We start from the raw sequence: 115,343 nt of genomic DNA on the forward strand, positions 1-115,343 counted from the left end.
AATTATTAGAAAAAGAAAACAACGTAAGAAACCAATTAAATGCTTTAGAAGAGCAAAAAATAGAACAAGACAAAGTGTTTGATGTAATCTCTAGTTTTCAACGAGTTGGAAACCAAAACATATCTATTTTAGATAGGTACTCACTTATATTTCCAATTTTAGCTTTTATGTTATTATGTCTTTTTTATATAATAAAAAGAGTTATAATTTTTGCTAAAAACTATGAAGAATAATACAGTTTTAATTACTGGTGGCGCAGGTTTTATAGGATCTAACTTTATACCTTTTTTTTTAGAAAGCAATCCTAATACAAGAGTTGTAAACCTAGACAAATTAACCTATGCAGGAGACCTTTCTAATATACAAGAACTAGAGGGTAACAAAAGATACATTTTTGTAAAAGGAGATATTTGTAATAGGCAACTAATAGAAAATCTATTTAACGAATATGAATTTTCTGGAGTTATACATTTTGCAGCAGAATCTCACGTAGATAATTCTATAAAAAATCCTAGTGCATTTATAGACACTAATATTACAGGAACATTTAATTTAATAGATGTTGCAAAAAAGTTTTGGATGCACGGTCCGCAAGACTATAAACAAGAGTATCTTGGTGCAAGATTTCATCATATATCAACAGATGAGGTTTATGGTACATTAGAAAAAACAGGTTTGTTTACAGAGCAAACGCCATATGCTCCAAATAGCCCATATAGTGCCTCTAAAGCATCATCAGATTTTATTGTAAGAAGCTATTTTCACACTTATGGTATGAATGTAGTAACTACAAATTGTTCTAATAATTATGGACCAAAACAACATGACGAAAAGTTAATTCCAACAATAATTAGAAAAGCCATTTCAGGAGAACACATTCCAATTTATGGAGACGGTAAAAACATTAGAGATTGGTTATATGTTTTAGACCATTGTAAAGGAATTGAATTAGCTTATAAAAAAGGCAAAGCAGGAGAAACCTATAATATTGGAGGTAGAAATGAAAGAGACAATTTGTATATTGTAAATACAATTTGTGAAATTTTAGACCAAATTATACCTGCAAACCATTCCTATAAAAAACAAATTAGCTTTGTTAAAGATAGACCTGGACACGATTTTAGATATGCTATAGACGCTTCTAAAATAGAAGAAGAACTAGGATGGAAAGCAAATGAAAATTTTGAATCAGGAATTAAAAAAACTGTAAATTGGTATTTAAATAAATACAAAGCATAAATACATTATGAAAGGAATAATATTGGCAGGTGGATCAGGAACCCGTTTACACCCATTAACTTTAGCGGTAAGTAAGCAATTGATGCCAATATATGATAAGCCTATGATATATTATCCTTTATCAACCTTAATGTGGTCTGGTATAAAAGATATTTTAATAATCTCTACACCTAAAGATTTACCATTATTTGAAGCGCTTTTAGGAGATGGAAAAAAATATGGTTGTACATTTCAATATGCAGTACAAGAAGAACCAAACGGCCTAGCCGAAGCTTTTATAATTGGAGAAGATTTTATAGGAAATGATAAAGTAGCCTTAATATTAGGAGATAATATTTTTTATGGTACCGGTTTAGAAAACTTATTACAACAAAATAACAATCCTCAAGGCGGAATAATATATGCTTATCATGTTCATGACCCAGAGCGTTATGGTGTTGCAGAGTTTGATGAAAACGGAACTGTTATTTCTATAGAAGAAAAACCAAAGCAGCCTAAGTCTAATTACGCCATACCAGGTATATATTTTTATGATAATGATGTTGTAGAAATTGCTAAAAACATAAAACCAAGCCATAGAGGAGAATTAGAAATAACCGATGTAAATAAAGCCTATTTAAAACAAGGTAAACTACAAGTAAGTGTACTAGATAAGGGAACCGCATGGCTAGATACAGGAACATTTAAATCTCTTATGCAGGCTTCTCAATTTGTTCAAGTTATAGAAGAGCGTCAAGGTTTAAAAATTGGAGCAATAGAAGAAGTTGCGTACAAAATGGGATACATTTCAAAACAACAGTTACAAAACCTTATACAACCACTTATAAAAAGTGGTTACGGTAAACACTTGTTAAGCATTTTAGAACAATAAATCCTAATTTTATAATTAATGGACGTTATCCAAACCAAATTAAAAGACTGCTTTATTTTACAACCTAAAATTTTTGAAGACAAAAGAGGCTATTTTTTTGAAAGCTTTAATGAGAACACATTTCATCAATTAACAGGATCAAATACAACATTTGTTCAAGATAATGAATCTTTTTCTACAAAAGGCGTGTTAAGAGGTTTGCATTACCAAACAGGAAAACATGCTCAAGCCAAATTAGTTCGTGTAATAAAAGGAAGCGTTTTAGATGTTGCTGTAGACTTAAGAAAAGAGTCTAATACATTTGGTCAGCACATTTCAGTTGAGCTAACAGAATCCAATAAAAAGCAGTTGTTTGTACCTAGAGGGTTTGCACATGGGTTTATTGTTTTAAGTGACACAGCTATATTTTCTTATAAATGTGATAACTATTACAATAAAGCATCCGAAGCCGGAATTATTTATAATGATAAAGATTTAAATATAGATTGGAAATTAAATGAAAATCAATTTTTAGTTTCAGAAAAAGATGAAATACTTCCATCATTTAAAAATGCAATATTATCATGATTACTAACGTATTAGTAACAGGCGGAAACGGTCAATTAGCACAAACTATAAAAGAACATTATTTTAAAAACAATAATAATATACATTTTACATTTGTAACTAAAGCAGATTTAGATTTAACAAAATATAATCAAGTTGAAAACCTATTTGCTTCAAATAAATTTAACTACTGTATAAATTGTGCTGCATATACTAATGTAGAGCAAGCTGAAGATTTTAAAGAATTAGCATTTCATGTAAACGCAGAAGCAGTTAAATATTTAGCTATTATATGTAATAAAAACAACACGAAACTAATTCATGTATCTACAGACTATGTATTTAATGGCGAAAAAAAAGAACCTTATTTAGAAATAGATACAACAAATCCTATAAACAATTACGGCGCTTCAAAACTAAAAGGTGAAGTTTATATAGCTGAAAATATTCAGGATTATTTTATTATTAGAACCTCTTGGTTATATTCTAAATTTGGCAAAAACTTTTATAAAACGATAAAAGAAAAAATAGAAAACAATGCCGATTTAAAAATTACGGTAGCAGAAACTGGTACACCAACCAGTTGTGTAGATTTAGCCCAAGCTATTTATTTTTTAATAACATCTAAAAACATAAATTATGGCTTGTATCACTTTAGTAATAACGGTCAAGCAACTTGGTATGATTTTACCATAGAAATTGCGAAATTAATTGGTAATTATAATATAGATAAAATTCAACCAGTGCCATTTTTTAAAACAAAAGCTAAACGCCCAAAATTTAGTGTGTTAGATAAAAATAAAATAAGTACCATTTTACCACAAGAGATTCCTCACTGGAAAGATGCTTTAAAAGTATTAATAAATACTAAATAAAATGAATGACAAAATTGCTATTATAGGCTTAGGCTACGTGGGTTTACCATTAGCTATTGCGTTTACAAATAAAGGGTTTAATGTTATTGGTTTCGATATTAGTCTTTCAAGAGTAAAAGAACTTAAAAAAAATAAAGATCACACCTTAGAGGTGTCTGAAGAGGCATTAAAACAGGCAAAAACTTTAAAATTCACAAATACAATTAACGATTTAAGTGTTGCTAATATATTTATAGTTACCGTACCAACACCAATAACAAAACACAAGTTTCCAGATTTAACACCTATTATAAAAGCTAGTGAGACTATTGCTAAGGTTTTAAAAAAAGGAAATATAGTAATTTATGAATCTACAGTTTATCCTGGGTGTACCGAAGAGGTTTGTGCACCAATACTAGAAAACAATAGTGGTTTAAAATTTAATAAAGATTTCTATTGTGGTTATTCTCCAGAGCGTATTAATCCGGGAGATAAAACACATACAATTAATAATATTATTAAAGTAACCTCTGGAAGCACACCAGATACAGCAACAAAAGTAGATGAGTTATATAAAAAAATTATAGACGCAGGAACTCATAAAACAAGCTCAATTAAAATTGCAGAAGCAGCTAAAGTAATAGAAAACACGCAACGCGATTTAAACATAGCTTTTATAAATGAATTAGCTATTATTTTTGATAAACTAAATATAGACACAACACAGGTTTTAGCAGCAGCGGGTACAAAATGGAATTTTTTACCTTTTACACCAGGCTTGGTTGGTGGTCATTGCATTGGTGTGGACCCATATTATTTAACCTACAAGGCAGAGTCTGTAGGCTATCATCCAGAAGTAATACTTGCAGGAAGACGAATTAATGCTAATATGGGAATATTTGTAGTTAATAAACTTATAAAACAATTAGCATTAAGAGGACATGAAATTAAATCATCGAAAGTTTTAATTCTTGGTATTACTTTTAAAGAAAACTGTCCAGATATTAGAAACACAGGAGTTATAGATGTAATTAAGGAGCTAAAAGAGTTTGGTATGGAAGTAGATGTTTATGATTCTTTTGCAAATAAAAATGAAGTGCTAAAAGAATATAAACTAGAATTAATAACAGAATTGAATAAAAAATATAGTGCTGTAATTCTAGCAGTAAAACATGAGAAGTTCAAAAAACTAAGTTGGCAGAATTTTACAGATAAAGAAACTGTAGTGTTTGACCTAAAGGGCTTTCTGCCAGACAATATAGCTACCATTAGATTGTAATGATTAATAAATTTTAAATCAAATTTTATAAAATAACGAGAGATTATTGTTTAAAATTATGTGATATCATCGTTCAAAAATACACTTAACCGATAAAAATTTGGATTATAAATTATTATTCAAAAAAAGTAAGTTTAAATATATTACTTTTACAGTCGCAAAAAGCGTCTAAATATAAAGTCTAATAGACCTCAGTAATTAAATGAAAAAAAATCTTATTATTTTCGGTACAAGGCCAGAAGCTATTAAAATGGCACCTTTAGTAAAAGAGTTTCTAAATAGTGAAAAAGAGTTTGAAACTAAAGTGTGTATAACAGCACAACATAGAGAAATGTTAGATCAAGTACTCTCTTTTTTCGAAATCACACCAGATTACGATTTAGATTTAATGAAACCAAATCAAAACCTATACTCACTTACCGCAGATATTATAACTAATTTAAAGCCAATTTTAGAAGAGTTTAAGCCAGACTATGTATATGTTCATGGTGACACAACTACTACTATGGCGGCAAGTATAGCTGCATTTTATTCTGGAGCAAAAGTGTGTCATGTAGAAGCAGGATTAAGAACATTTAATAAACGTTCACCTTTTCCCGAAGAAGTAAATAGAAGTATTGCAGGAAGTGTATCAGACTATCATTTTGCACCAACAACAACATCAAAGCAAAATTTATTAAACGAAAATATTTCAGAAAATAATATTTTAGTTACAGGAAATACTGTAATTGATGCTCTAGACTTTAGTTCGGGTAAAGTAACCTCTTCTAAATATTCAGATGATGAGGTTGATACTTTAAAGAGTGTAGTAGATAATTCTAAAAAGCTAATATTAGTAACAGGACACAGGCGTGAAAATCATGGTCAAGGTTTTATTAATATTTGTAGCGCCCTAAAAGAAATTGCAGAGCAAAATAACGATGTTCAAATTATATATCCGGTACATTTAAACCCAAATGTACAAAAACCAGTATATGAGTTGTTAGCAGATATTGATAATGTGAAGTTAATAGATCCGTTATCATATCCAGCATTTGTATGGTTAATGAATAAATCATATTTAATTATAACAGATAGTGGTGGTGTTCAAGAAGAAGCACCAAGCTTAGGAAAACCTGTTTTAGTAATGCGAGATACTACAGAAAGACCAGAAGCAGTAGATGCAGGAACTGTTTTTTTAGTAGGAACAAACAAAGAAAAAATAGTAAAAGAAACAAACAACTTATTAAATAACGAAGAGGCTTACCTAAAAATGAGCAAGTTGCACAATCCTTATGGCGATGGTACTGCTTGTAGTAAAATAGTAAATTTTATTTCTAAATTGTAATGATAAATAATAAACCAACTGTTGTTATGGTAGGATTAGGCTATATTGGCCTGCCTACTGCAGCATTAATCGCTAGTAGAAACATTAAAGTTACAGGTGTAGATATTCATCAACACGTTGTAGATACAATCAATAAAGGAGAAATACATATAGTCGAGCCAGATTTAGATGGTTTAGTACATCATGTTGTAAAAGATAAATACCTTACTGCAAGTACAACACCTGTTGAGGCAGATGTATATCTTATTGCTGTACCAACACCATTTAAAGGCGATCATGAGCCAGACATATCTTATGTAGAATCTGCCGTAAGAGCTATACTACCAACATTAAAAGAAGGTGCTTTAGTTATTATAGAATCTACTAGTCCAGTTGGTACAACAGAAAAAATGGAAAAAGTTATTTTTTCTGAAAGACCAGAGTTAGAAGGAAAAATTTTCATGGCGTATTGTCCAGAGCGTGTGTTACCAGGTAATGTTATACACGAATTAGAACATAATGATAGAGCAATAGGTGGAATAAATGATGCTTCAACAGAAAAAGCCGTAGCATTTTACAAGCATTTTGTAAAAGGTCAATTACACAAAACAAACTCTAAAACAGCAGAGATGTGTAAGCTAGTAGAAAACTCATCTAGAGACGCTCAAATTGCCTTTGCAAATGAGTTGTCTATGATATGTGATGAAGCAGGAATTAATGTTTGGGAACTAATTAGATTAGCAAACAAACATCCAAGAGTAAATATTTTACAACCAGGAACAGGAGTTGGAGGTCACTGTATAGCAGTAGATCCTTGGTTTATAGTAAGCGAATTTCCAGAACAAGCAAAAATTATTCGAGCTTCAAGAGAAATTAACAACTATAAAACAGAATGGGTTATAGAAAAAATTAAAAGTACAGCGCTGCAGTTTGAATTAGATAATGGTAAAAAACCAAAAATTGCGGCAATGGGATTAGCGTTTAAGCCAAATATAGACGATTTAAGAGAATCTCCTGCTTTAAATGTAGTTGAAGCTTTAATAAATGAGAACTTCAATATTATGGCGGTTGAGCCTAATATAGAGTCTCATAAAACTCTAGAAATACATAACGCAAAAAATGCTATAGACACAGCAGATATCATTGTGTATTTAGTAGCTCATAACGAGTTTAAAACTTTAGAATCTAATAATATAACTTTGGATTTTTGCAATGTAACTAATCAGTAGAGTAATTTCTAATATTGTATATTTGAGTTATAATTAAAAATAAATATTTCGAAATGAGAATTTTTGTATTAATGATACTTTTTTTTACAGCAGTAGCATGCAAAGAAGAAAAGAAAGAAACTGTTGAATTAGAAACTGTTGAGACTCCAGAAGTTGTTGAAGAAACATTAGATTTCCCTAAATTAGAAGGTGTTCCACAATCTGTTAATTATATCTTTGAAGATGGTTATTTGTATTCGCCAACAATTCAAATAGACGAAATAGCTTCGTATCAAACGGAAGATAATACTTTTAATTTTGTAATTTATTTAAATAAAGATACAGATTTAGAAGAGTTACAAAAGCTTACTTTAGGTTTAATTTTATACCCAAAAGACTTATCAGTTTTAAAAACGGCCAAACAGAAAAAAACAAAAAGTATTGGTAAAGGTTATAGTACAGAAATTTATATTTTAGACAATAGTCCTGTAATTTCTGTTAAAGATTTTAAAGTTGCTACTAACGATTTCAATTTAATGAAAGTGTATTTTTATTCTAAGGAAGCAGGTGTTTTAAATGACAAAACATTAAGAATAAGTAATTTTACTTTATAGCCTTATTATTAAAATTTAAGTATTTATTTTACATGTTTTAATAAGCATTACAAATAATTAATTTTGACAGCAAGACAAACTAATAAATACATTGTATTATTTTTAATAGGTATTATTTCTATAATACCTATTTTCTTATCCAATAATATTGCGGCTCAATATGAGTTTTCTAATTACGCAATACTTCAATCTTGCTTGTTTTGGTTGCTGTTTAAATTTAAAGAAGACCGCTTTAAATTTTTATTATCACCAAGTTTTCTTGCAGTAAGTTATTTAAATATAAATTTTTTAATAGGTTCTTGGGTGTTTAAAAACGATTTGGTTTTTACAAGGCTGCTTCCAGACTATAAATTGTGGGAGTATGCAGCATCAAGAATGTTTCTATTTAATACTATAAATTTTGTAATAATTATATCTTACTTTTTACGCTTAAATTTAAGGTTTAATTTTAAAGAGCAAGTAAACCTTAATACTATTAATCAGCGCTTTTTATTTCAAATTACATTAGTTTCCTTTTTTGCAGTACTAATCGCTGCTCCATATTTAGAGTTTATTGGTTTTTATATTACAATTCTTAAAACAGTTCTTGCTTTAATTCTAATAACTTATGCTTTTAAAACATTTAAATTTGCAAAGCGATCATTTTTCTATTTATTAATCATATTCATTTTTGTTTTATTTTCAGTAGATAGTAAAAGGGAAGCCATATTTTTAGTACTTCCAATAATTTTATTAGAATCTTCTAAGTATAAATTAAGCATTAATTTTAAGCAAATTATTATATTTTCTGGACTTATATTCAGTATTTTTTATTTTATTATAATTATGTCTATACTAAGAAATTATGGTGGTTTTAAAGCTGATAATTTTCTCGAGGCAACAACATATGTTGATGATTATATAAAATCTAAAAATTTTGTTGCTGGGTTTATGAATAATTTAGAAATTTCTTCTACATATCTGCATTCTAACAATGTTATAGAATATATTAAAAAAGATAAAATAGACTTTGCATTGGGAGAAACAATTATAAAACCACTTTTTATAATACTACCAAGAAAGTATTTTGTTTTTAAACCGCGTAGTGCAATTGATATATATACAACTAAACATGATGATAAATTTAGAAATCGTGGAGGATCATTTCCTGTTAGTGTACAATCAGAACTTTATTTAAACTTCGGGTATTTAAGTTATATTTTCGCCCTTATATTTTTTACTTTTTTTAATGGTGTCTATAAAAATGTATTAAACTTAATAAAAGAAAATAGAATATTAAATTATGTTTATTTATTATATACCTATGAAATATTCTTAGCTCTAATTAGAGGATCTGGTTTAGATATATTTACAGTTTATACTATAATTTTTATAATATTTTTCTTCATCTACAAGTTGTTTTTAAAACTTAGTTATGTATTTATTAAGTAAAAAAATATTAAAAAACTCAAATACGCTTTTGCTAGCTTTATTTGGTTTTTTTTTGCCGCTTAGCCTTTTTTTTAATGGTAACACTATTGTTATGATATTGCTACTATTAAATGTTGGTTACGACTTGCTAAAAAGAAAGAGTTTTATTTTTGATAAAAGCATCTTCCTTTTGGTTTACTTCTTAATACTATGCTTGACCTTTTTTTATAGTGAAGAACTAAATTTAGGTGTTAAAATGATAGTTAAGAGTCTTCCGTTTTTATTAATACCTTTAGGTTTATTGACAACATCAAAAGTATCTAATAGACAACTAAACATATTGTCTATAGGTTTTTTTTTAGGGAATATAACAACCATAATAATTTCATTTATTTATGGAGTAGTAGTTTTTAAAAACAATCCATTACCTTTAAAAAATGGTTTTTCATACTTTACAAGCTACGTAGATATTCATCCGTCATATTTTTCAATTTTTATTCTCTATTCTGTATTACTTTTATTTTGGAATAATAGAAATAATAAAGATTTTACAAATTTTAAAAAATTAATAATTTTCATATCGTTAATAGCTATTCAATTGTATTTAAAGAGTAGGGCAGGATTATTAGCTACTACAATTATATTTTTAGTTTATAGTTTTTTACATTTAAAAAAAAGAGGCTTATATTTAATTTTATTAATTCCAATTGTTTTAATAACTGTATTTAAAAAAGACGATTTTTTAAATAGAAATACTTCTGGATCAATTGAAGATAGAGTGAGGATATGGGAAAGCTCAATAGAGGTTATTGAAAACAATTTACTTTTAGGAGTTGGGATTGGCGATTATCAATTTGAATTAGATAAACAATATTATTTAAATTCTTTTGATCATGGAATTAATGATAGATTAAACTGTCATAATCAATATTTACAAACCTTTGTAACATCTGGAATATTAGGAATTTTATCACTATTAAGTGTTTTTACAGCTTTGTTATATCGTGCAATAAAAAATAAAAATGAAATTATTTTATATTTTTTAATTTCAGTTTCAATTTTAATGTTTTTTGATTCTGTTTTAGTGAGGCAACATGGTATATTATTTTTCACCTTTTTCTCAACAATCTTACTTAAATATAAAAGCGAATGAAAAAAAATATTTTTTTATATTTAAGTATATTTTGTTTTACTATAGTTAATTCGCAAATTGATTTGAACCGTTGTAACGTAAAACAGAAACAGAGCTTTACTGTTAACAATATTCAATTTACAGATTCACTATTTATCCAGCAATCGTATACAATTAGTACATTATATGTTTCTAGAAATGATGGTTCTGGAAAAATAACAACAATAAATGGCTCTCCTTTAGGCATAAAATATGCTTTAGTAAATGATGCCCAATCTTATATAGCTATTGTAGATTATAATAATTCATTTAAAATAATTGATTACCCATTAAATACAATAGTTAAAGAGATACAAATTAACGCAGCCACTATCACCTCTGCCGTATGGTATAAAGACGTTTTAATTTTTGGGCTTAAAAATGGTATAATTCAATTACATTCAATTAAAGATAAAAGTGTAAGGTCTTACAAAATACATGAAGCAGCTATAGTTAAATTAAAAACATATAATAGTAATATATTATCAATTTCACATGATAATTATCTTAAAGAGATAAGTATCAATCAGGAAGGAAAGGTAATAAATGAAGTTTACTTGTCAAAAATTCCAACAGCTCTTGCAATTAATCCTACAAATAATAAAATAGCAATAGGAACTTTTGAAGGAGACATTTTAATTTTAGATTCTAAAAAATTTAATATAGAAAAAGAATTTAAAATTCATAAAAACCTTATTACAAAAATTAAGTTTTTTGATGAGCTAAGATTAATAACTTCATCGTTTGATAAAAAAATTAAAATTTTAAACATTGAATCATTTAACACCAAGACTCTATTTAGTTCTAAAGATTATGTAATGAATTTTGATTTCAATACCAAAAAACTTATCTACTCAGTTAGAGATGGTGAATTGGTATTTTTAAATTTAGAATGTAATGATAATAAAGGTTTACTTAATTTATTTAGCACGTTTAAATAACTAAAAATAAAAACTTGAAAAAACCAATAGAAAAAATTTTAAAAAATAAACTAATATCAGATTCTTTTTGGGCTCTTATGGGCAATGTTATTTTTAAAGGTTTATCGCTATTAGGAGGCATACTAGTAGCTAGACTTTTAGGAAAAAGTGTGTTTGGAGAATTTAGTATTATTAAAACCACATTTATATCAGTTGCATTTATAACTACATTGGGTTTTGGTTATACTACAACAAAGTTCGTAGCAGATTATAAAAAAAAACACCCTCAAAAACTTTATGCGATATTTAAATTTACTCAAAAAACAATTTTAATTTTAACAATAATTGCTTTTTTAATAGTTATTCTATTTTCTAAAAATATAGCTGCTTTAATTTTAGAAAACGAATCAATGTATCTCTATGTTAGATTAGTGGCAATTTTAATTGTTTTAAACAGTTTAAACTTTTTATATGTAGGTTACTTATCTGGATTAGGTTTATTTAAAAAAATGGCTAAGATTAACGTATATATAGGAGTAATTACTTTTATTCTAAGTGTTAGTCTTACATATTTTTTTAGTCTAATAGGAGCTTTAATTGCTTTAGTTATAGCTCAATCAATAAATGTATTTGCAAATTATAATTTAATTTCTAAAAACATTCAAATAAATAAAACTGAAAAAGATAAAATTCTTAATAAAAAAATCCTACTATACTCTTTACCAATTGCTATACAAGAAACAGTATATGCAATTATGTCGTGGTTGATAAATTTTTTAATAATACTATATGTTTCATTTGGAGAATTAGGTATGTATACAGCGGCAATTCAATTAAATGCCATAATTTTGTTTATACCAGGAATATTAAGAAATGTAGTGCTTTCTCATTTGTCTAAAAATTCTGACAATGAAAACTCTCATAAAACCGTACTTAATACAATTTTAATTATCAATATACTAGCAACTTTAATCCCATGTATATTAGTTTTTATATTTAGTGATTTTGTCTCTAGTTTTTATGGAAGTACCTATCAAGGCCTTTCAGATTTAATTGAAATTTCAATTTTCACAACAGTTTTTGTAAGTATTAGTAACGTATATGTACAAGCTTATATGTCAAAAAATATGAATTGGACAATGTTGTTCTTTAGAATAATTCGTGACGCTGGAATTGTTCTTTTATTTATATATTTAATTAATGAAAATAAGCCTGGAGCATCGTCTATGATTTACTCAAAGCTAATCCTTAGTGCTATATTTATGATAATTATGGTGCTTTTTTATAAGTTTAAATCGAGATCAATTACAAATGAGAGAACTTAAACAAAACTTATTAATTAAAATTGCAATTTGTTCTTTTTATATAGTCATACTTTTTGATTTTATAACAAAAGTGCTATTAATATATTCTAATGACACATTCTCTAAGTTTAGTTTTATTCCTAAAGTAGTAATCTTATGTACTATGCTATTTGTTTGTTTCTATTTAGGTACTAAGCAAAAAATTAAATTTATTATTTTATATACTCTAATGTTTTTTTTTGCAGTATTAGCATATTTAAACCTATACTTAGATTTTCAATTAAAAACGCTTTACAAACAACTTTATAGCCTTCTTTTATATTCATATCCATTTATTTTGGTTAGCTTCTTTAATGTTATTGGCAAAAATAATAGGAGAGCAATTATATTATCTCTAGAAAAGCATATTTTAATAATAGGAGTAATAAGTAGTATCTTAATTTTTATAGGTCTAATTACTAAAATTGAACTTTTCAGGTCATATAGTTTCTCAAACAGATTTGGATATAATGGAATTTTTTTAAAAACTTCAGAAGCTAGTTATTTTTATATTTGTTTATTATTATTATGCCTATACTTATTTAACAATAAGTATAAATTACTTTTTATTATTTCAACATTACTTAGTTCTTTATTAGTGGGAACCAAAGTTGTTTGGTTAAGTATTTTTTTAATAATTCTTATTTATTCATTTAAAAAATATAAAAAAACAACTGCAATATTTTTACTTATACCTATTACTGTATATTTTAACTTTAGACAAAAAATAGACTCTTATTTAATAGAATTATGGCCAAGAGGAGAAATTTTATATAACGAAAACGGTATTATAACAATCTTAACTTCTACAAGAGACATATTGTTAGAAAGAACAATTCTTTTTTCAAAAGAAAATTGGTCTTTCATAAACTATCTTTTTGGAGGTAATAAGTATTGGCTACATAAAGTAGAATTTGAATTTATAGATTTGTTTTTTTTATTTGGAATATTTGGAATAATAATATTTTACCTTTTCTTAAAAAATAGATTTATAAATAGATTACAAGGGAGTTTTAGTAAGTATACGTTAATTATTATTTTAATTTGTGCTTTCTTTGCAGGGAATTTTTTTAAAAGCTTTTTAAGCTTTACTGTGTTTTATTTAGTTTTTGAGATAATAATTTTAAAAGAAAAAAAACTATTGTACGATAAAACATCAAAAATTAAATAATATTTATGAGCAAGAAAATTTTATTTATAACACAAAAACTCAAACACTATAGAGTACCAATACTAAATTTAATTTCTTCTAATGAAAATATAGATTTAACTGTTGCTCATTCAGGGAAAAAAACTATTCAAAAAAATATAAATTTCAAAGAATTAATTATACCCCAAAAAAAAATTGGACCCTTCTATTTACAAGGAGATAATTTTGTGAAACTTTGTAATTCATTCGATGTTGTTGTAGTGATGTGTTATTTACAAAACATTTCCTATATGCAATTACAATTTTTAAAGAACAGGAAATTTAAACTAATATATTGGGGAATTGGAGTTAAAGCATCTCAAAACAGTAAATTCGATTCTCCAACTATCTTAAATTATTTTAGATATTTTATTGCAAGAAAGGCAGACGCGATGATTTTTTATTCAGATTATGCTAAAAACAAGCATGTAGCAAGAAAAATAAATCCGAATAAACTATTTGTTATGCAAAATACTATTGAAGTTCAAGAACAAATTAATACAGAAGTTGATAAAAACTGTATTTTGTTTGTAGGAACATTAAATAAATCTAAAAAAATATTTTTATTATTTGAAGCATATAAGGAAGCATTAATACTCTATAAAGATTTACCTTTGTTAAAAATTGTCGGTGACGGCGAAGATTATCTAGAAGCCAAAAAATGGGTTGTAGATAATAATTTAGAAAATAAAATTATTTTATATGGAGCAATTTATGAACAAATTGAACTCGAAAAACTATTTAAATCAGCGTTAGCCACAATATCTCCAGGACAAGCTGGATTATCAGTTCTGTCTAGTTTTGCATATGGTGCACCATTTATAACTAGCTCTAATGCAATTACAGGAGGAGAAAGATTGAATATAAAAAATAATTATAATGGATTGCTTTTTGAAAATGACAATGAGTTAAAAGAGATACTAATTGATATTCATAATAATCCAGAAAAATATATAGAATTAGGTAAAAATGCAAAAGAGTTTTACTTAAAATATAGAACACCAGAAAACATGGCTAATTCTTTTATAGATGCCGTAAAATATGTAATACAAAAACAATGAAATCATATTTAAAGTCTTTTATTTCTCCTAAAAAAATCTTTTACAAAAACATTTCATTTTTAGCTTATTGGTCTAATGATTCAACTTTTTCAAAACATTCTGAGATAAGAAGATTTGCAAAATTAAAAAGCTGTAAAATAGGGAAGTATAGTAGAGTAAACCCTAATAGTAAATTCTCTAATGTTACAGTTGGTAATTTCACAGCTATTGGTAGAGATACAACAATTGGCTTAGGTAAACACCCATTAAATTATGTTTCTACTCAAAATATTTTTTATAAAAAAAATAATATGAATAATCAATGGGTGAAAAATATAGATTTTCCTGCAGAGAGAACTTATATTGGTAATGACGTGTGGATAGGTGTAGAAGCAATGATTTTAGATGGTGTGGTTATTGGAGATGGAGCAGTAATTGGAGCAAGATCTGTAGTGACTAAAGATATACCTCCGTATGCTATTGCAGTAGGAAGTCCTGCTAAAGTTATAAAGTATAGGTTAGAAAAAGAAGTAATAGAAAGATTATTAGAAATAAAATGGTGGGATTTTACAGACGAAAAAATTTCTGAAAAAGTAGAGTTTTTTAGAGAAAAAGAAGTAACAATTGATGTTCTAAATAAATACTTTCCTAAAGAAAAATAAATTTAATATGAAGCAAATCCTTCAATCCTTTAAAACAGGTAGTACAGAGTTAACTGATGTCCCAGCACCAAAAGTAAAAAGAGGACAAGTACTAATACAAACCACAAGAAGTTTAGTGTCTTTAGGTACAGAACGAATGTTAGTTGAGTTTGGAAAAGCATCTCTTATACAAAAAGCAAGACAACAGCCAGATAAGGTAAAAATGGTTTTAGATAAAATTAAAGCTGAAGGCCTTATGCCAACTTTAGAAACTGTTTTTAACAAATTAGAACAACCACTACCTTTAGGGTATTGTAATGTAGGAAAAGTCATAGCTGTTGGTGAAGGTGTTTCAGGATTTAAGGTAGGTGACAGAGTCGCTTCAAATGGACAACATGCAGAATTTGTATGTATTCCACAAAACTTAGTAGCACACATACCAGATAGTTTAACAGATGAAGAAGCAGCATTTACTGTTATAGGAGCAATTGGTTTACAAGGAATACGTTTAATTAACCCAACAATGGGAGAAACCATTGTGGTTATAGGTCTAGGATTAATAGGTTTATTAACAGCCGAAATGTTAATAGCTAATGGCTGTAAAGTAATAGGTTATGACTTAGACGATTCTAAAGTTGAGATGGCAAAATCTAAGGGCGTTATTGCTTTTAACCCAACTAAAGGTAATGATCCAGTTAAATTTGTTTTTGAAAACACAAACAATGTTGGAGCAGATGGTGTAATTATAACCGCTTCTGCTAAAACAAACGATATTATTTCTCAAGCTGCCAACATGAGTAGACAGCGAGGTAGAATTGTTTTAGTTGGTGTTATTGGTTTAAATATTTCTAGAGCAGACTTTTATGAAAAAGAATTAAGTTTTCAAGTTTCTTGTTCTTATGGGCCAGGAAGATATGATGATGATTACGAACAAAAAGGAATAGATTATCCATTGCCATTTGTACGTTGGACAGAAAAAAGAAACTTCGAAACTGTATTACAACTTATAGAAACAGGTAAGTTACAAGTTAAAGAGCTTGTTTCTGATGTGACACCATTAGAAGAGTTCAATAAAATTTACGGTAATATTGGGCAATCAAAATCTATTGCTTCTATAATTAAGTATAACGAAAATAATGTTCCAGATCACAGCATCACTGTTAATAAAAAGGAGTTAGAAGTAAATAAAGGTGTTATAGCATTAGTAGGTGCAGGAAATTTTACTAAAATGACCTTGTTACCAGCCTTAAAAGGAACAGATGCGCAAATAAAACACATTGTGTCTTCAGGTGGTGTTAACGGTACTGCTCTTGCAGAAAAGCACAACATTGCACAAAGTACAACAGATTACAATTTGGTTTTAGATGATGAAGATGTAAATTTAGTAATGATAACTACAAGGCATAATTTACATGCTAACATGGTAATTAAAGCTCTAAATAAAGGAAAACATGTATTTGTAGAAAAACCTTTAGCTTTAAATGCAGAAGAACTACAAAACATTGAAGAAGCTTATAAAGATAGTAAGGGTACTTTAATGATAGGTTTTAACCGTCGTTTTTCTCCACATACACAAAAAATGAAATCTATAATTGGAGATGCACCAATGAATATTATAGCTACCATGAATGCTGGTGCAATACCTCCAAATGTTTGGGTACATGACATGGCAGTTGGTGGCGGAAGAATTATTGGTGAAGCATGCCACTATTTAGACCTAATAGTATATTTAACAGGAAGTAAAATTAAAGCGGTTTGTATGAATGCTTTAGGAGAGAATCCAGAAGAGAATACAGATAACGCTTCTATTTTAGTAAAATTAGAAAACGGCTCAACAGGTGTCGTTAATTATTTTGCAAATGGTGCAAAATCTTACTCTAAGGAACGTTTAGAGGTTTATTCTCAAGAGAAAACGATAACTATGGATAACTTTATTAAAACTACTGGTTATGGTACTAAAGGGTTCTCTAAATTAAAAACGAAGTTAGATAAAGGTCATAAAAATCAATTTTCAACTATTTTAAGTGAATTAAAAAAAGGAAGTGTAGAGCTTATACCTTATAGTGAGTTAATTAACGTTACCAAAGCAAGTTTTGCAGCTATTGAAAGCTTAAAAGAAGGACAGTGGGTTGAGGTAAAATAACTTTTACTGGTTTAAAATTTTAATATGATTCAAAAAATAAAATTAGTTTTCAACTTGTTGAAAAACATGGGATTGCGTTATGTTTTGTTTAGAATCTATTATGCGATTTCAACAAAATTAGGATGGCAAAAAAAAACGTTTCCTATAAATCCAGATTTTAAATCATTTATAACTCTAAAAGAGTGGAAAAACAATTTGTCTCCTTTTTTTTTCTACGGAAAAGACATCCATAACCTTCCAAAGGTTAGAGATGAGAAATTAAAAGCTACTTTTCAAAAGATTGAAAACGGAACCTTTACTTTTTTTAGTAAACAAGAATTAACCTTAGGGAAAAACTACGACTGGATAACAAATCCAATAACAAATCATAAGTATGATATTTCTAAGCATTGGAGTGAAATACAAGATATTTCACTGGAAGCTGGAGATATAAAATTTGTTTGGGAGAAAGCAAGATTTTCGTTTTTATATGATGTTATTAGGTATGATTATCACTTTAATGAAGATCAGTCACAACTGGTTTTTAATGAAATTAAAGACTTTATATCTAAGAACCCTATAAATCAAGGTCCAAACTATAAATGTAGCCAAGAAATAAGCTTAAGAGTTCTAAATTGGACATTTGCACTCTATTATTATAAAGATTCAGAACATTTAACCGAAACACTGTATCAAGAAATAATGAATTCAATATACTGGCAATTGCACCATGTATATAATAATATTCATTTTTCAAGAATTGCAGTACGCAACAACCATGCTATAACAGAAACCTTAATGTTATATCTATCTGCCAAACTCTTCCCATTCATGGCAGATACAAAAAAGTGGAGCATAAAAGGAAAAAAGTGGTTTGAACAGGAAGTGGAATATCAAATATATAAAGATGGTACATTTCTTCAATATTCTATGAATTATCATCGTGTAACGGTGCAATTATTAACATGGGCAATTCAATTGTCTAAATTAAATAACGAGAAATTTAATCCTGTTGTTTATGATAGAGCAGAAAAGTCATTACGTTTTTTAGAAACTTGTTTAGACCCAATTTCTGGAAAATTACCAAACTATGGGTCTAACGATGGTGCATTGTTTTTTAAGCTAACAAATGATGATTATAGAAATTACAAATCACAATTAGACGATTTACGTTTAGCTTTAGGTAAGAATTGTTATTATAAGTCCGAAAGTAGTTTTTGGTATGGTTTTAAAAACCAAAAACAAGCACATAATATTAAAATTCCAGAAATAAATACTTTTGATAAAGGAGGATATTACATTATTCAAGATCAAGATGTAAAAACATTTATACGTTGTGGAAAATATAAAGATAGGCCTGCACAGTCAGACAATTTGCATTTAGATATTTGGGTAAATGGTAATAATATTCTAAGAGATTCTGGTTCTTATAAATACAATACAGAAAAAGAATTTATAAATTTCTTTAATGGTTGCGAAGGCCATAATACTGTAGGAATTGAAGGCGAGAACCAAATGCAAAAAGGCAGTCGTTTTATATGGTATAATTGGGTTAAATATGCTAAGGCAACCTTAATTAAAAAAGAGAATAACTATATATTTAACGGTGAAATTAAGGCTTTTAAAAACTTAGGAAACAATATTTTTCATAATCGAACTGTAATTAAACACGTTGGTGAAAATCAATGGGAAGTTATAGATAATATTAAAAATGCTACAAATAAAACCATTTATCAATATTGGCAAATAAATCCAGATTTTCAAGACACTTTAAAAATAGAGGCTTTCGATGCAGATGACCTGAAAATAGAGCCTTTAATAGAAGAAAAATGGTTTTCTGGTTATTATGGTGTGAAAGAAAAGTCAATAAGGTTTACTTTTGCAACCAATAAAGGAAGTTTTAAAACCACAATTAAAATAGATAAATAATATATGCGCATTCTTTTAATTCATCATGCATTTTTAGAAAAAAATGATGGCGGTGGTTCTCGTTTTAATGAAATGACTCAGGTTTGGGCAAGCCAAGGGCATGAAGTAAGTGTTTTAGGTGGGATGGTTCATTATGCAACTGGTGAGAAAAATGCAAGATATAAAGGGAAATATTTCCATACAGATAAACAATTTTATAAGGGTGTAGATGTTTATAGATGCCACGTTTCAGAAAGCTATAACGTAAATTTTATAGGAAGACTTTGGGCTTATTTTTCATTTGTATTTTCCAGTATTTATGCTGGTTTATTTAAGGTTAGTGGTAAGTTTGATATAATTGTGGTTACATCACCGCCACTTTTTGTTGGGATTACTGCCTACGTATTATCACTTTTAAAAAGAACACCATTTGTCTTTGAAATTAGAGATTTATGGCCAGAATCCGCAATTGATACAGGTGTATTACAAAATAAAACGATTATTAAATTTGCTTATTGGTTTGAAAATTTTATATACAAAAGAGCTAAGCTAATAAATGTATTAACTCCAGCATTTAGGGACACCTTAATTGCAAAGAAAAAAGTGCCTGAAGAAAAAATTATATTCATTCCAAATGCTGCAGATTTTACTTTAGCAGAAACTATTCAAAGAGATTTTGATGCAGATGCATTTAAAAATGAATTGAAATTAAAAGGTAAGTTTATTATTACATACGTTGGTGCTCATGGTGTTGCAAATCATTTAATTCAATTGGTTGATGCTGCAGAAAAGTTAACAGATACCAACGTTGTTTTTCAATTAATTGGTTCTGGTATGCAAAAAGAAATGCTTCAAAAAGAAGTATTAAAAAGGAAACTAAACAACGTTATATTTAGAGATCCAGTATCAAAAGCGGAGGTTTTTAAATATATAATAGCTTCAGATTTAGGGGCATCTGTTCTAAAAAGAGTAGACACTTTTAAAACCATATATTCAAATAAAACCTTTGATTATATGTCTTGTAAAAAACCAGTCTTATTAGCAATTGAAGGTGTATCGAAACAATTAGTAAATGATGCAAAGTGTGGCATATGCGTAGAGCCAGAAAACGCAGATGATATTGCAAGTAAAATTAAAAATTACATTACTAATATTGAAGACTATAAATCTTATGGAGAAAACGGATACAATTATGCGAAGCTTCATTTTGAAAGAAAGCAATTAGCTTTAGATTACTTAGAAAACTTGATTAAAGTAGCAAAAAAATAGACTCATGTATAAAGCTATTATCAAACCGTTATTAGATTTCTTTTCAGCATTATTTATACTAATAATGATATCTCCAATCTTTATAATTTTATTGATTTTGTTATTCATTAATAATAATGGCAAGCCATTTTTTACACAACCAAGAGGAGGAAAAAATAATAAAGTATTCAGGGTTATTAAGTTTAAAACAATGAATGACAAAAAAGATGCTAATGGGGAATTGTTACCAGATAATATTAGGTTAACTAAAGTAGGAAGTTTTGTAAGAAATAAATCTTTAGACGAATTGCCTCAACTTTTAAACGTTTTGAAAGGTGAAATGAGCCTAGTAGGACCAAGACCTTTTATGTCTGAGTATCTTGAAATATATACAGACTATCAAAAAAGAAGACATGAAGTAAAACCAGGAATCACTGGATGGGCACAAGTCAATGGAAGAAATAGCATTAGTTGGCAACAAAAATTTGAATTAGATATCTGGTATGTTGATAGACAACACTTTTTGTTAGATATTAAAATACTTTTTCTAACTTTGCTTAAAATTATAAAACCTACAGATGTTAATCAAGAAGGAGAAGCAACTATGGTTAAATTTAATGGTAAAAATTAAACATAATGGAATTTATAACAGACGTAAAATTAAGAACTAATGATCCTGTCGAGGCGGCCAAAGTTGTTAAAGCAGCATTAGCAAAATATAAAGTAATTAAAGTTATTCCAGAATGGTATTTAGGAGACCTAAGAGCGTTCTACGATGTTTTTGTAGATGGTTTAGGAGATCCAATAAATATTGGTGAAGATTTTACAAAAGGAGGCGAGCAAACACACGAAAAGTGGTTGGAAATTAGGTATGATGCAGATATACCAGATTTAGCAGCCTATAGACATAGTAAAAATGCACAACCACTACATACAGATGAGTCTTATATCTCAGATCCAGCAGATGTTATGATGTTTTATGGTATAAATAAAGCAGTTAAAGGTGGTGCTACTACATTTATTGATAGTAAAGTATTAATAAAATATATGGAAGAAAATGCTCCAGATTTATTACAGCGTCTAAAAGCTACAGACGTTAGGTATAAAAAAGCAAATGAGGAACGCACAGAAAAGATAATAGATTTAAAAGCAGATGGAGAAATCCATTTTAATTTTAATTACTACTGTATAGATAAAGATGAAACAGAAGAAAATAAAGCGTTAAACAAGGAGTTTTTTGATTTTCTTCAAAATTACATTGCACATTCTCACATGGTAGAACAAGTAACATTAAATCCTGGTGAAGCTGTATTATGGTGGGACGAGTTAGTGTTACATGGTCGTACCTCTTATGAGGTTGAAAAAACAAACGATAGATTTATCTGGAAAACAGGTTTTAAGTGGAGGGATTAAAAGCCAATTTGGGTTTAAGTAACATTACATTAGGTACTATGCGGTTTTTTGATAAATCGTTAAGCTCAAATGAAGTTACAAGTCTAATTGAAGAAGCTTATAGTATTGGAATAAATACTCATCATTCATCCTCAGAATACAGTTCTTATAGTCTATATACAGCGGCTTTAAAAAAAGCTAGTTGTGCAAAAAATGTAAAACATATTGTTAAGATGTCTGCACCTCATTTTGAGGATAATATTTTTTCATCTAAACTATTTGAAAATAGAGTAGATAACGCATTAAAAGTTTTAAATATCGAGCAAATAGATGTTTTGCAATGGTTATTACGCTCTAAACCTATAAATGATCAAGACAGATTAAATACACTTTTTAAATTTAAAGATGAAATTGAAGATCTTTTATTAAAATTAAAGCAAAAAGGTAAAATAAAGTCTGTTTTTAGTTTCCCTTACTCTGTTCCTTTTGCCGAAAAAGTAGAAAAACTAAATGAGATAGATGGCATCATATCATATTTAAATAAAGAAGAACAAGACTATTCAAAGTTTGCAACAAAAAAACCTTTTATAGCTATAAGACCTTTTTTTGCAGGCGCACTATTAAAGGATTCAAAAAATATTAATGAAAGGATTAAAAGTTGTTTAGACTTTATTCAAACAAATAAAACAGTAATATCTACTGTTGTTGGTATTAATTCTATACAACAATTAGAAGCTTTTAAAAACTAAAACAATGCTTATGTTTTTATATGGTGCTGGTGGTCACGCAAAAGTTATAATAGACATTATTTTATTTTCAACAGAATATAAAATTGAAGGTATTTTTGATGATTCTCCATCTAGTAAATCCATTTATAATATACCAATAGTAAAATCACTATCAGAAAACATTTCCAATCCCCAAGTAATTATTAGTGTAGGTAATAATAAAATTAGAAAGAAAATAACCCAAAACTTAGTAGCTACATATTTAAAAGCAATTCACTCTAAGTCCATTATCTCTAAGCTAGATGTGGAAATTGGGGAAGGTACAGTTGTAATGGCTAATGCGGTAATTAATCCCAATTCAAAAATTGGTAACCATTGTATAATAAATACTGCTGCTGTTATAGAACACGATTGTAAAATTGCAGATTATGTACATATTTCTCCTAATGCAGCATTAGCAGGTAATGTAATAGTAGGAGAAGGAACTCATATAGGTTTAGGAGCAAATGTAATACCAGGAATAAAAATTGGTAAATGGTGTGTTATTGGTGCAGGTTCAACAGTAATAGAAGATATCCCAGATTTTTCAGTTGTAGTTGGTTCTCCTGCAAAATTTATTAAAACCAATAAATAATAAACTATATATAAAAGTGCTAAGTGATACTCAAAAAATAATAAAACGAACTTTTGATTTTACTTTAGCTGTAAGCATACTTTTATTTATATGGTGGTTTATATTATTACTTGCAATAATTAGTTCTATAGACACAAAAAAATCAGGAATATTTATTCAAGAGAGAATAGGATATAAAGGTTTACCCTTTAAAATTTATAAAATTAGAACAATGAAATCTTCTAATGAAATTGAACTCTCTAATATAACTACTAAAAATGATAAAAGAATAACAAAAATAGGTAGAAAAATTAGGCATTATAAATTAGATGAATTACCTCAAATTATAAATGTAATTATTGGCAATATGAGCTTTGTAGGACCAAGACCAGATTTTAAAGGGTATGCAGATAATTTGAAAGGTGATGATAGAATATTATTAACAGTAAAGCCAGGTATAACTGGTCCGGCATCTATTTATTTTAAAAATGAAGAAGATTTATTAGAAAATCAATCAAACCCAGTAAACTATAATGATAATGTAATTTGGCCTAAAAAAGTTGAATTAAATAAAGATTATATTAAAAACTATTCTTTTATTAATGATATTACATATATATATAAAACAATAATTTAAATCTAATGAACTCAAAAATATGGCTATCCTCACCACATATGGGAGGCAATGAGCAAACGTACATAAAGGAAGCTTTCGACACAAATTGGATAGCACCATTAGGACCTAATGTTTCGGGTTTTGAAAATGATTTAGAAAGCTATTTAAATCAAAATGTTCATGTTGCCTGTTTAGCTTCAGGAACATCTGCAATACATTTAGCATTAGTACAATTAGGAGTTACTATTGGCGATGAGGTTATTTGTCAAAGCATGACGTTTTCAGCTTCGGCAAACCCAATAAAGTATCAAGGTGCAAACCCTATATTTGTTGATAGTGAAATTGATACTTGGAATATGTGTCCAATTCACCTTGAAGCAGCTATAAAAGACAGAGTAGCTAACGGTACAAAACCTAAAGCAATTATCATAGTACATTTATACGGCATGCCAGCTAAAATTAGCGAGCTTAGAGCAATTGCAAATAAGTATGAAATTCCTATTGTTGAAGATGCTGCAGAGGCTTTAGGCTCAACCTATAAAGGTGTTAAATGCGGAACCTTTGGTGATTATTCAATATTATCTTTTAACGGAAATAAAATAATTACAACCTCTGGTGGAGGCGCAATGGTATGCAACACAAAAGAAAAAAAAGAAAATACAATTTTTTTAGCCACTCAAGCTAGAGACCAAGCACCACACTACGAGCATTCTCAAATTGGTTTTAATTATAGAATGAGTAATATTTGTGCAGGCATTGGCCGTGGGCAAATGGAGGTTTTAGACAAGCATATAGCACTTAGACAAAACATGAATGTATTTTATAAAAATTTATTTAATGATATAGATGGTATTAATGTATTTCAGGAATATAATAAAGACATTGTATCTAATCACTGGTTAAGCTGTATTGTATTTAGTGATAAAGCACCATTTTCAAAAGATGAATTTTATAACAAAATGTTAGAAGATAATATAGAAACACGTCCGTTATGGAAACCAATGCATTTACAGCCAATATTTAAAAATGCACCGTATTATGGTGCTAAAGTAAGTGAAACGTTGTTTAAAAATGGTCTTTGTTTACCAAGTGGTTCTAATCTTTCAGATGCTGATAGAGTAAGAATAACCAATGTGGTTAAAAACCTAATTTAGGTAAATTTAATATTGTAAAACGCTGGTATATTATTATATTGTAACAACTATACTCTTTATTTAATAGCTTTGATGTATAAAAAATTAAAACAAGCCATTTATCAAGTTTTAGAATCTAGTCGTAAAAAGATAGATTTTAAAAATATAAACTATTTGCCTAGATGGGCAATTTTATGTTTTGATATTGTTATACTACTAATGGCATTAGTCAACACAAAATTAATTGTTGGCATATTACAAAACGTAAAATACTATTCTTTTGTTCCAAATAAAACAGAGTTAATTGTAATAACTATTAATGTATTGTTCTTTATTTTATTTAGAACATATGCAGGATTAATAAGGCATTCTACATTTATAGATGCTGTAAAGTTTTTTTTAGCTTCTTCAGCAACATTAATAACTGCCTTTATAATACATTATACATATCTTTTAATAACAAAAGAACAGCTATTTTTAATACCAGAAATATTAGTATACTCAATCACCTCTTTTTGTGGTTTATTTTTATTTAGAATTTTAGTAAAACAAGTTTTTGAGGTATACTTAACTTATCAATACGAAGAAAAGCAACTTAACGTATTGGTGTATGGTACAAACGAAAATGCAATAGCAATTGCAAGTGCACTAAAATCTGAAAAGCCGTCAAGATATAAGGTACTAGGTTTTGTAGATAAAGACGGAAAAAATAAAAGTAAAGAAATTCTTGGCCTGCCAATAATATACATTCAAAGAAAAATAGCTACAACGTTAAGAGCTTATGGCGCACAAGCCCTAATTATAGCAGATAATAACTTAACAAAGGAGGAAAGTATAGAGATTGTTGATAGCTGCTTAGAATATAATTTTAAAGTATTTAGAGCACCATTAATTTCAGATATAGAACAAAATACGAGTCTATCTAATCAAATTGAAAAAATTCAAATTGAAGATATCTTAGAAAGAGATCCTATAAAATTAGATAATAAACTAGTAGCAAAAGAAATTTATAATAAGTGTATACTAGTAACTGGTGGAGCAGGTTCTATTGGAAGTGAAATTGTAAGACAAGTAGCAAACTATCAACCTAAAAAATTATTAATTTTAGATAATGCCGAAACACCGCTATATAGAATTCAACATGAAATAAAATACAATTTCCCTGATATTGTTTTTGAAGCTATTATTGCAGATGTTAGAAATAGGGCTGTAATTGAAGAAGTTTTTAAAGAGCACAATCCTAACGTTGTATATCATGCAGCAGCCTATAAACACGTACCGTTAATGGAAAGGCATCCACAAGAAGCTGTAATGGTTAATGTAATGGGTTCAAAAAACATTGCTGATTTAGCAAACGAATACAAAGCAGAAAAATTTGTAATGGTCTCTACAGACAAAGCTGTAAACCCTAGTAATGTAATGGGAGCATCAAAACGTATTGCAGAAATTTACGTACAAGCCTTACAACGTAAACTGCAAAAAAAGAATAAATCTAAAACCCAATATGTTACTACTAGATTTGGTAATGTATTAGGATCAAACGGGTCTGTTGTACCGCTATTTAAAAGACAAATTGAAGAAGGTGGACCACTAACCATAACGCACCCAGATATTATTCGTTATTTCATGACCATTCCAGAAGCATGCCAATTAGTAATTGAAGCTGGAGCTATGGGTAACGGAGGAGAGATTTTTATTTTCGATATGGGAGAAGCTGTAAAGATTATCGATTTAGCAAAAAAAATAATAAGATTAGCAGGCTTCACACCATACAAAGAAATAGATATAAAAGTAATAGGCTTAAGGCCAGGAGAAAAGCTCTACGAAGAATTGCTTAATGATAAATCTGAAACACTTCCAACATACAACGAAAAAATCATGATTGCTAAAATTGGCAGCCATGACTATAGTTTAGTTAATAAAATGATTTTAGAACTGGTAGAAACTGCTAAAGAAGGAACCAAAAATGAAATCGTTATAAAAATGAAAGACATCGTGCCAGAGTTTTTAAGTATGAATTCCTCATTTGAAAGATTAGACAAGAAAATAGTTTAACTTTATACCCATATTAAACTACTTTTAATAAAGTCACTAAGCTTCTAACAAAATTTAATGAAAATAGCAGTAATAGGAACAGGATATGTAGGTTTAGTAACCGGAACATGTTTAGCTGAGACAGGAAATGAGGTACTATGTATCGATATAGATAAAGATAAAGTAAACCAAATGCAGCAAGGGCATGTACCTATTTATGAGCCACATTTGGATGTTTTATTTGAAAGAAATATAAAATCTAACCGTTTAAAATTTTCTACTAGTCTAGAAGAAGGTTTAGAGCACGGTGAAATAGTTTTCTTAGCTTTACCAACACCAGAAGACGAAGATGGGTCTGCAGACCTAAAATATATATTAGGCGTCGCAAAAGAAATAGGTAAGCTAATAAAAAATTACAAAGTAATAGTTGACAAAAGTACCGTGCCTGTTGGTACTTCAGAAAAAGTAAAAAATGCAATTTCACAAAATGCAACAGTAGACTTTGATGTGGTATCAAATCCTGAGTTTTTAAGAGAAGGTTTTGCAGTGGACGATTTTTTAAAACCAGAACGTATAATAGTGGGAGCCAGTAGTGATAGAGCAATAAAACTAATGGAAAAGCTTTATAAACCTTACGTAAGGTCTGGAAACCCAATAATTGTAATGGATGAAAAATCTGCAGAACTTACCAAATACGCCTCTAATGCGTTTTTAGCAGCCAAAATTACCTTTATGAACGAGATAGCTAACTTTTGTGAAAAAGTTGGTGCAGATGTGGATAAAGTTAGAATTGGAATGGGAACAGACTCTAGAATAGGTAAGCGTTTTCTTTTTCCAGGTATAGGTTATGGCGGTTCTTGTTTTCCTAAAGATGTAAAAGCACTCCATAAATCTGGAAAAGACAATAACTACAATTTTCAAATTTTAGATGCAGTAATAAATGTAAATGCAAGACAAAAATTAATTTTAATACCTAAAATCGAAACGTATTTTAATAATAATTTACAGAATAAAAATATTGCCATTTGGGGATTGGCGTTTAAACCTGAAACAGACGATATTCGTGAAGCGCCAGCACTTTATACAATTGACGCGTTACTAGAATTAGGATGTAATATTACAGCCTTCGACCCAGAAGCAATGCCTAACGTAAAAAGAAAAATTGGCGATAAAATAAAGTATGCAGATTCCATGTACGATGCCTTAGAAAATGCAGATGCCTTAGTAATATGTACAGAGTGGAGCATTTTTAGAACACCAGATTTTAACCAAATAAATAAAAATATGAATGGAAAAATTATTTTTGATGGTAGAAATCTTTACGACGTAAAAGATGTAGAAAACGAAGGTTTTAAGTATATTTCAATAGGAAGATAAGTGAACAAAACAGTATTAATAACAGGTGCAGCAGGATTTTTAGGGTCACATTTATGCGATCGCTTTCTAAAAGAAGGTTATAATGTTATTGGTATGGATAACTTTATAACTGGAGACAAAAAAAACTTAGCACATTTAAAAAACAACTCTAAGTTTAGCTTTATAAAACATGATGTAACAGAGTTTATTAAAATTGAAACCAGTCTAGATTATATTCTTCATTTTGCGTCGCCAGCAAGCCCAATAGATTATTTAAAAATACCAATACAAACATTAAAAGTTGGTTCTTTAGGTACGCATAACTTATTAGGTTTAGCAAAAGCTAAAAATGCAAGAATTTTAATAGCATCAACATCAGAAATTTATGGAGATCCATTAGTACACCCACAAACCGAAGACTATTACGGTAATGTTAACACTATAGGCCCAAGAGGAGTTTATGATGAAGCGAAACGTTTTCAAGAATCTATTACAATGGCATATCACCGTTTCCATGGCTTAGAAACGCGCATTGTTAGAATTTTTAACACCTATGGCCCAAGAATGAGACTTAACGATGGTAGAGTAATACCTGCTTTTATGGGTCAGGCATTACGAGGAGAAGATTTAACAATATTTGGCGATGGTTCACAAACACGTTCGTTTTGTTATGTAGATGATCAAGTCGAAGGTATATACAGGTTACTTTTAAGTGATTATGCATTACCAGTAAATATTGGAAATCCTCACGAAATTAGTATTAAAGACTTTGCAGAAGAAATAATAAAACTTACTGGTACAACTCAAAAGGTTGTTTATAAAGAATTACCAATAAACGACCCTCTACAAAGACAACCAGATATTACATTAGCAAAAAATATTTTAAATTGGCAGCCAAAAATTAATAGAGAAGAAGGCATGAAAATTACCTTTAATTACTTTAAAAATTTAAACAAAGAAGAATTATATAAAAGTGAACATAAAGATTTTTCTAGCTTTAATTCAAAATAGCAAATGGAATATAAACGCGGTAGATATTCTTGGTTATTAAGGCCATTTTTAATGGTTTTTGACATAGCTGTTATAAATATTTTAGCGTTTTATTATTTTAATTTTAATGAAGAAAACCTATACTTTTTCTCTTCTGCTTTATTTAATAATAAACATTTATTATATATAATATATTCAATTTTTTGTTGGATGATTACATCATCTTTTATAAGCTTTTATAAAGTATATAGGTATACAAAAGCACTTAATATATTATCTTTATTAGCAAAACAATTCTTTCTTTATAGTATAATTGTTTATGCATTTATAGGTTTTTTTAGGAGTATTAATATTCAAGCCTTTGTAACTTTAAAATACTTGCTTTATGTGTTTTCACTAATAGCTTTAGCTAAACTTTTAAGCTATTATATATTAAAATCATACCGTTCGTATTTAAAAGGTAACCTAAGAAACGTAGTTATTATTGGTAAAAACTCAGGAGCAAAGGAATTAGAGTCTATATTTAATAGCAAAAAACAATTAGGCTATAATTTATTAGCAACTTTCAACACAAAAAAAAGTAATTTTTTAGACGAAAGTTTCACATATCTTGAAAACCATAAAAATGTTGATGAAATTTATTGTTCAATAGATGATTTAACAGAAAACCAAGTAAATAAGTATGTTAAATACGCCAATATAAACCACTGTAACATTAAGTTTATACCTAATACTAAAAAACTTTTTAGTAATAAACTTAAAACAGATTATTATAATTATTTACCTGTTCTATCAATGCCTGTAGTCGCATTAAATCAAGATGTAAATAAGTTTTTAAAACGGTGTTTCGATGTCCTTTTTTCTGCTTTTATAATTGTTTTCATATTATCTTGGGTATATATAATATTATTTATATTAATTAAGTTAGAATCTAAAGGACCTGTAATATACAAGCACAAACGAAATGGCTTAAATTATAAAGAGTTTTATTGTTTTAAATTTAGGTCACTAAAAACATTAAAAGAGGTAAAAGGTACTTATGTAAAAGAAAACGATACAAGGGTAACAAATATTGGTAAATTTATTAGAAGAACAAGTATAGATGAGTTGCCTCAGTTTGTAAATGTATTATTGGGAGATATGTCTGTTGTTGGTCCAAGACCACATATGTTAAGTTATACTGAAGATTATTCTAAAAAAATAGATAAGTACAACTTTATTTTTAGACATAATGTAAAACCTGGTATTACAGGCCTTGCCCAAGTTACGGGCTATCGTGGAGAAATTAAAAATGATGAAGATATTATTAATAGAGTGAAATTTGATATTTTTTATATTGAAAACTGGTCACTTTTTTTAGATATAAAAATTATTTTTCAAACTATAGTAAATATTGTAAAAGGACAAAAACAAGCCTATTAATTTGAAACCTCTTGTTTCTATAATAACACCAATGTATAATTCTGAAGTTTTTATTTCAGAAACCATAAATAGTGTATTAAATCAATCTTACAACAATTGGGAACTAATTTTAATAGACGACTGCTCAACCGATAATACTATAGCTGTAGCAAGTACCTTTCAGTTAAAAAACAAAAACATACACCTTTTAAAAAACACTAAAAACGCTGGCGCTGCAATATCTCGAAACAAAGGAATTAATGCAGCAAATGGCGATTATATAGCTTTTTTAGATGCAGACGATTTGTGGAAACCAATAAAATTAGAAACCCAAATTCGTTTTATGCAAACCCATAATTGCGATGTTTGCTATAGTAGCTACGAACAAATTAACGACAACGGAAAGCCTTTAAACAAGTTTGTTAAAGCCTTGCCAACATTAAGTTATTCACGTCTTTTAAAAAGCAACTACATTGGTAATCTTACAGGAATATACAACGCTAAAGTATTAGGCAAAATTAATGCTCCAAACCTTAGAAAACGCCAAGATTGGCTTTTGTGGTTAAAAGCTGTTGAGGTTTCTGGTAAACCTGCTCAGGGTATTCAAGAGTCTCTAGCCTATTATAGAGTAAGAAAAAATGCTATGTCTTCTAATAAACCTGAATTATTAAAACATAATTATAGAGTATACAGAAAAGGTTTAAAATTTCCAGTTATAAAATCGCTATACTATATGTTTCAGTTTCTAATTGAGCATTTCTTTGTAAAGTCTAAACTAATAACAACTATACATAAGAAGTAAACTGTTTTAGTTTACCACTTTTAGATCGCTTTAGTTCTTTTTTTATTTCAAAAACAACATTTAAATCAGGCTCTAAATATTTTAAAAATGCCTCTTCAATTTCAAGCTTTTTTTGTTTTGTTAGTTCATGCTTGGCTACGTAACTTACTTTAAAAGTATCTATTTTTTGCTGGTCTATTATAAATTCTTTTACTGTAGAATTGTCTTCAATAATAGTTTTGGTAACATAATAAAAAGTTAGTCCAGCAGCTTTTTTACCACTAGGTAAAGTGGCAATATCACTAGTTCTTCCAACAAGTTTTTCTAAAATAGGTTTTTGTAATGTGCTTTTTTTAGAGAGCATTCCAATATCTCCCAAATCGTATCTAATAAACGGGTGTGCTTTATTATAGAGAGCTGTAACGACAACGCGACCTATTTCGCCATAAGGTAAAATATTGTTTTGTTCGTCTAATATTTCAACATATAAATCTTCATTATTTACTTGCCATTCATCATCTGGGTTTTGAAATGCAATTAAACCTAATTCGGCAGAGCCATATTCGTTTACAACAGGTATTCCAAATTGCTTTTCAAGTAAGTCTCTATCGTTTTCAAAAAGCATTTCAGAGGTTACAATACACACTTTCAAATTAGGACAAACTGTTTTTAAAACAATGTTTTTTTCTTGTAAAAATTTAGCAAATTGTACAATTGCACTAGTATAACCGTTTATATAATCAAAACGTGTTTTGCTAAATTTGATTAGATTTTTTTCTAGTTGTTTATTACTTAAATCAAATACAGAAAACCGAAATCTATTGGCTAAAAAATCTTTTAAACGTTCTTTATAATAGCCTTTTTTATTTAATGGAATACCATAAAAACGGGCTTGTTTTGATGTATTTAAATCTAGGTTAAACCATGAATAACGGTGTTTAAAAACAGACCAAGTTAAAGCATGAGAAAATTTATCTTTTGCAAAAATAAATGGCGTTCCAGAAGATCCCGAAGTTTTACTAACGTGGCAGATGTTTTTTGTATATCCAGAAGACAATCTATTATCTAGCGGCTGCTGTAAATCTGTTTTTGTTAATACAGGTAACGAGTTCCAATTATCAACATTAGTATTTTTAGTAATGCTATTATAGAAACTATTGTGCTCTAAATGATATTTTACAATAGTCTTTTTTTGTAGCTCTATATGGTTTAATAATTCAGTTTCATTTAATTGTTTTATCTCATTAAAAGTGCGGTTGGCTTCCTTTATAGGGAAACCATTATATTTTAAGCTGAGGTCAAATAAATTCAAAAGAAAAAATTATAAATATGTTTTTGTAAAGTAAATAATTATTTTTGCCAAAACAACTACAACAATGAACATTTTAGTACTAGGATCTGGCGGAAGAGAACACACAATTGCATGGAAGCTTGCACAAAGCGATAACTGTAGAAATTTATTCGTTGCACCAGGAAACTCTGGAACTGCATCTATAGCAACAAATGTGCCTGTAAATGTAACAGACTTTAAAGCGATTAAAGAAATAGTTTTAAATAATAACATTACAATGGTAGTTGTTGGGCCAGAAGATCCACTAGTTCAAGGTATTCACGATTTCTTTTTAGATGACGAAGCGCTAAAAAATGTAGCAGTAATTGGACCACAAAAAGCAGCAGCAGAATTAGAAGGTAGTAAAGAGTTTGCAAAAGAATTTTTATACAAACACAATATACCAACAGCTGCTTATAAAAGCTTTAATGCTAAAACCGTAGAAGATGGCTATACTTTTTTAGAAACTTTAAAACCACCTTATGTACTTAAAGCAGATGGTTTAGCAGCAGGAAAAGGAGTAGTAATACTTGAGAATTTAAACGAAGCTAAAGCCGAGTTAAAAGCAATGCTAGTAGATGCTAAATTTGGAAACGCAAGTACAAAAGTAGTTATCGAAGAGTTTTTAGACGGTATAGAACTAAGTTGTTTTGTTTTAACAGATGGTAAAAACTATAAAATTTTACCAACAGCTAAAGATTATAAAAGAATTGGTGAAGGCGATACAGGTTTAAATACTGGTGGAATGGGCGCTATTTCTCCTGTACCTTTTGCAGATGGTACTTTTATGGCAAAAATAAAAGATCGTATTGTAGAGCCAACAATTAAAGGGTTGCAAAAAGATAACCTTCCATATAAAGGCTTTGTTTTTATTGGTTTAATAAAAGTAGGAAAGGAGCCTTATGTTATAGAATATAATGTGCGTTTAGGTGACCCTGAAACCGAAGTTGTTTTACCGCGTTTAAAAAACGATTTAGTAGAAGTATTTCAAGCAGTCGCAAACCAAACGTTAGATACTGTTACAATTGAAATAGATGAGCGTGCAGCGACAACTATTATGTTAGTTTCTGGTGGTTATCCTGAAGCTTATGAGAAAGGAAAAGAAATTTCTGGATTAGATGCTATAGAAGGTTCTATAGTGTTTCATGCTGGAGCACAAGAAAAAGATGGTAAAATTGTAACCTCTGGAGGTCGCGTAATGGCAGTTACAAGTTATGGTGAAACCTATAAAGAAGCCATAAAAAAATCTTATCAAAATATAGAAAAACTACATTTTGATAAGATGAATTACCGAAACGATATTGGTTTCGATTTAGATTAATTTTATAAAAAAGAATGAGAAGATATAGATTTGTCTTCCTCATTATTGGCATTAAATTTCTTTAATTGTAATATCCAGTATACCATAGCTACAGTACCAATTAACATAAAAAACCAGTTAATACCATTAGCTAAAAACCAATTTTCTAGCTCTAAAGCTCTTAATCCATCAAGTGGAGCAAAGGCAACATTTACAAAAAAGTCTTGAATGGCGTAGAATATATCTTTCATTTTAATATTTTTTAATTGTAAACCTAGTATAAAACTCGGTTTAGAGTAGTAAATTTATTAAGCAAAAATACAAAAACCTATAATGATAACAAGTATTTTTAGTAAATCTAAGCCAATTAATTTTTTAATTGTTTTTTTAATTTCTGCATTAGCATTATTTATTGCTATTAATAAGTATGCTAAAGATGAGATACATTTAAATAATTATAGCGTGTTAGCTATTGCTCTTGTCTGTGTTTTTTTATCTGCGTTATTAATAGATTTTATTGTTGCAAAAAACACACTATCTAAAAAACAAAACTTAGAACCTTTATTGTTTTGTTTATTTTTATTAGCTGTGCCTCAGGTGTTTTTAAGTTATAAGGTTGTGCTTTCTAATTTTATAATTCTTTTAGCATTAAGAAGAATTTTAAGTTTAAGGTCTCAAAAAAATATTGAAAAAAAGGTTTTTGACACTTCAGTTTTAATAGCTTTAGCAAGTATCTTTCATTTTTGGGCTATACTTTTTTTACCATTAATTTATATCGCTATGTTATTATACTCGATAACTAATTTAAAAAAATGGGCAATTCCATTAATTGCTGTGTTTTCGGTAATAGTTCTAGCGATTACTTATTCTCTATTAGTAAATAATAATTTCTTTTCGGCACTACATATTAATCCGGCCATTAGTTTAAATTTAAACGCTTACAACTCAACACAATTTATTGTTGTAATAACAATGCTTTTATCCTTTGGTATATGGTCTTCGTTATTCTTTTTAAATGCAATTAAAAAAAAGAAAAAAACCTTTCGTCCATCGTATAAAATTGTATTTTTTAGTTGTTTAATTTCACTAATTATTGCCGTAATAACACCAATTAAAACGGGTGGTGAATTTTTGTTTTTATTCGCACCGTTAAGTATAATTATTTCAAATTATATAGAAATAATAGAAGAAAAATGGTTTAAAGAACTCTTTTTTATATTATTAGTTGCTATTCCAATATTTTTATTGTTGTAGTTTTTGGCCAAAAGCTAAATCTCCTGCATCACCTAAACCAGGTACTATATAACCTTTATTATTTAACTTTTCATCTACAGCAGCAATCCATAAATGGGTATTGTCTGGAAAATGTTTGTTAGCAAAATCAATACCTTCTTGGGCACCAATAACAGCAGCTAGATGTATTTCTTTTGGTGTACCAAAAGGTTTTAAAGCTTCAAAAGTTGCAAGTAGTGATTGTCCAGTAGCAATCATTGGGTCTGCTAAAATAAGTGTCTTACCCTCAAGATCTGGACAAGCCAAATATTCTACAATAATTTCAAAACTTTCTGGGTTTTGTAAATGATGGCGGTAAGCAGAAATAAACGCATTTTCTGCAGTATCAAAATAATTTAGTAAACCATTGTGTAAAGGCACTCCAGCTCTTAAAATAGAACACAAAACAACTTCATTGTTATAAACTTCAACATTAGTTTTTGCCAAAGGCGTTTCTATTGTTTTGCTAGTGTAAGTAAGAGATTTACTCATTTCATAACCTAAAATTTCACCAATACGCTCAATATTTCTTCTAAAGCGCATACTGTCTTTTTGGATATTTACATCTCGAATCTCAGCAATAAATATGTTTAAAATAGAGTTTTCCTTCGTTAAATTATGTATCTGCATTGTGTTTAAACTATATAATGTAAATGGTAAAGTTAAATATTTATACGTAGTTTTGCCTAAATTAAAATAAACCTTATGTTTTCAAGTAAAGCTAATGCGATTTTTCAAGAAGTAATTGAAAAATATCACGAAATAAATACAGTAGATCAACCATTTGTAAATAAGTATGATGAAAAATCTAACTTATTAGAACACCTTTTATATAGAAAATGCTGGATTGATACTGTACAATGGCATTATGAAGATATTATACGTGACCCAAAAATAGATCCTGTTGCAGCATTAAAATTAAAGCGCCAAATAGATGCTTCTAACCAAGATAGAACAGATATGGTTGAGTATATTGATAGCTATTTTTTAGAAAAATATAAAGACGTTACTCCAAAAAGTGATGCCACTATTAATACCGAAAGTCCTGCTTGGGGAGTTGACAGATTATCTATTTTAGCCTTAAAAGTCTACCATATGGAAGAAGAAGCAACTCGTGAAGATGCTACAGATGCCCATAAAAGTGCTTGCCAAGCCAAATTAAATATTTTACTTGAGCAACGTGTAGACTTATCTACAGCTATCGATACTTTACTAAACGATATTAGTAATGGCGATAAATACATGAAAGTGTATAAGCAAATGAAAATGTATAATGACGATGAGCTTAATCCTGTATTAAGAGGGCAAAAATAATTTGCTTTTAGCAGCTTGATTAGTTCGTAATTTTTTTAAATGCCAAAACCTAAGCATATTCTGGTTATTAGACTCTCTGCAATGGGAGATGTAGCCATGTCTGTACCTGTATTACGTGCTTTTAGTAAACAATATCCAGACATAAAACTTACCGTTTTAACACGTGCGTTTTTTAAACCTTTTTTTAGAGATTTAAAAAACGTATCTGTTTTTGAGGCAGATTTAAAAGGAAGACATAAAGGTGTATTAGGACTTTATAAACTTTCAAAAGAATTAAAAGTTACTGGTGTAGTTCAAGTTGCAGATTTACACAATGTACTTAGAACACATATTTTAAAGATCTTTTTCTTCGGAAAAACATTTAAACAAATAGATAAGGGCCGAAACGATAAAAAAGCATTGGTAGAAGGTAAAGTTTTTAAGCAGTTAAAAACAACTCACGAACGCTATGCAGATGTATTTAGAGGTTTGGGTTATTCATTATCATTAGAAAATCCAGACTTTCCAAAGCAATCTACATTATCTGAATATATTCAAGAAATTATTGGTTCAGATAATAAAAATTGGATTGGTATTGCGCCATTTGCTCAATATGAATCTAAAATGTATCCTTTAGATTTAATGGAATGTGTTATTGCTTCATTGTCTAAAAAACACAAAATAATCTTGTTTGGTGGTGGCAAAAAAGAAATTAAAGTTCTTAATGGGTTTCAAAATAAGTACAGTAATGTAGTTAACCTTGCAGGAAAGTTAAACCTTAGTCAAGAACTAGATGTTATTTCTAATCTTGATGTTATGTTGGCAATGGATTCTGGTAATGCTCATATAGCTGCAATGCTAGGTATAAAGGTAATTACAGTATGGAATGTTACACATCCTTATGCTGGTTTTATGCCATATAATCAACCCAAAGAGTATGCTATAACTGCAAATAGAGAACAATTTCCATTAATACCAACTTCTATTTATGGCAACAAGTATCCAGAAAAGTATAAGGACGCAGCAAGGACAATTGCTCCAGAAACTATAATAAATACTTTAGAAAGTATATTAAAATAAAATGCCTCATTAAAAAATGAGGCATTTGCTTGTTACAACAATTATCGTTATCCCTTAAACTAACAAAATCTTTATGTTATAAACTATACTCAAATATAGCTTTGGGTAGTGTTTTTTATATTTTTAAAAACTTGAAAACAAATTCCATTCGTTTAACGGTAATTTTTTTCGCTAAAAAGCAGGTTTTGTTACAATTTGATTAAATCTGTATTAAACGTCATCATAATCAACAACAATCTTAGAACTTGTAGGCTGCGCTTGGCATGTTAATATTAAGCCTTCAGCAACTTCATTGTCTGTTAAAATATTGTTTTGTCTCATAGTTGCTGTTCCTTCTGTAACTCTAGCAATACAACTACTACAAATACCACCTTGACAAGAGTATGGCGCATCTAAGTCTTTTTCTAGAGCAGCTTCTAAAATGGTTTGCTTTTGTGACATAACAAAAGATTCTTCTTCATCGTCAACTAAAACTGTAATATTAGTTTCACCAGTATTTATTGTGCTAATTACTGGTTCTGGAGTAGAAACTTTAAAAAGTTCAAAGAATATCGAATCTTCGGTAATATTATTTTCAGCTAAAACATCTTTTACTGTGTGTATCATTGCTTCTGGACCACAAAGGTAAAAAGCATCAATAACAGTGTGTTTATATTTATTTTTTACTATAAGGTTTACAGTGCTTTTTTCAATGCGTCCAAATAAAGCATCTGGTTCTTGAGATTGGCTAAAAACAAATTGTACATCAAAACGTGCTTTATATTCATGGTGTAGTTTTAATAACTCGTCTAAAAACATGGTGTCATTAGTCGTTTTATTACCGTAAACTAATACAAAAGTACTGTTTGGTTCTTCTTCTAAAACCGTTTTAGCTATACTTAAAACAGGAGTTATACCACTACCAGCTGCAAAAGCTGCAATAGTTCTGGTTTTAGTGGCATCTGGATTAAAAATAAAACGGCCTTGAGGTTCTGCAACCTCTAGTGTGTCTCCAATTTTTAAATCGTTATTTGCAAATTTTGAAAATGTACCGTTTTCAACCGCTTTAACAGCAACAGTTATTTCGCCACTTTTTGGAGACGAACATAAAGAGTAATCTCTTCGTACTTCGGTACTATTTATTTTCGCCTTCAATGTTATGTACTGTCCAGCAATAAAATTAAATTGATGTTTTAAATTCTCTGGTATAGAAAAAGTTAAACTAACAGCATCTTTAGTTAGCTGTTGTATATTTTTTATTGATAATTTATGAAATTGAGCCATCGCTTATTTTTTTTGTAAAAATAGTGAAGCTAAAAGAGTTTATAAATCAATTAAGGAAAAAATAATACATAAGCATTTTATGCATAAGAAATTTATGTATATTTGTTTTATGAGTAATTCTAAATTATATAAAGGTAGTTTAACTACAATTATTTTAAAGCTTTTAAACGAAAATGATAAAATGTATGGTTATGAGATTACCCAAAAGGTAAAAGCGTTAACTAAAGGCCAACTTAAAATTACAGAAGGCGCATTGTATCCTGCTTTGCATAAATTAGAAGCAGAAGGTTTACTAAGTGTTGAGGTAAAAAAAGTAGATAACCGTTTACGTAAATACTACAAAATAACAGAAAACGGAGAAAAGGAAACTACCAACAAATTAGATGAATTAGCAGAGTATATAAAAACAATGCAAGCTTTGGTGAACCCAAAATTAGCCTAATTACATGCAAAAAATAAATAATGAACAAATTGAAGAATTGTATGCTTTTACAAGAAATCACTTTGTAGAGTATTACGATTTACAAACCGAATTAGTAGACCATTTGGCTAACGATATTGAAGCTATGTGGGAAAAACAACCAGAACTTAATTTTGAAGACGCCAAAAATGCAGCTTTTAAAAAATTTGGAGTGTTTGGTTTTTTAGAGCCTATAGAGCAAAAACAAAAAGCTATGGGTAGACGTTATAGAGGTTTTTTATGGAACGAGTTTAAAGCCTGGTTTACCTTACCAAAAGTGGTATTTACACTCTTAATTTTTGTGATTTTTTACGCAGCATTTTCTTCTGTTTATGTAAAGTATTTTTCTATTACTTTTTATTTAGGTATAGCTATTTGGAGTATATACAGAACCATACAGTTAAATAGAATTTTTAGACGCAGAAAAGAAAAGTCTAATAAAAAATGGATGATGGAAGAGATGATATTTAAACAAGCAGGAGGAACACTTTTAGTTTTTATGTCTCAAATACATACATTTTATAACCTATCAGAAAGTTTTACTCTTAATGCATATACCGTTGCTGGTTTAGCCACAGTATTTACTATTCTATTTTTGGTAAGCTATATAAGTTTTCAGTTACTACCAGAAAAGGCCGAAGAACTTTTAAATAAAACGTATCCAGAATATGCTTTGTAACAAAAAGGCATTTAAACATACTTATAGGCTAAACTAAACCAAAAACTATGTTTAAAAAATTTATTAGTCTGGAGTGGAAACAGTTTTTTCGCTCTGCAAATTTTGGAAAAAGTATAGGCATTAAAATATTTATGGGCTTCCTAGCCTTATATTTTATTGTTGTTTTTCTAGTTATGGGCTTTGCTTTGTATCCAGGACTTAAAGAACTCTATCCAGATGGCGATCCATTTATAATAGTAAATAGTTTTATTTTCTTTTGGGTTTTGGCCGATTTAATGATTAGATTTTTCTTTCAAAAATTACCGGTAATGAGTGTAAAACCATTGTTAACCTTACCAATAAACCGCAGTAAAATTGTAAATTATGTTTTAGGAAAATCGGTAATTTCATTTATGAATTTCCTGCCGTTTTTTGCTATAATTCCTTTTAGTATTGTTCTTTTATTTAATGATTATAATTCTGGAGTTGTAGTAACATGGGTGTTAATAATGCTATTAATAATACTCATTAATAATTTTTTTAATTTTATTATTGAAAGTTATTCGTCTGAAACCGAACTTTCCTTTCTGCCAATAATTGTTTTAGTTGGTGGTTTATATGCTTTAAATTTTTTCGAAATTATAAATATAGCCGATGCTCTAGGAAATGGCATTTTAGTAATAACCGAAAACCCAATTTTTTTACTTGTACTAATACTTGTTTTAATAGGCTTATATTTTTTTAATTTTAAAATTCTTAGAAAAAAATTATTTCTAGACGCTTCGTTAAAAACAAATATTAAGGAAGTAAAAACGTCTAATATGGGATGGACAAAACGCTTTGGAGACATTGCACCATTCATGCAATTAGATATTAAATTAATTTTGAGAAACAAACGTTCAAAATCATCGGTATGGATGTTAGTTATGGGACTTTTATATGGTTTATTTTTCTATCCGCAACCAATATATCAAGACATGCCAGTGGTTTTTGGTTTCGTGGGAATATTTGTAACAGGAATCTTTTTAATAAATTTTGGTCAATTTATCCCAGCTTGGGACAGTAGCTATTATAAAATGCTAATGAGCCAAAATTTAAAGTACGAGCAATATTTAAAATCTAAATACACTTTAATGGTTATGAGTGTTTTTATAATGTTTGTATTAAGTATTCCTTATGTATATTTTGGATGGAAAATTTTAGCAGCACATTTTGCAGCAGCCATTTATAATGTAGGTGTAAATTCTTATGTAATTTTAATAGGAGGCTCTTACAACCGTAAAAAAATTAATTTAAATGAGCGCGCAGCATTTAATTTTCAAGGTACAGGCGCAGTACAATGGCTAATTGGTATTCCATTAATGTTATTTCCTGTAGCTATATTTTCAATATTTTATTTCACTATAAATTTCGAAACAGGTTTAATTGCTTTAGCAGGATTAGGATTAACAGGTATAATATTTCATCAAAAACTAATGAAATTTATTACCAAAAAATATCTAGCCTCTAAATACGAAATGATAAGCGCTTTCGATCAAGAAAACTAACCAACACCACTAAAATTAAAGATTATGATAACGACATCAAACCTTTCAAAAACATATAATAACAATACCGTTTTAAAAATTGATAATTTAGAAATACCTAAAGGACAAAGTTTTGGTCTTGTAGGAAATAACGGAGCAGGAAAAACAACATATTTTAGTTTGCTACTAGATTTAATAAAACCTACTACAGGACATATTAAAAATAACGATGTGTTAGTAAGTGAAAGTGAAGATTGGAAACCATTTACTTCTGCCTTTATAGACGAAAGTTTTTTAATAGGTTACCTAACTGCCGAAGAGTATTTTTATTTCATAGGAGAACTTCGTGGTCAAAACAAACAAGATGTAGATAATTTGGTTGGTGAGTTTAAAGATTTCTTTCATGGCGAAATTCTTCAGCAAAAAAAATACCTTAGAGATTTAAGTAAAGGAAACCAAAAGAAAGCAGGAATTGTTGCAGCCTTAATAGGTAATCCAGAAGTTATAATTCTTGATGAACCTTTTGCAAACCTAGACCCAACAACACAAATTAGGTTAAAAGTTATAATTAAAGATTTAGCAGAAAAGCGAGGCGTTACCGTTTTAATTTCTAGTCATGATTTATTACATGTAACAGATGTTTGTGAGCGTATTGTAGTGTTAGAAAAAGGAGAAGTAGTTAAAGATTTAGCAACAAGTGAAGCGACTTTAAAAGAACTTGAAGCGCATTTTACTGGTAGTGTTGAGGTTTAATTATTTTATTTACGGTTTTCCCGTAATAAATTTTTTCCCCAATAATACCTCTGGAGATTTTGTTACTTTTATAAATCAATACACGCCATAAATATGATTTATAAATTCTTTATTAATAAAAGAGGTTGGTCACTATCCACAATGTGAAAATGCTTTATGGAATGGCCCACGTTTTGACAATGACTCGTTCGCTTTTAATGGTAAGTTTGGACCTTTAAAAGGAAATCCTGCGCTTCCACAACCAACTCTTCATAAAAAAGCCAATTTAACTGATTATTTGTCTGCTATGGATAATAATAGGTATTTAACAATATCTCCAAGTTTATATGTTTTTTTAAAACCTTTTTTAAATACACATCAAACATGGGATATAAAAGTTTCTAATGATGTTTATAAATTTGATAGAGGAAAAAGTGAGTATCTTTTTAAAGCGGGTGCAAAACAAAAATTACATGATTATAAAATTTTACACATATCTTATCCTAAAAGAAATTTTATAAACTTTGAAAAAAGTGTCTTTTTTACTGATATAAAAGATAATTATTTGAAAAACATGAATATGGAAGGAATTTCTGAGTCTTACATAGAGAATCCAACTCATAAAAAAATAGAAATTACTTCTGATAATGACTATAGATCGCTGATTGAAAAAATGAAGCATATTAAGCCTAAATCAGTTGTCATCCCTAGAAAAATAGTTTGTAATTTAAATTATAATAAAGATGAGATATTTAGACTTATAACACCTATAAATAATATGTCTGGCTATTATGTTTCCGCAGAATTAAAAAAGAAGATCGAAGAAATAGGGTTTACAGGCATGGAATTTAAATTATTAAAAAATTTAAATCCAAGCATCAAGGTTGAGGTGTAATTATTTTATTTGCGGTTTTCCCGTAATAATTTTTTTTCCAAATAATACCTCTGGAGATTTTGTTACTTTTATAAATCAATACACGCCATAAATATGGACAAATACAAGAAAAATAAAACTCCAATAATGGAAAAAAACAAAATAAATATATTCCAAAGTAAGTATTTAGACTTATTTACCGATTTTGGATATGGAGTAAATTCATTAAGTGATATTTTACAAAGCTTAGGATATAATATTGAGAATCTTAATTCTTCTTCAGGAAAAACAGAAGCTATTGATGCAATAGGCCAACTTTTAGAAAAAGAAATTATTTACGTTTTACATTGGGGGAAACACCATAATATTATAAAAAATTTAGATTTAAACTATAAACAAACTTTAATATTTATAAATGAAATATGGTTTGAAAATGCAAACTATTCTGATTTTTTAGATATGGTAACTTTTAAATATACCGATTGGTATTATAACAAATTAAAAGAAGCTGGAATAGATGTTAACACAGATTGGGGGTTGTTTGGCAAAGAATTTGTCCCAAATATAGAAGAATGGATTAAAGAGAAAAGACCGTAAATAAAATGAAAGTAAAAAGTATATTTTGCATTATAATATTGATTATTAATTCATCATGTTTTTCTCAAAATAATAGAATTGAGAATAAGTTAATGGAGTGCTATTATCAATCCTTTCAAGACAATGGAATTGAAATTAAAAAGCTAATTCATGATTATGAAAACCTTTTAATTAATGAAGGTTTCTTAAAAGATAATAGTGCAAAAAGTTATATAACTTTTTTACAGAATTTTTCAAATCAAAACATATATACTCCATCAAAATTTTTTTGTGTTGAATCCCAAAATATAAAAAAATTGAATGAAGTTAATTACTTAGAATGTAGAAAATTAGTACTAGAAGACTTTAAACATACCAATACTTCAAAATTAGAAAGTATCGAAAAAGCTGTTATAAATAATTCTAATCCACAAAATGTAGTTAAAGACATGCTAAAAGTATTAACTAAAGAAGATTTTGAAATTGAATATTATAAGAGACAAGCTTTTTTAGTTTTTTGTTTAATTGATACTGAAGCTGGTCTTAAAAAAAGAGATGATTAAAGTATAAATTGATAAATTGTAATATACAGTCTTAGTCTATTTTTAAGCATTTTCTCTTGTTTTCTACCAAAAACACAAAAAGATGCTTATTTTTACGTGCTTATCTATGTATATAACAATATTCTTAATAGATTATAGTTATGTATTAGACTAAAAATCATGACGTTGAAAATACCTAAAAAACTCATAGTACTTGCAGTATTTACTGCTTTAATAGCAACAAGTTGCTCAAGAAAAAACGATAGTTTTCTTAACAGGAGCTACCATGCTATAGGTGCAAAATATAATAAACTTTATAACGGCAATAATGCCTTAGCAAAAGGCCAGCAAACACTTAACGACGGTTACCAAGACAACTATTGGGAAATTTTGCCAATAGAGCGTATGCAAGTCACCGAAGAGATTACATTACCTGGACAAACAAAAAATGCCGATTTTGAGCGTGCCGAAGAAAAAGCAGTAAAAGCCATTCAAAAAAATGGTATGAATATTCAAGGTAAAGAACGAAACCCACAAATAGATGAAGCGTATTTACTATTAGGAAAAGCACGTTATTTCGACCAGCGTTTTATTCCAGCTTTAGAAGCGTTTAACTACATATTATATAAATACCCAGCAAGTAGTAATATAAATCAAGCAAAAGTTTGGCGAGAAAAAACAAACATGCGCTTAGAAAACGATGAGCTGGCAATAGTTAATTTAAAACGTTTATTAGAAGAAGAAGAACTTGAAGATCAAGATTTGGCAGATGTAACTTCTACATTAGCACAAGCATACATAAATTTAAAATCTTTAGATAGCGCATTAACACAAATAAAAATAGCCTCTCAAGAAACAAAAAAAGCGTTCGAAAAAGGAAGATATAACTTTATAAAAGGTCAATTATATAATGCATTGCAAGAAAAAGACAGTGCAAATATGGCTTTTGATGAAGTTATAGATTTAAACCGAAGCATTCCTCGTAAATATCTAATTAACGCATACATTGAAAAAACGAAGAATTTTGATTACGAAAACGGTAACAAATTAGAGTTTCAAGAATTACTTACGCGTTTAGAAGAAGAAAGAGAAAACAGGCCGTTTTTAGATAAAATTTATCATCAAATTGCGCAGTATCACTTAAAAACGAATAATGACTCTTTAGCAACAATTTACTACAATAAGTCACTGCGTACCAATTCGCCAGATAAAATTTTGGTAGCAAAAAACTACGAGACGCTTGGTGATATGAATTTCGATAAAAACAACTATAAAACGGCTGGAGCATATTACGATAGTACAATGACGCGTATGGTTTTAAATAGTAAACCATATAGAGTTATAAAACGAAAAAGAGAAAATTTAGACGATGTTATTTATTACGAAGATGTAGCACAAAAAAACGATAGTATATTAAGAATTGTTGCCATGCCAAAAGCAGAACGCTTAGCTTATTTTAACAACTATATAGCAAAACTAAAAGCCGAAGCAGAAGCAGAAAAAGAACGTATAGCAATAGAAACTCAAAAAGCTGGATTAGCAACTAATAACGCGGGTGATACAAATAATAGTAATTTTATAAAGCCAGCAAGTGGTTTGCCACAAGGTTCATCGTTTTACTTTTATAACGATCAAACAGTTGCATACGGTAAAAATGAATTTACTCGTATTTGGGGAGATAGAGAATTAAAAGATAATTGGCGTTGGTCTAGCACAAAATCTGCAGTGGCGATAGAAAATGCCTCAAATACTTTTCAAGCAGACGTAGCACAAGATGAATTATTTGATGTTAAAACCTATTTAGATAAACTTCCAAGTAGTGATGCCGAGATAAAAGATATTGTAAAAGAACGTGATTATGCATATTACCAATTAGGCTTAATTTATAAAGAAAAATTTAAAGAATATGAGCTTTCAAAAGGTAAATTTCAAGCACTTTTAAATAACAAACCAGAAGAACGCTTAGTGCTACCTTCTAAGTACAATTTATTAAAAATGTACGAGATTTTAGGTAGAGAAGCCGAAGTTAATATACTTAAAAACGAAATCATAACTAATTATCCAAACTCTAGATATGCTAGTATATTAAGTAATCCAGATCTAGCTTTAGCGAAAGATGAAAACAGTCCAGATAGTGTTTATGAAGCAATTTACAGTAAATTTGAAAATCAAAAATTTTCTCAAGTAATTATAGAAACCGAAAAAAATATTAAAGCTTTTGAAGGTGATGCCATTGTACCAAAACTTGCATTATTAAAAGCATCTGCAATTGGGCGTTTATATGGTTTTGAACAATATGTAAAAGCAATAAGTAATGTTGCAATTGCCTATGCTAATACAACAGAAGGTTTACAAGCACAGATGATTTTAGATAAATCTATAGAAAACTTGAGAAATCCAGATTTTTTAGATGACTCTGCTGCTACGAGCGCAAAAGTAGTATATCAATTTACTAACGCAACACCAGAGCAACTAAAGGCATATAAAGAAATAGTAGATAAAGCGGCAACAAAAATGAATTATAACCGCTTATCTACATCAATAGATATTTATAGTCCAGAAAAAACGTTTGTAGTCGTTCATGGTTTACGAAGCATAGAAAGTGCAAAAGGATTTACATCTTTGTTTGAAGAAGAGGAACAATCAAAGTTATCTAAACCATTTTTTGGAATATCTTCAGAGAATTACAGGATTCTTCAAATTCACAAAAACTTAGAATCGTATTTAACAAACCAATAAAGAAAAGCATTATGTTTTCTGATAATAAAAAAATGAAAAACGAAAATAACAACACATCAATACAAAATTTAATAGCAAAAGGAACCAAAATAGTTGGGTCTTTTGTAAGCGAAGGAGATATTAGAATAGATGGCGTTATAGAAGGTGATGTAAAAACACCAGGAAAAGTAGTAGTAGGTAAAACAGGTGAGATAAAAGGATCTTTAGAAAGTAGTAATGCTTATTTTGAAGGTAAGTTTTCTGGAAACCTAAACCTAACAGGAACATTAACTTTAAAGTCTACAGCTTTTATAGAAGGAGATGTAGTAACACAAAAATTAGCGGTAGAACCAGGAGCAACTTTTAATGTTTCATGTGTTATGAAAACAACTGTAAAAGATATAAAAGGTGGATCGAAAACCCAAAAAACAGCTTAGTCCCTATATCAGGTTTACAACTGTTGCTTTTCAAATGGGTGCCATAATTTGGTTAGGCAACTTGCTTGGCGAATGGTTAGACACAAAATATCAAACGACGTACTGGGAAAACACAATAACGTTATTTGCTGTTTTTGCTGCAATGTACCTTGTTATAAGTCAAGTTTTGAAAATTTCTAAAGACAATGATTAAAAAAATTTTAATTTATTTTTTTTCATTTTCTATTTTATTTGGTTTGGCTTTTACAATTCAAAATCAAATAATTACTACCTTTAAAATAGAATTAGGTTTTTCTGTTTTAGCAATTTATAGTTTCCATAGCATTGCTTCTTTTTTAATTTGTGCTACTATTTTAATACTATCAAAAGCTCCAAAATGGCAACCACAGTTAGGTTTTGTTTATATATTTTCTTTTGTACTTAAGTTTTTATTTTTTGCAGCAGTATTTAAAGAGTCTATTTTTAAAGCAGAAAATTTATCGAAAACCGAAAGCTTAAACCTCCTAATTCCACTAGGTATTTTTCTATTTTTAGAGGTCTATTTTATAGCAAAAATTTTAAACCAGAAAGACTAGAAAAAGTTATTCTCGAAAAATTAATTTTATTTTCAAATAATTACATACCTTTGCACGGAATTTAAAAACACGGTTTTTTTGATTTTTTTAACAATGAAGGTAGCTAAACAAACTTTTAAATTTTTCGTCATTATCACAATGCTCTTTGCAAGTGCATCTGCAATGGCTAAAACACCTGTTACAGAAGGTAATAATAATGGTGGTCAAGTAGATACAAAAACAGAGATAGATGGTTATATACTGCATCACCTTCAAGATGCACATGACTTTACATTGTTTTCTTACACGAATGATAATGGAGAGCGTAAGCACTTCGGTTTTCCTTTACCGGTAATCTTATGGACTTCAAAAGGACTAGTTACATTTATGTCTTCAGAGTTTCACCATAATGATGATGGACATGTAATTGTAGAGAAAAATGGTTTAAAGTTTGCGAAAATTCATTCAAAAATTTACGAATTAGATGGTGCTGCAACTGCAGTAGCTTTCGATGAGGAGCATCATGCAACAAATGCACATAAAGTTTTAGACTTATCTATAACTAAAAGTGTACTTGGTGTGTTGTTAGTTGGTTTATTAATGTTGTTTGTATTCTCTAGATTAGGGAAACAATATAAAAACAAACAAATACCAACTGGTTTTGGTAGAGTTTTAGAGCCGTTAGTAATATATGTTAGAGACGAGATTGTGAGACCTAACATTGGAGAAAAACACTATAGAAAATTTACAGGTTACTTGTTAACAGTGTTCTTTTTTATATGGATATTAAACTTATTAGGTTTAACACCATTAGGATTTAACGTTACAGGACAATTAGCTGTTACAGCTTGTTTAGCTATATTTACACTTATAATATATTCTGTAAGTGGTAATAAAGATTACTGGATGCACATTTTCTGGATGCCAGGAGTGCCAATTTTAATTCGTCCAGTATTAGCTGTTATTGAGTTAGCAAGTGCATTAATAATAAAGCCATTTTCATTATTAGTACGTTTATTTGCAAACATTTCTGCAGGTCATATTGTAGTAATGAGTTTAATTGCAATAATGTATAACTTAAGAGAGTCGTTTGGTGTGGTTGGTTCTACATCTTTAGCAATATTATTATCGTTTTTTATAACATTAATAGAAGTATTAGTTGCATTCTTACAGGCTTATATATTTACAATGCTTTCAGCATTATTTATAGGTATGGCAGTTGCAGAGCACGACCACGATCATGAACATGATGCAGAAGGTCACGAAATCGCAGACACAGAAGATGTAAGGTCAGATTTCATTTAACAAAGAGTTTTTTTAATTTAACTATATAATTTATTTACTATGTACAATTTAATTGGAGGTGGTTTAATCGTAATCGGAGCAGGTTTAGGTCTTGGTCAAATTGGTGGAAAAGCAATGGAAGGTATTGCACGTCAACCAGAAGCAGCAGGAAAAATTCAAACAGCGATGATTATTGTTGCAGCACTATTAGAAGGTTTAGCATTTGGAGCTTTATTCTTAGCGAAATAAGAAAAAGTATCAAATCAAACTTACAAAAACACTATCCTGTAACGGTTGGTTGCAGGACGTGTTTTTAAAATTAAAACAAAACACTTAATTATTTAATAAGATGGATAAATTATTAAACGATTTTTCACCAGGACTATTTGTAGTACAAACAGTATTACTACTATTATTAATTTTCTTAATGGTGAAGTTTGCATGGAAACCAATTCTTAACTCTCTTAATGAAAGAGAAGAAGGTATTCAAGGTGCTTTAGATGCAGCAGAGAATGCTAAAAAAGAAATGGCTAACTTACAGGCAGATAATCAAAAATTATTACAAGAAGCGCGTTTAGAAAGAGAAACAATGCTTAAAGAAGCGCGTGAACTTAAAAGTAAGATGATTGCAGATGCAGAAGCAGAAGCTCAATCACAAGCTAATAAAATGATTGCACAAGCTCAAGAAGCTATCGCAAGTGAAAAGAAAGCAGCAATGGCAGAGTTAAAAAGTCACGTTGCAGGATTATCTCTTGATATTGCAGAAAAAGTAGTACGTCAAGAATTATCTAATAAAGACAAGCAATTAGAATTAGTTGAGTCTATGTTAGGTGAAGCAAAACTTAACTAATTATTATATTTATAGTTTTAAACTTAAATATAAAGCAAGTATAATTTAAAAAGATTTCCACTGTAGTGGGCATAAATATGGCAAGAGCAGCAATACGTTACGCAAAAGCAGTATTAAGCATAGCAAATGATCAAAACACGGCAGAAGCTGTAAATAAAGACATGACGCTAATTGCTAATACTATTGCCGAAAACAAAGATTTAAGCAACATGCTTTTAAGTCCTGTTATTACTCCTTCAATAAAAAAATCGGCTTTATTAGAGATTTTTAAAGGAATTAATACAGTAACTTCTAATTTAATCGATACACTTATTACAAATAAGCGAATAGATATAATTAGTAATGTGGCATCAAAATATACAGAGTTATATGATGCATCAAAAGGCATTCAAGTAGCAACAGTAACAACAGCTGTAGCTTTAACAGATGATTTGAAAGCTAAAGTATTAAACAAAGCAAAAGAATTAACTGGAAAAGACGTTACAGTAAACAGTATTATAGATGAAAGCATTTTAGGTGGTTTCATTTTAAGAGTGGGAGATATACAGTACAACGCTAGTATCTCTAATAAACTCGACAAATTAAAAAGAGAATTCACAATAAATTAAAAATGTTAATCGGGCACTTAATTTTAAGTGAACGTTTAATATCTAATATCTAAATAAAGATGGCAGAAGTAAAACCAGCTGAAATATCAGCAATCTTAAAACAACAACTTTCAGGTTTTGAAGCAAGTGCTTCATTAGACGAAGTAGGAACAGTATTAACTGTAGGTGATGGTATTGTACGTGCTTACGGATTAGCAAATGCTCAATACGGAGAATTAGTAGAATTCGATGGTGGTGCAGAAGGAATTGTATTAAACTTAGAAGAAGATAACGTAGGTATCGTACTTTTAGGTGGATCTACAGGTGTTAAAGAAGGTTCAACTGTAAAACGTACTTCTCGTATTGCCTCTGTAAAAGTAGGTGAAGGTATTGTAGGTCGTGTTGTAGATACTTTAGGTAACCCAATAGATGGTAAAGGACCAATTGCTGGAGATACTTACGAGATGCCATTAGAGCGTAAAGCTCCTGGTGTAATTTACAGAGAACCAGTAACAGAACCATTACAAACAGGTATTAAAGCTATTGATGCTATGATTCCAGTTGGTAGAGGACAACGTGAGTTAGTTATTGGTGACCGTCAAACAGGTAAAACTACTGTTTGTATTGATGCTATCTTAAATCAAAAAGAATTTTACGATGCTGGTAATCCAGTATATTGTATATATGTTGCTGTAGGTCAAAAGGCTTCAACAGTAGCAAACATTGCTAAAACTTTAGAAGAAAAAGGAGCTTTAGCTTACACAACAATAGTAGCTGCAAATGCAAGTGATCCTGCTGCAATGCAAGTTTATGCACCAATGACTGGAGCATCTATTGGAGAGTACTTTAGAGATACTGGTAGACCAGCTTTAATTGTATTTGATGATTTATCAAAACAAGCCGTTGCATACCGTGAAGTATCTTTATTATTAAGACGTCCACCAGGACGTGAGGCATATCCTGGAGATGTATTTTACTTACACTCTAGATTATTAGAGCGTTCTGCAAAAATCATTAACGATGATTCTATTGCTAAAGAAATGAACGATTTACCAGAGACTTTAAAACCTATGGTAAAAGGTGGAGGATCTTTAACAGCTTTACCAATTATTGAAACACAAGCAGGAGACGTTTCGGCATATATACCAACAAACGTAATTTCTATTACAGACGGACAAATTTTCTTAGATGGAGATTTATTTAACTCTGGTGTACGTCCAGCAATTAACGTAGGTATTTCTGTATCTCGTGTTGGTGGTAATGCACAAATTAAATCTATGAAAAAAGTATCTGGTACTTTAAAATTAGACCAGGCACAATTCCGTGAATTAGAAGCTTTCGCTAAGTTTGGATCAGATTTAGATGCTGTTACTTTAAACGTAATTGAAAAAGGAAAACGTAACGTAGAGATTTTAAAGCAAGGACAAAACGATCCTTATACTGTAGAAGATCAAGTTGCAATTATATACGCTGGTTCTAAAAACTTATTAAAAGATGTACCAGTAAATAAAGTAAAAGAATTTGAAAGAGACTTTATCGAATTCTTAAACGCTAAACATAGAGGTGTTTTAGATACTTTAAAAGCAGGAAAATTAACTGATGAAGTTACAGATACTTTAGTAAGTGTATCTAAAGACTTATCAGCTAAATATAGAGCATAAAACAATTAATAATTTAAAGTTATAAGCTTTTAGCTTATAACTTTAAATTTTAATAATTAAATAATTGTCACTCTAGGAGTCAAGCAAAGCGAGAACCAAGAGTCTTTATAATATAGAGAATGGCGAATCTAAAAGAAATACGTAATAGAATATCTTCAGTGTCTTCAACGATGCAGATTACCAGTGCCATGAAAATGGTATCTGCTGCAAAGTTAAAAAAGGCTCAAGACGCTATTACTGCAATGCGTCCTTATTCAGATAAATTAACAGAGCTTTTACAAAGCTTAAGTGCTACTTTAGATGAAGATGCTGGAAGCAAATTTTCAACGCAACGAGAAGTAAATAATGTTTTAATTGTAGCTATAAGTTCTAATAGAGGTCTTGCAGGTGCATTTAACTCTAACATTATTAAGCAAACACAAAATTTGGTTGATAATGTATATGCAGGAAAAAACGTATCGGTTTTAGCAATAGGAAAGAAAATTAATGATGCTTTTTCTAAACAAGGTATTGTTATAGATAACAAAAGCGATATATACGACGACTTATCTTTTAATAATGTGGCAGCTATTGCTGAAACTTTAATGGATAAATTTGTTGATGGTGAGTTTGACAAAATTGAAATTGTATACAATAAGTTTAAAAATGCCGCTACTCAAATAGTAATGACAGAGCAGTTTTTGCCTATCATGCCTATTGAAGGAAGTGAAGCAAATGTAAATGCAGATTATATATTTGAACCGTCTAAAGTTGAAATAATAGAAGAGTTAATACCTAAGTCTTTAAAAACCCAATTATATAAAGGTATTAGAGACTCTTTCGCTTCAGAGCATGGTGCACGTATGACGGCTATGCACAAAGCAACAGATAACGCTACAGAGCTTAGAGACCAGCTTAAATTAACTTATAACAAAGCACGTCAAGCTGCAATTACTAACGAAATACTTGAGATTGTTGGGGGAGCAGAAGCATTAAATAACTAAAATAGAACTCTAAGTATTATTAAGAGTTTATAATATATATTAAACCTTATTCAATTTTGAATAAGGTTTTTTTATGCATTAAATTTTCATTTTCTATATTTAGAGAATACAATTTATTATGAAATTACTTCAAACAGTTATTATTGCTTTAATAAGTTTAACATTAGTACAGTGTAAAAATTCACAAGCAACAACCCAAAGTGATAAAAGCGGTAAAGTTATTCTAGAACCTAACCCAGAAATAAGTGTAACAAAACCATACTTTCAAAAATGGAGTGCAGGACAAGAATCTTCAGGTTCTGGTTACACATTGTATTTTCCTAATTTAATAAATAGAAATAATTATAAGCTTGAAAATGTTTACTTTAGAGGTTTGATAGGTGAAATTAAAATTGGTAAAGCCTTATATTTTTCAAAGTTAAATAGTAAGAAGCCAGACGTTATAATGTCTGGTAATACTAATAAAGAGTACGGTAATACTTTACCCAATAAAACAAAAGTTTTGCCGTTTACTTTAAAAAGTAACGAATGTGTAATTAGTTATAGAGCCAACAAAGAAATAAAATATTTTAAAATTGAAAACTTAACCGAAAAGCCTGGTGAGTTCTTCCCAAGCGCACCACCAAAACACTAATTATATTTAAAAAATCAACCAAATCACTACCTACTTAATCATGAAAATTTTTAAACTAACATTAACACTACTACTTGTTGTTACATTAAATTTTAGTTGCTCTTCTACTAAACGAGCACATAAATTACCAGTAGAAAAAGAAACAACATTAGCCTTTACAAAACCTTATTTTCAAGTTTGGAATGCTGCAATTAAATATGGAAGTCGCGGCGCTAAGTTATATTTGCCAAATTTGCAGAGCAGAACAAACGCTAAAATAGATAAAGTTTATTTTAGAGGTATGTATGGCACTTTAGAAAAAGGACGCTCTTTATTTACAGCAATTGTAACAAAACCGGTTTTAAATGATGGTTCTCCAAACCCAAATGTTGAGCAAATTGAATTTCCATTCGATTTAAGACCAGACGAATGTGTAGTAAGTTATATTGAAGAAGGAAAAACTAAATATTTTTTAATTTCAGGATTAGCAGAAAGAGAAGGTATTTATTATCCAGATGGTCCACCAACTGTAGTAACTAGAGAATAATACTATTTTAGTAATAGAATAGAGTTAATAGCTTTCAAACTTTGTTGGCTGTACTAAAATCAATACATTTAGGGTTATAATAAATTAGTACATTGAGCGGATTTAAATCTCTTTTTAAACAAACATTCATTTACGGCTTAGCAACAGTGTTGCCTAGAATGTTAAGCTTTATATTAGTACCGCTTTATACAGATCCTGCAGTTTTATCTACTGCAGAATATGGTCGAGTTTCTTTTATATTCGCATACTTTGTATTATTTAATGTTATTCTGGCGTATGGTATGGAAACCGCATTTTTCAGGTTTTTTAATAAAAACGATAACCCGGAAAATGTAACAAATACATCTGCAACATCAATAATTTTAAGCTCGTTTAGCTTATTAGGTATAGCCTTTTTATTTAGAAATCAAATCGCTTCACTTGTAAACATTGAGCTTAAATATCTTAATCTAGTTTTTTTAGTTTTACTATTAGATGCTTTAGTAATTATACCGTTTGCATGGTTAAGAGCAACTGCAAAGCCTATGCGATATGCAGTTATAAAAATTTTAAATGTAGCTGTAAACTTAGGTTTAAATGTTTTTCTATTACTCTACTTAAAAGACTTAGCACAAAACAACAATGTATTTATTAGCATTTATAAGCCAGATTTTGAAATTAGCTATATATTTATTTCTAATGTAATAGCTAGTGGTATTACACTTTTAATTTTACTACCATTTTATACTAAAATCAAGTTTCGTATTGATGCCGTTTTATGGAAAAAAATGATGAAATACGCCATGCCCGTTTTAATTGCTGGTATAGCTTATTCTATAAACGAAACTTTTGATCGTATTCTACTTGAACAATTGTTACCAGAAAATATAGCCGATGAGCAAATTGGCATGTATTCGGCTTGTTACAAACTAGCTTTGTTTATGACGCTGTTTGCAACAGCATTTAGATTAGGAATAGAACCATACTTTTTTAGCCACTCTAAAACCAAAAACCCTCAAAAAAATTACGCTAAAATTTTAGAGTTTTTTGTAGCATTTGGTTCTGTTATTTTTTTAAGCGTTGTAATATTTGCAGATGTTTTAAAACCATACATAATTAGAAGTGAAGATTATTATCAAGCCATGTGGATTGTTCCTTTTATACTTTTAGCCAACTTTTGCTTAGGTATTTATCACAACTTATCTGTTTGGTATAAAATAACAGATCGTACAAAGTATGGTGCTTACATTTCGGTGTTTGGAGCAATAGTCACACTATTATTAAATTACATATTAATTCCAATAATTGGTTATAAAGGCTCTGCTATAGCAACGCTTTCAGCTTATTTAATAATGATGTTACTATCATTTTATTATGGAAAAAAGTACTATCCAATTCCATATAATTTAAAAAAGATTGTACTATACTTTAGTGTGTCAACATTATTTTCAATGGTTTACTTCTATAATTTTAGAGGTAATTATTTTATAGGAATTGGAGCATTAATTGTATTTTTAGGCATTGTTTTTCAGCTTGAAAAAAAAGAAGTAAAACAAATATTAAAAAGCAAATAAAAGTCTTTTAAGCTTGTAATGAGAGTACTATAAAAATTTAAGGCTTTAGTTTAACAAACAAATTTTAGAATGCAAATTAAAATAATAAACAAATCAGCTCACGCTTTACCGCATTACGAAACTAATGCATCTGCAGGAATGGATTTAAGAGCAAACTTAAACGAAAGTATTGTTTTAAAACCTATGGAACGTACTATTGTTCCAACAGGCTTGTTTTTAGAGCTGCCAGTTGGTAGTGAAGCACAAGTAAGGCCAAGAAGTGGTTTAGCAGCAAAAAAAGGCATTACAGTACTTAATGCACCAGGAACGGTTGATGCAGATTATAGAGGAGAAGTTGGTGTGATTTTAATAAACCTATCAACTCAGGATTTTACAATAGAGAATGGCGAACGTATTGCTCAATTGGTAATAGCAAAACATGAACGAGCAGAATGGGAGCAAGTTGAAATACTTTCTCAAACTAAGCGTGGCGAAGGTGGTTTTGGGAGCACAGGAGTAAAATAATAAATTAAGATTTTAGTATAACAATTAAAACATACCTGCTTTAGCAGGCACAAATATGAAAATAATAGTACCAATGGCAGGACGAGGTTCTCGTTTACGCCCACATAGTTTAACAGTACCAAAACCATTAATTCCAGTTGCAGGTCAACCTATTGTACATCGTTTAGTAAAAGATATAGCAAAGGTTTTAAACCAACCAATAGAAGAGATAGCTTTTGTATTAGGTGATCCAGCATGGTTTGGTGATGATGTTGTAGAAAGTTTAAAAGCATTAGCAGAAAGCTTAGGTGCAAAAGCCTCAATTTATCGTCAAGACCAACCATTAGGAACTGGTCACGCTATAATGTGTGCAAAAGAATCCTTATCTGGACCAGCAGTAATTGCCTATGCAGATACTTTAATTCGTGCAGATTTTAATTTAGATCCAGATGCAGATGCTGTAATTTGGGTAAAACAAGTTGAAAAGCCAGAAGCTTATGGAGTTGTTAAACTAAATGACAAAAAAGAAATTGTAGAATTAGTTGAAAAACCAGAACAATTTGTAAGCGATTTAGCAGTAATTGGCATCTATTATTTTAAAGAAGTATCTGTATTAAAAGCTGAACTTCAAAAAGTACTAGATAATAATATTATTAATGGTGGTGAATACCAAATTAACGATGGTATAAAAGGCATGATGGCTAATGGAAAAGTTTTTAAAACAGGTGAAGTTAGCGAATGGATGGACTGTGGAAATAAAACTGTAACCTTAGAAACTAACCAACGCATGCTTGGCTTTTTACAGGCAGATGGCGAAGAGCAATTAGTGTCATCTACAGTAAAAAAGGATAATGCAACTATTATAGAGCCATGTTATATTGGTGAAAATGTGGTGTTAACCAATACCACAATTGGGCCTAACGTTTCTATAGGGAATAATTGTGTTATTGAAAACTCAACCGTTAAAAATAGTTTAATTCAAAACGAAACCACAATAAAAAATGCTAATTTAGATGAAGCTATGATTGGTAACCACGTAAAATATGATGGTAAATTTACCAAAATTAGTATAGGAGATTATTCTGTTTTGGAATAACTATTGATACCTATTTAGCATGTATATAGTTCTTTATTCATTTGTAATTAAACCCGCAAAAGAACAAAAATTCTTAATTGCTTGGAAAGAATTAACTGCGTTAATTATAAAATACGAAGGCGGTTTAGGATCTAGGTTACATTTAGAAAAACCATTAAATTATATAGCTTACGCACAATGGCCAAATAAAGAAACATTTACAAACGCAGGAGATAATTTACCAGAAACAGCAGAAAAACTGCGAAACATAATGAAGGAATCTTGCGAAACAATTAAAGTTTTAAATAAACTTGAAGTAGTAGAAGATTTACTATTAAAATAACATGATTAACAAACACTTTAAAATATTACTTTTTATCCTCGGAATATATCTATTACCGCAATACAATGCTGCGCAAGTAGATTTTAATAATGTACCGCAAGACGATTTAGGTAATGTAAAGAGTGAATTTCAGGATTTGTTTTACGAAGCATTAAAGCAAAAAGGCATTGAAAATTATGATAAAGCTGTAGTTGCATTACAAAAATGTTTAGAAATCGATGACTCAGAGTCTATATTATATTTTGAATTAGGAAAAAATTACAATAAACTTAAAAATTTTGGTGCAGCAGAAGATGCTTTAAAAAAGGCAGTAAGTAAAGATCCTGATAATGAATGGTATTTAGACGAACTTTATGAAGCTTATGCACAGCAAAAAGACTATGACAAAGCAATAAAAACAGTAAAGCAACTTGTTAAATTTCATCCAGATTATAAAGAAGATTTAGCTTCAATTTATGTTAGAACAAAAGACTATAAAAGCGCTTTAAAAGTACTAGATGAATTAGATGAAGAACTAGGAATTTCAGATTCTAGAGACCGTTTAAGAAATCAAATTTATAATGCTACCGGAAGAAAAAAAGCACAAATTAGAAATCTTGAAGATCGAGTAGATAAAAATCCAGATGCCGAAAAAAACTATTTGGCATTAATTTTCCGCTACAGCGAAAACAACGATAAGGAAAAAGCTTTTGAAACAGCAAAAAAGCTTTTAGAAATAAATCCAGAATCTCAATTAGTGCATTTGGCATTGTACAAATTTTATCTTGATGATAATCAGGCAGAAAAAGCAATAGAATCTATGCGTATTGTGCTTAATAGCAGGCAAATTAATGGAGAACCAAAATTAAAGGTTTTAGCAGATTTTATTCAGTTTGTAAGTAAAAACCCTAAATACGAATCAGATTTAGTAGATATAACATCATCTGTACCAGAAATAACTACAGATGTAAAAACACTAACAGAAGTAGCACAATATTATTTACTAAAAAACGAAAGAAAAAAAGCTTTAGAATATTATAAAAAAGCTCAAAATATAGAGCCTAATAACTTTACAATATTGCGTAATATATTATTACTTCATATAGATTTAAAAGAATATAAATTAGCCGAAGAAAAAAGTGACGAAGCTTTAGAGCGTTATCCATCTCAGCCAGTTTTATATTTATTAAATGGAGTGGCGTTAAATAATTTAAAACAACCTCAAGACGCTATAAATAGTCTAGAAACAGGATTAGATTATATTATAGATAACACTAAAATGGAAGTAGATTTTTATAAGCAACTTGGTAAAGCTTATACCGCTTTAAACAATTTTACAAAAGCAAAAACGTTTAACGATAAAGCAGCAAAGCTAGAACTCGCAAACTAAATGAACATAAAAAATAACGCTTTATATATTTTAATATTAATTACAACATTGTTTTTTAGTTGTAAATCATCTAAAACAGTAACAGCAAATGGCGAATTGAACGCTAATGCTTCAGCTAAAAACATTATTAAAAATATAGATAAAAACGCTTCGTCTTTTAAAACGCTTAGCGGCCGTTTAAAAATAGAAAGCATTCAGGAATCAAAATCACAATCTTACACAGTGTCATTACGTATGGAAAAAGACAAGGTGATTTGGTTAAGTAAATTAGGTATTGTTAGAGCAATTATTACTCCAAATAGAGTTGCTTTTTATAATAAATTAGATGGTACTTATTTTGATGGAGACTTTTCGTATTTAAGCAATTTATTAGGTACAGATTTAGACTTTAACAAAGTACAAAACATGATAATTGGTGAGCCAATATTTAAAGTTAATACTAAAGAATATGAAGCTTCGGTTTTTAATAAATCGTATTTATTACAACCAAAGCAACAACAAGATTTATTCGAGTTGTTTTTACTTATAAATCCATCACATTTTAAAATGGATTCTCAACAAATAGCACAACCAAAAGAAGCTCGTGTTTTAGAAATTAATTACGATAACTATCAAGAAGTCGATAAAGAAATTTTACCAGAAAACATTAAAATTATTGCAGTAGAAAATGATGAGCAACTACTTATTAACCTAGAATTGAAAAACTTATCTTTAGATGAAACACTACGTTTTCCTTTTACAATTCCTTCAGGTTATAAAGCTATAGAATTAAAATAATGTTTAAAAAAAACCTTTATATATTTTTAGGACTTTGCTTATTTAGCATCATGTTTTCTTTTGCACAAAGTAGCAAGCAAAAAGAATTAGAAAACCGTAGACTAGAATTAACAAGAGAAATTAATAAAATAAACGAACTGTTAGATTCTAATAAATCTAAGCAAAAATCTCAGATTACTGTTATAGAAGATTTAAACTATAAAGTAAGCGTACGTGAAAACCTTATAAAGGTCACAAACCAACAAGCAAATTTATTAACACGAGAGATTAATAATAACCAAAAAGAAATCTCTGCAAATAGAGAAGAGCTTAAAGTTTTAAAAGACAATTATGCGAGTATGATTAGAAAATCGTACAAAAACAAAAACAAAAGTAGTCGTGTAATGTTTTTGTTATCCTCAAGTAATTTTAAGCAGGCCTACAAACGTATACAGTATTTAAATCAATACGCAGATTACCAGAAAAAGCAAGGAGAAAATATTAGAACAAAAACAGAAGCTTTACAAAAAAGCAATCAAGAATTATTAAAGAAAAAGGAAGCAAAAAACAAACTTATTGCCGAAAATAAAATCGCTCAAAAAGCCTTAGAAAAAGAACGAAAAGAGCATGAGTCGATTATGAATGTTATTAAAAAGGATTTAAATAAATACGCTTCTCAAATAAAAGAAAAACAGCGTGAAGCTAAAAAAATAGATCGTGCTATAGATAAAATAATTAGAGATGCTATAGCAAAATCGAACAAATCTAAGAGTAAAGCAGCAGCATCGTCTAAAGGTTTTGCACTTACTGCAGAAGCTAAAGCGCTTGCTAAAGACTTTTTAAGTAATAAAGGTAAATTACCTTGGCCAGTTGAAAAAGGTATTGTAAAGGTGCGTTATGGGCGTCAACCATCGCCAATAGATAGAACTGTAACAATTAATAGTAACGGTGTAAGAATTTCTACCGAAAAAAATGCTAAAGTACGTGCTGTGTTTGCAGGAGAAGTAATGAGTGTTATTAAACAAAAACGAAGCAATCCAACCGTATTAATAAAACACGGTAATTACATTACAGTATATAAGAACTTAGGAAAACTATCTGTTAAACAAGGCGATAAAGTCTCTACAAAACAAGAAATTGGTGAAGTTTTTACAAATCCTGCTACTGGAGAAACGGTATTAAGATTTAGTGTTTATAAAGATAATTCAACAGAGAATCCTTCAAGTTGGATATTTAAGATGTAAAAAAAATTCCTGCGATAGCAGGAATTTTTTTTACATCTTTTAGTGTTCTATGCTTATTCAAACAAAGCTTTTAGCTCTGTAGCATCATCTGGTTTCATTTTACCAGCTAATACTAAGCTTAATTGTTTACGTCTTAAAGCTGCTTCAAAACGTTCAATTTCTAATTTGGTTTCAGGTATTAATTCTGGTACACGTACAGGTCTTCCTGTTTCATCGACAGCAACAAACGTATAAATAGCTTCATTAGCTTTATCTTTAATTCCAGACTCTCTATCTTCAATCCAAACATCTATATAAATTTCCATAGAGCTTTTAAAAGCACGAGAAACTTTGGCATCTACCGTTACAACACTTCCTAATGGGATAGCGCGATTAAAAGCTACGTGATTTACAGATGCTGTTACAACAATTCTACGAGAATGACGACGCGCACTAATTCCTGCCGCACGATCCATTCTTGCTAACAATTCTCCACCAAATAAGTTATTAATTGGGTTGGTTTCACCAGGTAAAACCATATCTGTCATTATTGTTCTAGACTCTTTTGCTGTTTTTGCTTCCATAATATATCCTACACGTGTAGGAATTTGTTTTAATCTATTCGCATTTAAAAATGCAAAGGTAAGCCGATTTAGATTTTTCAGCAGTAAGTTTTAGGAAATATTAAGAATATATTTAGTCTAACTTCTTAACTAATAACCAAGCATCACGATTACTATTCTGGCGAATAGTGTTTAGAGCTTTCATTGCCTCATCTCTATTAGCAAAGCTATTATAAGCTACTTGATGTAAACCGTATTGGTTAACACCTATTTTTCTAGCTTTAAAACCTTCAGCAATTAATTGTTCTACTTTTTTGTCAGAATTTGCTTCAACTCTATAAGCACCAGCAACAAGGTGATAATTTCCGCTTTGCTTAGTAACATTTAATTTTATTGCAGGTAAGGGATTGCTAATAACAAAAGTAGCTTCTTGTACTTCGTTATCTAATGCTAAATTAGCTTCTTCTTGAGCAATTTCATTATGTGCAGCAACACCATCTACATAGTATTTAGAAGCACCAAAACCTGTGATAGTTAAAGCAATTAATGCAATAGCAGCATATTTAAAGTACGGTCTTGCTTTTCTTTTTTCTTGAGAAACGGTAATAGGTACAACGTTTTCAATAGTTTCTACTTCTTCTTTATAAACTTCACGCGAAATTTTTGGAGAAGTATACTGTGCTAAGCCAAAAGCATCTGTTAAATAATTTAAATGATAGCTTGGGCTAAATTCTATTTTGCCTTCAGTATTTAATTTTAAGTCACCAATGTTTTTAAAGGCAAGTGTCTCACCTTGGGTTAAACAAGACTTTAAAGACTTTACACGTTTTTCAATTTTTAACGAAGCGGCTTCAAAAGGAATTTTCTCTACATCTGCTATATAACTTACTAATAAACCATCATTAGTTTGTATCTGCTCGTTAAAAGCTAAGCTCTTTTTTGGCGGATAAAACGCATTGGTAGTTTCGTGTACAGTTGCTGGTACGCGTTGCGATAAAAAGGCTCCAAAGTTAGGCACAGTAACGCATTCGTAACGGTATAGTAAATCGCTTATGTAGTGTTCTAATTGCATAAAACAAAGTTATAAATTTTTAGAAACGAACAAAAGCTTGCTTGTATTAGTTATTAACACCAATAAAATTCTTTTCTTGTAGTCTTAAAACCAGCACAATAAAAATGACAGAAAATGAATTGCTCTATGCTTTAGCCTTGCAAAATGTACCAAAAATTGGAGATACTATTGCAAAAAAACTTATTGCGCACTGCGGTTCGCCAGAAGCCGTATTAAAAGAAAAGAAGCAAAACCTATTAAAAATTGACGGTATTGGTCATGTTACAATTAAAGATTTATTTGCCAATAACCATTTAGAAGCGGCAGAAGCCGAATTACGTTTTATTAAAACCGAAGGCATAAAAGCACATTATTTTACTTCTGAAGCATATCCTGAAAAATTAAAACATTGTATAGATAGTCCAATTTTATTATTTGAAAGCGGAAACATTAACTTAAATAATAGACATATTATTAGTATTGTTGGTGCTAGAAAAATTACAACTTCTGGCATTGCTTTTTGTGAAAAACTAGTTGAAGCTTTAGCGGTTTATAATCCTATTATAGTATCTGGTTATGCTTATGGTACAGATATTACTGCACATAAAGCTGCAATAGATAATAAGTTACAAACTATTGCATGTTTAGCACATGGATTAAACCAAATATACCCTAAAGCACACAAAAAATATATGGCTGCGGTAGAAAATAATGGTGGTTTTTATACAGATTTTTGGAGTACAGATGCTTTTGACCGGAACAATTTTTTAAAACGAAACCGTATAATTGCAGGTATTAGTGAAGCAACAATAGTTATAGAAAGTGCCGAAAAAGGTGGTAGTTTGGTAACTGCAGATATTGCTAATTCTTATAATCGTGATGTTTTTGCAGTTCCTGGTCGTACTACAGATTCTCAAAGTGTTGGTTGTAATAATTTAATAAAGCAGCAAAAAGCACATTTATTATCTACACCTTTAGATGTACCATATTTGCTAAATTGGCAATTGGAAGATAAACAAAAACCTGTTGTACAAAAACAATTGTTTGTAGAGCTTGATGCTAACGAAAAAGTAATTTATAATTATTTAAAAGATAACGACAAGCAAATGCTTGACGTTATCGCTTTAAACTGTAACATGCCAACTTATAAACTTGCTGGAATATTATTAAATATGGAGTTAAAAGGTATTGTTAGGCCTTTACCAGGGAAACTGTTTGAAGTTATTTAGTAATTACATAGTGAAATACTAATAACCAACTTTTTTACGAACACGTTTTAAAACAGCATCTGCAACAACTCTAGCTTTTTCAGCACCTTTGGCTAAAGCTTCATCTATTTTATCAAGGTTGTTCATGTAATAGTTGTAACGTTCGCGCTCTGTTTCAAAAGTTTTTAAAATTAGCTCAAATAAAGCTTGTTTGGCATGACCATAACCATAATTACCATTTTCGTAGTTGGCTTTCATGGTTTCAATTTCGCTTTCAGAAGCCATTAAACTATAAATTGCAAAACAATTGCAAGAAGCCCAATCTTTAGGTTCTTCTAATGGCGTACTATCTGTTTCAATAGTCATTATTTGTTTTCTTAACTTTTTCTCAGGAAGAAATATATTAATAGTATTGCCTTTACTTTTACTCATTTTAGCACCATCGGTTCCAGGAATAAGCATGGTTTGCTCTTGTATTTTAGCTTCAGGTATTACAAAAGTGTCACCCATTTTAGTATGAAAACGAGAAGCAACATCACGTGTCATTTCTATATGTTGCAATTGGTCTTTACCAACAGGAATAATTTCTGCATCATATAATAATATATCTGCAGCCATTAACATTGGGTAAGTAAATAAACCGGCGTTTACATCGTCTAACCTATCTGCTTTGTCTTTAAAACTATGCGCTAAAGTTAAGCGTTGATACGGAAAAAAACAGCTTAAATACCAGGTTAACTCTGTTGTTTGTGGTATGTCGCTTTGTCTATAAAATACAGTGTTTTCAATATCTAAACCTAAGGCTAGCCAAGTTGCTGCTGTAGAATAGGTGTTATTTCGTAATGTTTCTCCATCTTTTATTTGTGTTAGCGAGTGCATATCTGCAATAAATAAAAAAGACTCGTTTGAAGCGTCGTTTGCTAATGCCATTGCAGGTATTAATGCGCCTAAAATATTTCCTAAATGTGGAGTTCCTGTACTTTGTATTCCTGTAAGTATTCTTGCCATGGTAATTTCCGCGTATGCGGTAAACTTTTAAAATATTAAATGTGAATTATTTAAAATTCGATGTAATTTTATTCTTAAAAAACAAAGGTAATTTTTTTATGTCACGAGTTCAATAAATTTAATTAGTTTTGATGCTTATGATTATTTTTAAATATATTTTTTGGCTTTTATATCGTATTTGGTTCTACATATTAGTAGCGCTGCCAATATTAATACTATTTCCTTTTTTATTACTTTCTATTTTAAAAGAATCATGGTATCCATATTTTTTTAAACTAGCACGCATTTGGGCTAGATTTATATTAATAGGTATGGGTTTTAATACTAAGATTACCCGAGAGCAGCATACAAATAAAAGTGATAGTTATATGTTTATTGCTAACCATACTTCTATGGCAGATATTATGTTAATGCTTGTGGTAACTAAAAACCCATTTGTATTTGTTGGTAAAGCCGAGTTGGCAAAAATACCTTTGTTTGGTTTTTTTTACAAGCGTACTTGTATTTTGGTAGATAGAAGTAGCCCGGAAAGTAGAAAACGTGTGTTTTTAAGAGCTAAAAAGCGATTAAAAGATGGCTTGAGTATTTGTATTTTTCCTGAAGGTTTAGTACCTGAAGAAGATATTTTGTTAACCGATTTTAAAGATGGCGCGTTTCGCTTAGCTATAAATCATCAAATACCAATTGTACCTATCACTTTTGCCGATAATAAAAAACGTTTTTCTTACACCTTTTTTAGTGGTGGACCAGGAAAAATGAGAGCACACATACATCAATTTATAGACACAAAAGGTTTAACTATTGAAGATACTGTGAGTATTAGAACACAAGCACGAAATGTGATTTATAATCAATTATTAGCTTTTGGAGCTAAATAAAAAAGCCACTCTTGGCACAGAGCAGCTTTTTTTAATTATTGGGTTTTTAATTTAAAAAAAATACCGGATTTAAGCATAACCAACTAAAAAACTTAAAACTTAAAACTTAAAATTTATAACTAAAACCAGTATAAACACCAATAATGTATGGTTTAAAATTGCCAGAAGTTTCACTAAAGGCATTCATTTGATACTTGAAAGTAGGTTCTAAATTAAATTTAAACGTATTACTAAATTTGTAATCTATACCTAAACCTATATTTGCACTGTAACTAACATTATTAATATTGTTCGCCTCTCCTAACTTTCGTTTTTGGTTATCAATTTCTGAAACGACTTCATTTTCACTCAAGAAAAAAGCACTTGCGCCACCAATAACATTAACACCTAATTTTTTGTTTACTACGGCATATTCTAACTCTAAAGGAACCTCATAGTAGCTTATGCGTTGACTTAATGCTACATTTAAATTATCATTTACTAGATTACTAACTTGAAGTACATTTAAATTATCTGTACTTAAAACCGAAAACGTTTGGCCTTGATAATCTGGCACAAAGTTTATATTCCTTAAAGCAGCGTTATTTGGAGAGTTTGATACGGCATTATAAACTATAACATTTGCAGTGTCGTAACTTAAATTAAGTTTGTTAATACCAGAACGTACTTTAAGTTTTTGGTTAACATTATAGCCTACTTTTACACCGTAACTTGTATTTACTTCTCCGTTTTTAGGATTGTCTATAAATTGCTCATCTATATGAGAGCCTTTGCCTAAAGTATTATAATAAACAGGCGCAATATTAGCGTTAACACTCCACCTGTTTACTTGGGTTTCTTCTTCTTTTTCAATAAGATTTTCAACCTTTGCAATAGCATCTTCAATTGTATTTGTAGAGTCTTGCTTTTCTGTGGTATCTTCTATGTTGTTTTCTGAATTGTTTACAACAACATCATTTGTGTTTTTTAATGCTTTTAAAGGATTATTTATAACGTCGTTTTTCAATATTTTGTCTTTAGTTGTATAAGTATTACTAGCCTCTTTATTTATGGCGCTTCTATCTGTAATAGTATTATTAGCAATTGTTTCTTTGTTTAAATATTGATTATAAGTGTCTTGTTCTGCTTTATTTCCAGATGCTATAAATTGATTAGTGAAATTCTGGTTATTATTTGAAGCAACCGTATTATTAGAACTATTATTTGTATTTTTTTTAGTATTTCTATTTAAAACAGAACTATTATGTGTTGTACTATTAGCGACTTTATTTCTAAAGTTGTTTGAGGTGTTTGCTGTATTTAAATTGTTTGTTTTTTTATTACTGTTAGTATTTAATAGTTTGTTTTGGGAAGTAGTAGTGGCAACAGTTGTATTGTTTCCTGGTGTAAGTTGCGGTGTGTTATTTGTTGTGCCGTTTTTTGTACCGTTAAGAGTGTTGTTTAAATTAGTGTTTTTTGTTGTAGCTTTATTATTTGTGGTTGTTTTGTTGTTTTCTGTATTTGTGTCTACAACGGTATTAGTTTGTGGTGAGTTGGTATAAATGGTACTTCCAATTGCAAAAAACAACAATAATAAAGCCGCAACACTTGCATAGCGCAACCATAATGGCACTAAAGTGGTTTTACGTTTAGGTTGTTTAATTTCACTTTCTATATTGGCCCAAACATTGGCTTTGGGTTTTACTTCAAAGTCTTTAAACTTTTCTTGAAAAAGCCTATCTATATGTTTTTTATCACTCATAATTATAAAGATTGAGACTGTTGTCCCATTTTATAGTCTGTAATTTTTGTTTTTAAAATCTGTCTAGCACGAGCTAAATTAGATTTTGAGGTTCCTGTGGTTATATTTAATAATTCTGCCACATCATTATGCGAATAACCATCTAGAACATAAAGGTTAAATACTAGGCGATAACGATCTGGTAATTCTTGAATTATTTTTAACAAATAATCTAAAGAGACATCATCATTATTTTCTATTGCTACGCCTTCGTCTTCAATATTTTCTTCGTTTATAATTTCAAAAACATTTTCATGTCGATAACGCTGTAATGCAGTATTTATAGTTATTCTTTTTAACCAACCTTCAAAAGAACCTTTGTTTTTATATTGATCTATTTTTTTAAATATGGTAACAAATGCGTCTTGTAAATTATCTTCGGCTTCGGCATAGTTACGTGAATACTTTAAGCATAGAGAAAACAGTTTACCCGAAAAGAGTTTATATAGTTCACTTTGTGCTTTAGTATTATTTTTCTTACAGTTATATATGAGTTGATCTAAACTCAAATTTATATCACGTATTAGTTTATTTATTCTACAACAGGTACTTCAATTGTTAAATATTCATCTTGTGCATTTTCATCTGTTCCTTGCCAAAATTTAAAAACATAAGAGCCTAACTCTGTAGGTAAAAAATCGAACGAAACCTCTTCTTCAGTATTTAATTCGCTACAATCATTAGTATCTACTATAGCACTAATTATTGCAACAGTTCTTTCATTACCGTTTTTTAAATAATAAAGTGTTTTAAACGAATGACAAGTTGTAGGTTTTATATAAGTTAAGTTTATTTCGTAGGTTACGCCAACCTGAAATTCTTCTGGTACTATAGCACTTTCTATAGGTAACAGCTCTTGATATGTATTTGGTGTATCGTCGCTAATATCACATGAAAATGCAATTAGGGCGATAAGACAAATTAGAATTTTTTTAATCATTTATTAAAATATATATACGTGTATTATACACCTTAGATGGTAAAAAGATAAAAAGGTTGCGTATAAAAACAAAAAAATCCCGAATAGATCGGGATTTTATATAATTATAATAAAGATTATAAATCTTCTTTAATGGCTTTTTTAATTTTTTGTTCAAGCTCATCAAACAATTCTGGATTGTCCTTTATAATGGCTTTTACAGCGTCTCTACCTTGCCCTAATTTCGTGTCTTCGTAGCTAAACCAAGAACCGCTTTTCTTCACAATTTCTTTTTCTACTGCTACATCTAAAATTTCTCCTACTTTACTAACACCTTCGCCGTACATAATGTCAAACTCTGCTAATTTAAATGGTGGAGCAACTTTGTTTTTAACAACTTTAACTCTGGTTTTATTTCCTCTTACTTCACCATCTGTACTTTTTATTTGTGTAGATCTTCTAATATCTAAACGTACCGAAGCGTAAAATTTTAGAGCATTACCACCAGTTGTAGTTTCTGGGTTTCCAAACATTACGCCAATTTTTTCACGTAATTGGTTAATAAATATTACCGTACAATTGGTTTTACTAATAGAAGCTGTAAGTTTTCTTAGTGCTTGAGACATTAATCGTGCATGAAGTCCCATTTTACTGTCTCCCATTTCACCTTCAATTTCACTTTTAGGTGTTAATGCAGCAACCGAGTCAACTACAACAATATCAATAGCTCCAGAACGAATTAAATTATCTGCAATTTCTAATGCTTGCTCACCATTATCTGGTTGAGAAATAATTAAATTGTCTATATCTACGCCTAACTTTTCTGCATAAAAACGATCAAAAGCATGCTCGGCATCAATAAATGCAGCAATACCTCCAGCTTTTTGCGCTTCGGCAATAGCATGTAATGTTAATGTTGTTTTACCAGATGATTCTGGACCATATATTTCTATTACTCTACCTCTTGGATAACCACCAACACCTAAAGCAATATCTAAACCTAATGAACCAGAAGGAATCGCTTCTACATCTACAACAGCAGCATCACTCATTTTCATTACTGTCCCTTTTCCGTAAGCTTTATCTAGTTTGTCTAAGGTAAGCTTTAATGCCTTTAATTTGGCGTCTTTTTCATTGCTCATAGTCTTCTTTTTTTCTATTCGTCGTGCTAAAATACTACTTTTTTTCACTTTTTTTTATTTTCTCACGCAACCTTTTAAACAAATTGACATCTAAGTAATAAAGAGGGGAAATTTTAGCTATGAAAAAGAAAAATTAAATCCGCTTTTTTTATAAATCATGTTCAAATTAAAGTGTTATTAGCATGAGATTTTTAAAAAAAATATTAACATCAAAAGCATTAGGCGTTTCAGTCTCTGTTTTAATAAACAGCAGCTGTAAAGCCGATGGAGGTTAACTCGTTTAGTTTTTTTAGAAATAAAAAAAATTAATAACGAGTTAGTCTATTAAAAGTCCTTTGTAAAGTACAAAGGACTTTTTTTTATATTTATTTTAAAGCAATAAACACTCTAAATGTCTTCAAACTTGTTAAGTTGATATAAAACAATACCTTTGCAAAAAAATTCTTTAACTTTTTAAAATTAGTATAGCATGCAACTGTACAATAAACTAAGTGCCAAAGAAAGAGCTGCGTTAATAGAAAACGCAGGTAAAGAGCGTTTAACATTATCTTTCTACCAATATGCGAAAATTGGCAATCCGCAAATATTACGAGACCATTTATTTTTAACATGGGATGCATTAGACGTTTTAGGGCGTATTTACATTGCAACCGAAGGTATTAATGCACAATTATCCTTACCAGCCGATAGGTTTAACGAGTTTAAAGCGCATTTAGATACTATTGAGTTTTTAAAAGACATTAGGTTAAATATCGCTGTAGAGCAAGATAACATGTCTTTTTTAAAGCTTAAAGTAAAAGTTAGAAACAAAATTGTTGCAGATGGTTTAGAGGATGATTCTTTTGATGTTACAAATAAAGGAACGCATGTAGCAGCACAAAAATTTAACCAACTTATAGAAGACGAAAACACCGTTTTAGTAGATATGAGAAATCACTACGAAAGCGAAATAGGTCATTTTAAAAATGCTGTAACTCCAGATGTTGATACCTTTCGTGAATCTTTAGATATTATTGAAGACGATTTAAAAGAACATAAAGAAGATAAAAACCTAGTAATGTATTGCACTGGTGGTATACGTTGCGAAAAAGCAAGTGCATATTTTAAGCATAAAGGTTTTAAAAATGTATACCAGTTAGAAGGTGGTATTATAGAATATACTAGGCAAGTAAAAGAAGAGCAACTTGAAAATAAATTTTTAGGAAAAAACTTTGTTTTCGATGAGCGTCGTGCCGAAAAAATTAGTGACCATGTTATAGCTAATTGTCACCAATGTGGCAAACCATGCGATACACACGTAAATTGTGCTAATGAAGCTTGTCACTTACTATTTATACAATGTGAAACGTGTAAAACCGAGATGGACAATTGCTGCTCTACAACTTGTAAAGAAATTAATGCTTTACCATACGAAGAGCAAAAAGCACTAAGAAAAGGACAAGGTAATAGCAACGATATATTTAAAAAAGGTAGAGCAGATCACTTACCATATAAAAAAGATTTGCGTAATATATTTGAAACCTTAAAAAAGAAATAATCACACAAAAAAAGCCTAAGAAATTATCTTAGGCTTTTTTATATTTCACAGTCTTCTAAATAATCTTATCTTTACCGTTAGATTTTATTTTTAGCCGAAGCAAAATTTCTTCAATAAAAAAATAAAACATTATTAATCGTCTTCTGGTGTTTCTAAAGCATTATAGCTACAACATAAAACATTCAGAATCAATATATCTACATATATGGCTTGTGCAAGTTGCTCAACTAAAGACGGCCAACCTAAAGGCTGCAAAAATAACGGTACCTGTGGTACAGACAGTTGTAATAAACTCACTGTCTTCGATTGGCTATCTAACATGTCTGTTCCTAACGGAGAAAAACCTTTCGATTTTGTTGAGGTTCGTTTTAAAAACGGAAGAAAAGACTACTATAAAAACACAGAAAATTTATCGCTTACAATAGGTGAGATTGTTGCAACACAAGCACAATCTGGGCATGATATTGGTATGGTTACACTAACCGGAGAATTGGTTAGAGTGCAAATGAAAAGAAAAAAAATAGCGCCAAAACCAGACGAAGTATTAAAAATTTATAGAAAAGCATCACAAAGAGATATAGATATTTGGAGTGAAGCTCGTGATAAAGAAGAGCCAATGAAGGTTAAAGCAAGACAATTTGCTATAGACCTAAAATTACAAATGAAAATCTCCGATATTGAATTTCAAGGAGACGCAAGCAAAGCAACATTTTATTATACAGCCGAAGAACGTGTAGATTTTAGAGAACTAATTAAAGTATTTGCTCGAGAATTTAGAACAAGAATAGAAATGAAACAAGTTGGGTTTAGGCAAGAAGCCTCAAGACTTGGTGGTATAGGTTCTTGTGGTAGAGAGTTGTGTTGCTCAACTTGGTTAACAGATTTTAGATCGGTAAGTACAAGTGCAGCAAGATACCAACAGCTATCCTTAAATCCGCAAAAGCTTGCAGGACAATGTGGTAAGTTAAAATGCTGTTTAAATTATGAACTTGATTCTTATATGGATGCCTTAAAAGCATTTCCAAAAAACGATACCAAGTTATATACAGAAAAAGGTACCGCAGTATGCCAAAAAACCGATATATTTAAAGGTCACATGTGGTATGCATATGAGGGCGAATGGATGAACTGGCATAAAATAACAACAGACCAAGCCAGAGAAATAATAGAGTTAAATAAGAAAAAAGAAAAAGTAGCAAGCTTAGAAGAATATGCTTCAGATTTAATTGAAGAATCTAAAGTAGCCTTCGAGAATGTTGTAGGTCAAGACAGTTTAACGCGTTTCGATAGTCCAAAAGGCAATAAAAAACGTAGAAATAATAAGAGCCGCAATAATAGAAATAAAAATAAGGCTAAAACACAGCCTCAAAATAAAAAACAACCGGCTGCAAATAAACCTCAAAAAAGAAAAAACAGAAAACCAAGACCACAAAACAAAACTAATAATGCAAAGTAAAGTTGCCGTTTTAAGTGTTTTAATAGCAGTAATGTTATTTTCTTGCGATACAAATAGTGTTTTCGATGAGTATAAAGCAGTGCCAAACGTTTGGAATAAAAACGAAGTTGTAAGCTTTAATGTAAAAGTACCAGACTCAACAAAACCTTATAATTTATTTGTAAATCTTAGAAATACAAAAGAATATAAGTACAGTAATTTATTTTTAATTGTAGAAATGAATTTTCCTAAAGGAAAAGTAATTCGTGATACTTTAGAGTATAGAATGGCAAAACCAAATGGAGAGTTGTTAGGTACAGGTTTAACCAGTGTAAAAGAAAATAAACTGTGGTACAAAGAGAACGTAGTGTTTAGTGAAACAGGTACTTATACAGTAAATATAAAACAAGCAATGCGTAATAATGGAGACATTAATGGCGTTACTAATCTAGAAGGTATAACCGATGTAGGTTTTAGAATTGAAGACGTAAAATAACTTTAAATACATTAGTACTTATTTAAATGGCAAAAGCAAAAAGCAAAACCAAACAAACACAAGAACCTCAAAGCTTCGAAAAATACATTCGCTGGTTTTGGATACTCTTTTTATCTGGAATAGCGGCAATAGCACTACTATTTCTATTAGCTTCATGGAGCGTATTTGGTGAAATGCCAGATCACACTCAATTAGAAAACCCTAAAACAAATTTAGCAACAGAAATTATTTCTAGCGATGGTAAAACATTAGCAAAATTCTATTTTAACGACAATAGAACACCTGTTGGTTATAATGAGTTATCTAAACATTTAGTAGATGCTTTAATAGCAACCGAAGATGCACGTTTTCACGAACATTCTGGTATAGATGGCCGAGGCACATTGCGTGCTATTGTAAAATTAGGCTCTGGTGGAGGAGCAAGTACTATATCACAACAATTAGCAAAACAATTATTTCATGGCGAAGGTTCAAAAAACATAGTAGAAAGAGTTATTCAAAAAGCAAAAGAATGGATTATTGCTATACGTTTAGAACGCCAATACACAAAAGAAGAAATAATAGCACAATATTTCAATATCTACGATTTTGGAAATAATGGAGACGGCATACGTTCTGCTTCAAACATCTATTTTGATAAAGAACCAAAAGATTTAAGCATTAAAGAATCTGCTATGTTAGTAGGTATGTTTAAAAACTCTTCATTTTACAATCCAATTCCATCAAGAAATCCTGTAGGAGTAAAAAACCGAAGAAACGTAGTCTTGTACCAAATGGAAAAATATGGATTTATAGATGAAAAAGTAAAAGACTCATTACAAAAAACCGAGTTAGATTTAAAATTCACGCCACAATCTCATACATCTGGAACAGCAACTTACTTTAGAGAATACTTACGAAGTTGGATGAAAGATTGGACAAAAGATAAAGCCAATAGAAAACCAGACGGAGAAAAATACAATATAAATAGTGATGGTTTAAAAGTGTTTGTAACCTTAGATTCTCGCATGCAAAAGTATGCCGAAGAAGCTGTAGCTAGACACATGCCAAGACTTCAAGCAGAGTTTTTTAATCAAAACACACCAAAAAGAAACCCAACAGCTCCTTTTTTAGATTTAGATAAAGCCGAAATCGATAAACTCATGAAAAACGCAATGCGTCGTGGAGAACGTTGGAGAATTTTAAAAAATCAAGGAAAAAGCAATAAAGAGATAGAAGCATCATTTAATGTGCCAACAAAAATGACGGTATTTAAATGGATAGATGGCAAAGCAGGAGAAGTAGATACTATCATGAAACCAATAGATTCTATGCGCTACTATAAATCCTTTTTACGTCCAGGAATGATGAGTATGGATCCACAAACAGGTCACGTAAAAGCATGGGTTGGTGGCATGAATTATAGGCACTTTAAATACGATATGGTTAAACAAGGAAAACGCCAAGTAGGTTCTACCTTTAAACCATTTGTATATGCAACAGCAATAGACCAATTGCACATGTCACCGTGTGATAAATTACCATTATCTCAAATAACAATAGAAGCAAATAAATATGGTAATCCAGAACCATGGACACCAAGTAACGATGGAGGTGACTACGGTGGCGAAAAAACATTAAAAGAAGCATTAGCAGGATCTATAAATACTGTAACAGCTAGATTAATGAATAAAGTTACACCGCAACTAGTAGCAAAATTAGCTAGAAATTTAGGGATTACATCAGATATTCCAGAAGTACCATCAATAGCCTTAGGAACACCAGATATTAGTGTGTATGAAATGGTTGGAGCATATTCTGCATTTGCCAATCAAGGTGTATATACAAAACCTGTTATGATTGAGCGTATTGAAGATAAAAATGGTACCGTTTTATATCAATTTACACCAGAAACTAGAGATGTTTTAAGTGCAGAATCTGCTTACGTAACAGTAAATTTAATGGAAGGTGTAACACAATATGGATCTGGAGGAAGATTAAGAGGAAAAGGGCGTGATAAATGGCGTGCAGATTACAGAGAAGTTGTAACTGGTTATCCTTATGAATTTACAAACCCAATAGCAGGAAAAACAGGAACCACACAAAACCAAAGTGATGGTTGGTTTATGGGAATGGTGCCAAACCTAGTAACAGGTGTTTGGGTTGGTGCAGAAGATAGAGCAGCACATTTTAAAAGTATAACTTATGGTCAAGGCGCAGCAATGGCATTACCTATTTGGGGAATGTACATGAAAAGTTGTTATCAAGATGAAACATTAAATGTATCTAAAGGAAACTTTGAAAAACCTAAAGATTTATCTATTGAAGTAGATTGCGATAAATACCAGCAAGATAATCCAGATGGTGATAACGATACGCCAACCGAAGAGATTCCAGATGAATTAGATTTATAAAACTTCACTTTTTATAAAATTTAAAATAATTCATTAAAAAAACAAAAAAGCCATTCATTATTGAGTGGCTTTTTTGTTTCTCTTAATTTTATAAAGCAAAAAACCAAGCTTTATAACTACATAGAACATTGTTTTTTATTGATTTACGGTTTTTACCGTAATAAAAAGTACGCAAAATTGTCTGTTTTCGATGAAATACACAAAAACGCTTATAAAAATTTAAATAGCTCATTTTTTTTTTTTTAGGTTTACATTGTTGATGGTAAAAATTTAAATCAAAGCCGATTAAAGGTTTACTAAAAACGTCAAGATTAATCTTTCAACTAGCGCTAGTTTTTTAATCTCCCTTAGTAATTTAAAATAGTGTTTTTAAGCAATAGCGGCTTTTATTGTTTAAAATACTTCGGCTTTACATTTTTCGGCTTTAAACTCGGCTTAATTTTATTAACCAACCAGTTAAAAACTATAAAACTGGTTTAACATTTTTAAATTATGAAAAAATTAAAGAGATTTTTCGGTGTATTTGCTTTAACTTTATTTTTGATGAGTATGACTTCATATGATATAAAATATTCAACAAAAAAAACAGATTGTGTTGAAGTTGCTTTTGATGAAATGGATACATGGATAGATCATGGTTTTTCTGTAGGTGCAGCCACTTGTTACGCTAATGCAGCATATGCTTTATGTACTGGGTCATCTTGGCAAGAAATACAAGATAATGGTGGTGCTGATTGTACAGATTGGTAATAGTTTAATCAAATTATGAAAAAGATAATATTTATAGTATTTATTTTGGGCAATAGTTTAAATACTTTTGCCCAAACTTCTGGAAAAGTAATATACAATGTCACTATTGAAGATATTTACAAAGATAAAACCGATACAAAAAAACAAATTGTTGATTTTTTTGATGAAGTAAGAAAACAAGCGAGTAACATTAAATTAAATCTTATTTTTAATAAAAAATATTCAAAATTTCAAGCTATTAAATCATTACCCATTGAGGGTTATGAAATGCCTTATGGAATGGCAAAAAAAATTATTTCTGATGGAGTTTATTATCAAAATAAAGACTCAATTAAATCATTTCGCCATAAGACAGTAAGTGGAGAAAATTTTTTTATTAATGAAGATAAAGAGATTATTAACTGGGAAATCCAAAAGCATTTTAAAAAAAAAATTGGTGCCTTTAATTGTATGAAAGCAATTGGGAGTTTTAATATAACTAATAGTAATTCAAAAAAAGAAAATAAATTTAACATAATTGCATGGTTTACTACTGAAATTCCAGCGTCATACGGTCCATTAGGGTATGGTTTTTTACCTGGTTTAATTCTAGAACTTAAACAAGGTCCTATTACTTATTCCTTTAAGTCCTTCGAGAAATTAGATGATGTATATATAAAATATCCAAAAGTTAAAAAAACGATTACGTCAGATGAGTTTAATCAGAGGTATATTTCAGCATTTAAAAATAAGTTTTAATTTATCTGTCCTAATGTTTGTCTGTTTTAAAAATTATAAAATACTAATCCTGCTATTCTTAGCAGGATTTTCTTTAAACGCCCAAAACATAACCGTTTCAGGCAAAGTACAAGACAGTTTAAGTATTCCTTTAGATTACGCTAATATCTTAGCAGTACCAGAAAGCGATAGCGAGTTACGTTTTGCCATAACCAAAGACAATGGCGACTACCAATTAAAATTAGAACAAAACCAAACATATAAAGTAACCGTAAGCTATTTAGGCTATTTACCACAAGAAATAACAGTAAAAACTACAATAGAAAACCTTACCAAAAACTTTACACTACAAGTAAGCAACAACCAACTTGATGAGGTGACGTTAAACTACATGCCACCAATAACTATAAAAAAAGACACCACTATTTATAGTGTAGATAAATTTACAACAGGAGAAGAGCGCAAACTAAAAGACATTTTAAAAAAATTACCAGGTGTTGAGGTTGATCGTGCAGGCAATGTTACTGTACAAGGCAAAAAAATAACCAAAGTATTAGTAGAAGATAAAACCTTTTTTACAGGCAATAGTAAATTAGCAGTAAACAATATTCCAGCCGATGCTGTAGATAAGGTAGAGGTTTTAGACAATTACAATGATGTTGCCATGCTTAAAGGTTTACAAGACAGCGAAGACCTTGCTATGAATATAAAACTAAAAGAAGAAAAAAAAAACTTTGCCTTTGGAGATGTTGAGGTTGGAGCAGGTATTAAAGATCGGTATGTAATACATCCAAACTTATTTTATTACAGCCCAAAAACTAATGTAAACTTTATAGGCGATTTAAATAATACAGGAACAAAAAGTTTTAGCTTTAGAGATTATTTAGAGTTTGAAGGCGGTTTTGGTAAGTTAATGAATGACGCTGGTAGTTATTTTAACTTATTTAATAGTGATTTTGCAAAGTATTTAGCAAACCAAGATTTTAAAAGTAATACCAACCAATTTGGTGCTTTAAATATTAGGCAAGCCATAAACGAGGTTACAGATATTAGTGGTTATGTAATTACCAGCAAAGCAAAAGTAGAAACAGAAAATAATACCATTAACCAATATAATTTTGGCTCACCTTTTACAGAAAATAGAACACGAAATAATAATACAGATACTTTTTTTACCATAGGAAAAGTAACTATAGATTATAATCCTAGTTTTGAAGAAGATTTTGCTTACAATAGTTTTGTAAAAGTAACTAATAACAATAGTAATGGGTTAATAATCACTAATAGTATTAACCAAAATAATACTATAAACACACTTACAGATGTAACAGGCATAAACTTAAAGCAAAACGTAAGTTACAGCAGAAAACTATCTAATAATCATACAGGAACGCTAGAAGCAACTTACACATATCAAAACGACAAACCATTAACAAATTGGTTAACTAATCAAGAAATTTTACAAGGTTTAATTCCTTTGCAAACCGAAGTCTTATATAATATTCAGCAAACAAAAAAAGTAAACTCTCACAACGCTAATGCCATTATTAAAGACTATTGGGTAGTTAATAATTTTAACCACTTATATACAAGTTTAGGCGTAAATGCGGCTTTTAATAGTTTTTATAATCAAGACTTACAGCAACTAAGCAATGGTAATATTAATAATTTTAACACCGCTGGCTTTAGTAATAACTTAAACTATAACTTTATTGACACTTTTGTAGGTTTAGAATATAAATTTCAAACTGGAATCACAACATTTAAACCAGCGTTATATTATCATTTTTATAACTGGCAAGTCAATCAACCTAATTCTCAAATTAGTAAAAACAAAGCCTTAGCATTACCGCAACTAACTATTAAAACCGAATTTAATACAAGCGAAAAAATTAATTTTAAATACAAATTAAACGCACGATTCCCAACAGTAAATCGCTTAGTAAATAACTTTATACTATCTAGTTTTAACAGCGTGTTTAAAGGCAATCCAGAACTAGATAATACGTTGTATCATACAGCAAGTTTAAGTTACTATAAATTTAGTTTATTTAAAAACCTAAATATAAACTTAAGCACAAGCTTTAATAAAAAAGTAAAAGATTATAAAAACGTGACACAGTTAGATGGTATTAATCAGTTTAACACACAAATTTTATTCGAACAACCAGAACACAGTTGGAATATAAATGGAAGTATTGCTAAAAAAATTAATAAGATAAAGTACAAGTTAAGAATGCGCTATAATTATCGCGATTTTTTTCAAATTGTAAATACCGAAATCAATAAAAACATATCAAAAAATATTTCAGGAACCCTAAGCGCAGAAACATCATTTAAAAAGCATCCAAATGTAGAAATTGGTTACAAAAAAGACTTTAATAGCTACCGTTCAAGAGGTAGTATTTCAAAATTTGAAAACAATGCTTTTTTTGTAAATTTAGAATACGATTTTTTAAACGATTTTATCTTTAAAGCCGACTATAATTTAGATAACTATCAAAACAAAAGTCTAAATATTAATAATAGTTTCGATAATGCCAACGCATCATTATTTTATCAAAAAGAAGATAGTCCTTGGGGATTCGAGATTAACGCAACCAACTTATTTAATACACAGTTTAAACAAGATAATAGTTTTTCAGAATTTCTAATTAGCGATAATAAAACCTTTATACTACCAAGAATTATAATGTTTAAAGTGGCATATAAATTATAATTTATAGTAGCAAGTAGATAAAATAGTCTGTTTTAAAAACTCATAGATAAAGAATAATACTATTTGTTTTTTGCCTTTTTCGCAAAAAATGATGCAAAATACGTTTCTACATTTTTTATTTCATAAATTTAAGCCACAAAAGAAACAAATAGTTATGATTAATAAAAAAGTAAACGCTGTTAGTGATGCTGTAAAAGGAATAAGCGATAACATGACATTTATGTTAGGTGGTTTTGGCTTATCTGGAATACCAGAAAACGCCATTGCAGCTTTAGTTAAAAGCGGAATTAAAGGCTTAACCTGTATTTCTAATAATGCAGGAGTAGACGATTTTGGCTTAGGCTTATTATTACAACAAAAGCAAATAAAAAAAATGGTATCCTCTTACGTTGGTGAGAATGATGAGTTCGAGCGCCAAATGCTATCTGGAGAATTAGACGTAGAACTAATACCACAAGGTACATTAGCCGAGCGTTGTCGTGCAGCACAAGCTGGTTTTCCAGCAATTTATACGCCAGCAGGATACGGAACAGAAGTTGCCGAAGGTAAAGAAACACGTGAGTTTGATGGTAAAATGTATGTTTTAGAACATGCCTTTAAAGCCGATTTTGCTTTTGTAAAAGCTTGGAAAGGTGATGCAGCTGGAAACTTAATATTTAAAGGCACAGCAAGAAACTTTAATCCTGTAATGTGTGGAGCAGCTACAATAACCGTAGCTGAGGTTGAAGAACTTGTTCCTGTAGGAGAATTAGATCCTAATCAAATTCATATTCCAGGCATATTTGTACAGCGTATTTTTCAAGGTGAAAAGTATGAAAAACGAATAGAGCAAAGAACAGTTCGTACACGAGAATAAATGTATTCTTTTCTTTAATAAGAAAGACATACGCACTATAAATTAATTTTTTAAAATTTCTGCTTCTGCAGAAATAACAATATAGATTATGTTAGACAAAACAGGAATAGCTAAACGTATAGCAAAAGAAGTACAAGATAGTTATTATGTAAATTTAGGAATAGGAATTCCTACCTTGGTAGCAAATTATGTACGCGACGATATAGAAGTAGAATTTCAAAGTGAAAATGGAGTGCTTGGTATGGGACCATTTCCTTTTGATGGCGAAGAAGATGCCGACATTATTAATGCCGGAAAACAAACCATAACAACTTTGCCAGGAGCTAGTTTTTTTGATAGCGCTATGAGTTTCTCTATGATTCGTGGTCAACATGTGCATTTAACCATTTTAGGCGCCATGGAAGTTGCAGAAAATGGAGATATTGCCAACTGGAAAATACCAGGAAAAATGGTGAAAGGTATGGGTGGCGCTATGGATTTAGTTGCAAGTGCAGAAAATATTATTGTAGCAATGATGCATACAAATAGAGCAGGAGCATCAAAACTACTTAAAAAATGCTCATTACCATTAACGGGTGTTGGTTGTGTAAAAAAAATAGTAACCAATCTCGCTGTTTTAGAAGTAACAGAAAAAGGATTTAAACTTTTAGAACGCGCTCCAGGAGTTACAGTAGAAGAAATTAAACAAGCTACAGAAGGCACTTTAATTGTTGAAGGAGATATTCCAGAAATGAATATATAGCCTCTTTTTAAGCAGTATTTCATGCGAATAAGAACATTAACAAATAGCTATGTTAATTATCATTATTTAGAAGATAGAGATTATACACAAATTAAAGATCGTTTTCTTAGAAACACTACAATAGCTTTAGATTTTTTAGTAAAAACAAGCACCTTAACAATACGTTTTATAGATAATGGAGTACCTAAAGTAATTGATATAGTTGATGTGTTAATAGCAGATACAAAGAACAATATTACTATTATTCCAGGTAATAGAAACGCATACAGCCCATCACATAACACGATATTGTTTTATGATACACATGGTGTAGTTTTTAGAAAAAATCATAAAAAAAGATGGTTTAGAAGTAATAAAGGCTACAATTCTCCAGTAGCCTTATTATCTCATGAGTTAATACATTGTTATAATGAAATTTATGATCCTGAAGATTACCATAAAAGAAAACAAGATTTTAAATCTAAAGGAAAAAAAATAGATGCAGATGGGCATGACCTTTCTTTTCCAAATGCAGAAGAAGTATTTGTTATAAAAATGACAAATCAAGTAGCAAAACGTTTAGGTGAAGACAAACGAAGTAATTACGGTAGAAGCTATTATGCAACAGCATCTGTTTTAACCACAAAAAAGCTAAAAAAAAGTTAAAAGCACGCTAAAATGTTAAAATTTAATGCATTTGGTCGAATATTAATGCTTTTAAACTGATTTATTTAAAATCTGTTATATATTAGCAGTCCCAAACCTATCTTAAATAATAAACTCAAATGTACCATAGCTTTAACTACTTTGTTATTTTTTTCGCACCCAGTTTATTATTAAATAATGTACCAAATCTATCATAAACTACCTACCTATGAATACAGATTTATTTTTAATAAAACGTTTTAAAAAAATAAGAAATACTTTTAAATTTTTTGCAAGTATTATGTATTTAACAAAAAAAGTATTTATGCTATAGTCCTTTTGGTATAGCGTTAATTAGTTTTTTAGTATACTCTTTTTTAGGTGACTTGTAAATAACATCGGCATCATCTAACTCTTCTATTTTTCCTTTATTCATTACCAATAATTGATCACTCATATATTTAACCACAGCTAAATCATGAGAAATAAAGATATAAGTAAATCCAAATTTCTCTTTTAATTCGTTTAGTAAATTTAAAACCTGTGCTTGAACAGAAATATCTAAAGCAGATACAGATTCATCACATATAATTAATTTGGGTTGTAAGGCAACAGTTCTTGCTATGCCAACACGTTGGCGTTGTCCACCAGAAAATTCATGTGGATATCTATTAAAATGTGAATTATCTAAGCCAACCCTGTTTAATATCTCTATGGCTTTTTCTTTTCTTTTACTATATGTAGTAAATAATTTATGAACTTTCATGGGTTCCATTATAGCTTCACCAATAGTTAGTCTTGGATTTAGAGAAGAGTATGGATCTTGAAATATTATTTGTATTTCTTTTCTAAGTGTTTTTACTTCTTTAGTATTTAAAGTTGTAATATCTTTTCCTTTAAATAATATAGATCCGGCAGTTGGCCTGTCTAACAATAAAATAGCATTTCCTAATGTAGATTTTCCACAACCAGATTCTCCTACTAAACCTAGTGTTTCACCTTCATATAAATTAAAACTGATATTATTTACTGCCTTAAATTTTTCAGCTTTAGAAAATAAACCAGCTTTCCCAACGTATTCCTTTTCTAAATTTTTAACCTCAAGTAAAGGCTCATTACTGTATATTTTACTATGTTGTTCTGCCCGCATACCTGCAGTTATTATTTGGGAATCGACACTATTATTCATAACATCCCTAATAGTAGGTAATGTTTTTAGTCTAGTATTTAATGATGGTCTAGAATTAATTAAAGCTTTAGTGTATTTATGCTCTGGATTTTTAAAAATATTGGAAACCGTATTTTGCTCAACAATATTTCCTTTATACATCACTAAAACACGATTTGCAATTTGTGAGATTAATGATAAATCGTGAGTTATAAACAGAATACTCATTTTAGTTTCTTCTTGCAGTTCTTTTAGTAAAGATATTATCTCATTCTGTACAGTAACGTCTAGCGCTGTGGTAGGTTCATCTGCAATTAAAATTTGTGGTTTACATGCAATAGCCATTGCAATCATTACACGTTGTTTTTGTCCTCCAGAAATTTCATGAGGATAAGCTTTAAATACACGATCTGGATTTGGCAATTTTACCTTACTAAATAACAAAAGAGTTTGGTTTGTAATTTCTTTTTTTGATAAGGTTGTATGTAGATTTAAAATTTCTTCAACTTGTTTGCCGCAAGTCATAGAAGGATTTAAAGCACTCATTGGTTCTTGAAAAATCATACCAATTTTCTTTCCTCTTATTTTTTGAAATGCTTTAGCTGTTATTTTGGTTAAATCTTCACCTTGAAAAATAATACTTCCAGAAGTTATTTTAGAAATCTTTTTAGGTAGTAACCCTAATATTGCAGCAGTAGAAACGGATTTTCCAGAACCAGATTCTCCAACAATTCCTAAAATTTCATTAGCATTTAGTTGGTAGGTAATACCATGAATAATTTCATTCTCCTTTTTATTATTAATAAAAGAAATTGAAAGATTATTTACTGTTAGTAGAGTGCTCATATTTTGTAAATGTAGGAATTATAGTCCAATATTTTACGGGTTTAACCGTAGCTAAAACCGAATGTTTCAAATTTAAATGTATTTCATCGAAAAAACATAAAACCGAATGTTTGTTCAATTGAATTTTAATACTTTGACTGACAATTCCTTAAAAAATTAATTAATATTTTAAACATTTAACATGAAAAAAACAATTACCCTATCATTATTGTGTTTTTTGCTTGCTTTTTGTGCTTTTGCACAAGTTGACAGAAAATGTGCTACCATGGAAAATTTGGAGTACAGAAAACAACAAGACCCTAATCTTGTACAGAGAATGCAGGATATCGAAGAGTTCACTAAGCTAAAAATACAGCAAATGGACAATTCTCAAAATAAAATTGTAGGTAACGTTATTACTTTGCCTGTAGTTGTACATGTATTATATCGTAATTCTACAGAAAATATAAGTGTAGCTCAAATTCAATCTCAGCTAGACGTATTAAACGAAGACTTTAGGCGTACTAACCCAGATGCAGATAATATTTGGTCTCAAGCAGCAGATTCTGAAATAGAATTTTGCTTAGCAACTGTAGATCCTAATGGTAATGCAACCACTGGAATTACTAGAAAATCAACAACACGTCGTGATTGGGGAACTAGTGATGATATGAAGCGTTCGTCTACAGGAGGAATTGATCCTTGGAATACTAGTGAGTATTTAAACATGTGGATTGTACCACAAATGTTAAGTAACGGAGGTACAATTTTAGGTTATGCTCAATTTCCAGGTGGTAATGCAGCAACAGATGGTGTTGTAATGGGTTATAACTATTTTGGTAGAACAGGAGCAGTAACAGCACCGTTTGATGGTGGTAGAACAACAACACACGAAGTTGGTCACTACTTAAATCTTCGTCATATTTGGGGAGATAGTAACTGTGGTAACGATTTTGTGAGTGATACACCTACGCACCAAACCTCTAATGGTGGTTGTCCAGTAGGTCAAACCTCTTGTGGGTCTACAGATATGGTACAAAACTATATGGATTACACTAACGATTCTTGTATGAATCTTTTTACACTTGGTCAAAAAAACAGAATGCGAGCAGTATTAGCAGCTGGCGGAGCAAGACGTAGTTTAGCACTATCAGATAAATGTGGAGCAGTAGCACAACCAACATGTACAGATGGTATACAAAATGGAAACGAAACAGGAGTAGACTGTGGCGGTTCTTGTACACCATGTCAAACAGGAACACAATATTGCGCATCTCAAGGTAACAGTGTAAACGATGAATATATTTCAAGAGTACAAGTAGGAAGTATTAATAATCCTTCTGGAGCACAGTTATATTCAGATTTTACAAACACATCTACAGATTTAAATAAAGGTTCAAGCTACACAATAACAGTAACACCAACCTGGACAGGAACAACGTATAGCGAAGGCTATGCAGCGTGGATAGATTATAACGACGATGGTGATTTTACAGACTCTGGAGAACAAATTTTCTCTCTTGCAGCAACACAATCATCGCCAGTTAGTGGTACGTTTACGGTACCTTCAGGAACTACAAATGGAGATAAGCGTTTACGTGTTTCTATGAAATACAACGGTATACCAACTTCTTGCGAAACATTCTCTTATGGAGAAGTAGAAGATTATACAGTAACAATAAAAACAGGGACAACAACGCCACCACCAACAGGATGTAGTGGAGCAATTTCATCTTTCCCTTATAACGAAAGTTTTGAGTCTAACTTTGGAGGATGGACACAAGGTAGCGGAGACGATTTTAATTGGACAAGACGCTCTGGTTCTACGCCATCAAGCAACACAGGACCATCAAGCGCAAGTGCTGGATCTCAATATGCTTATATGGAATCTTCAGCACCAAATTATTCTACAAAAAGAGCATTATTAGTATCGCCATGCTTTAATTTAGCAGGACAAAACCAAGCCACTTTTAGTTTTAAATACCACATGTACGGTGCAGCAGCAATGGGTAACCTAAAAGTAGCAGTAAGTACAAATAGTGGTTCATCTTGGACTACCGTATGGACGCAGTCTGGAAATCAAGGTAACGCTTGGCAAGATGCAAGTATAGATTTATCATCTTATGCAGGAAGCTCAGTTCAATTAAGGTTCGATGGTACAACAGGTACAACATGGCAAGGAGATATGGCAATAGACGCTATTAGCCTAACCAATGGTGCAGCAGATAAATGTGCTGGAGTAGCACCATATAATAGCAGTCAATCTTACGCTGTTGGAGATCAAGTAACCTATAATGGATCGTTATACGAGAGAACATCAAGTGGATGGATTAATCTTGGAACTTGTGGTACGGCAAGAACAACAAACGAAGGTTTTGTGCAGTATCTAGACGTACAAGTATCAGTATATCCAAATCCAGTAAGTGGCAATACACTATATGTAAAATCTAACATAGAAAAATTACCATTTACAGTAATAAATATGTTGGGTCAACAAGTAGCAAAAGGAACTTCAACACACGGTGTTAACGTAGGAAATTTAGAAGCAGGAATGTACATGATTCAATTTAACGTAAACGATAAAATAGAAACTAGAAAGTTTATTAAGCAATAAGCAATTATCCCTTTAAACTAGCTTATTTGTTGGAGAGTCCCAAGTTTTACTTGGGACTTTTTTTGTTTTTAAATTTAAAATTTATGGGCAAATTTTTTCCCAAAAAGGCAAAAACCAGGCTTTCGGCAGTCGCTCTCTGCGAGGAGCTTCAACAAAGCCTCAATCCTTTTTGCGGGTGTAAGTAATTGTAATAAGTTATAGTTTAAACGTGAATAATTTCTTCTTCACTTAAAATGCGCTCACCACGAAGTCTCAAGAAAATTTGGGCTACAGCAATAGTATCTTTTTCGCAATAAGTTATAATGCGGTCAATATCATTTTCTTCATAATAAACACGATAAACTTCACTGCCATCAATATCATCTTTTGGAGAAGGAATACCTAAAACGTTAGTCATTAATTTAAGAGAAGTATAGGTTTTATAGTCGCCAAACTTCCATAATTCTAAGGTGTCAAGATGTGGTACTTCCCAAGGTTTTTTTCCAAAAAGATTAAGTTTGTATGGCAACTCAATACCATTAATAATCATGCGTCTCGCTATGTACGGAAAGTCAAATTCCTTACCGTTGTGAGCGCATAATAAATGTATAGCTTGGCTAAAATGAGAAATTAATAAATTTTTAAACGCCTTTAAAAGTGTTGGTTCTTCACCATAAAAAGATGTGGTTCTAAACAAACGTGTATCGCCTTGATTTGTAAAATATCCAACCGAAATACAAATTATTTTTCCAAATTCTGCCCAGATTCCTGCACGATCATAAAATTCTTCAGGTGTAAACTCTTCTTTTCTTTGGTAGCGTGATTTTGCTTCCCAAAGTGCTTGTTTGGTTTTATCTAAATCTGAGAAATTATGTGTTTCAGGTACGGTTTCAATATCTAAAAATAAAATATTTTCTAAATTGAGTTTAGAGATCATAGCATATTATAAAAAACAAATGGTTTAAAAATTAATTTTCATTTTGGTTTAACATTTTATAAGCCTCATCTATATAAAGCGAAATATCCTTTGTATAATGGCCAATACCTGCATCTGGTGATTTTTGGTGTCCTAAACGAACAATTATAACATTGTCCTCTGGTTGCACAATTACATATTGTCCTAAGTGACCACGCATCATTTTAAAATCTTTGCCATTATAGTTTTTAAGCCACCAACCATAACCGTAAACAGGATCGAATTTAGGAGTTAAAGATTTGGCAACAAAAGCAGAGTCTAAAACTTGTTTGCCATTCCATTTACCGTGGTCTTTATATAGTTTTCCAAAGCGTGCAAAATCTTTTGCATTACTTGCAATACAGCAATATGCTTTAACTAAATCGTGCTCATCGCTATCTACCTGCCAAAGTGTTTGGTTTTCACTCCCTAAAGGTTTCCAGAAGCTTTCTTCTAAATATGTGTATAGTTTTTTTCCTGTAGCTTTTTCTATAACCATTGCTAGCATTTGTGTATCACCACTGGCATATTTAAAGGCTTTTCCAGGTTCTTCAACAACCTTTAAGCCATTCATTACTTTTGCTAAATCATCATCAAAATAAGCACGTGTAGTAATAGATAATGGAGAATAATAAGCTTCGTCCCAATTAGTACCAGAGCTCATTGTAGATAAATCTCCAACAGTCATTTTTGCAGCTAAGCCATCACAAAATTCTGGCAAATAATTACAAACAGGTTCGTCTAGACTTTTTATATAACCTTCCATTAAAGCCTTGCCTAATAATCCAGAAACGTAGCTTTTTGCCATAGAAAATGAATTTGATTTTGAGTTTTCGTTATAGCCATCAAAATAATTCTCGTACCAAATACTGTCGTTTTTAATAATAACATAAGCTACAGTTCCCCAATCTTTATTTGCTTTTTGTAGTGTTTCAGTTTCTTTGGCAGTATTGTATTTTTTGTGATTTGGCCATGGTTGAGGTGTACCAACATCTATTGTACGATTATCAAATCTTTTATAATCATCTAAGAAAGCAGTTGTGTAACCACGCATATAAATGGTTCTTACCGCTTTTAATAAATAATCTGTGTCTGTAATGTAAAGTATGGCAATTAGTAAGCCAAATAGTACTACAAGTACTTTTAAAAGGTTTTTTAGAAATTTCATTTAGTTAGTTTTATAGAAAATTAAGATACTAATATTATTTTATTGTGCAGTATTTTGTTGTTGTTTTCTTTGTTTCAGTTTTTCTTTATAGTAGGTTTTTGTAGCAGCGTATATTGTTTTTTCAATTTCAGCAAACACTGTATTTTCTGCGTTTTTTAAAGTTAATTTTTTGGTGATATTAACTTCGTTTTTAAGGTTTATTTCGTTTTTAATTTTTTTAATTTCTTCATCTAAAAAAACAAACTCTGCATAAATAGTTTCTTTTGCAGGACGTTTATATTTTATACTTGCAGCTTTATCCCATACAACAAAATCATCGCCAAGTATTTGTATTAGTTGTATCATGTAAATTGGGTCTGTAGCACTTAGCATAGAGCCTCCAAAAATAGAACCAGCATAGTTGCGGTTTTTCCAACTAGGCTTTAGTTTTATTTTTACATATTGTAAATTGTCGCTAACCTGTATTAATTTTGCAGTGCTTCGCTTGTACATTGGTGACCAATTAAAGCCATATTTGTAAATAGTAGATGTTTTTAAAAAACGTTTTAAAAAATTGGTTGCAATTCTATACATTAAAATAAGCGTTGTTGTTTGTATGGGCTTTCGTGTTCTAAAAGCCACTGTTTACGGTTAGTACCACCGGCATAACCTGTTAAGCTTCCATCACTACCAATAACTCTGTGACATGGAATAATAATCCATAATGGATTATTACCATTAGCATTTGCAACGGCTCTAATAGCTTTTATATCTCCGAGCTGTTTTGATAACTCTAGATAAGAAATAGTTTTACCGTATGGAATAGTTTGTAGTGTTTTCCATACGCGTTGTTGAAAAGCTGTGCCTATTGGGTTAAGCTTTAAGCTAAATTGCTTTCGGTCGCCATTAAAATATTCGTTAAGTTGTAATACGCAATCTTCTAAAACTTCTGGAATATTATTTGAAATTTTCTCATTAGAATTTAAAATAGAAACAGAGTTTATACCGTTTACATCGCCAATAATTTTGGCAACTCCTAAAGGAGAATTAATGTAACAGGTTTCTTCCATTACTCTGTTTTTTCTCCTTCAATAAGACCCATTTTTTTAGCTCTTGTTTCCCAGTTTCTTCTAGCTTGTAATTGCAGGTCGCTAACATTATCGCTTTCATCCATAATCTCTAAGCCTAGTAAGGTTTCAATAACATCTTCCATGGTTACAATACCGCTTACAGATCCATACTCGTCTACTACTAAAGCCATGTGGTTTCTGGTTTCAACAAGTTGCTCAAAAAGAGTAGGTATTGGTAAATTTCTTTCAACAATTATTATATCTCTTTTTAATTCTCCAAGCTTTTTGGTGCCGTTTCCAAGAGCCATTTCTTTAAAAACTTCATCTTTTAAAACGAGACCTTTAATGTTATCTTCGGTATCTGCATAAACAGGAATTCTTGAAAAACGCACATTCATATTTCTATTAAAAAAATCTTCAACAGTAGTTGTTACGTTTTCAGATTTCATTACAGTTCTTGGTGTCATTACATTTTTAGCAAAAACTTCTTTAAAAGTTAAAAGGTTTTTAATGATTTTACTTTCGTTACTTTCAAAAACACCTTCTTCATGAGCCATATCTGCCATAACTAGAAAGCCTTCTCGGCTTAATACGCTACCGTGACCTTTACCGCCAATAAGTTTTGTTGTTAGTTGCATTAACCATAATAAACCAGTCCATTTTAATGGGAAAATTAAGATATTAAGTGCTTTGGTTGTAAAATTAGCTAGACTTTTCCAATAGGTTGCTCCAATGGTTTTTGGTATAATTTCTGAAGCCACTAAAATTAAAATAGTCATTACTGCCGAAACAATAAATACACCATAACCATCACCATTTCCATAAAGTTGCTCGGCTTGCTTACCAACCAATATAGCACCAACGGTATGTGCAATTGTATTAAGTGTTAAAATAGCAATTAAAGGTCTGTCTACGTCTTTTTTTAAAGCTTCTAATGCTAAAGCATAACTCTTGCCTTCTTGCTTTTTAACATTAATAAAGGTTGGTGTTACACTTAATAGAACTGCTTCTAAAATTGAACATAAAAAAGAGAAAAAGATGGAGATAACTCCGTAAAATATTAGTAATCCCATGGATTGATTTAGTTTTATGCTAAGTTAAAAATTATTTGGTTATTCTGTATAAGAAAGGATATTAGAAATATCTTTATCGCTTAAATGTTTGAATACAAGACAAGAAGTGTTGTAGGTTTTACTTTTTAAACTGGCCTTTTTATCTTTTAAATGATTTTTAATACTTATAAAATTATATTTTTTAGCAACCTGCCTAAGAGCTGGACCTACCATTTTTTTATCTAATTTATGGCATGCTGCGCAATTAACGTTAAATAACTTTTTGCCATCTACAGCCTGTTGTGAGTTAGTTGTAGCATAATTTATAGTGCCACAAATTAGTTGTGGTGTTGGAGTATTACAACTTATTTGTGTTGCATTTTGTTTAAGAACAAACAAAAATAAACAAACTCCTATTATTATAATTGTTGTAAATAACAGGAGAATATTTTTCATTTTTTTACGAAATTAATTTAACTACGTCTTTAGCAAAGTAGCTTGCAATTACATCTGCGCCTGCACGTTTAATAGCTGTAACTTGTTCTAGCATAACAGCGTCATGGTCTAACCAACCTTTTTCTGCGGCAGCTTTAAGCATTGCATATTCACCAGAAACTTGGTAAACAGCAACAGGAACATCGACCTCATTTTTAATTTCACGAACAATATCTAAATAGCATAATCCTGGTTTTACCATAACAATATCTGCGCCTTCATCTATATCCATTTCGGTTTCACGAATGGCTTCAAAACGATTGGCATAATCCATTTGATATGTTTTTTTATCTTTTGGAATTTCTTGAGCATCAACTGGTGCAGAGTCTAGAGCATCGCGAAATGGGCCATAAAATGCTGAGGCATATTTTGCTGAATAGCTCATAATACCTGTATCTACAAATCCTTCATCTTCTAATGTTTCACGAATGGCTAAAATACGACCATCCATCATGTCGCTTGGTGCAACAAAATTAGCTCCAGCTTGCGCGTGAGACAAACTCATTTCTGCTAAAACATCAACAGTATCATCGTTTATAATTTTTCCATTTTCTATAATACCATCATGACCAAATGATGAATATGGGTCTAGAGCAACATCTGTCATCACTAACATGTCTGGACACACATTTTTAACTGTTTTTATAGCACGTTGCATTAATCCATCTGGATTTAAAGCTTCGGTACCTTTATTATCTTTTAAATTATCTGGTACTTTTACAAATAGTAAAACAGATTTTAATCCTAATTTCCAAAGTTCTTTAACTTCAGCTTCTAATAAATCTAAACTATAGCGATAATAATTTGGCATAGAGGCAATTTCTTCTTTTACACCTTTGCCTTCAACTATAAAAAGTGGTACTAAAAAATCGTTTGGAGAAATAATAGTTTCTCTAACTAAACTTCTAATGGCTTTGTTGGCTCTTAATCTTCTATTTCTTTTTAGTGGGTACATATTATAAATCTTGAATAAACAGTTGTTAAACTGCAATAATTTTTATTTAATTTTTGGCATAACCTAAGTAGTACCAAGTGTTGTTTTCTTTTATAAAAGCAGATTTTTCATGGATGACATCTACTTTTCCGTTTTCAAAAAAATAAGCATTAAAGGTAACTGTACCTTCGGTATTATTTTTTAAACCTTTATTAGATTCTAAAACCTCTAATTTAATCCATTCTACAGATTTTGCCCACTTTACAATGGCTTTCTTTTCTGAAATTGGTCGGGTAGATGCATGATGCGTTTGCATTAAATAATTACCATCTGCCAAGACAAAAGCACTATAACGAGAACGCATTAATTGCTCTGCTGTTTCTGTTTTTCCATTGTTTAAATGAAACACTTCGCAGCATGTTTTATAGGTTTTATTGTTTCCGCAGTAGCAATTCATTTTATACCCAATTTACTGGATTTTTTAACACGTTAATGAGTTTTTCTTCGTCACTACCAGGTTCTGGATTATGATCGTAAACCCATTGTACATGCGGTGGTAAACTCATTAAAATACTTTCTATTCTTCCGTTTGTTTTTAAACCGAAAAGCGTGCCTTTATCGTGTACCAAATTAAATTCGACATAACGACCACGACGTATTTCTTGCCAATCGCGTTGTGCTTTAGTATATTCTAAATCTTTTCTTTTTTCCATAATAGGAAGATAGGCCGAGACAAAACTATCGCCAACTTCTGTTACAAAATCGTACCAATTTTGCATAGTCATTTCGTTTGATGCTTTGCAATAATCGAAAAACAAACCGCCAACACCACGACCTTCATTTCTATGTGCATTGTAAAAATACTCATCGCATCGTGCTTTGTATTTAGGGTAAAATTCTGAATTATGTTTATCGCAAGCTGTTTTACAGGTTTGGTGAAAATGTGTTGCATCTTCATCAAACAAGTAATATGGCGTTAAATCTTGTCCGCCACCAAACCATTGGTCTACAATGTTTCCATCTTTATCATACATTTCAAAATAACGCCAATTTGCATGTACAGTTGGTACCATTGGGTTTTTTGGGTGAATAACTAAGCTTAGTCCGCAGGCAAAAAAATCGGCGTCTTCTACTCCAAAATATTTTTGCATAGAGTCTGGTAGTTTACCATGTACGCCAGAGATATTTACACCACCTTTTTCTATAACATTTCCGTTTTCAATTACACGTGTTCTTCCGCCGCCGCCTTCAGGACGTTTCCAGATGTCTTCTTGAAATTTAGCTTTGCCATCGATAGCTTCAAAAGCAGCTGTAATTGTGTCTTGTAGTTCGTGTATGTATTTAAAAAATTTATCTTTCATATTATATTTTATATAATTCAAACAACTCCATGTCTAATGGTTTTTCGCCTATAGGAGTATATTCTTTGGGTAATGTTTTTTGCCAAGTAAATCCGTTTTTTAAAGCTACTCTAATACTAGATTTATTGTCTTTATACGCTATTATTTGAAGTGTTTTTAAATCTAAAGAATTAAAGGCATAATTAGATAAGAATCCAATAGCTTTAGAAGTTAAGCCGTGACCTTCAAAGTTATAATCTATGCAATAAGCAAATTCACCTTGTTTTTTTATCCAATCTAATTCTTTAATATAAATAATTGCTGCTAGTTTTCGGCTTTCTGTATGCTTTAAAGTGAATAAAAACTCTTCTTTTTTATTGAATTGTTTCACTTTAGTTTCAACAAATAGTTGAGACAATGTTGGATTTAAATTTTGTTCCAAGGTTTTTGGGAAATAGCGCTTAAAACGTTCTGAATTCGTAATCATAAAATCACAAATTTTCCAAGCATCACCTTCGTGAATTGGATTTATTTCGAAACCATTAAATGATTGAATCATATTACACGTTTTCTGCTTTTACAAGGTCATTTTCATTGTGAATAAGCTCTACTGTTTTTGTGGTAGCGGCAGTGACCGAAAGCGGTAATACTATTATAATTCCAATTACTGGAATTAATAAAAATAACATAAATACAATACCGTTACCAATGGCAATGCCGCGATTTTTATTTACAAAAGCAATACTTTCTTTGTATTTAAAATGGCGTTCTAGTGTATAATCTATATTACCAAAACCTGCATAATAGGCTTGTACTAAAAAAATGAGGATTGTTGATATTATACCTAAAATAGGTATAAAGCCAAGTAGTATTAATGGTATTGTAAATAGAATTTCTTTTAAAAGATTTCTAACATTTATTCTAATTCCTCGCCAAAGTTGCTCTTTAAAGGATGTTATTCTATGTTCGTGTTTATGTTTGCCTGTAAGGTGTGTTTCAATTTTTTCGGACACTGGACTCATAAATGGTGCAGATAGAGCCATTACTATATGCTTGTAAAGTATAAAGCCTAATAGTATTATTACGGCTCCACCAATAAAACTTGATATGGTTGTAAAGGTTTCTATGCCTTTTTCCCAAGGCCAAATTTTGGCTATAAATCTGCCAATATTATCTGATAGTTTATAGGCTGAAAGTGCAACTACAGTTGCTGTTACAATGCTTATTATGATTGGTACTAAAAAGTATTTCCAAAGGTTTAATTTAGAAATTAATGCGAAAGTGCCTGTGTAGGCTTTTATTCCTTTTAGTATATTTTTTATCATAGTTTTCTACGATATTAGAATTCTCTTTTAAACTGTTTATAATTTTATAATACTGTTTTTTATTTGAATCTATATGTTAGTTTGCGTAAGCGGTTGCAGCGGCATCCTTTTTTATTAAATAAACGAAGCTTGTGACGTTTATTTAGTTAAAAAGATATAGCGGAAGACGCGACCTACTTTTTTATAACTATAAGTTGAAATATTGTACTTATTGTTACATAAAAAAGTAGGTTACGCCCAAAATATTTTACGCTTTGTATTCTTTTACAGCGTCTATAAAGGCTTTGGCATTTTCTAACGGAATGTTTGGTAAAATACCGTGACCAAGATTTACTATGTATTTGTCTTTACCAAAATCATTAATCATTTGGTGAACCATTTTTTTAATTTCTGCTGGTGGTGAAAATAATCGTGTTGGGTCAAAATTACCTTGTAGTGTAATGTTTCCGCCTGTTAAATAACGTGCGTTTCTTGCAGAGCAAGTCCAGTCTACACCTAATGCCGAAGCTCCAGATTTTGCCATTTCGCCAAGTGCGAACCAACAGCCTTTACCAAAGGCAATTACTGGTGTTTCGTCTTTTAAGGCATCTATTATTTGTTGTATATATTTCCAAGAGAATTCTTGATAATCTACTGGAGATAACATGCCTCCCCAAGAGTCGAATACTTGTACGGCATTAACACCTGCTTTTACTTTTTCTTTTAAATAAGCAATCGTTGTATCTGTAATTTTTTGTAATAATTGGTGTGCGGCAACGGGATTTGTAAAACAAAATTCTTTGGCTTTATCAAAGTTTTTACTGCCTTGTCCTTGTACGCAGTAGCATAAAATGGTCCATGGTGAACCTGCAAAACCAATTAACGGAATGTCGTTATTTAGTTTTTCTTTAGTCATTTTTATTGCATCGTAAACGTAGCTTAAGCTATCTTTTACGTCTGGTACTATTACATTATCTACGTCTTTTTGAGTGCGAATTGGGTTTGGTAAATAAGGACCAAAATTAGGTTTCATTTGCACCTCGATATTCATTGCTTGTGGTATTACTAAAATATCGCAAAATAGTATTGCAGCATCCATACCGTAACGGCGTATAGGTTGTACCGTTATTTCGCTTGCCAGTTCTGGCGTTTGGCAGCGTGTAAAGAAATCGTATTTAGCTTTAATCTCCATAAATTCTGGAAGATAGCGACCTGCTTGACGCATCATCCAAACTGGTGGACGCTCTACTGTTTCTCCTTTTAAAGCTCTTAAAAATAAATCGTTTTTAATCATAATTTTTTGCCGTGAAAACGGTAATGTTTTAATTTAAAATTCCTTTTTTTAAAAGAAATTATACATAGTGTTTATTCACTAATTCTATAACACTTTCTACTGTTGGTACTTTTGCAACTCTTACATCGTTAAAGTAATGTCTTGCTTCTTTTGCTGTAGTTTCGCCTATACAAAAAGCAATCATGGTATTTGTTACAGTATTTTCTTGTTTAAAACTTTTAACGGTTGATGGGCTGTAAAACATCACTCCTTCAACAGTGTTTGGTATTTCTAAGCTATCAAATTTTGTTTGGTAAGCTTCAATTTGTTTTACGTTTATATTGTTTTCTTCTAAAATGGTAGGTAGGTCGTCTAGCCTTAAGTCACTACAAAAATAAGTTACTTGATTACCATCCATATATTCTACAAGATGTTCTGCTAATTTTTTCGCGTTTTTTTCGCTATGTTTTACTTTACCTATGCGGTTTTCTACTAAACGTTTTGTTCTGCGCCCTACACAATAAATGTTTTTAAATTGTAATTCTATTGCAGAGAAGTTTGTTAGTAATGCTTCTACAGCATTTTTACTTGTAATAACAACGTTTTCAATTTCATTTTTTAGTAGTCTTGGTGCAATACGGTTAAGACTTATTTTAATAAAGTCGCTACTTTGTGCAACTACTTTTTCGTGAAATAATAAACGTTGATCTTCTGTAAGCGATTTTGTAGAGTAAACATTAGTAATTTTAGTAGACTCTTTTATGCTATCCATTAGGTGTTTTCCACCTTTGTCTATTACATAATCTGCGCACCAAGTGGCGATATCTGTATGTTCTCCTAATTTTTTTACACGTTGTACGGTTATTTTTTTTGTTCCGTTTGGGCTTAATAAAACACCTTCAAAATTAACCTCTTCGTCTTTTATATAGCATAATGCACCAATTGGAGCAGTACATCCACCTTCTAATTTATTTAAAAACTCACGTTCAATTTGTGTGCAAATTTGAGTTTCTTCGTGGTTTATTTCAGCTAAAATAGCTCTTGTTTCTTCGTCTTTTTCTAAAGCAGCGACCATAATTGCACCTTGTGCTGGTGCAGGAATCATCCATTCTAAATTAACTGCTGTTTCTGGACGTAAACCTAAACGGCCAATACCTGCTGCTGCAAAAATAGCAGCATTAAAAAGGCTAGTGTTTTTTAGTTTTTCTAATCGTGTGTTTACATTACCACGAATATCTTCTATAGTGTGTGTTGGATAACGGTTTAACCATTGTGCTTTTCTACGTAAACTACTTGTTGCAATTACAGCTTCTCGTGCTCCTAGAAATTCTTCGGTAGTTTTGTAAACTAATGTATCACGAACATTACCGCGCTTTAAAACTGCTGCTTGTACAATACCTTTTGGTAAAATTGTTGGTACATCTTTTAAAGAGTGTACGGCAATATCAATATCACCATTAAGCATTGCGATATCTAATGTTCGAGTAAATATTCCTGTAATACCAAGCTCGTAAAGTGGTTTATCTAAAACAATATCTCCTGTAGATTTTACAGGAACAAGAACAGTTTTGTGTCCTAAGTGTTCTAATTGTGATTTTACGGCATTGGCTTGGTAGAGTGCTAACTCGCTATCACGAGTACCAATTCTTATAGTTTTAGACATTTTTTACTGGTTCTAACTGAAAAACTTTTTGAATAAGTTCCAGGCTATCGTTTGTAGAAACCGCTTCGTCTTTTAAATGGTGAGCAAAGTGGTTAGTTATTTTTTGAATGAGTTTATTGGTAATAAGCTCGGCTTGTTCCTCGTTAAAATTAGCAACTTTTTTTCGCTGTGTGTCTAACTCGGCATTTTTAAAATCTTGTAATTTACTTTTTAAAGCCTTTATTGTTGGTGCAAATTTTCTTGTTTCTAACCAGCTATTAAATTCGGCTTTTACTTCTTCAATTATAGTTTCGGCCAGAGGAATATGTTGTTTTCTGTTTTCTAAAGTTTCATCTGTGATTTGAGATAAATCGTCTAAATGAATAAGCTTAACATTATCTAATTCTTGAACGTTATTATTTACGTTTTTAGGAATTGATAAATCTAGAATTAACAAGTCTTTTTTAGACTGAATAATGTGTTTGTCTATTGTTGGGTTTTGAGCACCTGTTGCAACAATTAAAATATCTGAAGCATTAATTTCTTCTTGAAGATTAGCATATTCTTTTACAATTAAATTAAATTTTCCTGCAATAGCTTCAGCTTTATCTTTAGTTCTATTAATTAAAGTAATATGTTCGTTTTTGGTATGCTTTACTAGGTTTTCGCAGGTGTTTCTTCCTATTTTTCCTGTTCCAAAAAGTAAAATATTTTTGTTTGAAACGTTTTCTACGTGTTTCATTATATATTGAACCGATGCAAAAGACACAGATGTTGCACCTGTTGAAATATCGGTTTCATTTTTTATACGCTTGCTTGCTTGAATAACAGCATTTATTAAACGCTCTATAAAGTGATTTAATAAATTGTGTTTTTTTGAAATTCTTGCGGCTGTTTTTAATTGGCTAATAATTTCGAAATCACCTAAAATCTGGCTGTCTAATCCAGAGCCAACACGAAACATATGTGAAATAGCATCGTTGTTTTTATATACATATGCAACTTTTTGAAACTCTTCTACCGTACCTTTTGTATTGTCGCAAAGAAGTTTAATAAGTTGAAAAGGATGTTCGGCAAAACCAAAAATCTCGGTTCTGTTACAGGTAGATGTTACGATTAGGCTTTCTATACCATTAGTATTAGCTTGATTTAGCAAATTTAATTTTGCTTCTTCACTTAAACTAAAATGACCACGAATTTCGGCATCGGCTTTTTTGTAGCTTAAGCCAATAGCGTAGAAAGTGGAGCCTTTTGAAATATTATATTGTTTCATAAAAATAGTACGCAACAAAAGTAAGTTGTGTTTTATGTAAAAAATAACGCTGTAAGAACAATTAATATCGATTCGGGTTTTTTAGCGTGGTTTTTTGACTAAATTGCTTAAAAGTACTATTTTTGTTATGCTTTACAGTTGTTCTTAATTTTTAATTTAGAACAAATCTAAATAATAAAATCATGGATTTAGAAAACAAAATTGAGAAAAGTATCGCTAAAGGTTTTTTTATAGAAACACGTGCAGACGATGGTGTTTTTATTTTAACTCACCAAAATGATACACAGGGAGTTAAGCTTATAGAGCGCGAAATTGATAGCAGCTTTATTCAATTCCATTTTTGCTTAAAAGGTGAGAGCTTATTTTTATTTAATAATGGTAATTATAAATTAAATGTAGCTTCTGAAACTTCTTTGCTACTTTACAACCCGCAAAGAGATTTGCCATTACATTTAGAAGTACAGCCTAATACATGGTTAGTGTCGGTTTTAATTTCTATTAAAAAATTTCATGGTTTATTTTCTCAGGAAGCAGATTATATTACTTTTTTAAGTGAAGATAATAAGGATAAAAAATACTACAAAGACGGTAATATTTCACCGTCTATGGCTATCGCTTTAAACCAATTGGTGAATTATAACTTAAATGCTTCTATTAAAAATATTTATTTTAAGGCTAAAGCTTATGAGGTGTTAAGTTTGTATTTTAATAGAAGTGAAGATGCAGATATAGAGCAATGTCCTTTTTTGGTTGATGAGACTAATGTTTTAAAAATTAGAAAAGCTAAAGATATTGTAATCTCTAGAATGGCAGAGCCGCCAAGTTTACAAGAATTAGCAGATGAAATTGGCTTGACTCTTAAAAAATTAAAAGAAGGCTTTAAACAAATTTATGGTGATAGTGTTTTTAGTTTTTTGCTTGATTACAAGCTTGAGGTTGCTCGAAAACTTTTAGAATCTGGTGAGCATAACGTTAATGAGGTTGGGTTAAAAGTAGGTTACAGTACTTCTAGCCACTTTATAGCAGCTTTTAAAAAGAAATACGGCACAACACCTAAAAAATATGTACAATCTGTAGGTTAAAATTTTTGTGCTAAGTACACAGTTAAAAACAACCAGCCTAAATATAAACTTGTATAAGCCAAAGCGTAAGAAAGCGATAAACCTATATTCCCTTTTGTTTTTGGCGCCTTACTAAAAACTAATTTTAATGCTCTAAAAAATAGCCAATATAAAAGCATAATAATTATAAATATTGAAAGCCAAAAGGCAAACTCTAGTAGTATTAAAAAAACAAAAGCTAGTATTGTCATGCCTATCCAGGCAATTATAGATATTACTAAGCCACCAATACCATCACTAGCATCTATAAAAGGTACATTTGGAGCTTCGCCAGATGAATTTATATAACGACCTATTTTAAAATTTTTAAAATCTGGAAAATTGTCTATTAACTTTACGCCATAGTATAGCCCATATGCCATAAAAAGAAATAATGCGCAGCCAATAATTGTTAAAGAATAATAAAAATTGGCAGTAACCGTGCGTGCGTGATGCTCTCCATTAATATAAACAGAAATAATTGTAATAAGTATTACAATTAGCGAGACAACAAAAACCGATTTGCCTTTTAAATATGTTTTAAATGGTTTCAGTTATTTTCTATTTATTCGTTTTCTAGTTTTGTGTTTTGCTAATTCTAAAGCTTCTTTTATTAATTCATCTTCTTGCTCTCTTATAAAATTACCGGTATAACCAGATTCGTAATACGCTTTAGTTTGTATATCGTTTGCATTTTTTGGATTTAAAAAAGCGACATAATATAATTTTTTTGAGTCTCCATAATCATTTTTACGATGTAGAATATAAAAATACATTTTTCCTTTTTTTCCATTATCGGTTACAAATGGAATGGTTTCTAAAAAAGCGATAGAGTCTCTTTCTTTTTCAATTTCTACATCAGAGAATAAATATGATTTTGCAAATTGCTGCTGTGAAATTACTTTATTTGAATACTGCTTTTTTAAATTATTGTAATACAATTTTGTAATTAACTGTGCTTGATTTTTGTAATTATTTAGCGTTTTATTTTTCAAACTTTTTGGTATTGGCTCATTAGTTTTTTCAAGTAATACATAGTAAGTAGTTAAAGCTCTAGCATTATCACTATTTAATAATTTATTAAAAAAGTTTTGTGCTGTTTTTTCTTTTCTAAATGGGAATATGAGTTTAACATAGTTGTATAGTTTACTTTTTCTAGAAGCATACCCAGAGGTTTCACTTAAACTGCGTTTTATTTCGGTTTTTCCATCGTTTATAATAATTTTCTTGTATTTTTTATAAAGTTTAGGCTTTATTAAACCACTATCTTTTAGCTTCGCTAAAAGTGCGTAAATAGGTTCTTTATATTCAGGAACAGTTATATATTCTAATAGCTCTGGAAATAGTGTTTTTTTAAGTTTTAGTGAGTCTCTATAGTCAAGGAATAGAGATTTTATAGCATATTTTTCTAGAGGTAAATCTATATTTAATAACTCTAAAAAGTCTTGATACGTTTGCTTTGTTTTTTTATTTAGTAGACCTTTTAAAATTGTTGTTTGAACTTCTGGATTTGAATAAGATTCTTTATATAAAGATTTTAAAAACGGAATAGTTTTAGGGTTGTCTAATGCTATTAAGTCTCTAATTAAATCTAATTTTATAAATGTTTTGTTTTCAGGAAAATCGAAATTTTTAATGGTACTAATAAGTTTGTTAACGTGGCTATTGTTAAATTTTATTAGATCTCGATTACTCATTACAATACTATCATTAGCTTGTAAAGCAGAAAAGAAAATACCTGTTTTATCTGTTAATACAGGTTTGCCTAATAAGGTATCTAAAGGAGTAAATGTATTGTAAAATTGCGTAACAAAAGTTGATGGTTTAGCAATAGTATCGACTAAGGTTTTAAGCTGAAATAATGTTCCCTTTTTTAAAATGTTTTTTACTAAAATAGCTTTAGAACTTAAAGAATCTTTATACTTAAAAGTATAGGTGTAAACAGAATCTTTATAGTCTTTTTTTCTGTTGGTAATTATAAATGGTTTTGTTTTGTTATAACCTCTAGTTTTCTCTCTATAATGTTCTACTTCATGCCATAAACTGTCTATGTTTTTAAACATTTGTAAATCGTGAAATTTTGTTCGGCTAACAAAAACGCGTTCGTTTGCTTTAGAAAAATATACGGTGGTTTTGGTTTGTGATTCGTAAGGTTTTTTATTTTTTGTAGAATACGCTCTGCTATTGGTTACAATAGGTTTTACATTAGTTTTTACTTTAAAATGTAACGCGGTATCTACTGTTGTTTCAAAATCTTTATAGTTTATTTCTTTAAGTTTAAAAGAATTAAAAAAAGATTCTGCTTTGTTTTTATTTAAACCAGAATAACCTAATAGAAAATAGCTGCCATCTTTTACTATGCTTTTTAAATAAATTCTCGTTTTAGATGATGCCTCTTTCCTTGCAGATGCAACATAACTTTTATATTGGTCATTTTCAAAATAACCTTCCATAGTATCATCTATTTCAAGTTCTTTAAATAAATTTTCAATACTATATTTTGCTTCAAAAGCATCTTCTTCGATATAATTAATGTCTTGATTTACAGATTCTTTTAAAAAATAAAAGTCTGTTCCTGTAGTGCCTTGAATAAGTTTGTTGCCACTATTAATTAGGTTGTCTGTTATTCTAAATTCTGGAAAATTAACTTCGTATTTATTGTATGGCGAATTAAAAGTTTCTATTGTTTTTGATGGTTTTTTAAAACGAATAGAATTAAAAATCTCTTTTTCAAAGTTTAAAACATAATTTTTTGGCCCGCCAAACTTAATAATGATAACTTCTAATGGTGTTTTGTAAATATGATACTTTTGGTAGTCGCCTTTTTTTGTTTTGTTTAAAACGCTTAATCCAGGAAAAGGTTTATCGATTTTTTCTTTTTCTATAATGTCTCCTGGAATGTCTTCAAAAAGAAAATTATCTATACTATTTATAGTAATATCTTTTTTATCTTGAGGGAAATAATTAAAAATATTAAACCTGCTAATAGTTAGATAAGCACCATTTGTCATATCTGGAGATACAGTAAACTTATTTCTATTGTAGAAAAAGGTTTTTAAATTAGTAAAACTATTAAGAGATATAAAACCATCTTCTGTACTTACTTTTTTAAGTTGTGGCGTAGCGATATAATTCTCAATACTTTGTTTTGCATAATGTGCTTTTTTACTTTGGTTAGAAGTTAGTGCTTTTATTTTGTATCCCTTTTTTCTAAGCAAATTTAACATGCCTTTTTCACCGGGTAAATGTGCTGCACCAACACCAGAAAAAACAGACTGATACTGCATTACAGAGTCCAGTACTTTTACCATATTTTCATTACGAATAAAAAGCATGTTTTCTCTAAAAAAGCTAGTGTTAGATGCTTCTCCTATAGAATCTAAGAGTTTTAAATTACGTTCACGATACGTGTTTTCTTGAAGTAAATATGGGCTTTCTTTTTCGTAAATTTGAGCTAACCAAGGATCTGGTTTTTTTTTATATGCGTTACTTCTAGCTTTAGAGGTTAAATATTCAGCCTCATCTAAATCTTCTAAGCTTATAATTGGCTTGTTTTTTTTCTTACCAGCTTGATAAATAAACATATCAAGGTAGGTTTCTTCTTCAAAATTATCGGTATTTAGGTTTTTTCGGTATAAATACCCATTAATCATTCGGTTGTCAGATTTTATGGCATTTCTAATTAAAAGTTCTTCTGGTGCTTCAAAGTTAAATAACGCGGTATAAAATCCTTTTCTATAAGCATAAGAAAAATTTTGAGGAGAGATTATTGTATTTTGGTAGTTGTGTTCTAACCAGTTACTTGGGTCGCTTTCTAAAGCAATAGTTTCACTTTTTTCTAAAGCATCAAAAAAAATATCGTCGAGTCTAAATGCTACTTTTTTACTTACATGCATGGTGCCGTATATATAAGAAGCTTTATTTAGTCCGTTACCAGTAATCTCCCATAGTAAACTTTGTTCTTTTTCTTGCGAGAAACTAAAAAGACAACAAAAAGAAACAATTATTACAAGGTACTTTAGCATAAAAAAACAATTAAATAATTATAAATATATTTATTTAGTCTGTACTTTTTTAAATTTTATAAACTTTAACGTGCTTATAACATATGCAACGTTTAGAATTACAGTAGAATATCAATTTTGTGTTGTATTTTTGTAGAAATTTTTAAATAAATTTCTGTTTTGGCAGAATAAAAAAAAGAGTTTATTCTTTTTACAAAAATATAATATGAAAGGCGTATTACTAGTTAACTTAGGCTCACCAGATAGCCCAGAACCTAAAGATGTAAAAAAATATTTAGGTGAATTTTTAATGGACGAACGTGTAATAGATGTACCGTTATGGGCAAGAACATTGCTTGTAAAAGGTATTATTTTAAATACAAGACCCAAAGCATCTGCAGCGGCATATAAAAAAATTTGGTGGGAAGAAGGATCGCCTTTAATTGTATTATCAGAAAGATTAAAAGATGGCGTGCAAGAACATACAGATTTACCAATAGCCTTAGCTATGCGTTACGGAAGCATGACTATAAAAGAAGGTTTGCAAGAGTTGGTAAATAAAGGCTGTGATGACGTTTTTTTAATACCATTGTACCCACAGTTTGCAATGGCTACAACAGAGACTATTTTAGTTTTAGCTGAAGAAATTAGACAAGCACATTTTCCTAATTTAAAAATGGACTCTTTACCTGCTTTTTATAATAAGCCAGATTATATTGATGTATTATCAAACTCTATAAAACAATCTTTAGAAGGTAAAGATTTTGAGCATTTATTATTCTCGTATCATGGTGTGCCAGAGCGTCACATTAAAAAAAGTGATATTACAAATTCGCATTGTAAAATAGATGGTTCTTGTTGTGCAACACCAAGCAAAGCACATGAGTTTTGTTACAGGCACCAATGTTTAGAAGTTACAAGATTAGTAGGAGAAAAACTTAATTTAGAACCAGGTACTTTTTCTACATCGTTTCAATCTCGATTAGGTTTCGATCCATGGTTACAGCCATATACAGATAGAACTATAGAGCGTTTAGGGAAAAAAGGAATTAAAACTATGGCAATTGCAACACCTGCATTTGTTAGTGATTGTTTAGAAACTCTTGAAGAAATTGCTATGGAAGGTGAAGAAATTTTTCACGAAGTTGGAGGTGAGAAATTTACAACAATACCTTGTTTAAATACAGATAAAAATTGGGTTGCTTTATTAGGGAAATGGATTAACGAATGGTCTAAAGCAAACGTAGTTGCTTAAATTTTTATAAAAGCAATTTAAATATTGCGTAAAAAATATGCAACAAAAAAATTCTGAAGCATTAGGCAAAGAGTCTATTAGTAAATTACTTGTAAAACAAGCTGTACCAGCATCTATTGGTATTTTAGTAATGTCTCTAAATATTCTTGTTGATACTATTTTTGTAGGACAATGGATTGGCTCTATTGCTATCGCGGCAATTAATGTTGTACTTCCCGTATCCTTTTTTATTGCAGCTTTAGGTATGTCTATTGGCGTTGGTGGTTCATCAATAATTTCTAGAGCATTAGGTGCTAATAAACATGAAAAGGCACTTAAGGTTTTTGGAAACCAAATTACTTTAACCTTAGTACTTACTATAAGTTTTGTAGCAACAGGACTTTATTTTGTAGATTATTTAATTCCTTTATTTGGAGGAAAAGGAAATATTTTCGATTCGGCTAAAATATACTACAATATTATACTTTATGGTGTTCCTTTTTTAGCTTTAAGTATGATGGGAAATAATGTAATTCGTGCCATTGGGAAACCAAAGTTTGCAATGTATGCTATGTTATTTCCTTCGGTAGGAAATATAATTTTAGACTATATTTTTATCTACATACTAGATTTGGGTATGGCTGGAGCAGCTTGGGCAACTACAGGTTCATATTTACTATGTTTTTTATTTATTCTTTGGTTTTTCTTTTCAAAACATTCAGAATTAAAAATAGACCTATCTCATTTTGGTTTAGATTTTTTTATTGTAAAAGAAATATCAAGTTTAGGCGCTGTAACTTTAGCAAGACAAGCCATGGCGAGTGTAAGCTTTCTTTTAATTAATAACGCATTATTTACATTAGGAGGCGAAACCTCTGTTACTGTTTATGCAATAGTTGGTAGAATGTTAATGTTTGCTTTATTTCCAGTATTTGGTATTACACAAGGTTTTTTACCAATAGCAGGTTATAATTATGGCTCAAAGCAATACCATCGTGTAAAAGAAAGTATATTAACAGCTATGAAATATGCTGTTGGTTTAGGGTTTTTGGTATTTGTAGTATTAATGGCTTTTCCAGAAACTATAGCTAAATTATTTACTTTTAATCCAGAAGTTATATCGCAAACACCAATGGCAATGCGTTTGGTATTTGCAGCAACACCAATAGTAGCTATTCAATTAATAGGTTCAGCATATTTTCAAGCTATAGGCAAAGCTTTACCAGCATTACTATTAACTTTAACTAGGCAAGGTTTAATATATATTCCTTTACTTTATATATTAATGCCAATTTATGGAGAATTAGGTGTGTGGTTAGCATTTCCAATTTCAGATGTGTTATCAACAATTATTACTGCGTATTTTTTAAATCGTGAAGTAAAAACTAATTTAGTTCACGAAAATATCATTTAGTATGGAATATTATAATTACATAAAATCACTTCACTTAATATTTGTAATTACCTGGTTTGCAGGATTATTTTATATACCAAGACTATTTGTGTATCAAATTGAAGCATTTCACAAACCTTCACCAGAAAAAGAAATTTTAGGCAAACAATTAAAATTAATGGCAAAACGGTTATGGACAATAATCACTTGGCCATCTGCAATTTTAGCAGTGTTTTTTGCAATTTGGTTATTACTGTTAATACCAAGTTGGTTAGAGCAATCGTGGATGCATGTAAAATTAGCGTTTGTAGTTTTATTAATTATTTATCACATAAAAACACATGTTTTTTATAAACAATTACAACAAGATATAGTAAAAAAGTCTTCTAACTTTATGCGCTTATGGAATGAAGGCGCAACCTTTATTTTGTTTGCAGTAGTATTTTTGGTAATACTAAAAAATGCGTTTAACTGGGTGTTTGGTGTGGTTGGCATTCTTGTTTTAGGTGTGTTATTAATGTTAGGTTTTAAATTATATAAACACATACGAAACAAAAATCCAGAAGCATAAATTTTAGATACTGTTTTTGGTTTGATTATTGCTATATTTAGAACATAAAGTTCTAACATGCGATTTTTATTTTTAATTACATTCTTTTTTAATACCATACTGTTTGCTCAAACTATCAACTTGCCTAAAAACCCAAAAGCAGGCGAATGCTACAGCAGAAAGTTTGACTATAATAAACCTTATGTATGGAAAAAAGTTAATTGCGACTCTATAAAACGAAACAAAACAAAACATAAAGATTCTATTTTACCAAGTAAAAGAGAATTGGTAAAAAGGCAATTAAAACTAACGAAGTATCAAGAGAAACTAAAGGGTTTAGGGTATAAATTAGAAGTAACAGGTATGCTAACAGACCAAACTATTAAAGCGCACCATAAATATTTAAAAGCCGTAGCTCGAAAAGCAAAAAAACTAGAACGTAAAAACAGCAAGAAATAATGAAACTAAAAAAACTGTCTTTACGAACCAGAATTTTTATAGCGATGATTCTGTTAGTATTATTATCATCAATATTAATAGGTGTAGTTGTAATCTACCAGTATAACGAAGAAACCCAAGATTACCATAGAGAACGATTAATAAGAAAGGAAAAAGCAATAATTACAAGTCTTGATTATGTAATTAAACAAACATCGTTTGAAGTAATAACAGAAAAAGTACCTCTAATTTTTAAATCGAAAATTTACGAAGTAGCAGAGGTTCATAATATTCAAATAAACTTATACGATTTAGAAGGTTCTTTATTAATTTCATCTAAAAGCGATTTAAAACCCGAAGTTACTAGCAAATGTATAGATGCTGAGGTATTAAATAATTTACTAAATACAGCAGAGCATCGTGTGGTAATAAAAAGAGACGATGAAGATGCAACGTATAGATCGTCCTATAACTACATTACAGATGCGAAATTTAAGCCTTTGGCAATATTAAATCTTCCGTATCTAGAAAACGACGATTTTCTTTCAAAAGAGCTCAACGAGTTTTTAAGGCGTTTAGCGTACACATCAATATTAGTTATGCTGGCAGCGGTAGCTCTGGCGTTTTTCTTATCTAAATATATTACCAAATCACTTAAAACCATAAGTGATAAAATGCAGGCGACTAGATTAGAAAAGCGAAATTCTAAAATAGATGTTACAGATAATAGTGAAGAGATAACAGCACTAGTAACCTCGTATAATAACATGATTGACGAGTTGGAAGAAAGTGCAGTAAAACTAGCAACAAGCGAAAGAGAGCAAGCTTGGCGTGAAATGGCAAAACAAGTAGCACACGAAATTAAAAACCCATTAACTCCAATGCGATTAAGTGTGCAAAGTTTTCAAAGAAAGTTTGATCCTAAAGATGAGAATATTTTTCAAAAAGTAGAAGAGTATTCAAACACATTAATCCAGCAAATAGATACCATGAGCTCTATAGCTTCGGCTTTTTCAAATTTTGCTAAAATGCCAGCACAAAAAAAAGAAACATTAAATGTTGTAAAAATTGTAAACCTCGCCTTAGATATTTTTAGCGAAGATTACATAACATTTCAGTCTGAAAAAGATGAAATTATAGCAACTTTAGATAGAACACAGTTAATAAGAGTTGTTACTAATTTAATTAAAAATAGTATTCAGGCAATGCCAGAAGGTAAAACGCCGCAAATAATAGTAACCGTTATAGATGAAGAAGAAGTTGTTAAAATTATGGTTTCAGACAACGGAATTGGTATTTCTGAAGAAAATAAACTCAAAATCTTTGAACCAAAATTTACCACAAAATCTAGTGGTATGGGATTAGGTTTAGCCATGGTAAAAAATATTGTGGAAACTTACAAAGGAACAATTACCTTTGTAACACAAAAGAACGAAGGCACTACATTTACAGTAACCTTCCCAAAAAAATAAAATAATAAACAGTATTACTGCAAGTTGAGTAATTACAAACTAAAATATTTTTAAATGACTTACAAGAACATTCTTTCTTCAAACCAAAATGGTGTTGCAACAATAACAATTAATAGGCCTTCAAAATTAAATGCTTTAAACAAAGCAACAATAGAAGAGCTTCATAACGCATTTAAGCAAGCAAATCAAGATAGTAACATTAAAGTTATTATAGTAACAGGTACTGGTGAAAAAGCTTTTGTAGCAGGAGCAGATATTAGTGAGTTTGCTAATTTTAGTGTAGAAAACGGTGGTAAATTAGCCGCAAAAGGTCAAGAGATGTTATTTGATTTTGTCGAAAATTTAAGCACACCTGTTATTGCAGCTGTAAACGGTTTTGCACTTGGTGGAGGATTAGAGCTAGCAATGTCAGCACATTTTAGATTAGCAAGTGATAATGCAAAAATGGGATTACCAGAAGTGTCTTTAGGTGTAATACCAGGTTATGGTGGTACGCAACGTTTACCTCAATTAGTTGGAAAAGGTCGCGCAATGGAAATGGTAATGACTGCTGGTATGATTGATGCAAACACAGCAAAAGATTATGGTTTAGTTAATCATGTTGTTTCTCAAGAAGAATTATTGCCATTAGCTGAAAAAATTGCAAGTAAAATAATGAGAAACTCATCAGTAGCAATTAGTAAGGCAATTAAAGCCGTAAATGCTAATTATAAAGATGGAGTAAATGGTTTTGAAACCGAAATTAAAGAATTTGGAAACTGTTTTGGAACCGAAGATTTTAAAGAAGGCACAACAGCCTTTCTAGAAAAAAGAAAAGCAGATTTTCCAGGAAAGTAAAATTTGATACACATTAAAAAACCTCATAATAGCTTTTATTGTGAGGTTTTTTTATATTCACACTTTACTACTAGCAAAATGAAAAAACGTGTACTTTTTATGTTATTTATGGTTTTTGTGAGCAAAACAGCTCTATCTCAAACTAAAGATACCTTGCTAAGTAAAAATTACGAAGCACTAAAAACATTAGTATATACGGCTTACGTAAAAGATAAAAACGCGAGTATAGCAGTTAGTGAGTATTATATAAATAAAGCAATAAAAGAAAATAAAGCAAAGGAGCATTTTAATGGTTTAGCCTTATTTATTGATATAAATATCTGGAATAAAAATTATAGTGTTTTTAATGAAAAAGAACAGGAATTAGTAGAATTAGCAAATGCAAATAATGATAGTGAGGCGTTAATGAAAACCTACTTCTCACTTGCAGATTCTTTTTTCTATAATGGTTTATTTGGTAAAGCAATAGAAACGTATTATAAGTCTTTAAGTATAGCTAAAGAACAAAATAATTTAATGTATGAGCATCTTAATTTAAGGCAAATAGGATATTTAAATTATTTTTCTGGTAGTCTTGAAAGTTCTGCAAAACAACAAAAGTTTGCTATAAATCTATTAGATAAACCAACTCAAGAACAAGATACATTAGCTGTTAATTCTAAACGAAGATTAAAACTTGCCGCCTTAGAGCTATTAACGCGAACATATATTTTTGCAGAAAAAACAGACTCTGCTCAAGTTTACAATAATAAAGCATTAAACTTTGGTTTAAAAGAAGCAGATAGCTGTGTTTTAATAAGGTTTAAACTGCAAAAGGCACAAATTAGTATTCAGCAAAAGTCTTATGATAAGGCAACAAAACTTTTGGAAGAATGTAAAACTATTTGTTATACACCAAAATCAATATATGACTTTATTATCGCTTCAGAATATGCTAAAATATATTTAGCACAAAAAAAATACGAAAAGGCAGTTGTAGTATTAAATCAAGGCTTAGAAGCTTTTAGTTTAGATGGGCAAGAAGCTTTTGCTTCAGACTATATTAAACTAATGGCAAAAGCCTATAAACATGCAGGAAACATAGAGATGTCTAACATTTATTTCGAAAAGTTTATAAAGGCTAATGAAGATTTCGGTAAAATAAAAGACACGATTGCAACCAGAATTAAAACCCAAGAAATAAAAGATTTTAAAAAAGAACTTAATGCAATAAATACCCAAAAAAGTGTTTTTAAATATATTGCATTAGTCGCCTGTGTTTTAGTTTTAGGACTTTTATTTTTCTTATTTAAATTTTATAAAACAAAAAAAGAAAACGAAATTAAGTTTGAAGCACTTTTAAATAAAATTGAAAAGGCCCAAAAACCAGAAGAAATTATAAATACAAAAGATAAGGATTTAGAGGAAAAAAACACACCAGATTTACCGTTGGAAACTAAGCAAAATATTTTAAAAGGTCTTAAAAAGCTGGAAGCGCAACAGTATTTTTTAAAACAAGAATGCAGCTCGTATAATGTTGCAAAAAAAATTAACACCAACACCTCTTATTTGTCTAAAGTAATTAACGCACACTACGGTAAAAACTTTAATACATATATAAACGACTTAAGAATAAATTATGCCATAGTGCGTTTAAAAAACGATGTATTTTTTAGGTCGTATTCCATACAATCAATAGCCGAAGAGTTAGGTTATAAAAGTGCAGATTCTTTTACAAAATACTTTAAAAAAGATACTGGTTTAAATCCTTCATTTTATATTAAGAATATAAAAAATATAGATTAAAAAGATGCTTTTAACCCTAAATTTATAAATTTAGGTATGTGTTATTTCTTCTCTTTAAATTTTCTTTTTAACCATTGTAAACACCTGCTAATCATCACTTTAAACATTTGTCTTGCACCCTAATTTCCTAAAATCAGGGATGCATTTCTTGTAAAACCCTTTTTATTGAGAGTAATTTGATTTCAGAAACAATAATCAATTTAATTCTCAGTAACATGAAAAATTCAAAAACAATATTTTTTACAATCCTTATTGTAGTATTTTCTGTTGGTGTCGCTAAAGGTTTTTATAAAAGTGTTAAAAAAAGTGAGGCAATAACAAAAGAAATTCTTACAGTTTTAAAAGATAATTGCAACTGTAAAGCGGTTGTTAAAACGTCTTATTTAAAAGGTGTACAATACAGTAAAAAAAATGGAGTTACGGCAGAAACCGTTACTTACCAATTAACAGATTGTGACTTTAATAATTTTAATCAGGAAGTAAAATGTATAGATAATACTTTACGTGAAAAAATTAATGGTATCGAGCTACTAGATCTAATTACTTTAAACTTTGTAAACAATAATAAGCGCAAAACAGTTACAATTAAAAACAACTGCTTATGATACCTAACTATAAAAAATCTTCAAATAAAATCAAGCTAATAAAATTTTGTATAGGCTTGGTTGCAGGAGTATCAATATACCTAATACAAGAACTTTTTTTCTAAAAAATTTACCATGATAACCCTTTCAAAATTCTTAATAGAAATAGTAGCAACCATTTTAATTTAAAAATTAATATTCTAAAAACTTATAATTATGAAAAATTTAAAAAAAATCACATTAAGCATATTGCTAACAATAGCAGCAATAATTAGTGTTACAGCACAAAGCAATAAAAAAACAAACCTTTGGAAAATTGAAGGTGATAATATTAAAACATCATACCTTTTTGGAACAATACACATACTCCCAAAAAGTAGTTTTAAAATTAGTGAGAAAGTAAAAAAAGCATTCGATTCTTGCGATAGAGTTACTTTAGAGCTTGATATGGCAGATCCAAGTTTTATGGCAGATGCCATGAAACTCTCTATGTTAGAAAAAGACGAAGAATTATCATCATATATGGATGCAAGCGAGTATAAGTTATTAGATGATTATTTAAAAGAAAACGTAAAAGTTGGGTTAACTGCATTTAATAAACTTAAACCCATAACATTAATGTCTGTAATAATGATGGCGAAATTTAAAGACGAACCACTTGCTAGTTACGAGATGACTTTTATAGAAATGTCTAAAACAGCAAAAAAAGATATGGATGGTTTAGAGACATATCAAGATCAATTAGCAGCAATTGACTCTCAACCTTACGATGAACAAATAGACACTTATATAAAAATGATTTCGGAGGCAGAAGAAACGGATGCTATATATAATAAAATGCTAAAATTATATTTAGCAGAAGATGTAGACGGAATTTACGATTATACAGATGAGTTTATGAATGGAGACATTGAGTCTAAGAAACGCTTTTTAGACGATAGAAATATTAAATGGATTCCTAAAATTGGAGAATTTTCTAGAGAGCATTCTGTTTTTTATGGTGTAGGAGCAGCGCATTTAGGCGGCGAACAAGGTGTTATTAATTTACTTAAAAAAGCAGGTTATAAAGTAACACCGGTATTAAACTAAAAATAATTGCAATTTTTAAAAGCCTCAATTTTTGAGGCTTTTTTTTAAATTTTATTTTAGATAAGGCATATTATATTTTGTAATTTTACAAAAAAATAAACAATATGTTTAAAAAAGAAATATTAAAAGGTCGTGGTGCGCAACACAATCCTCACAATAAATTTTTTGAGTTGTCTCATGAAATTAGAAACGACTTTTTAGAGTTTTGTGAAAAAGAAGGCGAAAAAGCAGATGATAATAAAACGCTTTACCTTGAAACCTTTCCAAAAACAATAGTTAATAAAGTAAAAAGCCCAGATATAGGTATGTCATACTCAATGAATGCTTATCAAGGTTGCGAGCATGGTTGTATTTACTGTTATGCAAGAAATAGTCATGAGTTTTGGGGATTTAGTGCAGGTTTAGATTTCGAGCGGCGCATTTTAGTAAAAAAAAATGCACCAGAATTATTAGAAGCACTATTAAAAAAGAAAACGTGGAAAGCGCAAACCATCGTGTTATCTGGAAATACAGACTGTTATCAACCAGCAGAAAAAGAGTTTGAAATCACAAAAAAATGTCTAGAGCTTTTTTTAAAATACAAACATCCTGTCGCGATAATTACTAAAAATGCACTTATTCTTAGAGATCTTGAGATTTTAAAAAGCCTAAATAGATATGGTTTAATTAGTGTAAATATTTCAATAACATCGTTATCAGAAAAAACAAGGCGCATTTTAGAGCCAAGAACAGCAACTATAAAAAAACGCATAGAAACTGTAAAGATTTTAAGTGATAATGGTATTCCTGTAAATGTTATGTTAGCACCAATAATTCCATCTATAAACAGTCATGAGATATTACCATTGGCAAAAGCAGTATCTAATGCAGGAGCGTTAAGTATAGCACATACTATTGTAAGGTTAAATGGTTCTATAGGAGAAATTTTTACAAACTGGATAAATAAAACCTTACCAGATAGAGCAGGTAAAGTATTACGCCAAATAGAAAACTGTCATGGAGGAAGTTTAAACGATAGTAGGTTTGGAACCCGTATGCGAGGTGAAGGTAATATTGCAAAGCAAATTAACGAT

113 protein-coding genes (2 of these 113 running past the window's edge) are annotated in these 115,343 nt (G+C 30.0%); 83 read left to right on the plus strand and 30 right to left on the minus strand.

What is annotated here, in order from left to right; all coding sequences use genetic code 11:
• The 13 genes from BM549_RS02725 to BM549_RS02785 all read left to right on the plus strand — a co-directional run.
• A protein-coding gene (locus BM549_RS02725) for a hypothetical protein (protein ID WP_290468859.1) crosses the window boundary here: on the plus strand, positions 1–233 show its 3' end. Its footprint begins 835 nt before the window's first position; the window shows 233 of its 1,068 coding nt (coding positions 836–1,068); its start codon lies off the left edge, out of view; the stop codon is at positions 231–233.
• A complete protein-coding gene (rfbB, locus tag BM549_RS02730) occupies positions 223–1,239 on the plus strand; it encodes a dTDP-glucose 4,6-dehydratase (protein ID WP_290468860.1) in 1,017 nt (338 codons plus the stop codon). The genes BM549_RS02725 and rfbB overlap by 11 nt, the downstream gene beginning before the upstream one ends.
• Before the next feature lie 7 nt (positions 1,240–1,246).
• Positions 1,247–2,110, plus strand: a complete 864-nt coding sequence (rfbA, locus tag BM549_RS02735; RefSeq protein ID WP_290468861.1) for a glucose-1-phosphate thymidylyltransferase RfbA — start codon at positions 1,247–1,249, stop codon at positions 2,108–2,110.
• 18 nt (positions 2,111–2,128) lie between these two features.
• Positions 2,129–2,677 (plus strand): dTDP-4-dehydrorhamnose 3,5-epimerase, encoded by a 549-nt coding sequence (gene rfbC / locus BM549_RS02740; RefSeq protein ID WP_290468862.1) that lies wholly within the window; start codon positions 2,129–2,131, stop codon positions 2,675–2,677.
• The gene (gene rfbD / locus BM549_RS02745; protein WP_290468863.1) at positions 2,674–3,531 is read left to right on the plus strand and encodes a dTDP-4-dehydrorhamnose reductase; all 858 of its coding nucleotides are present in this window, start codon (positions 2,674–2,676) and stop codon (positions 3,529–3,531) included. Before rfbC ends, rfbD begins: the two co-directional genes overlap by 4 nt.
• Position 3,532: 1 nt before the next feature.
• The gene (locus BM549_RS02750) at positions 3,533–4,789 is read left to right on the plus strand and encodes a nucleotide sugar dehydrogenase (RefSeq protein WP_290468864.1); all 1,257 of its coding nucleotides are present in this window, start codon (positions 3,533–3,535) and stop codon (positions 4,787–4,789) included.
• Positions 4,790–4,991: 202 nt separating this feature from the next.
• Entirely contained in the window at positions 4,992–6,116 is a 1,125-nt protein-coding gene (wecB, locus tag BM549_RS02755) for a non-hydrolyzing UDP-N-acetylglucosamine 2-epimerase (RefSeq protein ID WP_290468865.1), read from the plus strand.
• Positions 6,116–7,324, plus strand: coding sequence for a UDP-N-acetyl-D-mannosamine dehydrogenase (gene wecC, locus BM549_RS02760; RefSeq protein ID WP_290468866.1), 1,209 nt, complete (start codon positions 6,116–6,118; stop codon positions 7,322–7,324). Before wecB ends, wecC begins: the two co-directional genes overlap by 1 nt.
• A 53-nt stretch (positions 7,325–7,377) precedes the next feature.
• Positions 7,378–7,917, plus strand: a complete 540-nt coding sequence (locus BM549_RS02765; RefSeq protein WP_290468867.1) for a hypothetical protein — start codon at positions 7,378–7,380, stop codon at positions 7,915–7,917.
• A gap of 63 nt (positions 7,918–7,980) precedes the next feature.
• A complete protein-coding gene (locus BM549_RS02770) occupies positions 7,981–9,348 on the plus strand; it encodes a hypothetical protein (RefSeq protein ID WP_290468868.1) in 1,368 nt (455 codons plus the stop codon).
• Between the two features lie 235 nt (positions 9,349–9,583).
• Positions 9,584–10,480 carry an O-antigen ligase gene (locus tag BM549_RS02775; RefSeq protein WP_290468869.1) on the plus strand — a complete coding sequence of 299 codons (897 nt, stop codon included), beginning with the start codon at positions 9,584–9,586 and terminating at the stop codon, positions 10,478–10,480.
• The gene (locus BM549_RS02780) at positions 10,477–11,439 is read left to right on the plus strand and encodes a WD40 repeat domain-containing protein (RefSeq protein WP_290468870.1); all 963 of its coding nucleotides are present in this window, start codon (positions 10,477–10,479) and stop codon (positions 11,437–11,439) included. Before BM549_RS02775 ends, BM549_RS02780 begins: the two co-directional genes overlap by 4 nt.
• A 14-nt stretch (positions 11,440–11,453) precedes the next feature.
• A complete protein-coding gene (locus BM549_RS02785; protein WP_290468871.1) occupies positions 11,454–12,743 on the plus strand; it encodes an oligosaccharide flippase family protein in 1,290 nt (429 codons plus the stop codon).
• 753 nt (positions 12,744–13,496) lie between these two features.
• On the opposite strand, the gene BM549_RS02790 is transcribed toward BM549_RS02785, so the two are convergent.
• Positions 13,497–13,628 carry a hypothetical protein gene (locus BM549_RS02790; protein WP_290468872.1) on the minus strand — a complete coding sequence of 44 codons (132 nt, stop codon included), beginning with the start codon at positions 13,626–13,628 and terminating at the stop codon, positions 13,497–13,499.
• A 309-nt stretch (positions 13,629–13,937) separates the two neighbouring features.
• Here BM549_RS02790 and BM549_RS02795 point away from each other — a divergent pair, with 309 nt between their 5' ends.
• The 16 genes from BM549_RS02795 (at position 13,938) to BM549_RS02875 (ending at position 31,974) form a co-directional block, all read left to right on the plus strand.
• Entirely contained in the window at positions 13,938–15,011 is a 1,074-nt protein-coding gene (locus BM549_RS02795; protein ID WP_290468873.1) for a glycosyltransferase family 4 protein, read from the plus strand.
• Positions 15,008–15,652 carry a CatB-related O-acetyltransferase gene (locus BM549_RS13995; protein WP_365336527.1) on the plus strand — a complete coding sequence of 215 codons (645 nt, stop codon included), beginning with the start codon at positions 15,008–15,010 and terminating at the stop codon, positions 15,650–15,652. Before BM549_RS02795 ends, BM549_RS13995 begins: the two co-directional genes overlap by 4 nt.
• A gap of 7 nt (positions 15,653–15,659) precedes the next feature.
• The gene (locus BM549_RS02810) at positions 15,660–17,774 is read left to right on the plus strand and encodes a bi-domain-containing oxidoreductase (RefSeq protein WP_290468874.1); all 2,115 of its coding nucleotides are present in this window, start codon (positions 15,660–15,662) and stop codon (positions 17,772–17,774) included.
• Positions 17,775–17,798: 24 nt separating this feature from the next.
• The gene (locus tag BM549_RS02815) at positions 17,799–19,682 is read left to right on the plus strand and encodes an alginate lyase family protein (RefSeq protein ID WP_290468875.1); all 1,884 of its coding nucleotides are present in this window, start codon (positions 17,799–17,801) and stop codon (positions 19,680–19,682) included.
• Between the two features lie 3 nt (positions 19,683–19,685).
• Positions 19,686–20,930 (plus strand): glycosyltransferase family 4 protein, encoded by a 1,245-nt coding sequence (locus BM549_RS02820; RefSeq protein ID WP_290468876.1) that lies wholly within the window; start codon positions 19,686–19,688, stop codon positions 20,928–20,930.
• Between the two features lie 4 nt (positions 20,931–20,934).
• Entirely contained in the window at positions 20,935–21,540 is a 606-nt protein-coding gene (locus BM549_RS02825; protein ID WP_290468877.1) for a sugar transferase, read from the plus strand.
• Between the two features lie 5 nt (positions 21,541–21,545).
• On the plus strand, positions 21,546–22,322 hold the full coding sequence (locus BM549_RS02830) for a TauD/TfdA family dioxygenase (protein ID WP_290468878.1): 777 nt from the start codon (positions 21,546–21,548) through the stop codon (positions 22,320–22,322).
• Positions 22,310–23,050 (plus strand): aldo/keto reductase, encoded by a 741-nt coding sequence (locus BM549_RS02835; RefSeq protein WP_290468879.1) that lies wholly within the window; start codon positions 22,310–22,312, stop codon positions 23,048–23,050. Before BM549_RS02830 ends, BM549_RS02835 begins: the two co-directional genes overlap by 13 nt.
• A 4-nt stretch (positions 23,051–23,054) precedes the next feature.
• On the plus strand, positions 23,055–23,663 hold the full coding sequence (locus tag BM549_RS02840) for an acetyltransferase (RefSeq protein ID WP_365336524.1): 609 nt from the start codon (positions 23,055–23,057) through the stop codon (positions 23,661–23,663).
• Positions 23,664–23,679: 16 nt separating this feature from the next.
• Entirely contained in the window at positions 23,680–24,279 is a 600-nt protein-coding gene (locus BM549_RS02845; protein WP_290468880.1) for a sugar transferase, read from the plus strand.
• A gap of 5 nt (positions 24,280–24,284) precedes the next feature.
• Positions 24,285–25,412, plus strand: coding sequence for an aminotransferase class I/II-fold pyridoxal phosphate-dependent enzyme (locus BM549_RS02850; RefSeq protein ID WP_290468881.1), 1,128 nt, complete (start codon positions 24,285–24,287; stop codon positions 25,410–25,412).
• 72 nt (positions 25,413–25,484) lie between these two features.
• The gene (locus BM549_RS02855) at positions 25,485–27,446 is read left to right on the plus strand and encodes a nucleoside-diphosphate sugar epimerase/dehydratase (protein WP_290469025.1); all 1,962 of its coding nucleotides are present in this window, start codon (positions 25,485–25,487) and stop codon (positions 27,444–27,446) included.
• Between the two features lie 57 nt (positions 27,447–27,503).
• Positions 27,504–28,802, plus strand: coding sequence for a UDP-glucose/GDP-mannose dehydrogenase family protein (locus tag BM549_RS02860; protein WP_290468882.1), 1,299 nt, complete (start codon positions 27,504–27,506; stop codon positions 28,800–28,802).
• On the plus strand, positions 28,803–29,792 hold the full coding sequence (locus BM549_RS02865; RefSeq protein ID WP_290468883.1) for a UDP-glucuronic acid decarboxylase family protein: 990 nt from the start codon (positions 28,803–28,805) through the stop codon (positions 29,790–29,792).
• 3 nt (positions 29,793–29,795) lie between these two features.
• Entirely contained in the window at positions 29,796–31,193 is a 1,398-nt protein-coding gene (locus tag BM549_RS02870; RefSeq protein ID WP_290468884.1) for an exopolysaccharide biosynthesis polyprenyl glycosylphosphotransferase, read from the plus strand.
• Between the two features lies 1 nt (position 31,194).
• The gene (locus BM549_RS02875; RefSeq protein ID WP_290468885.1) at positions 31,195–31,974 is read left to right on the plus strand and encodes a glycosyltransferase family 2 protein; all 780 of its coding nucleotides are present in this window, start codon (positions 31,195–31,197) and stop codon (positions 31,972–31,974) included.
• On the opposite strand, the gene BM549_RS02880 is transcribed toward BM549_RS02875, so the two are convergent.
• Positions 31,958–33,265 (minus strand): phenylacetate--CoA ligase family protein, encoded by a 1,308-nt coding sequence (locus BM549_RS02880; protein ID WP_290468886.1) that lies wholly within the window; start codon positions 33,263–33,265, stop codon positions 31,958–31,960. The two genes, BM549_RS02875 and BM549_RS02880, sit on opposite strands and share 17 nt — an antisense overlap.
• Before the next feature lie 64 nt (positions 33,266–33,329).
• On the opposite strand from BM549_RS02880, the gene purD reads away from it, so the two are divergent.
• Positions 33,330–34,604 carry a phosphoribosylamine--glycine ligase gene (gene purD, locus BM549_RS02885; protein WP_290468887.1) on the plus strand — a complete coding sequence of 425 codons (1,275 nt, stop codon included), beginning with the start codon at positions 33,330–33,332 and terminating at the stop codon, positions 34,602–34,604.
• A 2-nt stretch (positions 34,605–34,606) separates the two neighbouring features.
• Here purD and BM549_RS02890 read toward each other — a convergent pair whose 3' ends face one another.
• A complete protein-coding gene (locus BM549_RS02890) occupies positions 34,607–34,834 on the minus strand; it encodes a uracil phosphoribosyltransferase (RefSeq protein ID WP_290468888.1) in 228 nt (75 codons plus the stop codon).
• Between the two features lie 82 nt (positions 34,835–34,916).
• Here BM549_RS02890 and BM549_RS02895 point away from each other — a divergent pair, with 82 nt between their 5' ends.
• The gene (locus tag BM549_RS02895) at positions 34,917–35,837 is read left to right on the plus strand and encodes a DUF6427 family protein (protein WP_290468889.1); all 921 of its coding nucleotides are present in this window, start codon (positions 34,917–34,919) and stop codon (positions 35,835–35,837) included.
• Here BM549_RS02895 and upp read toward each other — a convergent pair.
• Positions 35,826–36,485 carry a uracil phosphoribosyltransferase gene (upp, locus tag BM549_RS02900; protein ID WP_290468890.1) on the minus strand — a complete coding sequence of 220 codons (660 nt, stop codon included), beginning with the start codon at positions 36,483–36,485 and terminating at the stop codon, positions 35,826–35,828. The genes BM549_RS02895 and upp overlap by 12 nt on opposite strands.
• A gap of 75 nt (positions 36,486–36,560) precedes the next feature.
• On the opposite strand from upp, the gene BM549_RS02905 reads away from it, so the two are divergent.
• Positions 36,561–37,169 carry a DUF4254 domain-containing protein gene (locus BM549_RS02905; protein ID WP_290468891.1) on the plus strand — a complete coding sequence of 203 codons (609 nt, stop codon included), beginning with the start codon at positions 36,561–36,563 and terminating at the stop codon, positions 37,167–37,169.
• Between the two features lie 39 nt (positions 37,170–37,208).
• Positions 37,209–38,228, plus strand: coding sequence for a glycosyltransferase family 9 protein (locus BM549_RS02910; protein WP_290468892.1), 1,020 nt, complete (start codon positions 37,209–37,211; stop codon positions 38,226–38,228).
• A 210-nt stretch (positions 38,229–38,438) separates the two neighbouring features.
• On the opposite strand, the gene BM549_RS02915 is transcribed toward BM549_RS02910, so the two are convergent.
• Positions 38,439–39,491, minus strand: coding sequence for a ferredoxin--NADP reductase (locus tag BM549_RS02915; protein ID WP_290468893.1), 1,053 nt, complete (start codon positions 39,489–39,491; stop codon positions 38,439–38,441).
• A gap of 109 nt (positions 39,492–39,600) precedes the next feature.
• Here BM549_RS02915 and BM549_RS02920 point away from each other — a divergent pair, with 109 nt between their 5' ends.
• From BM549_RS02920 to BM549_RS03045, 26 genes are all read left to right on the plus strand, one after another.
• On the plus strand, positions 39,601–39,933 hold the full coding sequence (locus BM549_RS02920; RefSeq protein ID WP_290468894.1) for a PadR family transcriptional regulator: 333 nt from the start codon (positions 39,601–39,603) through the stop codon (positions 39,931–39,933).
• A gap of 4 nt (positions 39,934–39,937) precedes the next feature.
• Positions 39,938–40,630 (plus strand): hypothetical protein, encoded by a 693-nt coding sequence (locus BM549_RS02925; protein ID WP_290468895.1) that lies wholly within the window; start codon positions 39,938–39,940, stop codon positions 40,628–40,630.
• Positions 40,631–40,677: 47 nt separating this feature from the next.
• Positions 40,678–42,156, plus strand: a complete 1,479-nt coding sequence (locus BM549_RS02930; protein WP_290468896.1) for a DUF5687 family protein — start codon at positions 40,678–40,680, stop codon at positions 42,154–42,156.
• 24 nt (positions 42,157–42,180) lie between these two features.
• The gene (locus BM549_RS02935; protein WP_290468897.1) at positions 42,181–42,888 is read left to right on the plus strand and encodes an ABC transporter ATP-binding protein; all 708 of its coding nucleotides are present in this window, start codon (positions 42,181–42,183) and stop codon (positions 42,886–42,888) included.
• Between the two features lie 286 nt (positions 42,889–43,174).
• Positions 43,175–43,762, plus strand: a complete 588-nt coding sequence (locus BM549_RS02940) for a hypothetical protein (protein ID WP_290468898.1) — start codon at positions 43,175–43,177, stop codon at positions 43,760–43,762.
• 126 nt (positions 43,763–43,888) lie between these two features.
• Complete coding sequence (locus BM549_RS02945; RefSeq protein ID WP_290468899.1) at positions 43,889–44,338, plus strand: hypothetical protein; 450 nt, start codon at positions 43,889–43,891, stop codon at positions 44,336–44,338.
• Between the two features lie 38 nt (positions 44,339–44,376).
• A complete protein-coding gene (locus BM549_RS02950) occupies positions 44,377–44,880 on the plus strand; it encodes a hypothetical protein (RefSeq protein WP_290468900.1) in 504 nt (167 codons plus the stop codon).
• Positions 44,881–45,039: 159 nt separating this feature from the next.
• Complete coding sequence (locus BM549_RS02955; protein WP_290468901.1) at positions 45,040–47,598, plus strand: hypothetical protein; 2,559 nt, start codon at positions 45,040–45,042, stop codon at positions 47,596–47,598.
• An 11-nt stretch (positions 47,599–47,609) separates the two neighbouring features.
• Complete coding sequence (locus BM549_RS02960) at positions 47,610–48,014, plus strand: polymer-forming cytoskeletal protein (RefSeq protein WP_290468902.1); 405 nt, start codon at positions 47,610–47,612, stop codon at positions 48,012–48,014.
• Positions 47,986–48,207 carry an AtpZ/AtpI family protein gene (locus BM549_RS02965; protein ID WP_290468903.1) on the plus strand — a complete coding sequence of 74 codons (222 nt, stop codon included), beginning with the start codon at positions 47,986–47,988 and terminating at the stop codon, positions 48,205–48,207. The genes BM549_RS02960 and BM549_RS02965 overlap by 29 nt, the downstream gene beginning before the upstream one ends.
• Positions 48,200–48,589 (plus strand): DUF6168 family protein, encoded by a 390-nt coding sequence (locus BM549_RS02970; RefSeq protein WP_290468904.1) that lies wholly within the window; start codon positions 48,200–48,202, stop codon positions 48,587–48,589. The genes BM549_RS02965 and BM549_RS02970 overlap by 8 nt, the downstream gene beginning before the upstream one ends.
• Positions 48,590–48,682: 93 nt before the next feature.
• Positions 48,683–49,873, plus strand: coding sequence for a F0F1 ATP synthase subunit A (atpB, locus tag BM549_RS02975; protein ID WP_290468905.1), 1,191 nt, complete (start codon positions 48,683–48,685; stop codon positions 49,871–49,873).
• A gap of 39 nt (positions 49,874–49,912) precedes the next feature.
• A complete protein-coding gene (atpE, locus tag BM549_RS02980; protein WP_013869696.1) occupies positions 49,913–50,101 on the plus strand; it encodes an ATP synthase F0 subunit C in 189 nt (62 codons plus the stop codon).
• A gap of 100 nt (positions 50,102–50,201) precedes the next feature.
• Positions 50,202–50,702 carry a F0F1 ATP synthase subunit B gene (locus BM549_RS02985; RefSeq protein WP_013869697.1) on the plus strand — a complete coding sequence of 167 codons (501 nt, stop codon included), beginning with the start codon at positions 50,202–50,204 and terminating at the stop codon, positions 50,700–50,702.
• Between the two features lie 77 nt (positions 50,703–50,779).
• On the plus strand, positions 50,780–51,310 hold the full coding sequence (atpH, locus tag BM549_RS02990; protein ID WP_290468906.1) for an ATP synthase F1 subunit delta: 531 nt from the start codon (positions 50,780–50,782) through the stop codon (positions 51,308–51,310).
• Positions 51,311–51,369: 59 nt separating this feature from the next.
• Positions 51,370–52,950, plus strand: a complete 1,581-nt coding sequence (atpA, locus tag BM549_RS02995) for a F0F1 ATP synthase subunit alpha (RefSeq protein WP_290468907.1) — start codon at positions 51,370–51,372, stop codon at positions 52,948–52,950.
• Positions 52,951–53,069: 119 nt separating this feature from the next.
• Positions 53,070–53,933, plus strand: coding sequence for an ATP synthase F1 subunit gamma (gene atpG / locus BM549_RS03000; protein ID WP_290468908.1), 864 nt, complete (start codon positions 53,070–53,072; stop codon positions 53,931–53,933).
• Between the two features lie 118 nt (positions 53,934–54,051).
• Positions 54,052–54,567, plus strand: a complete 516-nt coding sequence (locus BM549_RS03005) for a hypothetical protein (RefSeq protein ID WP_290468909.1) — start codon at positions 54,052–54,054, stop codon at positions 54,565–54,567.
• A gap of 40 nt (positions 54,568–54,607) precedes the next feature.
• Complete coding sequence (locus BM549_RS03010) at positions 54,608–55,093, plus strand: hypothetical protein (protein WP_290468910.1); 486 nt, start codon at positions 54,608–54,610, stop codon at positions 55,091–55,093.
• A gap of 92 nt (positions 55,094–55,185) precedes the next feature.
• Positions 55,186–56,646, plus strand: a complete 1,461-nt coding sequence (locus BM549_RS03015) for an oligosaccharide flippase family protein (protein WP_290468911.1) — start codon at positions 55,186–55,188, stop codon at positions 56,644–56,646.
• Positions 56,647–56,715: 69 nt separating this feature from the next.
• Positions 56,716–57,150, plus strand: coding sequence for a dUTP diphosphatase (gene dut / locus BM549_RS03020; protein WP_290468912.1), 435 nt, complete (start codon positions 56,716–56,718; stop codon positions 57,148–57,150).
• 55 nt (positions 57,151–57,205) lie between these two features.
• Positions 57,206–58,225, plus strand: coding sequence for a sugar phosphate nucleotidyltransferase (locus BM549_RS03025; RefSeq protein ID WP_013869705.1), 1,020 nt, complete (start codon positions 57,206–57,208; stop codon positions 58,223–58,225).
• Between the two features lie 19 nt (positions 58,226–58,244).
• Complete coding sequence (locus BM549_RS03030) at positions 58,245–58,547, plus strand: antibiotic biosynthesis monooxygenase (RefSeq protein ID WP_013869706.1); 303 nt, start codon at positions 58,245–58,247, stop codon at positions 58,545–58,547.
• A 1-nt stretch (position 58,548) separates the two neighbouring features.
• On the plus strand, positions 58,549–59,916 hold the full coding sequence (locus BM549_RS03035) for a tetratricopeptide repeat protein (protein WP_290468913.1): 1,368 nt from the start codon (positions 58,549–58,551) through the stop codon (positions 59,914–59,916).
• Positions 59,917–60,693 (plus strand): DUF4292 domain-containing protein, encoded by a 777-nt coding sequence (locus BM549_RS03040; protein WP_290468914.1) that lies wholly within the window; start codon positions 59,917–59,919, stop codon positions 60,691–60,693.
• Complete coding sequence (locus BM549_RS03045; RefSeq protein ID WP_290468915.1) at positions 60,693–61,916, plus strand: peptidoglycan DD-metalloendopeptidase family protein; 1,224 nt, start codon at positions 60,693–60,695, stop codon at positions 61,914–61,916. The genes BM549_RS03040 and BM549_RS03045 overlap by 1 nt, the downstream gene beginning before the upstream one ends.
• Before the next feature lie 53 nt (positions 61,917–61,969).
• Here the strand turns inward: BM549_RS03045 and BM549_RS03050 are convergent, their stop codons facing one another.
• Entirely contained in the window at positions 61,970–62,479 is a 510-nt protein-coding gene (locus tag BM549_RS03050) for an acyl-CoA thioesterase (protein ID WP_013869710.1), read from the minus strand.
• Positions 62,480–62,591: 112 nt separating this feature from the next.
• The gene (locus BM549_RS03055; protein WP_290468916.1) at positions 62,592–63,530 is read right to left on the minus strand and encodes an SPOR domain-containing protein; all 939 of its coding nucleotides are present in this window, start codon (positions 63,528–63,530) and stop codon (positions 62,592–62,594) included.
• A gap of 104 nt (positions 63,531–63,634) precedes the next feature.
• Here BM549_RS03055 and dprA point away from each other — a divergent pair, with 104 nt between their 5' ends.
• Entirely contained in the window at positions 63,635–64,738 is a 1,104-nt protein-coding gene (dprA, locus tag BM549_RS03060; RefSeq protein WP_290468917.1) for a DNA-processing protein DprA, read from the plus strand.
• Positions 64,739–64,756: 18 nt separating this feature from the next.
• On the opposite strand, the gene trpS is transcribed toward dprA, so the two are convergent.
• Positions 64,757–65,725 carry a tryptophan--tRNA ligase gene (trpS, locus tag BM549_RS03065; protein WP_290468918.1) on the minus strand — a complete coding sequence of 323 codons (969 nt, stop codon included), beginning with the start codon at positions 65,723–65,725 and terminating at the stop codon, positions 64,757–64,759.
• A 137-nt stretch (positions 65,726–65,862) separates the two neighbouring features.
• On the opposite strand from trpS, the gene BM549_RS03070 reads away from it, so the two are divergent.
• Positions 65,863–66,603: a 1-acyl-sn-glycerol-3-phosphate acyltransferase gene (locus BM549_RS03070; protein WP_290468919.1), complete on the plus strand. Its 741-nt coding sequence runs from the start codon at positions 65,863–65,865 to the stop codon at positions 66,601–66,603.
• Between the two features lie 106 nt (positions 66,604–66,709).
• On the opposite strand, the gene BM549_RS03075 is transcribed toward BM549_RS03070, so the two are convergent.
• The 4 genes from BM549_RS03075 to recA form a co-directional block, all read right to left on the minus strand.
• Positions 66,710–68,344 carry a hypothetical protein gene (locus tag BM549_RS03075; protein WP_290468920.1) on the minus strand — a complete coding sequence of 545 codons (1,635 nt, stop codon included), beginning with the start codon at positions 68,342–68,344 and terminating at the stop codon, positions 66,710–66,712.
• 2 nt (positions 68,345–68,346) lie between these two features.
• Positions 68,347–68,892, minus strand: coding sequence for a sigma-70 family RNA polymerase sigma factor (locus BM549_RS03080; protein ID WP_290468921.1), 546 nt, complete (start codon positions 68,890–68,892; stop codon positions 68,347–68,349).
• A gap of 23 nt (positions 68,893–68,915) precedes the next feature.
• On the minus strand, positions 68,916–69,323 hold the full coding sequence (locus BM549_RS03085) for a hypothetical protein (RefSeq protein WP_290468922.1): 408 nt from the start codon (positions 69,321–69,323) through the stop codon (positions 68,916–68,918).
• 116 nt (positions 69,324–69,439) lie between these two features.
• Positions 69,440–70,444, minus strand: coding sequence for a recombinase RecA (recA, locus tag BM549_RS03090; protein ID WP_013869718.1), 1,005 nt, complete (start codon positions 70,442–70,444; stop codon positions 69,440–69,442).
• Between the two features lie 469 nt (positions 70,445–70,913).
• Between recA and BM549_RS03095 the strand changes: the two genes are divergently transcribed.
• Positions 70,914–71,981, plus strand: coding sequence for a rhodanese-related sulfurtransferase (locus BM549_RS03095; protein WP_290468923.1), 1,068 nt, complete (start codon positions 70,914–70,916; stop codon positions 71,979–71,981).
• Between the two features lie 132 nt (positions 71,982–72,113).
• Here the strand turns inward: BM549_RS03095 and BM549_RS03100 are convergent, their stop codons facing one another.
• A complete protein-coding gene (locus BM549_RS03100) occupies positions 72,114–72,278 on the minus strand; it encodes a hypothetical protein (RefSeq protein WP_237701009.1) in 165 nt (54 codons plus the stop codon).
• A gap of 22 nt (positions 72,279–72,300) precedes the next feature.
• Between BM549_RS03100 and BM549_RS03105 the strand changes: the two genes are divergently transcribed.
• The 9 genes from BM549_RS03105 to BM549_RS03145 all read left to right on the plus strand — a co-directional run bounded on the left by BM549_RS03105 (position 72,301) and on the right by BM549_RS03145 (position 82,734).
• The gene (locus BM549_RS03105) at positions 72,301–73,437 is read left to right on the plus strand and encodes a regulatory iron-sulfur-containing complex subunit RicT (protein ID WP_237701010.1); all 1,137 of its coding nucleotides are present in this window, start codon (positions 72,301–72,303) and stop codon (positions 73,435–73,437) included.
• Positions 73,427–73,912, plus strand: a complete 486-nt coding sequence (locus BM549_RS03110) for a gliding motility lipoprotein GldH (RefSeq protein ID WP_013869721.1) — start codon at positions 73,427–73,429, stop codon at positions 73,910–73,912. Before BM549_RS03105 ends, BM549_RS03110 begins: the two co-directional genes overlap by 11 nt.
• A 26-nt stretch (positions 73,913–73,938) precedes the next feature.
• Complete coding sequence (locus BM549_RS03115; RefSeq protein ID WP_290468924.1) at positions 73,939–76,305, plus strand: transglycosylase domain-containing protein; 2,367 nt, start codon at positions 73,939–73,941, stop codon at positions 76,303–76,305.
• 543 nt (positions 76,306–76,848) lie between these two features.
• Complete coding sequence (locus tag BM549_RS03120; RefSeq protein WP_290468925.1) at positions 76,849–77,055, plus strand: hypothetical protein; 207 nt, start codon at positions 76,849–76,851, stop codon at positions 77,053–77,055.
• A gap of 15 nt (positions 77,056–77,070) precedes the next feature.
• Positions 77,071–77,793 carry a GLPGLI family protein gene (locus BM549_RS03125; protein ID WP_290468926.1) on the plus strand — a complete coding sequence of 241 codons (723 nt, stop codon included), beginning with the start codon at positions 77,071–77,073 and terminating at the stop codon, positions 77,791–77,793.
• Positions 77,747–80,491: a TonB-dependent receptor gene (locus BM549_RS03130; protein WP_290468927.1), complete on the plus strand. Its 2,745-nt coding sequence runs from the start codon at positions 77,747–77,749 to the stop codon at positions 80,489–80,491. The genes BM549_RS03125 and BM549_RS03130 overlap by 47 nt, the downstream gene beginning before the upstream one ends.
• A gap of 154 nt (positions 80,492–80,645) precedes the next feature.
• The gene (locus tag BM549_RS03135) at positions 80,646–81,347 is read left to right on the plus strand and encodes a CoA transferase subunit A (protein ID WP_290468928.1); all 702 of its coding nucleotides are present in this window, start codon (positions 80,646–80,648) and stop codon (positions 81,345–81,347) included.
• Positions 81,348–81,435: 88 nt separating this feature from the next.
• Positions 81,436–82,089, plus strand: a complete 654-nt coding sequence (locus BM549_RS03140; RefSeq protein ID WP_290468929.1) for a 3-oxoacid CoA-transferase subunit B — start codon at positions 81,436–81,438, stop codon at positions 82,087–82,089.
• A 21-nt stretch (positions 82,090–82,110) separates the two neighbouring features.
• Complete coding sequence (locus BM549_RS03145) at positions 82,111–82,734, plus strand: hypothetical protein (RefSeq protein ID WP_290468930.1); 624 nt, start codon at positions 82,111–82,113, stop codon at positions 82,732–82,734.
• 307 nt (positions 82,735–83,041) lie between these two features.
• Here BM549_RS03145 and BM549_RS03150 read toward each other — a convergent pair whose 3' ends face one another.
• The gene (locus tag BM549_RS03150) at positions 83,042–84,727 is read right to left on the minus strand and encodes an ABC transporter ATP-binding protein (protein WP_290468931.1); all 1,686 of its coding nucleotides are present in this window, start codon (positions 84,725–84,727) and stop codon (positions 83,042–83,044) included.
• A gap of 181 nt (positions 84,728–84,908) precedes the next feature.
• Here BM549_RS03150 and BM549_RS03155 point away from each other — a divergent pair, with 181 nt between their 5' ends.
• Positions 84,909–87,320, plus strand: a complete 2,412-nt coding sequence (locus tag BM549_RS03155) for a GEVED domain-containing protein (protein ID WP_290468932.1) — start codon at positions 84,909–84,911, stop codon at positions 87,318–87,320.
• A gap of 202 nt (positions 87,321–87,522) precedes the next feature.
• On the opposite strand, the gene BM549_RS03160 is transcribed toward BM549_RS03155, so the two are convergent.
• The 14 genes from BM549_RS03160 to hemA all read right to left on the minus strand — a co-directional run bounded on the left by BM549_RS03160 (position 87,523) and on the right by hemA (position 99,784).
• Complete coding sequence (locus BM549_RS03160; protein ID WP_290468933.1) at positions 87,523–88,236, minus strand: 3'-5' exonuclease; 714 nt, start codon at positions 88,234–88,236, stop codon at positions 87,523–87,525.
• A gap of 31 nt (positions 88,237–88,267) precedes the next feature.
• Positions 88,268–89,422 (minus strand): serine hydrolase, encoded by a 1,155-nt coding sequence (locus BM549_RS03165; RefSeq protein ID WP_290468934.1) that lies wholly within the window; start codon positions 89,420–89,422, stop codon positions 88,268–88,270.
• Between the two features lie 39 nt (positions 89,423–89,461).
• The gene (locus BM549_RS03170; RefSeq protein ID WP_290468935.1) at positions 89,462–89,995 is read right to left on the minus strand and encodes a DUF4442 domain-containing protein; all 534 of its coding nucleotides are present in this window, start codon (positions 89,993–89,995) and stop codon (positions 89,462–89,464) included.
• On the minus strand, positions 89,995–90,471 hold the full coding sequence (locus BM549_RS03175) for a methylated-DNA--[protein]-cysteine S-methyltransferase (protein ID WP_290468936.1): 477 nt from the start codon (positions 90,469–90,471) through the stop codon (positions 89,995–89,997). The genes BM549_RS03170 and BM549_RS03175 overlap by 1 nt, the downstream gene beginning before the upstream one ends.
• Entirely contained in the window at positions 90,471–91,544 is a 1,074-nt protein-coding gene (locus tag BM549_RS03180; RefSeq protein WP_290468937.1) for a CNNM domain-containing protein, read from the minus strand. The genes BM549_RS03175 and BM549_RS03180 overlap by 1 nt, the downstream gene beginning before the upstream one ends.
• A 39-nt stretch (positions 91,545–91,583) precedes the next feature.
• Entirely contained in the window at positions 91,584–91,979 is a 396-nt protein-coding gene (locus tag BM549_RS14000; RefSeq protein ID WP_365336599.1) for a cytochrome c, read from the minus strand.
• A gap of 4 nt (positions 91,980–91,983) precedes the next feature.
• The gene (hemB, locus tag BM549_RS03190; RefSeq protein WP_290468938.1) at positions 91,984–92,973 is read right to left on the minus strand and encodes a porphobilinogen synthase; all 990 of its coding nucleotides are present in this window, start codon (positions 92,971–92,973) and stop codon (positions 91,984–91,986) included.
• A 46-nt stretch (positions 92,974–93,019) separates the two neighbouring features.
• Complete coding sequence (locus tag BM549_RS03195; RefSeq protein WP_013869738.1) at positions 93,020–93,409, minus strand: YchJ family metal-binding protein; 390 nt, start codon at positions 93,407–93,409, stop codon at positions 93,020–93,022.
• A 1-nt stretch (position 93,410) separates the two neighbouring features.
• Positions 93,411–94,313, minus strand: a complete 903-nt coding sequence (gene hemF, locus BM549_RS03200; RefSeq protein WP_290468939.1) for an oxygen-dependent coproporphyrinogen oxidase — start codon at positions 94,311–94,313, stop codon at positions 93,411–93,413.
• 1 nt (position 94,314) lies between these two features.
• Complete coding sequence (locus BM549_RS03205) at positions 94,315–94,851, minus strand: GNAT family protein (RefSeq protein WP_290468940.1); 537 nt, start codon at positions 94,849–94,851, stop codon at positions 94,315–94,317.
• Position 94,852: 1 nt separating this feature from the next.
• Entirely contained in the window at positions 94,853–95,617 is a 765-nt protein-coding gene (locus BM549_RS03210) for an EI24 domain-containing protein (protein ID WP_290468941.1), read from the minus strand.
• 247 nt (positions 95,618–95,864) lie between these two features.
• Positions 95,865–96,890 carry a uroporphyrinogen decarboxylase gene (gene hemE / locus BM549_RS03215; protein ID WP_290468942.1) on the minus strand — a complete coding sequence of 342 codons (1,026 nt, stop codon included), beginning with the start codon at positions 96,888–96,890 and terminating at the stop codon, positions 95,865–95,867.
• 58 nt (positions 96,891–96,948) lie between these two features.
• Entirely contained in the window at positions 96,949–98,532 is a 1,584-nt protein-coding gene (gene hemC, locus BM549_RS03220) for a hydroxymethylbilane synthase (RefSeq protein ID WP_290468943.1), read from the minus strand.
• Positions 98,525–99,784 carry a glutamyl-tRNA reductase gene (hemA, locus tag BM549_RS03225; RefSeq protein WP_041301304.1) on the minus strand — a complete coding sequence of 420 codons (1,260 nt, stop codon included), beginning with the start codon at positions 99,782–99,784 and terminating at the stop codon, positions 98,525–98,527. The genes hemC and hemA overlap by 8 nt, the downstream gene beginning before the upstream one ends.
• 182 nt (positions 99,785–99,966) lie before the next feature.
• On the opposite strand from hemA, the gene BM549_RS03230 reads away from it, so the two are divergent.
• The gene (locus BM549_RS03230) at positions 99,967–100,866 is read left to right on the plus strand and encodes a helix-turn-helix transcriptional regulator (RefSeq protein WP_290468944.1); all 900 of its coding nucleotides are present in this window, start codon (positions 99,967–99,969) and stop codon (positions 100,864–100,866) included.
• On the opposite strand, the gene BM549_RS03235 is transcribed toward BM549_RS03230, so the two are convergent.
• On the minus strand, positions 100,863–101,267 hold the full coding sequence (locus tag BM549_RS03235) for a hypothetical protein (RefSeq protein ID WP_290468945.1): 405 nt from the start codon (positions 101,265–101,267) through the stop codon (positions 100,863–100,865). The two genes, BM549_RS03230 and BM549_RS03235, sit on opposite strands and share 4 nt — an antisense overlap.
• A gap of 171 nt (positions 101,268–101,438) precedes the next feature.
• Positions 101,439–104,909 carry a TraB/GumN family protein gene (locus tag BM549_RS03240; RefSeq protein ID WP_290468946.1) on the minus strand — a complete coding sequence of 1,157 codons (3,471 nt, stop codon included), beginning with the start codon at positions 104,907–104,909 and terminating at the stop codon, positions 101,439–101,441.
• Between the two features lie 205 nt (positions 104,910–105,114).
• Between BM549_RS03240 and hemH the strand changes: the two genes are divergently transcribed.
• The 10 genes from hemH to BM549_RS03290 form a co-directional block, all read left to right on the plus strand.
• Entirely contained in the window at positions 105,115–106,143 is a 1,029-nt protein-coding gene (gene hemH / locus BM549_RS03245; RefSeq protein WP_290468947.1) for a ferrochelatase, read from the plus strand.
• A 37-nt stretch (positions 106,144–106,180) separates the two neighbouring features.
• Positions 106,181–107,536, plus strand: coding sequence for an MATE family efflux transporter (locus BM549_RS03250; RefSeq protein WP_290468948.1), 1,356 nt, complete (start codon positions 106,181–106,183; stop codon positions 107,534–107,536).
• A 1-nt stretch (position 107,537) separates the two neighbouring features.
• Positions 107,538–108,086 carry a CopD family protein gene (locus BM549_RS03255; protein ID WP_290468949.1) on the plus strand — a complete coding sequence of 183 codons (549 nt, stop codon included), beginning with the start codon at positions 107,538–107,540 and terminating at the stop codon, positions 108,084–108,086.
• Positions 108,087–108,143: 57 nt separating this feature from the next.
• On the plus strand, positions 108,144–108,524 hold the full coding sequence (locus tag BM549_RS03260) for a hypothetical protein (RefSeq protein WP_290468950.1): 381 nt from the start codon (positions 108,144–108,146) through the stop codon (positions 108,522–108,524).
• A complete protein-coding gene (locus BM549_RS03265) occupies positions 108,524–109,975 on the plus strand; it encodes a PAS domain-containing sensor histidine kinase (protein WP_290468951.1) in 1,452 nt (483 codons plus the stop codon). The genes BM549_RS03260 and BM549_RS03265 overlap by 1 nt, the downstream gene beginning before the upstream one ends.
• 54 nt (positions 109,976–110,029) lie before the next feature.
• Positions 110,030–110,812: an enoyl-CoA hydratase-related protein gene (locus BM549_RS03270; RefSeq protein WP_290468952.1), complete on the plus strand. Its 783-nt coding sequence runs from the start codon at positions 110,030–110,032 to the stop codon at positions 110,810–110,812.
• A 78-nt stretch (positions 110,813–110,890) separates the two neighbouring features.
• The gene (locus BM549_RS03275; protein ID WP_290468953.1) at positions 110,891–112,597 is read left to right on the plus strand and encodes a helix-turn-helix domain-containing protein; all 1,707 of its coding nucleotides are present in this window, start codon (positions 110,891–110,893) and stop codon (positions 112,595–112,597) included.
• Between the two features lie 215 nt (positions 112,598–112,812).
• Positions 112,813–113,202, plus strand: a complete 390-nt coding sequence (locus tag BM549_RS03280) for a hypothetical protein (protein WP_290468954.1) — start codon at positions 112,813–112,815, stop codon at positions 113,200–113,202.
• Between the two features lie 195 nt (positions 113,203–113,397).
• A complete protein-coding gene (locus tag BM549_RS03285) occupies positions 113,398–114,270 on the plus strand; it encodes a TraB/GumN family protein (protein ID WP_013869756.1) in 873 nt (290 codons plus the stop codon).
• A gap of 104 nt (positions 114,271–114,374) precedes the next feature.
• Positions 114,375–115,343: the 5' portion of a PA0069 family radical SAM protein gene (locus BM549_RS03290; RefSeq protein WP_290468955.1), read on the plus strand. Its footprint extends 105 nt past the window's final position; 969 of the gene's 1,074 nt are visible here — the first part of the coding sequence; the start codon lies at positions 114,375–114,377; its stop codon lies off the right edge, out of view.

It is taken from the genome of Lacinutrix sp. MedPE-SW (assembly GCF_001874145.1).
Lineage (GTDB): Bacteria > Bacteroidota > Bacteroidia > Flavobacteriales > Flavobacteriaceae > Lacinutrix.

What these genes read in the sequence shown, in the direction of transcription:
- rfbB (WP_290468860.1), top strand. Translation starts at nt 223, where the DNA reads ATGAAGAATAATACAGTTTTAATTACTGGTGGCGCAGGTTTTATAGGA.
- rfbA (WP_290468861.1), top strand. Translation starts at nt 1,247, where the DNA reads ATGAAAGGAATAATATTGGCAGGTGGATCAGGAACCCGTTTACACCCA.
- rfbC (WP_290468862.1), top strand. Translation starts at nt 2,129, where the DNA reads ATGGACGTTATCCAAACCAAATTAAAAGACTGCTTTATTTTACAACCT.
- rfbD (WP_290468863.1), top strand. Translation starts at nt 2,674, where the DNA reads ATGATTACTAACGTATTAGTAACAGGCGGAAACGGTCAATTAGCACAA.
- BM549_RS02750 (WP_290468864.1), top strand. Translation starts at nt 3,533, where the DNA reads ATGAATGACAAAATTGCTATTATAGGCTTAGGCTACGTGGGTTTACCA.
- wecB (WP_290468865.1), top strand. Translation starts at nt 4,992, where the DNA reads ATGAAAAAAAATCTTATTATTTTCGGTACAAGGCCAGAAGCTATTAAA.
- wecC (WP_290468866.1), top strand. Translation starts at nt 6,116, where the DNA reads ATGATAAATAATAAACCAACTGTTGTTATGGTAGGATTAGGCTATATT.
- BM549_RS02765 (WP_290468867.1), top strand. Translation starts at nt 7,378, where the DNA reads ATGAGAATTTTTGTATTAATGATACTTTTTTTTACAGCAGTAGCATGC.
- BM549_RS02775 (WP_290468869.1), top strand. Translation starts at nt 9,584, where the DNA reads ATGATAGTTAAGAGTCTTCCGTTTTTATTAATACCTTTAGGTTTATTG.
- BM549_RS02780 (WP_290468870.1), top strand. Translation starts at nt 10,477, where the DNA reads ATGAAAAAAAATATTTTTTTATATTTAAGTATATTTTGTTTTACTATA.
- BM549_RS02790 (WP_290468872.1), bottom strand. Translation starts at nt 13,628, where the DNA reads ATGAAAGACCAATTTTCTTTTGAAAAAAGAATTGTTCTTTCTAACAAT.
- BM549_RS02795 (WP_290468873.1), top strand. Translation starts at nt 13,938, where the DNA reads ATGAGCAAGAAAATTTTATTTATAACACAAAAACTCAAACACTATAGA.
- BM549_RS13995 (WP_365336527.1), top strand. Translation starts at nt 15,008, where the DNA reads ATGAAATCATATTTAAAGTCTTTTATTTCTCCTAAAAAAATCTTTTAC.
- BM549_RS02810 (WP_290468874.1), top strand. Translation starts at nt 15,660, where the DNA reads ATGAAGCAAATCCTTCAATCCTTTAAAACAGGTAGTACAGAGTTAACT.
- BM549_RS02815 (WP_290468875.1), top strand. Translation starts at nt 17,799, where the DNA reads ATGATTCAAAAAATAAAATTAGTTTTCAACTTGTTGAAAAACATGGGA.
- BM549_RS02820 (WP_290468876.1), top strand. Translation starts at nt 19,686, where the DNA reads ATGCGCATTCTTTTAATTCATCATGCATTTTTAGAAAAAAATGATGGC.
- BM549_RS02825 (WP_290468877.1), top strand. Translation starts at nt 20,935, where the DNA reads ATGTATAAAGCTATTATCAAACCGTTATTAGATTTCTTTTCAGCATTA.
- BM549_RS02830 (WP_290468878.1), top strand. Translation starts at nt 21,546, where the DNA reads ATGGAATTTATAACAGACGTAAAATTAAGAACTAATGATCCTGTCGAG.
- BM549_RS02840 (WP_365336524.1), top strand. Translation starts at nt 23,055, where the DNA reads ATGCTTATGTTTTTATATGGTGCTGGTGGTCACGCAAAAGTTATAATA.
- BM549_RS02850 (WP_290468881.1), top strand. Translation starts at nt 24,285, where the DNA reads ATGAACTCAAAAATATGGCTATCCTCACCACATATGGGAGGCAATGAG.
- BM549_RS02855 (WP_290469025.1), top strand. Translation starts at nt 25,485, where the DNA reads ATGTATAAAAAATTAAAACAAGCCATTTATCAAGTTTTAGAATCTAGT.
- BM549_RS02860 (WP_290468882.1), top strand. Translation starts at nt 27,504, where the DNA reads ATGAAAATAGCAGTAATAGGAACAGGATATGTAGGTTTAGTAACCGGA.
- BM549_RS02870 (WP_290468884.1), top strand. Translation starts at nt 29,796, where the DNA reads ATGGAATATAAACGCGGTAGATATTCTTGGTTATTAAGGCCATTTTTA.
- purD (WP_290468887.1), top strand. Translation starts at nt 33,330, where the DNA reads ATGAACATTTTAGTACTAGGATCTGGCGGAAGAGAACACACAATTGCA.
- BM549_RS02890 (WP_290468888.1), bottom strand. Translation starts at nt 34,834, where the DNA reads ATGAAAGATATATTCTACGCCATTCAAGACTTTTTTGTAAATGTTGCC.
- BM549_RS02895 (WP_290468889.1), top strand. Translation starts at nt 34,917, where the DNA reads ATGATAACAAGTATTTTTAGTAAATCTAAGCCAATTAATTTTTTAATT.
- upp (WP_290468890.1), bottom strand. Translation starts at nt 36,485, where the DNA reads ATGCAGATACATAATTTAACGAAGGAAAACTCTATTTTAAACATATTT.
- BM549_RS02905 (WP_290468891.1), top strand. Translation starts at nt 36,561, where the DNA reads ATGTTTTCAAGTAAAGCTAATGCGATTTTTCAAGAAGTAATTGAAAAA.
- BM549_RS02910 (WP_290468892.1), top strand. Translation starts at nt 37,209, where the DNA reads ATGCCAAAACCTAAGCATATTCTGGTTATTAGACTCTCTGCAATGGGA.
- BM549_RS02915 (WP_290468893.1), bottom strand. Translation starts at nt 39,491, where the DNA reads ATGGCTCAATTTCATAAATTATCAATAAAAAATATACAACAGCTAACT.
- BM549_RS02920 (WP_290468894.1), top strand. Translation starts at nt 39,601, where the DNA reads ATGAGTAATTCTAAATTATATAAAGGTAGTTTAACTACAATTATTTTA.
- BM549_RS02925 (WP_290468895.1), top strand. Translation starts at nt 39,938, where the DNA reads ATGCAAAAAATAAATAATGAACAAATTGAAGAATTGTATGCTTTTACA.
- BM549_RS02930 (WP_290468896.1), top strand. Translation starts at nt 40,678, where the DNA reads ATGTTTAAAAAATTTATTAGTCTGGAGTGGAAACAGTTTTTTCGCTCT.
- BM549_RS02935 (WP_290468897.1), top strand. Translation starts at nt 42,181, where the DNA reads ATGATAACGACATCAAACCTTTCAAAAACATATAATAACAATACCGTT.
- BM549_RS02940 (WP_290468898.1), top strand. Translation starts at nt 43,175, where the DNA reads ATGGATAATAATAGGTATTTAACAATATCTCCAAGTTTATATGTTTTT.
- BM549_RS02945 (WP_290468899.1), top strand. Translation starts at nt 43,889, where the DNA reads ATGGAAAAAAACAAAATAAATATATTCCAAAGTAAGTATTTAGACTTA.
- BM549_RS02955 (WP_290468901.1), top strand. Translation starts at nt 45,040, where the DNA reads ATGACGTTGAAAATACCTAAAAAACTCATAGTACTTGCAGTATTTACT.
- BM549_RS02960 (WP_290468902.1), top strand. Translation starts at nt 47,610, where the DNA reads ATGTTTTCTGATAATAAAAAAATGAAAAACGAAAATAACAACACATCA.
- BM549_RS02970 (WP_290468904.1), top strand. Translation starts at nt 48,200, where the DNA reads ATGATTAAAAAAATTTTAATTTATTTTTTTTCATTTTCTATTTTATTT.
- atpB (WP_290468905.1), top strand. Translation starts at nt 48,683, where the DNA reads ATGAAGGTAGCTAAACAAACTTTTAAATTTTTCGTCATTATCACAATG.
- atpE (WP_013869696.1), top strand. Translation starts at nt 49,913, where the DNA reads ATGTACAATTTAATTGGAGGTGGTTTAATCGTAATCGGAGCAGGTTTA.
- BM549_RS02985 (WP_013869697.1), top strand. Translation starts at nt 50,202, where the DNA reads ATGGATAAATTATTAAACGATTTTTCACCAGGACTATTTGTAGTACAA.
- atpH (WP_290468906.1), top strand. Translation starts at nt 50,780, where the DNA reads ATGGCAAGAGCAGCAATACGTTACGCAAAAGCAGTATTAAGCATAGCA.
- atpA (WP_290468907.1), top strand. Translation starts at nt 51,370, where the DNA reads ATGGCAGAAGTAAAACCAGCTGAAATATCAGCAATCTTAAAACAACAA.
- atpG (WP_290468908.1), top strand. Translation starts at nt 53,070, where the DNA reads ATGGCGAATCTAAAAGAAATACGTAATAGAATATCTTCAGTGTCTTCA.
- BM549_RS03005 (WP_290468909.1), top strand. Translation starts at nt 54,052, where the DNA reads ATGAAATTACTTCAAACAGTTATTATTGCTTTAATAAGTTTAACATTA.
- BM549_RS03010 (WP_290468910.1), top strand. Translation starts at nt 54,608, where the DNA reads ATGAAAATTTTTAAACTAACATTAACACTACTACTTGTTGTTACATTA.
- dut (WP_290468912.1), top strand. Translation starts at nt 56,716, where the DNA reads ATGCAAATTAAAATAATAAACAAATCAGCTCACGCTTTACCGCATTAC.
- BM549_RS03025 (WP_013869705.1), top strand. Translation starts at nt 57,206, where the DNA reads ATGAAAATAATAGTACCAATGGCAGGACGAGGTTCTCGTTTACGCCCA.
- BM549_RS03030 (WP_013869706.1), top strand. Translation starts at nt 58,245, where the DNA reads ATGTATATAGTTCTTTATTCATTTGTAATTAAACCCGCAAAAGAACAA.
- BM549_RS03035 (WP_290468913.1), top strand. Translation starts at nt 58,549, where the DNA reads ATGATTAACAAACACTTTAAAATATTACTTTTTATCCTCGGAATATAT.
- BM549_RS03040 (WP_290468914.1), top strand. Translation starts at nt 59,917, where the DNA reads ATGAACATAAAAAATAACGCTTTATATATTTTAATATTAATTACAACA.
- BM549_RS03045 (WP_290468915.1), top strand. Translation starts at nt 60,693, where the DNA reads ATGTTTAAAAAAAACCTTTATATATTTTTAGGACTTTGCTTATTTAGC.
- BM549_RS03050 (WP_013869710.1), bottom strand. Translation starts at nt 62,479, where the DNA reads ATGGAAGCAAAAACAGCAAAAGAGTCTAGAACAATAATGACAGATATG.
- BM549_RS03055 (WP_290468916.1), bottom strand. Translation starts at nt 63,530, where the DNA reads ATGCAATTAGAACACTACATAAGCGATTTACTATACCGTTACGAATGC.
- dprA (WP_290468917.1), top strand. Translation starts at nt 63,635, where the DNA reads ATGACAGAAAATGAATTGCTCTATGCTTTAGCCTTGCAAAATGTACCA.
- trpS (WP_290468918.1), bottom strand. Translation starts at nt 65,725, where the DNA reads ATGGCAAGAATACTTACAGGAATACAAAGTACAGGAACTCCACATTTA.
- BM549_RS03070 (WP_290468919.1), top strand. Translation starts at nt 65,863, where the DNA reads ATGATTATTTTTAAATATATTTTTTGGCTTTTATATCGTATTTGGTTC.
- BM549_RS03075 (WP_290468920.1), bottom strand. Translation starts at nt 68,344, where the DNA reads ATGAGTGATAAAAAACATATAGATAGGCTTTTTCAAGAAAAGTTTAAA.
- BM549_RS03085 (WP_290468922.1), bottom strand. Translation starts at nt 69,323, where the DNA reads ATGATTAAAAAAATTCTAATTTGTCTTATCGCCCTAATTGCATTTTCA.
- recA (WP_013869718.1), bottom strand. Translation starts at nt 70,444, where the DNA reads ATGAGCAATGAAAAAGACGCCAAATTAAAGGCATTAAAGCTTACCTTA.
- BM549_RS03095 (WP_290468923.1), top strand. Translation starts at nt 70,914, where the DNA reads ATGCAACTGTACAATAAACTAAGTGCCAAAGAAAGAGCTGCGTTAATA.
- BM549_RS03105 (WP_237701010.1), top strand. Translation starts at nt 72,301, where the DNA reads ATGTCTGTTCCTAACGGAGAAAAACCTTTCGATTTTGTTGAGGTTCGT.
- BM549_RS03110 (WP_013869721.1), top strand. Translation starts at nt 73,427, where the DNA reads ATGCAAAGTAAAGTTGCCGTTTTAAGTGTTTTAATAGCAGTAATGTTA.
- BM549_RS03115 (WP_290468924.1), top strand. Translation starts at nt 73,939, where the DNA reads ATGGCAAAAGCAAAAAGCAAAACCAAACAAACACAAGAACCTCAAAGC.
- BM549_RS03120 (WP_290468925.1), top strand. Translation starts at nt 76,849, where the DNA reads ATGAGTATGACTTCATATGATATAAAATATTCAACAAAAAAAACAGAT.
- BM549_RS03125 (WP_290468926.1), top strand. Translation starts at nt 77,071, where the DNA reads ATGAAAAAGATAATATTTATAGTATTTATTTTGGGCAATAGTTTAAAT.
- BM549_RS03130 (WP_290468927.1), top strand. Translation starts at nt 77,747, where the DNA reads ATGAGTTTAATCAGAGGTATATTTCAGCATTTAAAAATAAGTTTTAAT.
- BM549_RS03135 (WP_290468928.1), top strand. Translation starts at nt 80,646, where the DNA reads ATGATTAATAAAAAAGTAAACGCTGTTAGTGATGCTGTAAAAGGAATA.
- BM549_RS03140 (WP_290468929.1), top strand. Translation starts at nt 81,436, where the DNA reads ATGTTAGACAAAACAGGAATAGCTAAACGTATAGCAAAAGAAGTACAA.
- BM549_RS03145 (WP_290468930.1), top strand. Translation starts at nt 82,111, where the DNA reads ATGCGAATAAGAACATTAACAAATAGCTATGTTAATTATCATTATTTA.
- BM549_RS03150 (WP_290468931.1), bottom strand. Translation starts at nt 84,727, where the DNA reads ATGAGCACTCTACTAACAGTAAATAATCTTTCAATTTCTTTTATTAAT.
- BM549_RS03155 (WP_290468932.1), top strand. Translation starts at nt 84,909, where the DNA reads ATGAAAAAAACAATTACCCTATCATTATTGTGTTTTTTGCTTGCTTTT.
- BM549_RS03160 (WP_290468933.1), bottom strand. Translation starts at nt 88,236, where the DNA reads ATGATCTCTAAACTCAATTTAGAAAATATTTTATTTTTAGATATTGAA.
- BM549_RS03165 (WP_290468934.1), bottom strand. Translation starts at nt 89,422, where the DNA reads ATGAAATTTCTAAAAAACCTTTTAAAAGTACTTGTAGTACTATTTGGC.
- BM549_RS03170 (WP_290468935.1), bottom strand. Translation starts at nt 89,995, where the DNA reads ATGTATAGAATTGCAACCAATTTTTTAAAACGTTTTTTAAAAACATCT.
- BM549_RS03175 (WP_290468936.1), bottom strand. Translation starts at nt 90,471, where the DNA reads ATGGAAGAAACCTGTTACATTAATTCTCCTTTAGGAGTTGCCAAAATT.
- BM549_RS03180 (WP_290468937.1), bottom strand. Translation starts at nt 91,544, where the DNA reads ATGGGATTACTAATATTTTACGGAGTTATCTCCATCTTTTTCTCTTTT.
- BM549_RS14000 (WP_365336599.1), bottom strand. Translation starts at nt 91,979, where the DNA reads ATGAAAAATATTCTCCTGTTATTTACAACAATTATAATAATAGGAGTT.
- hemB (WP_290468938.1), bottom strand. Translation starts at nt 92,973, where the DNA reads ATGTACCCACTAAAAAGAAATAGAAGATTAAGAGCCAACAAAGCCATT.
- BM549_RS03195 (WP_013869738.1), bottom strand. Translation starts at nt 93,409, where the DNA reads ATGAATTGCTACTGCGGAAACAATAAAACCTATAAAACATGCTGCGAA.
- hemF (WP_290468939.1), bottom strand. Translation starts at nt 94,313, where the DNA reads ATGAAAGATAAATTTTTTAAATACATACACGAACTACAAGACACAATT.
- BM549_RS03205 (WP_290468940.1), bottom strand. Translation starts at nt 94,851, where the DNA reads ATGATTCAATCATTTAATGGTTTCGAAATAAATCCAATTCACGAAGGT.
- BM549_RS03210 (WP_290468941.1), bottom strand. Translation starts at nt 95,617, where the DNA reads ATGATAAAAAATATACTAAAAGGAATAAAAGCCTACACAGGCACTTTC.
- hemE (WP_290468942.1), bottom strand. Translation starts at nt 96,890, where the DNA reads ATGATTAAAAACGATTTATTTTTAAGAGCTTTAAAAGGAGAAACAGTA.
- hemC (WP_290468943.1), bottom strand. Translation starts at nt 98,532, where the DNA reads ATGTCTAAAACTATAAGAATTGGTACTCGTGATAGCGAGTTAGCACTC.
- hemA (WP_041301304.1), bottom strand. Translation starts at nt 99,784, where the DNA reads ATGAAACAATATAATATTTCAAAAGGCTCCACTTTCTACGCTATTGGC.
- BM549_RS03230 (WP_290468944.1), top strand. Translation starts at nt 99,967, where the DNA reads ATGGATTTAGAAAACAAAATTGAGAAAAGTATCGCTAAAGGTTTTTTT.
- BM549_RS03235 (WP_290468945.1), bottom strand. Translation starts at nt 101,267, where the DNA reads ATGGCATATGGGCTATACTATGGCGTAAAGTTAATAGACAATTTTCCA.
- BM549_RS03240 (WP_290468946.1), bottom strand. Translation starts at nt 104,909, where the DNA reads ATGCTAAAGTACCTTGTAATAATTGTTTCTTTTTGTTGTCTTTTTAGT.
- hemH (WP_290468947.1), top strand. Translation starts at nt 105,115, where the DNA reads ATGAAAGGCGTATTACTAGTTAACTTAGGCTCACCAGATAGCCCAGAA.
- BM549_RS03250 (WP_290468948.1), top strand. Translation starts at nt 106,181, where the DNA reads ATGCAACAAAAAAATTCTGAAGCATTAGGCAAAGAGTCTATTAGTAAA.
- BM549_RS03255 (WP_290468949.1), top strand. Translation starts at nt 107,538, where the DNA reads ATGGAATATTATAATTACATAAAATCACTTCACTTAATATTTGTAATT.
- BM549_RS03260 (WP_290468950.1), top strand. Translation starts at nt 108,144, where the DNA reads ATGCGATTTTTATTTTTAATTACATTCTTTTTTAATACCATACTGTTT.
- BM549_RS03265 (WP_290468951.1), top strand. Translation starts at nt 108,524, where the DNA reads ATGAAACTAAAAAAACTGTCTTTACGAACCAGAATTTTTATAGCGATG.
- BM549_RS03270 (WP_290468952.1), top strand. Translation starts at nt 110,030, where the DNA reads ATGACTTACAAGAACATTCTTTCTTCAAACCAAAATGGTGTTGCAACA.
- BM549_RS03275 (WP_290468953.1), top strand. Translation starts at nt 110,891, where the DNA reads ATGAAAAAACGTGTACTTTTTATGTTATTTATGGTTTTTGTGAGCAAA.
- BM549_RS03280 (WP_290468954.1), top strand. Translation starts at nt 112,813, where the DNA reads ATGAAAAATTCAAAAACAATATTTTTTACAATCCTTATTGTAGTATTT.
- BM549_RS03285 (WP_013869756.1), top strand. Translation starts at nt 113,398, where the DNA reads ATGAAAAATTTAAAAAAAATCACATTAAGCATATTGCTAACAATAGCA.